The following is a 115,343-nucleotide window of genomic DNA, read 5'->3' as shown; positions in this document are numbered from 1 at the left end:
TCTCTACTTCTTCAAGATCAAATACATCAACGAATGTTGTTGTGATTCCATAAGCCGGAAGTGTATGCTCCAGAAGGTTTGTTGTTCCACCGTAAATATTCTTGGCTGCTACAATGTGGTCACCCTGCTGTGCAAGATTCTCAATTGTATATGTGATTGCTGCTGCACCGGATGCTACTGCAAGTGCCGCAGAACCGCCTTCAAGCGCTGCGATTCTTTTCTCGAATACATCTTCAGTCGGGTTTGTAAGACGTCCGTAAATGTTACCTGCATCTGCAAGTCCGAAACGTGCAGCTGCATGATCGCAGTTTCTGAATACATAAGAAGATGTCTGATAGATTGGTACTGCTCTTGCATCTGTAACCGGATCCGGACTCTCCTGTCCTACGTGAAGCTGTAATGTTTCAAATTTGAAATGTCTGTCTTTTCTTTCGATTTTTTTGCTCATGTGTATATCCTCATCTTTCTTTGATTTATAATAATCTTTTTCTCTGCAAAACTGATTCCGGCTCTTAAGCCCCTTATCTGCAAGTCATTTTTGTTTCCACGCTTTTCATATCTGTTTGATATGATTTAGCATGGTTGTATATTACCATTTAATTCCTAGTACGTCAATAGGAAATTTTCTATAGCGTTTAATAGCTAATAACTATAACGTTTCCAAAAAACAGTGCAGATAAGACAGTCCGACAAAATGCGAAAGACAAGGATGATCTGTCATTTAATACAATTTTCAATCACGCCGCCGCCTACAACGATATCTCCATCATATAACACAACTGCCTGCCCTCTGGTGATAGCTCTCTGTGGTTTATCAAAACGCACGTGCAGCACTCCATCTTCCGTCTGCCATGCTACGGCCTCCTGCTCCGGATGACGGTAACGAATCTTTGCTTTCAGTCTCATTGGCTCCTTCAGAGATTCACAGGAAATCAGATTGACCTTTGTTGCAGTCAGTTCCGAATGGAAAAGATCCTCATTATTTCCCAGAACCACCTGATTGGTCTTTGGAGAAATATCACACACATACAGTCTGGATGCTGCCGGAATACCAAGTCCTCTTCTCTGGCCAAGTGTATAGTGGATGATTCCTTTATGTTTACCAAGAATGTTTCCTTCTGTATCTACAAAATCGCCCGGGATTGATTTACGTCCTGTGTACTGTTCAATAAACTTTGCATAATCACCGTCCGGTACAAAACAGATATCCTGGCTATCATGCTTTCTGGCATTAACAAAGCCATGCTTCTCTGCAATCTCACGCACTTCCGTTTTGCGAAGCCCGCCAAGAGGCAGGGAAATATGCGCAAGCTGCTCCTGTGTCAGCATATAAAGCACATAACTCTGATCCTTCGTATCATCCACAGCTTTCTTTAATAAGTAACGGTTCTTCTCCTCATCATATTCCACACGTGCATAATGTCCGGTTACAATATAATCATACTCCAGTTCACGCATTCTCTGAAACATCTTGTCAAATTTCAGATAACGATTGCAGTCAATGCAGGGATTTGGCGTGGCTCCATGCTCATAGGCATCCACAAAGCGGTCCATAACATCCTCTTTAAACCTCTCGGAAAAGTTAAAAACATAGTACCTGATTCCCATTCTGTAGCAGACATTTCTGGCATCCTCCACATCATCCAGAGAACAGCAGGTTTTCTCTCTCTTTACTCCTATGTCCTCATTGTGAAATAATTTCATGGTAGCACCGATACATTCATCACCGGTTTCCTTTGTAAGCAGAGCTGCCACAGAGCTGTCCACTCCGCCGCTCATTGCGATAATTGCTTTTCTCATTTTTATTCCATCCTGTTCTGTGATCCGATTACACGGAATATTATTGTTTATGATAATTTTATTTATGTTATGATAGCTGTTCTGCAAAATACTGAACAGTTACATAAAAATCATTTGTACAGCATATCTATTCTAACACATTTATGTAAAATAAAAAAAGCCCTAAAAAGGGCTTTTTTATTTTACACAAATAATGGAGTAGAATAGTAACGGTCACCGGAATCCGGAAGAAGAGCTACGATTGTTTTTCCTTTATTCTCCGGTCTCTTAGCCAGCTGGATTGCCGCATAGAGAGCCGCACCGGAAGAAATACCAACAAGAATTCCCTCATGTTTGGCGATCAGCTTGCCAACTGTAAAAGCATCCTCATTCTCAACCGGAAAAACCTCATCATAAACCTCTGTATTTAATGCCTTCGGAACAAATCCCGCACCGATTCCCTGAATCTTATGCGGACCGCTCTTTCCCTGAGAAAGTACAGGGGAAGTTGCAGGCTCTACCGCCACTACTTTCACGTCAGGATTCTGGAATTTCAGATATTCACCAACACCGGTGATCGTTCCGCCTGTACCAACACCTGCCACAAAAACATCTACCTGTCCGTCTGTGTCTCTCCAGATTTCCGGACCTGTGGTCTTTTTGTGGATCGCAGGATTTGCAGGGTTATCAAACTGTCCCGGAATAAAACTGTTCTCATATTCCTTCGCAAGTTCGTTTGCTTTGGCGATTGCGCCATTCATACCTTTTGTTCCATCTGTCAATACGATTTCTGCACCGTATGCTTTCAGAATATTCCTTCTCTCAACACTCATTGTCTCAGGCATCGTAAGTATCACTCTGTATCCTTTGATTGCAGCAAGAGAAGCAAGACCGATTCCGGTGTTACCTGATGTAGGCTCGATGATCACTGCGCCAGGCTTCAGAACGCCTCTCTCTTCAGCGTCTTCGATCATACTCAGGGCGATACGGTCTTTGGCACTTCCTGCCGGGTTAAAATACTCAAGCTTCACAAGTATTCTCGCTTTCAGCCCAAGCTCTTTTTCAAGATTTCCAACCTCAAGGAGAGGAGTATTTCCAACCAGTTCCGCTGCATTTTTATAGATTTTTGCCATGAGTTCGTCCTCCTTATTTCATACTAAGTATATATGAATTATATGTTATATACATAATATTCTATAAATCCACTGTTGTCAAGAGGGAAAATCAAATTACATAATCATTTCCCATCTCTTCATACCAGTCTTTAAGATCCTGCAATGTAACCTTATCCAGTACTCCCTCAATAGCTTCATCAAGCATCTTCCAGAGACGGAGTGTGACGCATTCCCCGGCTCTGCTGCACTGATTCGGTTCGTCCTCCAGACAGGCTACCGGCTTCATGCTGCCTTCTGTCAGTCTCAGAATAGTTCCCACCGTATATGTTTCCGGCTCTCTGGCAAGCATATAACCGCCCTGTGCCCCTCTCAGGCTCTTTACATATCCCGCCTTCTTTAATGATGAAATAATCTGTTCCAGATATTTTTCTGAAATATTTTCCCTTGCAGAAATATCTTTGATCTTGACCAGTTCTCCTGTATTATGAACTGCAAGATCAAGCATAAGTCTCAGAGCATATCTTCCTTTTGTAGAAATCTGCATTTTTCAAAACCTCCTGATTAAATTTCGTCGGATTATCATTGTTTTCTTTTATTATATAGTATTCCCAGTTATATAGTCAAGATATATTCAACTTTCCTATATGAATATACAAAAAATCACAGAACCATCCCCAGTCCTGTGATTCTCTCACTGTCTTATACAGTATTATTTCTCCAGTTCTTCTACTGAAGTAAATACATTAAATCCATTATTCTTAAGAATGCATTCTGTCACTGCACCATCCTCCGTCTGAAGAATTACTACAGGTCTGAGATCTTTTCTGTGGAAAGAAGTATAAATATAGTCAAGACTTACATTACTGTCTGATGCTACTTTCAGGAGTTCATCCAGACCGCCTACCTGATCTTTCATATCAACTACGATCGCCTGTGTAATACGATTCATATATCCACTCCTGTTTAAAACAATTTCCGCTTTATCCGGATCGTTGCAGATCATACGGAAGATTGCAAACTCCGGTGCATCGAAGCATGCAAATCCATAAATATTAATCCCGTTATCTGCAAGTATCCCTGTCACTCTTTTCAGACTTCCTGCTTTATTTTCCACAAATACAACATTCTGTTTGATCATCTCTTTTATCCTCCGGTCAACTCTCTCAGTATCTTTATAATCCCTCATCCACATATTTCTTAATATTGGATGTATTTACATATTTCGTCATATGCTCACCGTCTGTGATCACCAGAGTCGGAGCCTGCATAATTCCAAACTCCTTCACCATCTCCGGATTCTTCTCCGCATCAATAATCTCGAACTCCCTGCCTTCCAGTATCTTCTTCGCCACTCTGCAGTTCGGACAAGTACTGGTTGTAAACAGGTATTTATGTGATGCCACAGGTTCTATCTTCACATCATCCTTAGTCACAGTAACTACACTGGCATGAACCGGCTGTATTTTTCTGATATCTGAATGCATCACATCATAAAGCGTACGGTTCTTATACTCCTGTGCTTTACCGTCATTCCAGTTCTGTACAGGTCTGTAATATCCCGTGATACGACTGTAAACCTCCGCCTTCTTACCACATTTCGGACAAGTGAAATGCTCTCCGCTGATGTAGCCATGTTCCTTACATACAGAATAGGTCGGCGAAATCGTATAATACGGCAGTTTATAATTCTCTGCGATCTTACGTACCAGTGCTGCTGCTGCTTTCCAGTCAGGAAGCTTCTCACCGATAAATGCATGGAATACAGTACCTGATGTATAAAGCGTCTGCAGATCATCCTGAATATCCAGTGCATCAAAAATATCTGTGGTATATTCAACCGGAAGATGAGAACTGTTTGTATAATAAGGAGTATCCCCTTCCTTGCCTGCAGTCTTAATATCCGGCCAGCGTTTTCTGTCATGTTTGGCCAGACGATAGGCAGTAGATTCAGCAGGAGTTGCCTCAAGATTAAACAGTTCTCCTTCGTACTTCTCCTGATAATCGGACAGACGTTCCCGCATATGAAGAAGAACCTCTTTTGTAAACCTCTGCGTACGCTCATCAGACATATCTTTTCCCAGCCAGCGGGCATTCAGACCAACCTCGTTCATTCCCACCAGTCCAATGGTAGAGAAATGATTGGAAAAGCTTCCAAGATATCTCTTTGTATAAGGGTATAATCCCTCATCCAGCAGCTTACCAATTACTTCACGTTTAATATGCAGAGAACGTGCGGAAATATCCATTAAGCGATCCAGACGATTGTAAAACTCTTCCGGTGTCTTGGAAAGATATGCGATACGCGGCATATTTATAGTTACTACCCCCACAGAACCGGTACTCTCTCCTGATCCGAAGAAACCACCGCTCTTCTTGCGGAGTTCTCTCAGATCCAGACGCAGACGGCAGCACATACTGCGGATATCACTTGGTTTCATATCACTGTTAATATAGTTTGAGAAATACGGTGTTCCATATTTGGATGTCATCTCAAAAAGAAGGCGGTTATTCTCTGTATCAGACCAGTCAAACTCATTTGTTATGGAATAGGTCGGAATAGGATACTGGAACCCGCGTCCGTTGGCATCCCCCTCGATCATGGTCTCAATAAATGCCTTATTGATCATATCCATCTCTTTTTTGCAGTCTTTGTACTTGAAATCCATATTCTTTCCGCCTACGATAGCCGGAAGCTCTGCAAGATCATCCGGTACTGTCCAGTCCAGCGTAATGTTGGAGAAAGGTGCCTGTGTTCCCCATCTGCTTGGGGTATTGACTCCATAAATAAAAGACTCAATACATTTCTTCACTTCCGGATAGCTTAAATTATCTGCCTTGACAAAAGGTGCCAGATAAGTATCAAAGGATGAGAAAGCCTGCGCTCCGGCCCATTCATTCTGCATAATCCCAAGAAAGTTTACCATCTGATTGCAGAGAACACTCAGATGCTTTGCAGGTGAAGATGTGATCTTACCTTCAATACCGCCAAGTCCCTCCTGGATCAGCTGTTTCAGTGACCATCCTGCACAATATCCGGTCAGCATGGACAAGTCATGAATATGAATATCCGCATTTCTGTGTGCATCTGCGATTTCATTGTCATAAATCTCAGACAGCCAGTAATTTGCAGTAACTGCACCGGAGTTGCTTAAGATCAGACCTCCAACTGAATAAGTAACTGTGGAGTTCTCCTTTACACGCCAGTCCTCAACCTTCACATAACTGTTTACGATTTCTTTGTAATCCAGGATCGTTGACTTCATGTTGCGAACCTTTTCCCTCTGCTTGCGGTAAAGAATGTAGGCTTTTGCCACATCTGCATATCCGGCCTGGATCAGCACATTCTCCACACTGTCCTGAATTTCTTCTACTGTAATCTTATTATCTGTAATCTTTTTCTGAAAATCAGAAGTAACACGCAGCCCTAAGAGATCAATCATCTCTTCGCTATAATTTTTCTCTTTTGCATCAAAGGCTTTATGGATAGCCGCTGTGATCTTGCCTATTTTAAACTCATCCACTTCGCCATCACGTTTTACTACCTGAAACATATCTAATGCCCCCATTTTCTCTTGTTAATCTGTTTCTCCTGCATATTCTTACCGGAGATATTTCTGTCGTTACTGTCCACTTTGCTCTGAGTAACACTGTAGGTTCATTGTATCAGAGTATCACCAGTTCGTCAACACGCAAAATACCACATAATGTTCCTTATTTTCACAAAAGGCACAATATATGGTATTTTCTTATTTTTCAAAATATTTTTTTATACAACTCTGGCGTAGATTTCTTTCGGCACCCTTGCCTTCACAGCAATCCCTTCCTCTGTGTATTCCTCTGAGATAAGCTGCCCATATTCGCGGATCAGCTGGATTTTTCCTGCTTCCTGATAAGGGAAAAGGCGCTCCACATAAATCTGTTCTTCAGCAAGAAGCTTCTCCAGAAGATCATTCAGATCTGCAAGACCCTCGCCTGTCTTTGCAGAGACCTTCAGCGTATAGTCTGATTTAAAATCTCGCAGTACGCATGCCCCCGGCGCATCCTGCTTATTAAAGAGTGTGATGATCTTCTTTCCCATCACTCCCAGTTCTTTTAATGTCTCATATACCACATGCATCTGCATCTCTGCCTGCTGATTGGAAGAATCTACCACATGGATAATATAATCTGCATATTTGGCCTCTTCCAATGTGCTCTTGAATGCTTCGACCAGATGATGCGGAAGCTTATGGATAAATCCAACCGTATCTGTGAGAAGAATCTGCTGTCCGTCCTTCAAATTTAAAAGTCTGGTAGTTGGATCCAGTGTAGCAAACAGTTTATCCTCTGATAAAACCTCTGAGCCTGTCAGTGTGTTCAGCAGCGTAGATTTTCCCGCATTTGTATATCCTACAATCGCAGCAGTCCTCATATTGCCTCTGGCCCGGCTGGAACGGATCAGTTCCCTGTGTTTCTCCACCTGGGATAATTCCTGCTTCAAAGCAGAGATCCTTGTACGAATAAGACGACGGTCTGTCTCCAGCTTTTTCTCTCCCGGACCTCTGGTTCCGATTCCACCTCCCAGACGGGAAAGAGATTCCCTGAGACCGACCAGACGGGCAGATCTGTAGCGAAGCTGTGCAAGCTCTACCTGTATTTTACCCTCACTGGTTATAGCTCTCGCTGCAAAAATGTCCAGAATCAATAATGTCCTGTCCATCACCTTACAGTCCAGTTCCCGCTCCAGATTATTCAGCTGTGCAGGAGAAAGTTCGTCATCACAGATAATTCCGGTTGCATCCATAGCATATACCAGTGCACGTACTTCCTCTATCTTTCCTTTTCCAATATAAGTTCCGGGATGCACAGACTCACGATTCTGAATGATTCTTCCCACTGTAACAGCTCCCGCAGTTGATGCAAGCTCCTTCAGTTCATCCAGGGATTCTTCCACATTATCATGATCATCCGTCTGCACTCCCACAAGAACCACCCGTTCTTCAAGCTTTCCAAATTCTTCCATAAATTCTCCTCAGTCAGATGGATATTACACACGCGTTTTAAGAAATGCAAGTTCCTTCTTAACAGTTTTATCTTCCGGGTATAATTCCAGATATTCCTGTGCTTTCTGCAAAGCAGTCTGAAAATCCAGTTTCTTCTCATAGACTACGATCTCATTAAACAGCAGACTCTGCATATCCTCCGCTCCTGCCTCATGGATTCCGCTTTCTATATCAGAAAGGGCACTGTCATAATCCCCATCCTCTATATCACACAGTGCAAGTCCGTTAAATCCTTTGGCTCCGTTTTCTGCCTGTGATACATACTGCTGAAACATTGCTTTTGCATTTGCGCTGTCTCCTTTATCCATATATACCATACCAAGCAGAACCAGTGCCTCCGTATTATCGCCGTCTATGGCCTGTTTCAGTTCACTTTCAGCATTTTCATAATCATCCATATAATAATAAACTCTGCCACGGTCACAATGATCCTCTGCATTTTTTGCAGTTCCTGACAAAGCAGCTTCCAGATAACGGGTTCCGTCTGCTTCCATATCCCTGTTCAGATATGCCCCGTAGATCTGGATAGCTCTGTCATAAGTTGCATCTTCACCGTAGGCCTGTTCAAAATTAGCAGAAGCTTCCTCATAGGAATCCATGGCCAATGCTGTTTCTCCCGTAAGGAAGTACAGATCCGCATCCATTTTATAGTTTTCTGCCAGAGTCTGGCAGTCTTCCAGTGCTGCCTCATAATCCTTTACTTTGAGATAAGCCACAGCTCTATACGACAGAATATCTTTTTTTAATGCTTTGCCAACTTTGTCACATTTAAGCGCATCATTGAAATATGTTATGGCTTCTTCATAGTTTCCAAGCTTGAGTTTCGCTACACCTGCACCTCTGTACGACTGTGCAGGCTTCACTCCTTCAGAAATTGCTGTCTCATATTCTTCAAGTGCTGCCTCATAATTTCCCTGTTCCAGATCCTGTGCAGCCTGTTTATAATTCTTCGTATCTCCCACATTACAGCCTGTCAGAAGTCCAAGGCTTAAGCAGACAGCAGTCAGAAATAATCTTTTTTTTCTATTATACATGTAATTCCTTTGCCAGTAAATCAGTCAATGAGCAATCCTTCGGATTCCATTACCTTTACTACATGATCAACATTCTCAAGGCAGAGTTCATCTGTTCCGGCTTCTACCATAACACGAATCAATGGCTCTGTGCCACTCTCGCGTACCAGAATACGCCCATCACTTCCCAGTTTCTTTGCAACTTCCTCTACAGCAGCAACTACCTTCGGATTCTCTCTCGCAGTCTTCTTGTCTGCCACCCGGACATTTCTGAGAAGCTGTGGATAAACCTTCATTTCCCTTGCCAGATCACACAGAGTTGCTTTCTTCTCTACACACGCTTCCATTACCATGAGAGAAGTAAGGATTCCATCACCTGTTGCAGCGTAACGGCTAAAAATAATATGTCCGGACTGCTCACCGCCAAGACTGTATCCATTCTCCATCATATTCTCTGCCACATATTTATCTCCTACTGCAGTCTGCTCATATTTCATACCCTCTCTCTCCAGAGATTTGTACAGACCGAGGTTTGACATAACAGTGGTTACTACTGTATCATCTTTTAATCTGCCCTGCTCCTTGAGATATTTTCCACATACATACATAATCTTATCACCGTCGACCACATTTCCCTTATGGTCAACAGCAATACAGCGATCTGCATCACCATCATAAGCAAAACCGATATCCAATCCATTGTCCACAACATATTTCTGCAGGACTTCAATATGGGTAGAGCCACAGTTTGTATTAATATTTGTACCATCCGGCTGGTTATTGATCACATAAGTCTTTGCCTGAAGTGCCTCAAATACACTCTTTGCAATAGCTGAAGAACTTCCGTTTGCACAGTCAAGCCCTACTTTAATGCCTTTGAAATCCCTGCTTGGAATAGAAATCAGATGTCCGATATAACGATTCCTTCCTGAAGCAAAATCCACAGTGCGTCCAATATCTTCTTTAGTTGCCAGAGGAAGATCCTCGATCAGGCCATCCAGATATGCTTCAATCCTTGCTTCTACTTCCGCTTCAATCTTCTGTCCGTTTCCATTGAGAAGTTTGATACCATTATCATAGAATGGATTATGGCTTGCGGAGATCATAATACCACAGTCAAAATCCTCTGTACGTACTGCATAGGAAACACTTGGGGTCGTCGTTACATGAAGAAGATATACATCTGCACCGGACGCTGTCAGACCTGCAACAAGTGCATATTCAAACATATAACTGCTTCTTCTTGTATCTTTTCCAATAACAATCTTAGCTTTATGGTCTCTTCCATAATACCAGCCTACGTAGCGCCCCACCTTAAATGCATGATCTACTGTCAGTTTAACATTTGCTTCTCCACGAAATCCATCTGTTCCAAAATATTTTCCCATAATTGCTCTCCTTTACTTTTTACAATATCCTCTGTTTCTGCACTGCATACTGTATTTCCCGGATCACACCCAAAACTGCTTTTAATCAGATCAGACATGTCTCCTGCGAAAGCTGCAGATATCTGCTTAACTTATTGATAAAGTCCCTGAGGATATATACCCGCTTCTGTAAGATTTTTAAATGCTCTCATTACTGTTTCTTTATCTTCCTGATAGGTTACACCAAACCATGTAGCCTTTGTCTCCAGGACATCAACTTCAGCACTTTCATTTTTGATCAGATGGTCAACTAACTCCGGAAGCAGATATTCCTTTTTTATATCTTCCGGTGCGAGTCCACTGAGAAATTCTTCAAATCCTTTCTCGAGAACCTCCATAAAGTCCGGCGTCAGTCCCCACATATTCATGGACACCAGATCCTTTACATCCAGTTCCTGCACACTTCCGTCCGCATTTCTTGACTCTGCACCTGTGGCAGTCTTAAATATATCATGCGTCTCTGTCACACCTGTAAGCTGTCCATTCTTAATATGGCAGATTCCTCTGGTAACGCTTCCATTATCGCTCAATGTATTTCCAAGCCTGAAACCAGCCATGCAGATGTGGAGTTTTCCGTCCTTTTGCTGTTCCTGCACAAGATAATCATGCACCTTCACATAAGCTTCTTTCCCATAATAATCATCTGCATTGATAACAATAAATGGCTCATCCAGAACCTTCTTTGCAGCAAGTACAGCCTGTCCGGTTCCCCAGGGTTTCGTGCGGTCAGCCGGTTTCGTAAATCCCTCCGGCAGATCATCAAGCTCCTGGAATACATATTCTACTTCCGTAATTTTCTCAATACGCTCGCCGATCACTCTGCGAAACTCTTCTTCCAGATCTTTACGGATAATAAACACTACTTTGTTAAATCCGGCTTCCAGCGCATCGTGGATGGAATAATCCATAATAATCTCTCCACATGTTCCCACCGGTGCAAGCTGCTTGATTCCTTTTCCAAAACGACTTCCGATTCCTGCCGCCATAATTACAAGTGCTGTTTTCTGCATAAATATTTTCCTCCTGACATTCTTCTCTCATATCAATACTTTTTCAGTCATCTTCTGTCACATACCCTCTCCGCAATATTCTATTCCGCATCCTGAAGATTACTTAATTTTGCTGCCTGATCTGCTGCGATCAGACTGTCAATGATCTCATCCAGATCCCCGTTCAGAACATTCTCCAGTCTGTGCAGTGTCAGTTTGATTCTGTGGTCTGTCACACGGCCCTGTGGAAAATTATAAGTTCTGATCTTCTCTGAACGGTCACCTGTTCCAATCTGGCTTCTTCTTGCCTCAGCCTCAGCATCATGCTGTTTGGCAAGCTCCATCTCATACAGACGGGAGCGAAGAACTTTCAGCGCTTTATCTTTATTCTTAAGCTGTGACTTCTCATCCTGGCAGGAAATTACGATTCCGGTAGGAATATGTGTCAGTCGCACAGCAGAGTCTGTTGTATTGACACACTGTCCGCCGTTTCCGGATGCACGGAACACATCGAATTTACAGTCATTCATATCCAGATGGAAATCGATTTCCTCTGCTTCCGGCATAATAGCAACTGTACAGGTAGAGGTATGGATACGTCCGCCGGATTCTGTTTCCGGAACTCGCTGTACACGATGTACACCACTTTCATATTTCAGTCTGGAATAAGCACCTGCACCTGTGATCATAAATGTTACTTCCTTAAATCCGCCGATTCCGTTCTCATTGAGACTCATCATTTCTGTTTTCCAGCGGCGGGATTCTGCATATTTCACATACATACGGTAAATCTCTGCTGCAAAAAGGGCAGCCTCATCCCCACCTGCACCTGCACGGATCTCCACAATAACGTTCTTGTTATCATTAGGATCTTTCGGAAGAAGAAGGATCTTAAGTTCATGCTCCAGTTCCTCTACATTCTTCTTTGCCTCAGACAGTTCTTCCTTCAGCATTTCCCGCATATCTTCATCTTTCTCTTCCTCAAGCATGGAAAGACTGTCCTGTATCGTTTCTTTGTTTTTCTTATACTCCCGGTAAGCATCTACTATCGGCTGCAGATCGCTCTGCTCTTTCATCAGCTTCTGAAAATGTTCCTGATTATCGGTAACTCCCGGCTCTCCAAGCTCATTAAGCACCTCTTCAAAACGAATGAGCAGATCGTCTAATTTATCAAACATATTTATCCTCCTGTAATTTCTTTCGCCCCAGAACCACCCGGTCCAACCCGGCCAGATCCTGCCTTATCTCAATATCTTCAAATTTATATTTCCGCAAAAGAGCTGACACATCTTCTCCCTGGCTGCATCCGATTTCATATAAAAGCCAACCACCCGGAACAAGATGATCCTGTGCCTGTTTCGTGATAGCCCTGTAAAAATAAAGTCCATCTTCCATACCATCCAGTGCCATACGCGGATCATGCAATTTTACTTCATCCATAAGATCTTCAATTTCCGCCGTAGGAATATATGGCGGATTTGATATAATCATATCATAAGCTCTGCTATAATTTCTATTACTATTTTCGCATTCTGTCATTTTTACAGTATCTTTTACAGCAGTCCTTTTCATATACTCTGTTCCGTACACAATGTTCTGCATTTCAGAAAACAGATTACTCTGTACGAATTCCGCATGCTCTGCCACTTCCAGTGTCCGTGCATTCCGCACAGCCACTTTCAGTGCCTCATCTGACAGATCCACGCCTGTTCCGTGTGCATCAGCTCTCTCCTTCAGAATACTGATAAGAATACAGCCGGATCCTGTACACATATCAAGAATATATGGATTTTTCACAGCTTTCATGCATTCAAGAGCGGACTCCACAAGTGTTTCCGTATCCTGTCTGGGTACCAGTACATTCTTATCCACATAAAATTCATGCCCCATAAAAAAAGCCTGATGCGTCAAATGCTGCAGCGGTATGTGTCCCGCACGTCTGCTGATCAGTTCCAGATATCTTTCAGCAACACTTTCTGTGACACTTTCTTCTCCGTATGCAAAATAATACGCCCGGCTTTTTCCTGTGACATATTCCAGGAGAAGCCAGGCATCCAGCCCGGCTTCCTTAATCCCCGCCTGTGCAAGGATCATCTGTCCTTTTTTTAATAATCCTGTCAGAGTTTCTCCGTTCATTGTTCTGCTTCAACTCCAAATTCTTCCTTCAGATATGCTTTCCAGTCAAAAACCGCCTCTACAGCCCTGATCGCAACCTCTGCCATATCTGCTGTCGGTTCCTTAGTTGTAAGTTTCTGCATTGCCAGACCCGGTTTACTGAAAAAGTCAGCAAGTTTGCTGTCTGATCTTCCAGCCCACTGAATAATCTCAAAAGATATTCCTGCTACAACCGGCACCATAAGAAGTCTTCCAAACAGTCTCACCCAGTAAAATGGAACCAATACAAAAATAAAATGCAGAAAAATGCTGACCAGCATAACCAGAAACAGAAAACTGGTTCCACATCTCTTATGCAGTCTGGAGCTTGCAAGAACATTATCCACCGTAAGCGGCAGTCCATGTTCCACACAGTTAATGCACTTATGCTCTGCTCCATGATACATAAATGTTCTCTGAATATCCTTCATTCTGGAAATCAGAAGCATATATCCCATAAACAATGCAAGCTTTACAAATGCCTCAACTATTGTAACTGCAAATTCCGAAGCGCCAACCCTTCTGCAAAGACTTGCAAGGGCGTATGGCAGCAACATAAAGGCGGCAACTGATACCACGATTGAGACAGCAACTGTCACATATAACAGCCATTTGAACTGCTTATCTTCTTTTGCCTTTTTTGCAGCAAGCTCCTCTTCTGAAAGAGCAGCATTCTTCTGCTTATCCTCTTCGTCCTCCTCATCCCCTGCAATCTCCGCTGAATACATCAGACATTTTGTGCCGACCACCAGAGAATCCACGAAGCTTACCACACCTCGAATCAGTGGATATTTGAGAAATTTTGCATTTCCGAATACACATTTGTAATCTTCTACTTTTAATTCAATCTCATTGTCCGGTCTTCGGACAGCAATGGAATATTTATCCTTATGGCGCATCATAATGCCTTCCATTACAGCCTGACCGCCGATGTTCGATGATTTCATTATATTTCTCCCAAAGAAACAAGAAAGGCTGAGATTTCCCAACCTCAACCTTCTCAATTCTTACTATATTCTGATTATTTGTTCAGGCCGTATTTCTTATTAAACTTATCGATACGTCCACGAGCCTGAGCTGCTTTCTGCTGACCTGTATAGAATGGATGACATTTAGAGCAGATTTCTACGTGGATGTCCTGTTTTGTAGATCCTGTTACGAATGTGTTACCACAGTTGCAGGTTACAGTTGCCTGATAATAATTAGGATGGATTCCTTCTCTCATGATTTTCACCTCTCTGTAAAGATTCTATTTTCTATTCGTATTCATTTGACGAATTTACTATTAAACAGCTTTATGAGTATAACATATCGTCCCATGGAATGCAAGTTATTTTAAAATTTATTTTAAAATTTATTTAATATTTTTGTTACTGAGAACGGAGCGAACAGTAACTGTTTTTTTACAACGTTTCAGATAAACTTCTGTTTTTTTACAGTCTGCACAAATTCAGCATTATTTTTCGTACGGGTAAACATATTCAGGATCTGTTCTACCGCATCTTCTGACTTCATTCCATTGAGGGCTTTTCGCATAATGTAAACCGCTTCCTGTTCTTCTTTACTCAGCAGCAAATCCTCTCTTCTTGTACCGGATTTCTGGATATCAATTGCAGGGAATACCCGCTTTTCCTGCAGTTTTCGGTCAAGCACCAGTTCCATATTACCGGTTCCCTTAAATTCTTCATAAATTACATCATCCATTTTACTTCCCGTATCCACAAGCGCTGTAGCAAGAATAGTAAGGCTTCCGCCCTCTCTCATATTTCTGGCCGCACCAAAGAAACGTTTCGGCATATGAAGAGCCGCCGGATCCAGACCACCGGAAAGAGTTCGTCCGCTGGGCGGTATGATCAGGTTATATGCCCTTGCCAGTCTTGTAATAGAATCAAGAAGAATTGTAACGTCTTTTTTATGTTCCACCAGACGACGTGCACGTTCTATTACCATCTCAGACACACGTTTATGATGTTCCGGAAGCTCATCAAATGTAGAATAAATGACTTCCACATTATCGCCACAGATGGCCTCCCTGATATCTGTAACCTCCTCAGGACGCTCATCGATCAGAAGAATGATCAGATGCATGTCCGGATTGTTTCTCAGAATAGACTTTGCCACATCTTTCAGCAAAGTTGTCTTACCGGCTTTCGGAGGAGATACGATCATTCCTCTCTGTCCTTTACCGATAGGGCTGATCAGATCTACGATCCTCATGGCAACTGTGCCACCCGGTCTTTCCATTATCAGCCTCTCATTTGGGAAAATCGGTGTCATATCTTCAAAATTATATCGTCTCTGCCCTTCACTGGGATGGAATCCGTTGATAGAGGTCACATATAGCAGAGCACTGAATTTCTCTCCCTGTGTCTTGATACGGATATTCCCCTTAATAATATCACCTGTTTTCAGGTTAAATCTGCGTATCTGCGAAGGTGATACATAAATATCATTTTCCCCTGGAAGATAATTCTCACATCGGATAAACCCATATCCATCCGGAAGTACCTCAAGGATTCCGTCTGCTCTCTCTCCACTGTCAAGCTGTACTGTCTCTGCCGGGGCATGATACTGTGTACGTTCCAGTGTTTTGTTATACTGGGGGATTCTCTCTCCGTTACCTTCCACTTCACTCTGCTGCGGTTTCTCCCGGACTGTTTCCTGTTTTTTTGTCTCACCTTCCAGTTCATCTTCGTGAAGCATTCTCTCGATCAATTCCGGTTTTCTCAATGCTGAAACCCCTTTTAATCCTCTGGCTTTTGCCAAATCCTTTAAAGTTGCCAGTGATAATGATTCATACTTTTCTCTCATAAAATAATCCTCTGCTTTTTGTTTTGATTGTTAATATTGATAATTATTTTTATTTTTGTTTTTTTGACTTCCTATGTATCTGAGCAATTTATTCTTTATTAACTTTTCCTGTAACAGTTAGTGGGATAATCTGTCTGAAGTGACACGAATATCAGATCTGCAGCAATGCATATCGCAGGAAAATTATACTCCTGCTCCTGTGTCGACAAGTTAATTCCTGTAGTAATCCTGTCTGCACACCGGTATCTTTATATTTATCTTAGCACATCTTCTTCATAATTGACAATACCATATTATTCCAAATCTTTATTATTGGCAAGCTGTTTTATACGTCATAAAACTGATATTATCGACATAAAAGCAGAAATCCGGAGACATAAAATATGTCCCCGGATTTCCGGTAAATCAGATATTAATAACACTTATTTAAGAAGACAATTAATGTACCAGATTTCCCACTAATCCATAAGAAACAATATACATAATGACAGTTGCCATAATAATGCCACAAAAAATTGCCAGAGAGGACTTCTTAATATCAATTTCCAGAAGAGATGCAATCAGAGATCCTGTCCATGCCCCTGTTCCCGGAAGCGGAATTCCCACAAACAGCATCAGTCCCCAAAACTCATATTTCTTTACCTGATCACTTTTTCTCATTGCCCTGTCTTCCAATTTCATAACAAGTCCCCGAAAGAGTTTCGTCTTTTTTAAAACCTTGAAAATCTGTCTGATAAACAACAGAATAAACGGAATAGGAATAATATTTCCAACAATACACAGTGGAATTGCCTTTGCAGCCGATATCTTAAGTAAGGATGCTGCAAGCAATCCTCCCCTGAGTTCCAAAAGCGGAATCATTGAAATAATAAAAACTGCCCCTTCCGGTGAAATATATTGTGACAGATTCTGCGAGAACCAATGTACCAGTGCTTCCATAAAACCTCCTAACTTTTACTTCAGATAATCCTTCAAAAAATCAATAAATTTCTGCATTTCTTCCTTTGTTCCAACTGTGATACGAAGGAAATTGTCAATTCTGTCCTTCTGGAAGTAACGAACATAAATATGCTGCCCTCTCAATGCCTCAAAAAGTTCTTTCGCAGGACAGGTTTTATGCGTAGCAAAAATAAAGTTAGACATAGAATCCTGAAAAGAGAATCCCAGTGCCTTCAATTCTTTCTTTGTCCATTCTCTTGTCTCTATGATTTTATTACATGTCTCATCAAAATATGCTTTATCTTCAACTGCCGCCACACCTGCAGCAATCGCTGTACGGTCCATAGTATAAGAATTAAAAGAATACTTCACATCATTCAGGAATCTGATCAGTTTCTCATTTCCACACGCAAAACCAATTCTCATCCCAGCCATAGAACGCGACTTGGAAAATGTCTGTACGACCAGAAGGTTGTCATATTTTTCAATCAATGGAAGCGCCGACTGACCACCAAAATCCACATAAGCCTCGTCCACGATCACAATCACATCAGGATTATGGCGGATAATATCCTCCACTTCCTCCAGCGGCATCTCCACACCTGTCGGCGCATTCGGATTCGGGAATACAATTCCTCCGTTTTCTCTGAAATAATCTTCCTTCCTTATATGAAAGTTCTCATCCAGTGCCGGTCTCTCATATGGAATGCGAAACAGGTCTGCCCATACATCATAAAAAGAATATGTGATATCCGGAAAAAGAACCGGCTTCTGTGAATTAAAGAATGTAAGGAAACTCATGGCAAGCACATCATCGGAACCTACTCCCACAAAAACCTGTTCATCCTTCAGCCCGTAATTCTTTGCAATGGCATGTACCAGTTCTCCTGCTGTAGGATCCGGATAAAGTCTCATAGTATCTGTATCCATCTCCCTCAACGCCTTCTCCACTCCAGGTGCCGGCGGATACGGATTCTCGTTGGTATTCAGCTTGATCATATCCGGCTGATTGGGCTGCTCGCCTGGTGTATATGGTATTACTTTACGTATATTTTCTTCCCATCTGCTCATTTATCTGATTCCTTTCATGTTTTTTATTGTTTTTCACTTTCGTCAGTATAACATTAATCTCTATTTTCGTAAATCAACTTTTTGCATTTTACTGATTGACAAACCCACTTTGCAAGTTTATAATAGGCGGCAGAAAAGATAAGAAGGATTAAAACGTTGAAGAGAAGAGTACGCTGAGGAACGTTACAGAGAGAAATGTATACCGGTGCAAGCATTTCATCGCGAACCAGCCGAAGACCACCTCTGAGTGACTTTAATACAGTCCGGTGATTCCGTTACCATCGAATGAAGCGGTTCTGATCAGATGATTTATCCATCAGTAATGTATCAGAACAACCGGGGTGGAACCGCGAGTAATGTTATCTCGTCCCCTACAGTATTTAACCGTACTGTAGGGGATTTTTTTATTCTTTCTTTTACCCCTTCGCAGTACAAAAAACTGTTACTGTTCACTCCGTTCTCAGCAACACGCTCCGCGGGATATCAACAGTGAACAGCAACTATAACAAATCCATACTAACGTAAAGGAGATAATCATCATGATCGTAACATTAAAAGACGGCTCAAAAAAAGAATACGCTGAAGCAAAATCCGTAATCGACATTGCTTACGACATCAGCGAGGGACTTGCACGTGCTGCCTGTGCAGGAGAAGTAAACGGAGAAGTTGTAGACCTGAGAACAGTTATTGACAGTGACTGCGAATTAAACATCCTGACAGCAAAAGATGAAAAAGGACTTGCAGTTCTCCGCCATACAGCATCCCACGTACTTGCCCAGGCAGTACAGACCTTATTCCCGGATGCAAAGGTTGCTATCGGACCTTCTATTGATACAGGATTCTACTATGATTTCGACTGCCCTCCATTCTCCCGTGATGACCTGGATGCAATCGAAAAAGAAATGAAAAAGATCATCAAAAAAGGCGCTAAGATTGAACGCTTCACAAAATCAAGAGAAGATGCCATCGCATACTTCCAGGAGAAAAATGAACCATACAAGGTAGAACTTATCGAAGATCTTCCGGAAGGCTCCGAAATCTCTTTCTATTCCCAGGGAGACTGGACAGACCTCTGCGCAGGTCCTCACCTTATGAGCGTAAAGGGTGTAAAAGCATTCAAGCTTCTCTCCTCCTCCAGCGCCTACTGGAGAGGCAGTGAAAAGAACGCAATGCTCACACGTATCTACGGAACAGCTTATGCTTCCAAGGATGAGTTAAAAGAACATCTGGAACAGATGGAAGAAGCAAAAAAACGCGATCACAATAAACTTGGACGTGAAATGAAAATCTTCACAACTGTAGACGTGATCGGACAGGGACTTCCTCTTATCATGCCAAACGGTGTGATCATGATGCAGGAGCTTCAGCGCTGGATTGAAGACGAAGAGACAAAACGTGGCTATATCAGAACAAAAACTCCGTTAATGGCAAAGAGTGATCTCTACAAAATTTCCGGTCACTGGGATCACTACAAAGACGGTATGTTCGTTCTCGGTGACGAAGAAACAGACAAAGAAGTATTTGCGCTTCGTCCTATGACATGCCCATTCCAGTACTATGTATACAAAGCAGAACAGCACAGCTATCGTGATCTACCTCTTCGTTACGGTGAAACATCCACTCTGTTCCGTAATGAGGATTCCGGGGAAATGCATGGTCTGACACGTGTACGTCAGTTCACGATCTCCGAAGGTCATCTGATCGTAAGACCTGACCAGATGGTAAAAGAATTTAAAGACTGTATCGCACTTGCACAGTACTGCCTGCAGGTTCTTGGTGTAGAAGAGGACGTAACCTATCACCTTTCTAAATGGGATCCGAACAACAGAGAGAAATACATCGGTGATGCAGAAGTGTGGAATCAGACAGAAGCTCATATCCGCCAGATGCTTGAAGAACTGAACATTCCATTTACAGAGGATGTTGGAGAAGCTGCATTCTACGGACCTAAGGTTGATATCAATGCCAAAAATGTATACGGAAAAGAAGATACAATGATCACGATCCAGTGGGATGCTCTTCTTGCTGAACAGTTTGATATGTACTACATCGATGAAAATGGTGAGAAACAGCGTCCATACATCATCCACCGTACATCCATGGGATGCTATGAGAGAACACTGGCATGGCTGATTGAGAAATATGCAGGTATGTTCCCGACTTGGCTCTGCCCAGAACAGGTTCGTGTAATTCCGATCTCTGAGAAATTCCACAACTATGCCGCCAAAGTGGAAGCACAGTTAAAAGAAAACGGAATCCGCTGCTCCGTTGACCAGCGTTCCGAGAAAATGGGCTACAAGATTCGTGAAGCACGTCTTGCAAGAGTTCCATATATGCTCATCGTCGGTGCCAAAGAGGAAGAAGAAGGCAAGGTTTCCGTAAGAAGCCGTTACCTCGGTGATGAAGGAATGAAAGACCTTGGTGAGTTCCTTACATCCATCAAAGAAGAAATCAAAAACAAGACAATTCGTAAAATCGAAGTTCAGGAAGAAAATAAATAAAACAGGTATTTTACTTTAACCTGTTCAAATAAGTCCCCACCCTCTGCTTTAATTGCATCAGGCAATAAGCAATGGGTGGGGACTTTTATTTATCAGTTATCCCATCTGTACAATTACATGGTATTCGTTTCTGCCATTGACCATAGGAATCTGGTTTCCATTTATCCTCTCACCATCTACCTCAATCCATCTGACTCCTTTCTGCACACCTTTCGGTTTATGGATCTCAATATGATAATCCGCCCCTCTAAAATGACGGTTCACTTTAAAATCGCCAAACGTTTCCGGAAGGCAGGGGTCTACGATCAAACCATCATATCCTGGCAGAATACCAAGAAGCGCCTGTGACAGGTTTATAAATGTCCACGCTGCAGTTCCTGTCAGCCAACTGTTTTTTGCCTCTCCAAATCCTGGTGCATCAGCTCCCGCGATCATCTGCGAATATACATATGGTTCTGTCCGGTGAATATCACTGATTTCCTCAATATAAGATGGACATATTTTACGATAAACCTCAAATGCCCTGTTTCCTCTTCCAAGCACAGTCTCCGCAATGGAAATCCACGGATTGTTGTGGCAGAAAATTCCTGCATTTTCTTTATATCCAGGCGGATAAGAAGTAATTTCCCCAAGTTCCAGATGGTATCTTGTATAAGCCGGCTGAAGGATCATTATTCCATACTTTGTTTCCAGCAATTCATTCACAGAGTCCAGAGCTTTTTCTGCTATTCCTTCTTCCTTGCCGATTCCTGCCATAACACAGAATCCCTGTGGTTCAATAAAAATCTTTCCTTCTTCGCATTCTTTTGAACCAACCTTTTCAGACTGTGCATCATAGGCACGCAGGAACCATTCTCCGTCCCATCCATTATCCAGCACTGCCTGATACATCTCATCCACTGCTTTCCCTGCTTCTTTTGCAAGTTCTGTGTGCCCGGTCCGCTCACAGAGCTCCTCAAATTCTTTTCCATATTTCACAAACATACCTGCAATAAATACAGATTCTGCCACAGGGCCTTCCGACGGCCCTGTTGTCTGAAAGGATTCTCCAGGTTCACTGGAAAAACAGTTCAAATTCAGGCAGTCATTCCAGTCTGCCCTTCCGATCAGAGGAAGTTTGTGAGGACCAAGATGGGTTACTGTGTAATAAAAAGATTTCTCCAGATGTTCAAAAAGCGGTACCTCTGTACCCTTCTTACAATCAAAGGGTACCTGCACATCAAGTATCCCATAATCACCAGTCTCTTTGATATATGCTGCTACTGCTGCGATCAGCCATAACGGGTCGTCATTAAATCCGCTTCCAACATCCAGATTCCCCTGTTTTGTCAGCGGCTGGTACTGATGATATGCACTTCCATCCGGAAACTGTGTAGATGCTATATCAATAATCCTTTCCCTTGCCCGCTCCGGGATAAGATGCACAAATCCCAGAAGATCCTGACAAGAATCGCGAAATCCCATCCCCCGTCCTGTTCCTGATTCGTAATAAGATGCTGATCTGGACATATTGAAGGTTACCATACACTGATATTGATTCCAGATATTTGCCATGCGGTCAATATGTTCGTTCTCGCTGACGACTGCAAAGCGTGCCAGCAATGTTTCCCAGTAATTTTTCAGTTCTGCAAAGGCCTGCATCGCTTTTTCCATTGTATTAAATCTTTCAATCAATGCTTTTGCAGAGGTTTTATTGATAATTCCGGGAGCTTCCCATTTATCATCTGCCGGATTTTCACAATATCCCAGCATAAAAACAAATTCTTTTTCCTCTCCCGGCAGCAGAGTCAGATCTATCTGATGTGCAGCAATGGGATACCATCCGCTTGCAATAGAGTTACTGCATTTTTTCTTACATACAGCTTCTGGAAAAGCATTCCCGTTTCCTGCTCCCAGAAAAGCATCTCTGTTGGTATCATAATTGTCCACCTGTGTATTTACTGTAAAGAAACTGTAATGTTTCCTTCTTTCTCTGTATTCTGTCTTATGATAAATCGTACTCCCCTGTACTTCCACTTCTCCGATACTTAAATTTCTCTGGAAGTTCGATGCGTCATCCACTGCATTCCAGAGGCAGAATTCCACGTATGAGAACAGAGAAATATTTTTTTCAGTTTCAGAGTTATTTTTCAGTTTCAGACAATTGATCTCACATGAAGCATCAGAGGGCACAAAAACCAGAAGCTCTGCTTTTAGATTATTTTTCGAAGAACAGAAGCGACTGTATCCAAGACCATGTCTGCATTCATAAGTATCTGTTTCTGTTGCAGACGGCATAGTTCCCGGATTCCAGATTACTCCGTCATCATTAATATAATAATACTTTCCGTTGGAATCTGCAGGAATATTATTATAACGGTACCTGGTAATTCGCAACAATTTTGCATCTTTATAAAAGCTATATCCTCCGCAGGTGTTGGAGATCAGTGAAAAGAAATCATTACTTCCCAGATAATTGATCCAGGGTAATGGTGTATGTGGTGTAGTGATAACATATTCTTTCGCCTTGTCGTCAAAATATCCGAATTTCATTGAAAAGCCTCCTTAAAAAGAATAAATAAACACTTGTGAAGAAAAGGCCGAAAACAGACTTGCGAAAACGAATACGTTCAGAATTTATATGTTTATTATATAGTTTAGATTGGATTTATCACAGTATAATTCAGTTTTTCAAAAAAATCAACTACATTTTTAGCAGTCAAAATATTTCACAACTGTTATTTTAACTTCCGTAAGATCATCGCGAAACTTTTCGTTATATTAAAGCCTGTTTTTTGTGAAATTAATAAATTATTATAAATTCTTTTTTGTGCAACAGGGATAAATTATACAAATATAACAAAAATACTTGAATTTTATCTGAAAATAAAGTACGATTAGCTTGCGAAAACGTTTTAGAAACAAAAACAGAAAAGGCTGGACTATAATATGGTATCCATGAAAGACATCGCAAAACAATGTAACGTATCTGTTGCAAGCGTCAGCAAAGCACTTAATGGTTATTCGGATATCAGCGAAGAAACCCGACAGCTTATTTTGAAGACTGCATCAGAAATGGGATATCTTCCAAATTCCTCAGCCAGAGCACTAAAGACCAGACGCAGTTATAATCTTGGCGTACTTTTTGTAGACGAAGCCATGAGTGGCCTCACCCATGATTATTTCAATCATGTACTGGAAAGCTTTAAACGCACTGCCGAATCCAGAGGATATGACATCACTTTTACCAGCGGAAACCTCTCCGGTCAGCATCTCAGTTATTATGAGCACTGCCGTTACCGTGGAGTCGATGGAGTGGTGATCGCCTGTATCAATTTTTTTACAGAAGAGGTACAGCGCCTGGTACAGTCCGAGATACCGGTAGTCACTATCGATCATGTATTTGATGGAAGAATTGCTGTTGTTTCCAACAACATTCAGGGAATGGAAGAACTTGTCTCTTATATTCTTGAACGGGGACACAGAAAGATTGCCTATATTCACGGAGAAGATTCCTCTGTCACACGAAACAGACTTGGAAGTTTTTACAGAACTCTCCAGAAAAAACGAATCGATATACCTGATGAATATATGCCAGTCATTCCTTATCGAGATGCAGAAGCTGCAGCAATAGCAACTTCAGAGCTTCTGGATCTGAAAGATCCTCCTACCTGTATCCTCTATCCGGATGACTTCTCCGCACTGGGTGGCATCAATGAAATCCACGAACGTGGACTTCGAATACCAGATGATATTTCCATTGCAGGCTATGACGGACTTACTTTTGCACGCATCCTGGAGCCACGGCTGACAACTCTGTGTCAGGACACAGAAACGATTGGACGGCTTGCCGCACAGAAGCTGATTGATCTTATCGAAAATCCTAAAACAACGATCATCGATAAATTCACCGTTGATGGAAGACTTTTCCCCGGTGCATCAGTCAGAAATCTGGCAAAATAAGAAAATCTTCAGTATCTTCACAGTTGGTGGACTGCTGAAAAGTTACAATCAACCCAAAATAATTATCACAAGGAGGTAATAACATGATGAAGAGAAAAGCTATGGCAATTACATTAACAGCAGCTATGCTTGCCGGTCTTACAGCAGTTCCAACATGGGCTGAAGATGCAGCCGCTGACGAAGGTAAAGTTTTAAACATTTATTGCTGGAATGAAGAATTCAAATCCCGTCTGACTGACCACTATCCCGGATATGAAGAAGTTGACGGAACTCATGGCAAGATCGGAGATGTTGATGTTGTATGGAACATTACTCCTTCTGATGACAATGCATATCAGAATAATCTGGATGAGACTCTTCTGAAACAGGCTGATGCAGCAGCAGATGACAAAATCGATCTCTTCCTTGTTGAAGCCGATTATGCACTGAAATATGTAAATACAGATTATACAATGTCTGTGGCAGATCTGGGAATCACAGATGAGGAAGTTGCAGACCAGTATCAGTACACCAAAGATGTTATGACAGATTCGGATGGCAACTTAAAAGGTCTTTCCTGGCAGGGCTGCCCGGGTGCTATGATCTACAGAAGAGATATTGCAAAAGAAGTATTCGGAAGCGATGATCCGGCAGAGGTTCAGAAGAAAGTTGCAGACTGGGATACATTTAAGGCAACAGCTGAAGAGCTGAAGGAAAAAGGCTATCAGATGACTTCCACTGTAAATGATGCCTACCGTGTATTCTCTAATAATGTAACTTCCCCATGGGTTGTTGACGGAAAGATCACTGTTGATGACAATATCAAAAACTGGGTAGATATGTCCAAGGAAATGGTTGATGCCGGAGAAACAGCTACCTATGAATTGTGGAGTGATGACTGGAGCAAGGGCTTCTTCAAAGACAGCAATGTATTCTCATATTTCGGACCTGCATGGTTCATCGACTTCTCCATGAGCGCTGACCAGGATGGTTCAGTTGGTAAAGATGGCGGCTGGGCTGCAACAGAAGGGCCACAGGGCTTCTACTGGGGCGGAACATGGATCACAGCAGCTACAGGCACAGACAATCCCACACTGGTTGCTGATATCATGAGAACGATGACAACTAACGTTGACGTTATGAAAGAAATCGTTACTGCTGATAATGACTTCGTAAACAATAAACCTGCCATGGAAGAAATGGCTAAAGATGAAAGCTACGGCGATGCAGTTCTTGGTGGACAGAATCCTCTGGCTATGTTCTGTGCAGGCGCTGATAAGATTGATCTGAGTAACATGAGTATCTATGATCAGGGCTGCAACGAAGAATTCCAGAATGCCATGAAGAACTACTTCGAAGGCAACGCATCTTATGATGAAGCTCTCGACCTGTTCTATAAGGCAGTTGTAGAAAAATATCCGGAACTTTCCTATTAATCAAACATTGAAACCTGTGTGCCTGCCTGACCATCAGGCAGGCACACTTTGGATTACAGCAGACTATGGAGGAAGATAATGGCAAAGAATAATAACCATAAAGCGGTCAGCTATAACAAATGGGGATATATCTTCCTGATACCATTTGTAGTAGTATATCTCATATTCCAGCTCGTTCCGCTTATCAGTACAATTTATAACAGTTTCTTTGAAAATTACAGATCTGGATTAACGCAGATAGGACCGAATTTTGTGGGACTTGCCAATTATGCAAAGCTCTTTCAGGGTGGCGATATCTGGATTTATTTTAAAAACACAATGATCATGTGGGTAATGGGATTTATCCCACAGATCCTGGTTTCCCTGCTCCTGGCTGCCTGGTTCTCCAATCCAAGCCTCCGGCTTAAGGGACAGCGCTTCTTCAAAACAGTTATTTATCTGCCAAACCTGATCATGGCATCCGCCTTTGCAATGTTATTCTTTACCTTATTTGCAGACGGCGGTCCCATCAATGCAATGCTGATGCAGTCAGGAATACTGAAACAGGCATATTCCTTTTTCAGCCATGCCTGGAGTGCCAGAACCCTTGTTGCAGTCCTGAACTTCCTGATGTGGTTCGGAAATACAACTATTCTTCTTATGGCAGGTATGATGGGAATTGACTCCTCGCTTTACGAGGCAGCTGAAGTAGACGGTGCAACTTCCTCACAGATTTTCAGAAAGATCACTCTTCCACTCCTTCGTCCAATCCTGATCTATGTTATGATCACATCCCTGATCGGCGGCATGCAGATGTTCGATGTACCTCAGATCCTGACAAACGGAACCGGCGACCCCATGCGTTCCACTATGACACTGATCATGTTCCTGAACAAGCATCTGTTCAGCAAGAACTACGGAATGGGTGGCGCATTATCCGTATTCCTGTTCATTATCACAGGAGTGCTCAGCCTGATCGTATTCCGCTTTAACAAGATAAAAGACTGATGGAGGTGAGAAGAATGAATGAAAAAAACTCCAAAAATAAAAAAGGAATGAGCATGAAAGGTCAGCGTACTCTTGCCTATATCGTACTGATCATCATTTCCTTCTTCTGCCTGTTCTGGTTTTATGTACTGTTTATCAATGCCACCAGATCTAATGGCGCACTGAAAAAGGGATTCACAGCCATTCCCGGAGGACATCTCATTGAGAACTGGAAAAATCTTCTCGCAGGAACACTCCCTGTATGGAATGGTATGTTCAACAGTATTTTCATTGCTACCTGCTCCGCTGTTTTATGTACCTATTTTTCAACAATGACTGCTTACGCTATCCATGCATACAATTTTAAAGCAAAAAAATTTATGTTTACATTTATCCTTGCAGTCATGATGATCCCAACTCAGGTAACTGCTCTTGGATTCCTTCAGCTGTTGGGAAAAATAGGTCTGGACGACTCCTTTGTCCCACTGATCGTTCCAAGTATTGCTGCTCCTGTTACTTTCTTCTATATGAAACAGTACATGGAAAGCAACCTTCCTCTGGAGCTTGTGGAAGCAGCACGTATTGACGGTTCCGGTGAATTTAATACCTTTAACAAAATCGTATTCCCGCTTATGAAACCGGCTATCGCTGTGCAGGCAATTTTTACCTTTGTACAGAGCTGGAATAATTACTTCATTCCGGCGCTGGTCCTTCACTCAGATAAAAAGAAAACACTTCCTGTACTGATCGCACAGCTTCGAAGTGCAGACTTCCTGAAGTTTGACATGGGACAGGTGTATGTAATGATCGCCTTTTCCATCTTCCCGGTCATCATTGTCTACATTCTTCTTTCCAGATTCATTGTAGAAGGTGTTTCCGCAGGTGCGGTTAAGGGTTAGATGCTGATACAACAAAAGCTGTCTGTTCCGGATGCAAATACATCCGGAATCCAGACAGCTTTTTTAATTATTTGCAGTACTGTTCTGTAATGATGTTACTATTTACAGCTCAGAGTTTTATTTTCTTAGATCTCAGCCAGTTTCAGCAGATCCGGGATCTTGGATTCCCATCCAAGTGCCATGATATGTACACCCTGACAGTATGGCTTGCACTCTTTGATAATACGTGCAGCGATCTCAACACCTGTGATACCTGCTTTTGTCTTTTCTTTGTCTGCTTTCAGTTCCTCGAGCATTTCGTCCGGAACATGAATGCCGGCAACGTTGTTGTTCATGAATTTAGCCATTCCAGCGGACTTCGGAATGATGATACCAACCTGTACAGGTTTTCCGAACTGTTTTGCTTTTTCCATGAATTTGATGAATTTCTCCGGCTCAAATACTGCCTGTGTCTGGAAGTATTCTGCACCTGCAGCTACTTTTCTTTCCATTTTTGCAAGCTGTGCGTCAACGGAATCGCTGCATGGAGATACAACAGCACCCTTGGAGAATTTTGGCGGCTCACCAACCAGTTCGTTTCCGCCAAGATCCACACCGGATTCCAGAAGCTTCACTGTGTGAAGAAGGGATACGGAGTCAAGGTCGAATACAGGTTTTGCCTGTGGGTGGTCACCCATCTTTGTATGGTCACCTGTAAGGCAGAGGATGTTGTCAATACCCAGCATTGCAGCGCTGAGAAGATCAGACTCCAGAGCGATACGGTTTCTGTCACGGCATGCCAGCTGGAAGATCGGATTCATGCCTGCATCCTTGAGAACTTTACACATTGCAAGAGATCCAAGACGCATAACAGAAGACTGGTTATCAGTTACGTTAACTGCATGAACATCCTTGAGGTATGTTTTTGCTTCTTCTACCAGTTCATCTACGTGGATTCCTTTTGGCGGTCCTACTTCTGCAGAAACTACAAATTCACCACGGTCGAATAATTCTTTCATTTTCATTGTACATTGCTCCAATCATTATAATCTATTTTAATTCATCGTCTGTTGCAAAGTTATGAATCTGTGTCGGACATTTCAGCGCGTCAAGGCGTCCGATCTCTTTCAGACGTCTGTAGATGCGTTCCCATCCACATTCCATTTCGCTGTCCACTTCACATTTACCGTTCTTGGAACCGCCGCACTGGCCATTCACAAGGCTCTTTGAACATGCTGTGATCGGGCAGATTCCGCCTGTCAGGTTCAGGTAGCATTCACCGCACTGGTCACATTTGTACTCTAACGGTGTCACGCCCTGGAAACCTGGTACCGGGTATGTATCGCAGGCTGCACAGACCATCTTGTCTTCCAGATATTCTGAAACGGTCTGTACACCAACACCGCAGGAGAATACCAGAACCAGATCTGCTTCCTGGATCTTGCTCATATGTTTCTTAAGACGTAATTCCATATTTTCCGGATTACAGATGTAATCAGTTGTCATGATTCCTGTCACATTTCCTTCAGCTGCAAGTTCCTTCTGAAGTCGGGCAGCTTCTTTTTCCGGAAAACGAACTTCCTTACATCCATGACAGTTGATAATGAAAACTTTCTTTCCGGCTGTCAGTGATGTAATCGCTTCTTTTGCTTTTAACTGGGTAATCAACATATTACTTCATCCCCCTTACTGCATTTTTTCCGGCTTTGATACTGTTAATGATCGGAATCTTGGAAGAACAGATATACTGACAGCATCTGCACTCAACACAATCCATAACGTTCATGTCTTTCATGCCCTGCCAGTTCTCATCTTTCGCATATTTCACGAAATACAGAGGTGAAAGTTCCATCGGACATACATCTACGCAGCGTCCGCACTTGATACACGGCTGTTCTTTTGTCTCATCCGGTTCAACGGCAATAATACCATTGGAGCCTTTCATCATCGGTACATCCAGTGTGTTCAGAGGGAATCCCATCATTGGTCCGCCCATCTTAACCAGAACATCGTCATCTGTAAATCCGCCGCAGTAATCGATCAGATCTCTTACGCTTGTACCGATCTTGATAACGAAGTTTCCAGGATTCTTGATCTTCTCGCCTGTTACTGTTGCAACACGCTCAACCAGAGGCATTCCTGTCTGGATCGCATCGGAGATTGCTTTTACTGTACTGATATTATCTACAACAACGCCGACATCTGCCGGAAGACCGCCGCTTGGAACAATTCTTCCCATAACGCGCTTGATGAGAGTTTTCTCAGCACCCTGCGGGTATTTGGTTTTTGCAACAAATACTTCCATGTTTCCGATGTCAGCAACTTTTTTCTGCATTAATTCAATGGCATCCGGCTTATTATCCTCGATAACGATGATACCTTTTTCGGCACCTGTTGTCTTGAGGACTGCTTTCAGACCCAAAATAATGTCATCTGCATACTCAAGGAGTACTCTGTGGTCTGCTGTTAACAGAGGCTCACATTCACATCCATTGAGAAGGATGGTATCTACCGGTTTGGCAGGTTTAAGTTTGACACAGGTCGGGAAACCTGCACCGCCCATACCAACGATTCCGGCTTCACGGATGATATCAATAATCTCATCCGGAGTAAGATTGTCAAGCTCACCATGTGGCTGTACGGATTCGTGCAGAGTATTTTTTCCATCCGATTCAATGACAACAGCCATCACTTCGCTTCCGCGTGTGCCATGCATACGCGGTTCAACAGCAACTACGGTTCCGCTTACGCTGGAATGTACCGGAGCACTGATAAATCCGGCAGCTTCACCGATCTTCTGACCAACTTTTACAGTGTCACCAACCTGAACGATCGGATTGGCCGGTGCGCCCAGATGCTGTGACATGGAGATTACAACTGTCTTCGGATCCGGGAATTTCTTCAGAGCGATATGCTCACTGAATTCCTTACGTTCTGACGGATGAACACCGCCGTAATATCCGTCCAGTCTGTCTTCTCTGATGGACTTCACATAGTCGTTGATCACTTTGAAATTAACTTTGGAGAAATCACGAACCTGTACAGGCTGGTTTAAGAATTCTTCCAGACGTCCCTGTTTTGCAAGTCTCTGGTAAATCTTCTCCCATGCACAGTCTTTATTCGGATCTACTTCGCATTTTCCATTCTTTGCTCCACCGCACTGTCCATTGACAAGACTCTTTGAACAGTCAACGATCGGACAGACACCTCCGGTAATGTTCAGATAACACTGCGCACATGCGTCACAGCTCTTCTTGGTAAGTGCCATGCCATGATGACCTCTGTAGTTAAGGGTGTTGCTTGCAGCAACTACCGGCTTACCTGCCAGATCCGCAACGGTCTGAATACCAAGGCCACAGGAAATTACTACTACATTCTCTGTACCTTCCGGAATCAGATCCTGTAATTTTCTTTCTGTGTGCATCTTGTTGCATAAGAAATCAAATTTTGCACTGCCTGTAACATTCTTTCCCTGATCTGCAGCGAATTTCAGAAATTCGTCACAATCCGGTTCGTCAACAGTTTCAAATTCTTTGAAACATTTGTTGCAGGCAATCACAAACAGGTTGTCCTTACCGTCAAGCACTGATGCAAGTTCATCACTGCTTTTCAGTTTGTACTTAGTATAGTTTTCCAATTGCTCACCTTCCTCACGATAAAATTTTATCCTTATGATATCTGTTCTTATCCGTTCCCTCCATCTCTGCACTCAAAAAAGGGCTAATAAAACCAGATAAATAAGTTCAATACATATACCTTATTAAATGTAACATAAAATGCACATTTTATCCAGTTTTATTAGCAAATTTTATAAATTTCTTCTATGATTTCATCCTAAAATTCTATGAAGTGCAGATATTTGTACTGTAAAAGATATGAAATTAGCAAATTGTATACAATATACCATATTCTATAGCAACCATGACGATTTAACGCCTTCACACAGTTACGCTCTCAAACTCAAATCTTTAGAAATCGCCTTCGGCGATGGAATAGTGTTACTGTTCACTCCATTCACAGTAACTTAGCCAAAATTCATTCTCGTTTTTATGAACACTCCTGATAATCCTCTCTCACAGTACTTGTATCATGAGTTAAGACGCTGTCCGCAATATTCACAATTACTCAGACGTCCTTTTATTACTTGATTCTTTGCACCGCAGCTGGTACAGGTAACTGTAATATAAATCTTTTCATTTACACGTCTGTTTGGTGCAGTAATCATAATATAATTTCCTTCTCTGTCTATCTGGATATTCCGGATATATCCCCTGGCAATAAATTTTTCCAGCTTTTTTACTGCGCCTTTTCCCAGTTCCTGCTCAAGTTTCTCAAATGAGACCGTATTCTGGGCATAAGATTCAAACCAGCAGGCAATTTCCCTGGCTTTTTTCTTCCGTAATGCTTTCTGACCTTCCCTGAAAGTCGGATATAAAAATAACAGACAGAGCAGGATCTCTGTTGCTGCCATTCCCCAGCGTCCTTCACCAATATACTTCTCCGATGCACCAATAGCTCCCAGGGATAAAAGTATGCAGAAGCCACAAAGAACCCACTTCAGTTTTCCCAACACCCCTGCTTTTTTATTTTTTTCTGTCAAAAAATCATTCATGTCTGTTTCCTCTTTCTCTGATTAATCAAAATTCTATAATATATTGGTGAAGCTTCTGTCAGCCTGCCCCCAGCAGAAGCCATGCATCACCTGACGGATCATAATAATAAACCACATTGCCTCCTACTGCATAATAATGTTCTTTTGTAAAATGATCCTCATGATCCGTTCCCAGAACAAATACCGGACAATTTCTTCCTTCAATGTACTCCTCAGTACCTGTATACCACAGAGACATCCCAAGACCAAGGTAATAGCTGACTTCATCTGTCTCAGAAAGCTGTTCTCTGGCAATCTTTATATTCAATGCTGAATCATGCTCCGGATTACACTCTGATTCATGCTCCGGATTATATTCCGGATCATACTCATCCCAATTATAATATATGGAGAAATCATAGCAGTGAGTTTCTGCTGCAAGATGTCCATCCTTTAACGACACCATTGGATGATATTGCACACTCATATTCTGCTTCTGTACAGAAACCATCACATTGGAATGAATCTCACTCACATTGCAGCGCAGGATAATGATTTCATTCTCCTGCCCCCTATAGTATGGAGAGTTCAGATCATCCAGATATTCCCCTTCTTCCGTAGGCTGAGCCGGATAAACGCTGACCCTGCAATCATCCCCCGGGACAATGGCATAAATTTCATATCCCCCTGCATCAACCACTGTTCCATCCTGTAAAAAAGGATACGCAGCTGCCACCTCTCCCTGTCTGGTATATTCAAGTATCTCTGCTGCATCTGCACCTTCATAGGTATATCCCAGAAATGCCATTCCGGCCTGACATTCATTTTCCCTGATAATATCCTGCAGAATTGCCAGATTCTCATCTGCCTCAGGTGCTCTGGCAAATACTTCTCTCATACCTCCGCCATGAATACCAACAGAAAACAGTACCGCACAAACACATACAGCAATCGAATATTTTTTCATACTCTCATCTCCCTTCTTATCAAACGGATATTTGCACTCCGCTTCGCTTTCTGCTCATAACAGAATAACTTCGCAGTTTATCAGCTTGCTATTTTAACGTAGTTACGATCAGTTTACTTTCCAGTGCAGCCGCTATCAAATCTTCTTTACAGCTGTATCCTGCCCTGGCTATCATTTCCTGAAAATTCCATCTCACCCCGGAGGTAGAGCATTTCATTTCCCGCGCAATCTCTGAATATGACATTCCACGGATATACAGGCGAAGCATCTCAAGCTGCCTGGGACTGATATCACCGCTTGTGATCCAGTTAAGCTCCACCTTCGGCGTCATATCCGGAAATACATGCTCACCATTTAAGGTTCTGTGGATCACACTCCGTATTTCCTCTTCCCCGTGATCCTTATACCAGAGACTGTCTGCACATCCACACTTTGCCCTCTCCAGTACCTTGGGATCGATCAGGGAAGTAACGATCAATACCTTTGTATAGGGATACTTCTCCCTGATTTCTTTTCCGGCACTGAGTCCATCATGATTATGAAACGTCTGCACATCCATGATCACAAGATCAATTGCCGAATAATCACAGATTTTTACAGCTTCACGTGCATCCGAAACCGTCTGGACATGTCGGAATTCCGGCTCCTGCATAATAATATATTCAAAATACTTCTGCATGATCTTCTGATCTTCTACTATCAGTATCCGTACCATCGAATCCCATCCTTTCTGTCAGTGGCATTTTCAATATCAGACAAAACTCAGGGGAAAAAGAAACCTGCATCCTGCATTTTCCTGATTCAGCTGCCTTTCTTAGTGCAGATAAACCACCGCCTTCTTCCGCATTTTTGTCAGGCACCTCTCCATCATTGGTAATCTGAACAGTATATTCATCTGCATTTTTGTCTATCTTCACCCAAACAGTACTGCCATGGGCATGTCTGGCACAGTTTGTCACACATTCACGGATTGCCCTGTCTGTCAGCAGCCTGTAAGATGGATGCATGGGAAAGTTCCCACTGATCTGAACTGAAATTCCAAGCTCTTCTGCATGTCTGATCGTATCCTTATATACTTCTTCCATACTCTCAACAGCAGAACCGGTAAGAATATAAACCAAATGTTTCAATACAGACAACTGTTTATCCATTTTATCCGGATCTTCTTTCCTTTCCAATATTCTGCGTATTGACAGAAGGCTTCGTCCAAAATTGTCATGAACCTGCATTTTCATGACAAGCGTCTCCTGCTCTCTGATTTTATCTCCGATTTTTTCGTACATTTCCTCCAGCTTATGATTCAGGATTTCCAGTTTTTCATTGTTTGCCCTGATTTTTTCACCATTGTAATAAATTTCTGATACATTAACTGCCACTGTCTGCAGATATCCTGCACAATCCGGCTCCTGCAGACTATATTCCTGAAACATCCAGACGGAACCATCAGGAAAATAAAACACATTACTGTCTTTGCTCAATCTGCAAAGACCTTCCGATTCAGGTTCCCCACTCATTGCTTTCCTTAATACCTCATAATCCTGCAAATAAGAACCTGTCATGATTCTGCTCAGTTCCTGCATCTTGGTATTACACAAAACAATCCTTCCAAGAGGATCCGAAAAACATACCCCACAGGGGACATCATTCACAGCCTCATTTACAGACCAGTAAGACAGAGAATGATGATATCTGCGCCTCTCGCTCCGGATTGCCCAGCAAAGATAAAGCAATAATCCTATAACCACCGTCATTAAAACACTGACCGAATACCCCTGAAGCATTGGCTGATAGGAACTTTCTCCCAGACAATATCTGTGATCATTCATCAGAGCGCCCATGAACATGAAGGGAACTACAAAAACAGCCACTACCGTTACGATTTTCTTTTTCCCGGAAAAGCAGGTGATTCTTACCAGTAGGAGGATTAATTCCAGAATCATGCAGATTTCAAGAAGAATCATCAGAACATTCTGTATTGCCATACTGCATTCCACAAAACTGATCATCTTCCGCCTCTCTTTCTGAAGACGATACAACTAATAAACCATTCGTTTTCATCTTCCTGCTGCACTTTTAATTCCGGCCTTTCCGATATGAATCCACGCAGATCCGCCTCTGATACAATATGAACTGAAACCCGCAAGGCATCATCAATCTGCGACACACGGTAAAAAACAGACTGCATGGTATCAACCAATCGTTCCACAAGCCATTCAAAAATGTCATAGCATTTTAGTATATCATCTGCATTCAGCCGCACATCCACATTTTCCACGTAGTAAGCAGCCCGAATCCTGCATAATTTTAAGCTGTCACAGGATTCTGCCAGGCTTTGTCTGAGATCTTCCATTGTAAGCAGATTTCCATCTGATGCATATTGTGTCAGCACCAGATTCTTTCTCCGCTTCAAATACGTACCAACAACTACAATTTTACCGAGAATCCAATCATATTGTTTCCTTGATTCTGTCCGTTCCAGCTCATCCATAAACTGTGACAGCAATTCCAGCTGACCGGCAGTCTGATTCTGTATCATATTTAACAGACGGTTCTGTTCTTCTGTCTTTCTCCGCTCAGCCTCTTTCTGATAAACTTTCTGTAACAGACGGTTTCTGGCAGTCAGTTCCTCCTGCTGTTCCCGAATATCCTGATACTGATCCAGCAGTACCGAAATATCCTCTGACCAAAACAAATGTCCTCCCCTTATAGGAATATGGTTGATCCGGATTCCCTGTTCCTGTACTGATGATCTGTCTATTATGATTTTACGCAGTTCAGACGACAGCTCTGGGAAATCGCCGGAATGATAATAGCGCTGAAAAGAATGATCCGTAATCTCTGCATCCAGTCCTCCGGAAGTCTGGAATAATTCAAAATATCGATTATTGGTCTGTATCAATCCACATAATATACAACCCTGAAAAATTGCTGCCATTAAAAGGCAGCACACTGCCGTCATATCCCCTGCAATGATTTTGATGAAAGGCAGGCGGAGTATATTTCCGATATTCCATCCCAGAAGTAATATTCCCGGAATCACTGGCAGCCAGAACTGTTTCTTTCCCGGAATTCTGCTTTTTCTGATCAGAATGATTTCCATCCCTGTCAGACAGATCAAGATCCATCCCTGAATCACCATAAAAACAATACCATAGCTGTAATCTTTATCCGAAAATGGGGGCTGTTTGGAAAAACGAAATACCAGCTGATGCAAATCATTTGTAAAAACACTTACGATCAATATCGCTGCAACGGTCAGCAAAATTATAATCTTTCTGACCGTTTTCTCTTCCTCCTTTTCGCCCAAAAACATTGCTGCTGCCAAACCCAGAACCGGAATCAGAATCATGGGAATATAATATAGATACCAGCAAATATGTTCTCCAAGAGGATCATGAAAAACATGAAATTTTACTGTCCGCACAAAGAACCAGAATACCATCAGACAGCCAATTGCAGTCAGGCATCTGCGCGTTTTTTTATGTACTACATGTTTTCTCAGATAAATCACCCAGGCACAGTACATTCCCAGATAAATACAGCTACGACACTGATCTGCCAGATTTCTCATAAAAACATTTTCCGTTCTCACCTGCCTGCAGAAATAAGCCAGCAACACACTTATCAGAATCACTCCATATGACAGAGTCCTCTTTTTACTGTATGTCATGAAAGTTCCTCTCTTACCGGAGCGGGTTTGAAAAATACTTTACGCAAGATGTGCGTCACAATTTGCAGGAATGATTTTTCAAACACACCCAACCTATTTTTGTAATAATTATACTATAAAGTACCATTTTATCATATAGTTTTCAGAAGAATCATCTATTTTCAGAGTTTTTATCACAAACAGAGTGAACAATCCTGTCCACTCTGTTTCCCATTGCTTAAAACGGTCTTGGCTGACCACAGTATTCACAAAACTTTCCGGTATTCTCTGCACCGCACTGGCATTTCCACGAACTGTTATTCTGTTGCATTCCTCCAGTCATGTTCGTTTCTGACATTCCCGTCTGCTGCATTCCTCCGTTCATGTTCATTCCGGGCATTCCGGGCTGCATTCCTCCGTTCATGTTCATTCCCGGCATCCCAGACTGCATCCCTCCGTTCATATTCATTCCGGGCATCCCGGGCTGCATTCCTCCGTTCATGTTCATCCCGGGCATCCCAGACTGCATCCCTCCGTTCATGTTCATCCCGGTCATTCCAGGCTGCATTCCCGCATTCATGTTCATTCCTGACATCCCGGGCTGCATTCCCGCATTCATATTCATCCCGGACATCCCAGACTGCATCCCTCCGTTCATGTTCATTCCCGGCATTCCGGGCTGCATTCCTCCGTTCATGTTCATTCCCGGCATTCCGGGCTGCATCCCTCCATTCATGTTCATTCCTGGCATCCCAGACTGCATTCCTCCATTCATGTTCATTCCTGACATTCCGGACTGCATCCCGGCTGCATTTGGTGTCAGTGCCGCAATAATCTGATAAGCAGTCTGCTCCACTTCCATCAATTCCCTTCTGTTATCACTGCTTATAGAGAAAGTATTCAGGCAAAAATCCATATCATCAAACCACTGGGTTCTCACTTTAATACGCATAGTATAATCAAATTCATATTTATATACCGGTGGCTGATAACTTACAGTTTCTCCATCCTTTGTATATGTTTCCTCTTGTTGCTGTTGATCTACATCAACCCTGCACTGTACAACGGCTGATAAAGGAACTATATCCGGGTTTTCATTGACATCCAGTTTCCGTGCAACAGTAAAATTCCCCTTATTATCATCAATAAAAACATTGTAATTTCTGGTATTGATCTGACGGGTTATACAAAAGTCCATTACCGCTTTTTTGTTTTTTTCACGATATTCCAGCTGGCGTTTGATATCCTCTACCGTACTGTGCCGCCGCTCCTCAAACCATGGTGATAATTTTTTCGCACAATCCTTACACAGATTTCCGTCATCCAGTTTTCGATTTCCCAATAACCCAATTTTCTCTCCGCAGATGTCACAGATTTTCTTATCAAATAATCCCATACCCTATCCTCCTTTTTTATCTGAAAACCCATACTGCCTCACCGGAATGGTGCGGCAGTATTTTACCTTATTCTGTAACAATTATTTTTTCAAAATATGTCTTTACGGAAAAATCAACTTCACCTGTTTCAGAATCGTCTGCTTCTTCGCCGTCATCAGATTCCTCTGCATCGTCTTCTGCTATCAAACACAGTTTTCCATCATCCAGTAAATTGAACTTCATATTATCAAGACTGAAAAACATAGTTCCTGCCTCATCCTCTGTTACAGCCTTTAATACTAGTGCGTTTCCTTCCACGTCGCCCTGAAGTTCTACTTTTGTCTCTTCTCCGCTCTCTATTAAGATAATTTCAGCCTTTCCGTCTTCCACAGACATACTCATTTCAAATCCTGTAAAGTCAGCATTGACCGGCATCTGCATTCCAAATGCTTCCATCAGAGTACAGCTCCATTCTCCTTCAAAATCCTTCATGGTTGGATTTTCTACCGGTTTGCCCGGTACATAAGGCTCATACTCTTCCTTTTCCTGACTCAGGATCATTGTCGTTCCATCTGCTGTTAAGGTTATCTTACCGTCCTTGTACTCACATTCTTCTGTCTGATCATTATGAGTCATCAAAATTTTATCATTTTCTATTTTCCACTCTGATTCATCTACTTCAGGCTCTTCCCCATAAACAGAACTTGTTGTTTCCATTTTACCGTCTTCTTTAATGTCCACGGTCACTTCCATTCCCATTGCCCCCGGATGAAAGGATGCACCTTCGCCCATAGAAAGCTCATTTACATACCAGGTTCCAATAACATCCTTTTCTTCAAGGGCATAAACACTTACACTCATAAAGCCTGCCATTAAGACTCCTACTGTTCCTGCCATCCACAACCTCATTTTTTTACTCATACAAACATCTCCTTTCTTTTTTTAATGTACTCCTCGGACTCTTTTTTACTTAATTTTGTGAGAAGATTTTTTGTTTATCTACATTATACGTGAACGCTCAGATATTTACACTAGCACTTCTGACAGTATGCATGTAATTTTTTGGATAAATTAAAACCTGCTGAAAAGTTTTTAACTCTTCTCAGCAGGTTCATTAAAATACTTTCTGTTTTGGCGCATTCTCTCCAGATTTTCCAGAATTATATCTACACTGATTGGTTTGGCAATATGAGCGTTCATACCCGCTTTGATTGCCTTTTTACGGTCTTCTTCAAAAGCATTGGCAGTCATCGCAATTTTTGAATAGGACCTGCTGATTGCGGGAATACTTTTTATTTCCAGTCAGAAGCAAGGCATACAGGTACCGGATCCTGAATTTCCATTCTGTCAGGTTCTACCAGGCAGTCATAGGCCAGAATATGCACTCCTGCCCTTTCCGCTTCCTGTAATGTTTCTCCAAATTCCCGATGAGTCTCCCAGTTGGGCTCAAACCTGTCAACTCCATTCATCTGGATCACCAGAAGCAGATAGGCTTCGTATCCTTCCTGCATACAATGGATCAGCTCTTTCAGATGCTTCACACCTCTTTCTGTAGGTGCATCAGGAAATCGTGCTATATTGTCAGATTCCAGAGTGACACCTTTCACTTCTATAAAAGCCTTACGTTTCTCTGAACAGACGTAAAGATCAAATCTGGAATTTCCATAGATCTTCTCCGGCGTTACCTGAACCTTTTCCGGAAAAAGATGTCCTGCCTTTACCCACTCCAGTGCTGCTTTATTGGGAATCTGAGAATCCATATTGATCAGACCCCTGCCCTTTTTATTTACGCAGATCAGGTCATAGGCTGTCTTTCTCGCCGGATTGCTGCTCTTTTCCAGAAAAACCTGTGTACCCGGGACCAGAAGCTCCCTGCACCTGCCTGTATTCTTTACATGAACCGTTTCCACCTGCCCATTGATCTCCACATGTGCAATAAACCGATTGGGACGGTCTATGAAACGGCCCTCTGTGATATGTTCGTACCTCATTTTTTCTGCTCCTCTTTACGCATTGTATACATACCATAGCATGTTTTCCTCATACCTACAATATTTTCACTTTAAGAAACTTTTGTCTGATTTTGCCTATGTTTTTGTACCTGTGTTTTGAAAAAAATTCATTCCGTTTTTTCATTTCTGTGCTATAATGTTCCATCATAAAAATATCCGATAAAAATGAGGTGAAACAGGTGAAGAAAAAAATCTTGTGCCTCTTATCGTTTTTTTACTGAGCATGTGCCTTGTTGGTTTCATCGTATACAAAACAGACACTCACGAAAAATGGCAGAGACGCACAACCGCACAATTAAATGTATCAACCTACGGCGAACGTATTAAAAATGAAATTACAAATGGAATTGCGATCACAGATGCTCTGAAACAGGTTCTGATCAGTGGAAATGGAGATATCAAGCAATTTGATACGATTGCAGAAAATCTTATATCTGATTCTATTGAAAGTGTACAGCTTGCTCCGGACGGTGTTGTAACAGATATTTATCCTGCTGAGGGAAATGAGGCAGGTAAAATTGATCTGCTCCATGATAAAGACCGTGGCAGAATTTCCTGTTATGCAAGAGACAACCATACAATCATTACACAGGGACCCTTTGAATTGAAACAGGGCAGCTATGGAATTGCTGTTCGCAATCCGGTCTACCTGAATGATGAGCACGGACAGGCGTATTTCTGGGGATTTACCATTGTTATCCTGCGTGTTCCTGATATTTTTTCCGACTCGATCCATGCACTTTCAGGTTTTGGATATGAGTACAGACTTTCCAAAACAGAAACTCCCTGGAGTGACACTTATAAAACCGTTTACCAGTCAGATGGTCAGATAATGCAGCCGGTTTCTTATGATTTTACCATAGGGAAAGAAAGCTGGAAGTTTGAATTAACTCCTGAAAGCGGATGGCAAGACAATTTATTAATAACAAAAGCCAGTATAATATTTACTGTCATCACCTTACTTTTGTCGGGACTTATCAGGGCATGGCTGGTATCAAACGAAAACAAAAATAAATTTCAGATACTGGCACGCACGGATTCTCTTACAGGTATTTACAACCGCTATGGATTTGACGAATCAGCAGAAAAGATGATGGATAAAAATCCGAAAGCACATTTTGTGGCTGCACTCCTTGATATCGATGATTTTAAGTTTATTAATGATATCTATGGCCACGCCTATGGAGACAAAGCATTAAAGAGTCTGGCAGACAGCATGAAAACATTTTTTCCATCTGATGCATTACTGGGAAGAAACGGCGGGGATGAATTCTGTATTCTTTTACAAAATTATACCTGTGAAGATGCAAAAGAACTGCTGCAGCAATTTACCGGACTTCCAAAGGCATTCTCATACAAGGGAAAAGAACAGTCATTTAACATTTCTCTGGGATATGCGGAATATCCCAGATTTGTAGCCAGCCGTTCACAGCTTATGCGCTGTGCAGATGCAGCCCTTTATGAAATAAAACTTCACGGAAAAAACGGGTGTATGGCCTACAGGGAAGGTCTTCAGTCCGGAATCCGTAAACAACTGGGATTCGCATTTAAAGATATCTCTGAACACCTTCCGGGTGCATTTATCATATACAGAGCGGACAAAGACGATGACGAACTCTTTTATGCAAACCATGAGTTCCTTCATATGACCGGATATAAAGATATGGACGAGCTCTTCAGACTCACCAATAAGCGCTTCCGCAACCTGATCCTGAAAGATGAACAAAAACAGATAGAATCCAGCATCTGGGAACAGATTGATAGTGGTAATGAAAATGACTATATTCACTTTCACCTCCGAAAAGCTGACGGCTCCTATCTTTCTGTCCTCGATCACGGAAGAATCGTAGAAAGCCAGCAATACGGAAGGGTGTTCTATGTATTATTCATGGACTGGGAAGATATGCATATTCATTACAGTGATAAATTTTCCGGATAATAACAGACATACGACTGTTTTTCACGAAAAGGCTTATTTTTCAACTATAATGGAATACTTTCTGCAAGACATAATCGCCCCCATCCCACCTCTTCATTGGGATACTCCTCATACCCCGGTAATGGTCTGGCGCCTTTTCGGAGATAGGCTTTTACTTTTTCCCCATAGAGGTAGGGATCGTTTCCATTTACAATCCCCCATTGCATTAACAATGCTGCGGATCCGCTGACAAAGGGTGTTGCAAAGGAAGTCCCTGTTACTGTTCTGTAACCACCACCGGGTACGGGAGCAACTATGTTTACTCCCGGTGCCACCAGATCAGGTTTCAGATATGGCAGCATTCTGCTGCCCCTTCCGGAAAAATCCGCATAGGAGTCAACTAGCGAATCATATGCCCCAACTGCAATGATCCGCCGGGCGATAGCAGGTATGGTCAATGTCCCATATGCCCTTGGTTCATAAAACCCAGTTCCTCTGTTCAGGGTATTTCCACCCGGCAGCCACAGATAATATTCTCCTCCTCTGACCCTTTTTCCACTTAAAATGATTTTCCAGTCTCCACTGTCCACATAAGTTTCCACAGGAAGAAAATCTATGTAAATTTCCTGTGTCAGATGATATGGTCCAGGTTTGCCATAATAGATTAAAAGATCTGTATTTCCCAGTCTGTACCTCTGAGGACCAAGCTTTTCGTCTAAGGGGCCGATCCGGTTTCCGGATGGATTTTCAATATAAATACTCATTTCATCCTCATAAGATTTCCATAACTGCACATTTAATGTTGGTTCCCTGCTGCTCACAGATAATTCTATCTGTCTGGTCTGTCCCTGTTTCAGGGTTCCTCCCTCATGCAGAGGCTGATTGCCGTTGTTCCCTGTACCTGTACAGATAGCCAGACGTCCTATGGAAGAAACCATATCTATATATGTTTCAAGAAGGGAATCTCCCTTGTGGGAGCCATAATTATTTCCAAAACTGAGATTAATTGCCATTGGCCGTCCCATAGTCAGTGCCTGTCGCACCAGATAATCAATCCCCTGTATCAGCTCCGTAGTCCTGGGAAAGGAGTTTTCTCTGGGAATTCCCATTTTCACAACCAGCAGATCACTTTCATAGGCAACTCCCTGATTCACCCCATCTGACGCCCTCCCATTTCCTGCTGCAATCCCCAGCACAGAAGTTCCATGTCCACTGTAATCTGAAGATGGAACAAGACGCCTGCCCTGGTTTTCTCCAAGTGCAAGCGCCTCATCGATCTGCTCTTTCGTATATTCAGTTCCTGTCACATATCCCTGAGGTGGATTTCCCTGTATGCTCTGATCCCATAAACGTAAAATTCTGCTGCTCCCATCTGCATTTCGGAAATCAGGGTGAAAATAATCCACTCCTGAATCCACAACTCCTGTCAGGATTCCTTTTCCCGTCAGTCCATTCCTGCCGGTCTGCACTGTGCGGATGCAGCTCGCCCCCTTCGCCTGAAACAATTCAAAATACAAGCGTTTGGGTTTCTCCATAAATTCCACCTGCACTCTGTGGGAATACTCATCAATCTCACTTTCCGGCAAAGTTACCACTGCATAACCGTCTAACAATGGCACTACCTGAATTCCATTTCCAGCCAGACCACTTTCCGGTCCGCTGTACTTTATGATCACATCCCATAGCCTGGTTGCAGGATCATATCCTACATTAAGATTTCCTGACTTTCTACGCTCCTGTGGGGTTGCATCCATTGCAAGATTTAAAAGGTTATCTATTTTCTGGTCTGGCATTTTAATCTCATTTCCAGATATTCACTTAGTCTATTATATACAAAAGTTCTGCATACGGACTCTTATTATAACAATTTTAGAATAAACCTTTGTTATATGTAGACATGTTATATTACTCTGTTGTAGTATGATAAATATAAATATTACAGATGGAGGTAGAAAATATGAAAAGAAAAGGATTATTGTTTTGGTTAAGTGTTTTTTTGATGCTGTCAATGATATTTTCGTTAGGAAAGTATGAAATTCAGGCATCTGAAGGAAATCCGGTTGCTCCAGTAAATATTGATATGTCAATTGACAATCTGTTTGTGGGAGTGGGTTCCAAGGGTTTTCATCCCAGTTCCGGAAATCATCTTGCAATAAGGACCAGTGTTTCCTGTAATACGAAGCAGTATTTTGACGGGGAAATCCAACTTCGTCTGCGTATATTGAACAAATCCGGAGATTATGTTTACCAGAAAGTATACAGTAATATAGGCGGAAAGAATATATGGGGTGACAGTATTACTTCATGGGAAAACAAGACTATATATTTAAACTGGAATGGAAAAGCTTCAAAGGCGAATACTGCAGGTGTAAAATATGGTTCTTTTGTTCCAGATGGAACTTACAGGATTGAGGTCTTTTATTATGCAAAAGATAACAGCAATAAAGAATATGTAAAGACAATAGCCAAAAAGAAAAGTTTTAAGGTGTCATCTAAAGCCCCGTCCGGAAAAGACGGAGTAGCAGCTGCTGCAACAATACCGGAATATACAGGTGTTGATGAAATTGATTATATGGCTGAGAAAATGATCACATCTGCTGGCATAAAGACAACCATGGGACAGGATGAGAAGGTTCGGAGAATTTATCATTGGATGACAGTAAATTTCAAGCATAAACATGCTGATGAATTTGTAAAAGCAAAAACATATTATGATGTCACCAGTGCTGGTGCAAAAAAGAAGATACAGGCATATAAAAAGCAGACACTTCAGAATTATAGAAAAGGTAAACTGATCTTCAGAACCTCATTTTGGGATAGTTACCAGATACCATATATGCAGAAACGTGGTGGAGTATGTAGCGATCAGGCAGAAATCTTTGCTATTCTTTGCAGGCATGTAGGGGTAGATGCAGGAGTTTGTAATGGATATTATAAAAATCTGGATGGATCTACACCTGGACATAGCTGGAACTATGCAGTAGTGAATGGACGTAAATACTATTACGATGTAGATATTGAGATTCAGAATTATGGAAAAGGTCAGGGAGATTACTATTGGTATAAAAAGACACTGGCACAAGCGAAGGGAAATCATGTGTTTGCTTAAAAAGTATAGGGAATTTAAGGAGATAAGTATATGAAAACATGTCCAAAATGTAAGGAATTAGTTGGAGATAATGTTGATTCATGTTTTAATTGTAATTATAACTTCATACTTAAAAGGGTGCCAAGTTATGAGGAAATAATTGAATTTCAGGAAAATATTGCAGCCGTAAAAAAGAAACAAGAAGAGGAACGCATAGAATTAACAAAATAAAATCAGCACCTCGTTATGAATATACTACTGCACGAATTATTGACAATGCAGATGGATCTACAAATCAAATGCAATTACAGAGTGTATTAATGGAATATGCAAATGCTGGATGGAAATTACATTCAGTAATTACAAATGAAATAGGAAAAAATGTAAGTTCGGTTAGTATTGGTGGATTTACAGGTGGCACCAATGCAACAATGGATGAAGTTATTTTGATTTTTGAACGTATGATATCAAGAGGAAATTTATAACCTTTAAACAATAATTATTTATTTGATTTACGAAGTCTTAGGCGCAGTTGTATAATAAAAAATATATTATATTATAAAAATTTATGATATAATATCCAAGCTACCACCCCTAAACAGGTACAGGAAGGGGGTGTGCTATCAATGGATACAATTTTATCATTTATGCTTTCTATTCTGGCAGGTGTAATCACCTATTACATTTGCAAATGGCTGGATAGAAAATAGTAGCTGGTAGCCAGCCTGGGGAATAAGCCACCCTTGCCAAAACGGAATAAAAAAGCCTCGGAGATGCGACCTCCGAGGCTTTTTGCTGTGTTACCAATGAATTTAATTTTATCATTTTGCCTATGGCAATTATAGCATATGCAGAAAATGAAATCAATATACTTTTGTGGATGATAATTTCGATTAATTTAGATAGAAAATCATTTCATCGGCGAGAGTATTCTAATCTTCAAACTGCTTTTAAGAAACAATTTTGAATGACTCCCAACGAGTACAGACGCAAGCGGTCATAAAAACCATTCCATCTTCTCCCTCACATCCGCATGCTTCAGATAAATAACATTAAACTCTCTGACTATGGGCTCACACTTTAATGTAAAAATCCCAAGCTCCGGGTCACTTTTGGCAAGTACTTCATATACAAATGAAATTCCATACCCGGACTTGATCAGGTCGATGATCATCTTAAAGCTGGAAATACATATATGCCGGTGAAAACGCTCCAAAGATTCATTATGCTCCAGAAGCTTTTCCTCCAGGATAGCCAGAGTTCCAGAGCCGTTTTCGCGATGGATCAGAGTTTCTTTCAGAATCTCCTCTACAGATACTTCACGGCCTGCAAAGGGATGATCCTTCGGGCAAATCCCCACAAAAGGTTCCCGGCGATACAGCTGGCTTCCGAATCTGTTTTTGTCAAAAAATCCTTCTATGATAGCATAATCCAGAGTATTTTGTTCCAATAGATGCAAAAGATGCTTTGTGTTATCCACGATCAGAGTCAGTGCTGTATCCGGCTGATTTAAAAAATCGTGAATTCTGTCTGTGATTACATAGTCACCAATGGTCTTGGTTGCACCGATGCGCAGTTCCCGGAGACCATTGTTTTTTATCTTTTCCCTGAGAAAATTTTCACGCTGCTGAACGGAACGCAAGTAATCCTCCAGCATCTGTGCAGCAGGGGTCTTGATCAGTTTTCTGTTTTCATAAAGAAAAAGACGGCATCCATATTCCTTCTCCAAAAACTGGATGTGCTGGGTAACTGCCGGCTGGGTAATATGTAACAGCTCTGCCGCCTCCCTGTAATTCATAACACTGCATACAGCCATAAAGGTTTCCGTTCTGTGATCTAACATAATATCCTCCTTGAACTCTTCCACTCTATTGATATCAGAATTCCATAAATGTTACTTATCGTATAATAAAAACTCATAAATTGATTTTATCATTCATGAAGCCTATAATCAACAAAAGAAACGCCGTATATATCAGAGAAAAGCAACAGCTACATAAAGGAGATACTTAAACATGAATGAGGAAAAAATAACAACATCCGCCAACAAAAAACTGAGTCCCGAGGAAATCAAGCGGGTAAAAGGTCTTGGATGCCTTCAGGACAAACGATATGATGACATCTTTAATATTCGGGTCATCACAGGAAATGGACATATTACCACAGATGAACACCGTGCCATTGCAGATGCAGCAGACAAGTTCGGAAATGGTCAGATCACTATGACAACCCGCCTGAGTATGGAAATCCAGGGAGTTCCTTATGATAATATTGAGAAAACAATCGCCTTCCTTGGAGAACACGGCCTGATGACAGGCGGAACCGGAGCTAAAGTGCGTCCTGTTGTCTCATGCAAGGGAACAACCTGCCAGTATGGTCTGATTGATACCTTTGCACTCAGCAAGAAAATCCATGAGCGTTTTTATGTAGGCTATCACGATGTGGTACTCCCACACAAATTCAAGATCGCAGTTGGCGGATGTCCAAATAACTGTGTAAAACCTAATCTGAATGATATGGGAATTATCGGCCAGAGAATCCCAAAACCGGATTCAGAGAAATGCCGGGGATGTAAGAAATGTCAGATTGAAAAAAGCTGTCCTGTACACGTTCCGAAATTAGTTGACGGTAAACTTTACATTGATCCTGAAGAATGTATCCATTGCGGACGCTGCAAAGGAAAATGTCCTTTCGGCGCAGTACCGGAATATCAAAATGGTTATAAAATCTATATCGGAGGCCGCTGGGGTAAGCGAGTCTCACACGGTCAGGCTCTTACCAGAATTTTCACAGAGGAAGAAGAAGTAATGGCAGTCATAGAAAAAGCAATCCTTCTCTTCAAAAATGAAGGAATCGCAGGAGAACGATTTGCAGATACTGTGAAACGTCTCGGATTTGAGTATGTGAATGAGAAATTGATTGGCTGAGTATTAAAAAAGACACTTCGGAAAACTTTCCCAAAGTGTCTTTTTTCAGGTTTTTATTTTGATGTAAAAATATCAACAGTTTTATTTCATAAATTATGCCGTCTGTTTTTCATCATTTTTTTCAAAAAGCTTCTTCACTCCCTGGATTGCTACCAGCACACCAAGGATCAGCAGTAACACTGCGAAGATAAGCTGTAAGGTATTTCCAAGGTCCAGGCCTGTGGTAAATAATGCTTTTGTAAGCTTACTGATAGTCATACCCAGTGCAGTAAAGGTAACTGCCATCATAAATACCATAGGGATCCAGAGCATGCAGCCCTGGCGTTTTGTTTTCTTAAGAAATACTGCGCAGGCTACAAGGGCAAGTACAGATAACAGCTGATTGGCAGAACCAAACAGCGGCCAGATTTCTGCATATCCTACCTTTGTAAGCAGATAGGCAAGTACCAGTGTAATGATCGTCGCAAAATATTTATTGGTTACTACTTTTAAGAACGGGCTCATATTTTCCTCGTCTGTATCAGAATCAAGGAAAAATTCCTGGAATGACAGACGTCCTACTCTGGCTACTGAGTCAAGAGATGTCAGCGCAAAAGCTGATACAGCCAGATTGATCAGTGTAAATACCAGTGAATGTGGCAAACCAATTACAGAAAGGAAGTTTGCAATAGCACCTGCAAATATCTGCGGCTGAGTGGTAAGTCCCTGTGCTGCTGCCTCACCATCTGCAAAGGATGCAACAGCAATCAGTGCAATAATTGCCAGCATACTTTCCATAAGCATTGCACCAAAGGAAACCGGAAGCATGTTCTTTTCATTTTTGATCTGTTTTGACGCAGTACCGGAGGATACCAGTGAATGGAAGCCTGAAACTGCACCACAGGCAATTGTCACAAAAAGAATAGGGAACATGTACTGTCCGTCCACATTAAAGCTTGTAAAAGCCTTAAGATTACAGGATGGATTGGCTGCAAATACACCGATAACCGCACCAACGATCATGAAGATCAGCAGATAACTGTTCAGATAATCACGGGGCTGGAGCAGCGCCCATACAGGGGCAACACTGGCTACCAGAATATATGCAAAGATAATAATATGCCAGGTTCCAAGACTTACATATACCGGGAATTTAAGTCCCAGCGCAATTGCGAGCACTAATAATAAAATAGCCACTGCAGTATTAATCCATTTATTAAACTTGGAATATTTAAGGAAAAATCCCAGTCCCACTGCCTCGATGATAAATAACATGGAAGTTGTTGCAACTGCTCCGTTTGCTGCTACCCTGGTAACGGTTCCTGCATTATCTGCCACAAATCCGTTAAAGGTTCCTGCCACAACATCTGCAAATGCTGCAACAACCAGAATACAGAACAGCCAGCAGAATAAAAGGAATAATTTCTTTCCCAGTTTTCCGATATAAGCTTCAATGATATATCCGATTGTACGGCCTTTGTTCTTTACAGAGGCATACATAGATGCAAAATCCTGAACTGCTCCGAAAAATACACCGCCGATCAGGATCCAGAGCATAACCGGAAGCCAGCCGAAAATTGCTGCCTGGATCGGTCCGTTGATAGGACCTGCACCTGCTATGGATGCAAACTGATGACCAAATACCACATTGGTATCAGCCGGTACATAATCCACTCCATCCTCCATCTCATATGCCGGTGTTTTTGCTTTTGGGTCAATGCCCCATTTGTTCTGAAGATAACGGCCATACAGAAGATATGCTCCACCCAGCACTACAATGGCTATTATCATCATTACTATTCCACTCATAATGTCTTCCCTCTTCTTTCTTTTATATTTATATATAAAAAACGCCCCTGCTATCCAATTTCCAATTGAATAGCAAAGGCGGAATATTCCGTGGTACCACTTTGTATTATTATACCTGTCACCAGATACAATCTCTTAACACTGTCTAAACCAAACAGCTTCTCCTGTAACGTGAAGACCACGTCCCGGCTTACTATAGATTTCAGCGGAATGCTCCCGGGTGATATCACAAAATACCATCTGCCGCATCTCACCTGTCTGCAACTCTCTGTAATCCGGTTCCTTCTGTGACCTGTCCTGTTCTATGCATTTCTCTTTTTTATTTATCTAAAGTTTTACTCTTCTTTTTATAAAATATCAAGAGATAATTTATATATATTTTACAATTATAGATAGGTGTTTTTATGCAATATGTATGATTATCAAGCAGATATTCGCAATCCGCTTCGCACGCATACGGTCATTTTATATCGTTATCTGTTACCTATAGCAATCCTCGTAAATAATGCATTTAAGACAGTTCAGCAGAGTGCGAAAGACAAAGAAGATATCTGCAGGCGTGCTGACACACGGCAAAGATATCTGACGCAGGATTTCACACTCTGATGGGCTGGGTTAAGATGCATTATTTTAGAGGATTGCTATAAAACCATTTTCAAATGCATTCATTTGTATAATATACGTAATTGTTTTTCTGTCTTGTACTTTCTCCGTCCTCTGCATATAACAGAGAAAGAAAATTTTACAGAGATTTTTCATTAGCGAGCATGTGTATTTTACAAACTGTTTCTATAATAGTAATCAAAGAATTGAAAGAGAAAAGAGGAATCATTATGTATCAGACATTATGGAATTCTATTAATAAACAGGTAAAAAACTCACATGCTTCCGCAGCTTTTCTGGCTGTTTCACTTATGGGCTGGACAACGATCGGTCTTCTGGCAGGATTTTTGATCTGCATGATCGGCGGTATGTCCTTCGTTACAAAGATAACCGTTGTTCTTTGCAGTGGCGGATATACAGGACTGATTCTTGGTTTCTTTGGCGGTATTTTATATCTGTACAGATCAGAACCCCACCATTTGGCTGACGCCACCCCTTCACAGGTTTCCACTACTTCTAAAATATCTCTCAACGCCAAGACAGCTGCCCGGTAATAAATCGGACAGCTGTTTTTTTGTGTACGCTGTCAGGCGCACACAGTTACAAAAAATGGTGAACCGGACTGAATTCACCATCTTTTTTCTTTATCTTCTGTTATTAATAACCTCTCTCGCCATATCTGCAAGTTCACCGGCAGATAATTTTCCATCTATTTGCAGCAAATCATACTGGATGCCATCTTTATTCCAGTTAACGCTTTGAACCTGACTGACTTCAATCTGAGAAGCGCTGCCATCGTAACTGAATACAACTTTTCCACTGGCCTGGTCTTTTTTATCCTGTTCTGTCAATTCGTAATCATCCGATACTACTTTATTTATATAATGTACATAATACAGATTTGTTCCATTTATAGTGGCAATAATATCACCTGCCGGTGTAAGCTTTGAATTGAACTTCTGCTGTTCAAACGATACAACATCTCCATTCTTCTGATAATCAAAGGACACAGATTTAAACTTCTCAATTACATTTGCATTGTCGTCCTTAAAACTGTTTTTTACAATATTGCCATCCTTGAAGCAGTACCCGTTCTCAAAGGTATCAATCAATACCGGTCTATACCCAATATCCTTTGTAACCTGTTCTGCCGTTGGAAGAGATGTATAATCAGCACGTGATGCAGATGAACCTGTCCACATTGAAATCTTCCCTGTTGCCGCCACAGCAGTAGCTCCAATTGTAAGTGTTGCAGCTATCAACAAAGGTAATATTTTCTTTTTTGATCTCATAGTCGTTTGCTTCCTTTCTGTATCTGCGAAGTCAAGTTTTGCATAAACTCTCTGTCTGATATTCTCTGTATCAATATCAAGAGCATTGCAGGAAGTATCTGCCTGTTTTTGTATTCCCAATTCTTTAAGCAAATTTTTTCTTCTCATAATCTTTCCTCCGCATTCGATAACATTTTTCTGAGTTTTCTTTTTCCTCTTGAAAGTCTGGTCTTAACTGTAGAAATATTAAGTCCCATTGCTTTTGAAATGTCCTTGATTTTTTCATCAAATTTATACCGTCTTACAAAAATCTCGCTGTCAGGTTCGCCAAGGCTCATAACTGTTTCCCATACATAATTGTTATGAAAATTCTCTTCAATGAAATTTTTGCCATCTGACAGTTCAATATCCTCAAGAAATGTATGATCCGTTTTTCTGTTTATCCGTTTCAGAGCAAAATTCCGGGCAACGGCAGCAAGATATGACCGTAATGTACCTTTCTGTAAATCTATCCTCCCGGCATTCTTCCAGAGTACAATAAACACATCTGCCACAATTTCTTCAATATCCTCTTTCGGCAGTGAATTGCCGGCCATATGATACAAAACAGTACTCAAATACGGTGTATAAATTTGGATTGCTTCATCTATTGAATTTTTTTCTCTATTCCTGAGACGCTGCAAAAGCTCTGCTTCATCTGTCATATCAACCCAACTTTCTTTTTAATACTTTCAAAAATTAAAAGCTTTTAACCTTTACATTCTTATATATCCTGCCAGGGAACAAAAAGTTTCATTTCTTATAAAAAAAAGTATACAGAACTTGTGTTAAATTCTGTACACTCTCAATGAACTGTTCCTTTTGCATTTTATCTTCTACCCATCCATTTACCTCTGATACCTGATAAAAATAAAACCTCCAAACTGAGTAATCTTATCTTACATCAGTTTGAAGGTTTGCACAAAACTTCCTTGCTCAATCAAAACAAATCGTTTTCTAAGGTTTAGTTAAAATCCCAGAATCCAGTCCCTGTTTCAGGATCGTATTTGCGGTGGATAGTTCCGCCTGTTACCGGACGAAGTTCAATTTCTGCAGTATACAGTACAGTAATTGATTTCATATGACCTGCTGCCATGCAATGTCGTTCACCATCTTTATAAGAAAATACTGCATGGGTATGATGGTAACAGGTATTATTTTCACCTGTGACCACGTTTCCATTTAAAGATACCAACTCAAGCATTCCAGAAATGCGCTGTTCTTCGAAGCTGCCTGTCTCTGGGATAAAGGTCTGGATTTCTGCATCCTTGCATCCTCCGATTCCGGAAAAAGTGGCTGATCTGATATTTTCTTTTTTACATATTTCGAGGATTGTACTGATAATTTCGTCATCACGATCCATTCTTATGTAATAGCATTCACCGAATTTTCTGTAGTCCATTTTTTACCTCCATTCTGTTACAGCAATTTCTCGCCACAGGCAGAATCAATGATCAGCGTATTAATAAAACCACCTCGCAAAGCACCTGCAACAGCTGCTGCTTTTGCTTCTCCATAAGCAACACAGACTACATTTTTACACCTCTTCAAATCATCATACCCAATTCCTATCATTCTGTCATTTAAAGAAGTGTTGATTTCTTTCCCATTGATATCATAGAAATGACCGCCAATATGTCCAACCGCTCCTTTATTTCCCAGAAGATGAAAAGTGCTTTCCCCAAGGTAATTCTCCCAGGTTTTATATTCCACAGAACCGACACTTGTCAGAATTACATCTGCATTCTGTGCAAGCTGCAGAGCTGTTTTAATAGTATCATCCTGAATAAGAATTTCTTTTAATTCTCTATTTTTCACAAAAAGAGGGGCATAAATATACTGATATGTTCCACCGTATGCAGACGCCAGGTCTTTTGCCAGATCCATGGCATCCCGTTCCGGACGTTTCACATTTGAGGCACCCATAATCGGAACCACTGTAATAGGAATATTTTTCTTATTATTTGCATCAATATATTTCACTATATGATAAAGGGTATTTCCCCATGAGATTCCTACTACCATCTTTTCTTTAACAACAGAATCCAGATAATATGCGGAAACTTCTGACAGACGGCTGGTAATCTGTTCCTTGCCGGTATCTCTTGAGGAAACAACTCTTACTGTTTTGACACCGTAAGTCTGTTGGATTTCTTTTTCCAGATTCAAGTCACGTTCCCAGGGTTCTTTAATGGAAATTTCTACAATACCGAGTTCTCTTGCTTCTTTCAGCATTCTGGAAATTTTGGATCTGGATGTATACATCCTGTCTGCAATTTCATTTTGTGTCATTTCTGAATTGTAATATAAATTCGCTACCATGGCCAGAATGCTCCATTTCTCCTGAACGGTCATATTTTCATATTTTTTTATGTCTTCCATTGCTGTTCCATATCCCTTTCCATTATATCAGTATCAAAAGATGTTTTAACTCTGACCTCATTATATTCGAAAAAAGGATAATTTGTAAAGTCTCTGCAGACTTTCACAAACTATCCTCTGTTTCTGCCATTTACATTTTTATGGTCTGGCTTTTCTGATCACACGTACTATATTACATTTCACACGTTCTGTCCGTAGTATGCATTTGCACCGTGTTTTCTATAATAATGTTTATCCTGTAATTCCTGCGGTGCAGGTTTTACCTGTGAATTGATAAGTTCGGCACGCATTGCCATTTTGGCGCATTCTTCAAGGACTACTGCATTGTGAACTGCTTCCATACCGTCTTTCCCCCAGGTGAATGGACCATGATTTTTGCATAAGACTGCCGGAACTGCAAGAATATCTTTTTTCATTTTCCTGAATTCATTGACAATCAGAATACCTGTATTTTGCTCATATGCCTGGTCAATTTCTTCTTTTGTAAGACATCTGAGACATGGGACTTCTCCATAAATATAGTCTGCATGAGTGGTACCGTAGCATGGGATGTCTCTTCCTGCCTGTGCCCAGCTTGTTGCATAGGACGAGTGAGTATGCACAATACCGCCGATTTCCGGAAATGCTTTGTAAAGTTCAATATGAGTCGGAGTATCGGAGGATGGATTATATTTGCCCTCAATTTTATTTCCGTTCAGATCCATGATAACCATGTCTTCCGGTTTTAATTTTTCATATGGTACACCACTTGGTTTAATGGCGAAATAGCCTGTTTCTCTGTCAATTTCGCTGACATTTCCCCAGGTAAATGTAACCAGACCATGTACAGGGAGCTGCATATTCGCTTCATATACCCGTTGTTTCAGTTCTTCTAACATTATCTGTTTTCCTTTCCATAATCAACTATAGCTAATTCCATAAAATAATGCAATCAAGACAGTTCAGCAGAGTGCGAAAGACAAGGAAGATACCTGCAGGCGTGCTGACACACGGCAAAGATATCTGACGCAGGACTTCACGCTATGATGGGCTGGATTAAGATGCATTATTTTAAAGGATTGCTATAGCCAAATTCATACATAGTAATCTCATTAATTTCACGGTTTGTAGAAATCACATAGTCTTTCCCATCCTTATGGAATCCATAAGCATTTGCCGGACCGCAGTCGTGGTCTATCAGTTCTGCGTGATACTGTCCGTTTTCCCAGCAGAATTTCAGAAGATCTCTGTTTCCTTTTCTGTGACCGATCATGACTACCGGTTTTCCCTGGATTTCCCCACTCCAGATTGCATGAAGAAATTCGATTTTCTCCGGATATTCATAGTCAAGCTCATATTTACCATCTTTTTCTCTGTAAATCAGAACAGTGTCACCGTGGAATGGAGATAATACCAGCAATTCATCTTTTCCATCTCCGTCAAAGTCGATGAGAGTGGCATCGCTTGCAGGAGTTTCCAACAGGGTTTCTATTGTCCATTCCGGGTTTGCAGATGTGGGCGGATAGAAACGGAAGACTCCACCATCACAGCAGACGATGGATGACATTTTTCCATCTCTTACTACTCTGTAGTATCCGTGGTTTTTCAGCATATTATCTTTAATTACTTCCAGCTTCAGCTGATGTTTATCATCAAAGCCGCTGAGATCATCCGGAAGAAGTGCTGCATATACTTTTCCAGGGCTTGACCAGTCATCCTTGTATTCGTGTCCGGATTTGAGGCAGCATGCGATCAGATAATGTTTTCCCTCGCTTTCAATGATGTCAAATCTGTGTACAAACGGCAGATCTGTCAGAGTGCGTATCTCCCATTCTCCGTCCTTTGGTGTAGCGATGATGATCTTTGCTTCTTTGGAATCATTAGGAGAATAGAATTTATGGGTTGCCAGAAACTGTCCGTCTGTTCCCGGGACCTGTACCATTGTCATAACTCCGCCAGGGCCTTCCCACACGGTTTCTTCTTCCTTTCCATTGATATCAAACAGAATACATCTGTCAGTTTTTTCTGCTGCTACCAGAATGTGGTCTGTATTTTTATAATGTAATGGAGCTATGGAATAACATTTTTCCAGATTTGCCAGTACTTTTTTATTCATTGTGATTACTTCCTTTCTGAATCAGATACTCTTGCCTGATTCATCTAAAAATAATTTTCTTTATCCGATTTTGCATACTGGATCTGCGGAACCAGAAGCATCAGTATGATAGCGATGATCGCACCTGGAAGTCCAAGCCATTTCAACAGTGCAGAAATTCCAAGCCATACAGTCGAGAAGTCAGTTGTTCCATGCCATCCGCCGTACGGCACCAGTTCTACAAGCCATACAGTAACTGCGCCCAGCAGTACCTGGATCAGGCCACAGATAAACGGGATGATCATGGCTGCTTTTACACCGCCCCGTTTGTTTGCAAAAATAGCGATAATAGCGTTGTCAAAGAATACTGTAGTAAATCCCATGATAATGATAACCGGGGAATGGAACACGATGAGTCCCAGAATTGCAATCACCTGTCCTACCATTCCACAGAGGAATCCGATGGTTACTGCATTTCCCGGTGCATAGTTGAATGCAACTGCGCAGTCTACTGCTGGAACTGCACCCGGGAGAAGTTTATCTGAAATTCCCTTGAATGACGCTGTCAGTTCACCTACAAAGAGCTTCACACCCATATTTAAAATCTGAAGATATACGGTAAAATATAATGACTGAATCAGAATATATACCGGAAAAGCCGTTGTTTCTGCAAATCCGCTGTCAATCTGGCGCATGAAATCTTCACCGAGGATTGCCATGATGGTTCCGAAAAACACAAGCATTAAAGTAGATGTTGCAGTAATGTTGTCCTCAAACATCTTGAGGAATCCCGGAAATTTAAGGTTTTCAATGGAGTTTTCTTTTTTTCCGAATATGTGTGCTACTTTATCCGTGATCCATACTGCAACCATCTGCTGATGCCCAATTGCAAATCTGTCTTTTCCGTCTGTAAGGTTGAGACAGGCATCTACTGTAAGATTGGAGCTGACTGCCTGATAAGTACCTACCAGCATTCCTACCAGGATCGCACCTGTAATATTTCTCAAATATGGAATAAACAGAAATACGATCCAGGTAACTGTAGTAGCCTGCTGCACCATAATATGTCCGGTGAGAAGAAGTGTTCTCAGCTTCGTCCACTTTTTGAAAATCAGTAAAATAATGTTCCAGATAAATGCAATAAGAAGTGATGTCATTGCCCATGCAGCAGAGCAGCCGATACTCTCTAATGCTTCATTTGCAGCATTCAGTCCAAAATACGGATCAATTACAACTGCATTTAACTGAAATCTTTCATTTAATCCAACAAGGATCGGACGGAATGTGGTGATCAGTCCATTTGCACCTGCCATCAGGATCAGGTATCCGATCACACCCTTGAAAAATCCGCCTACACATTCGTACCATTTTTTTCGCTGAAGAATATATCCAAGCAAGATGATCAGACCTACAAAAAGCTCTGCTCTTGTCAGGATATTGCTTGTTAAAAAATTAAATATGGAATTCAAACCTGCCATCTTTTTGCTTCTCCCCCCACACTCTCTTATAAATACGGTTCATCTGTGCTCTGTATCTTTCGTATTCCAGAATCTTTTTATCATCAGGAAGATAAATTTTCACTTCATCCTGACGGCTGATACACTCAAATGCTTTTTCTACATTCTCAAAAATTCCCATTGCTGTGACTGCGATCATAAGTGCCCCTCTGGCTGTGGCATCTGCTTTTCCTCTGCGGATGATCTTCATACCATAGACATTGGTCTGTATGTCATTGAATGGAACGCTGTTGGAAAGACCTCCATTGATGTAGATGTCAGAAACTTTTACATATTTGTTCATAATATCGATTCCATTGCGGATTTCATAGCAGATTCCCTCCAGAAGGCTTCTCAGCATATCCTGCTTTGTTGTTCCGAGAGTTACATTTGCAAACTCTGCTTTTGCCATATTGTTCCAGTCCGGTGTGGATCTTCCCATAAAGTATGGAACACAGAGACATCCGTGTGAACCGATCGGTGTCTGTTCTACTTCACGGTTAATCTCATCAAAAGAACTGTCCGGATAAAACTGTCTTCTGAACCAGTCAAATGCAGAACAGCAGGTTAATACACTGGATTCCAGAATATACTGGCCTTTTACAGATGAGAAGTTGCAGATTGCATCCTGTTCCAGATTTTCCGGCACCTGATCTGTTGCTGTGATAAGATAGCCACCTGTTCCGGTTGTTACAGACATGACACCTTTTTTGACTACTCCCTGTCCGATGGCTCCACACTGCTGGTCACCTCCAGCTGTGATCACAGGAATTCCTTCCTGACATCCCGTGATCTCTGCAAAGGCTTTTGTAATATGTCCGCAGACACTTCCCGGCTCTACCAGTTCGCACAATTTTTCTTTTTCTACATGAAAAATTTCCAGAAGTTCATCATCCCATTCATGAGTACGGATGTTCATCAGAAGTGAACGACTTCCATATGTATAATCTGTGCAGATACGTCCGGTCATCAGATAAATGAGATAATCCGGGATGACCATGAATTTATATGTTTTTGCATAGATTTCCGGACGTTCTTCACGAATCCACATCATCTTGGAGCCGGAAAACACCGGATTGACTCTGGAACCGCATAGAGAAAATACCTTGTCATTCAGGTTTTCCATAGATTCGCAGATATAATTTGTTCTTTTATCCTGCCACATGATCGCATTACTCAGCGGACGGATATTCTCATCTACCGGAATTACAGAAGAACGCTGTGAAGTAATGGAAATTGCATCAATCTTCTCTCCCATATTCTCAGCTTCTGCTACGGACTGTTTCAAAATGCTGTACAATGCATTTTCCCAGTCTGCAGGATTCTGTTCTACCCAGCTGTTTTCCAGATAGGTGGCCTGATAGAATTCCTGCTTCTCTGTCAGACATTTTCCCTGATGTTCAAAAAGTATTCCTCGCATACTTGATGTTCCTACATCAATAACCAGTACATTCATCCCAAATTTCTCCTTATATACTTTTTCTCCACATAATAAACCCTTCGTTGACCGTTTTCAGACAATTCTGTTTTTATAAGCAAGAACGGAACGGAATATTCTGTGGTGCTTCGAAGCAGTCTTCAAATCCTCTTCTGTGGTGATAGTAAATCTTGTCCTTGTCTGCCGGGTATGTGTATTTGCCGCCTACCTGCCAGAAGAATGGATGGAATTTATATTCATTTCTGTCTTTCTTGAAATCATACAGAACCTTTATCTCATCGCAATCTGCCTGGAAGTTTGTCCATACATCCCAGTGGATTGGAACTACTACTTTACATTTCAGATTTTCTGCCATACGAAGGATATCGATAGATGTCATTTTATCCTGCATACCGATGGGATTTTCTCCAAATGAACCGAATGCTACATCGATATCATAGTCTTTTCCATGTTTTGCAAAGTAGATGGAGAAGTGTGAATCTCCGGAATGATAAATATTTCCGCCTGGTGTCTTTACCAGATAGTTGACTGCTTTGTCGTCCATGTCTGTCGGGCACACACCTGTAAGTTCTTCTCTGTCCGGACCTGTGGAATCTGTTGTTACGATACAGGTTCTGTCAAAGGAATCCAGAGCCACGATCTCGATGTCTTTGATCTTAATGGCGTCACCAGGTTTTACTGTGATGCAGCGGTCTGCCGGAACACCCCATTTCTGCCAGAGTTCTACAGATTTCTTTGGTCCGATAAATGGCACCGGGATTTCTTTTCCGTTTTCATCTGTAGTTGTCATTCCACTGTTGATCACATGTGCCGCCCACTCCGGTGACATATGATCCTGATGATAATGTGTGGCAAGAACTGCATCTACTTTCTTAAATGCAAATGGATCAATTACAAATGGAACGTTTCTCAGGTTTGGCTGCATGGCTCTTCCTCCACACATGTTTGCCATCTGATGTCCGACTTTCATTTTTCCATCACCGTGTGTACGTTTTCCGTTTCCGCACCAGAGGTCAATAGTGATGTTTGTGTCTGCCGGTGTCTTGAACCATACACCTGTACATCCTAACCACCACATTGCTACATTTCCCGGCGCTACTACTTCGTTCTCAATATCTTCTACTAACCACGTACCCCATTCCGGGAAAGTGCTTTCAATCCAGCTCTGTCTTGTCATTTCACTAATCTTACTCATGAATCTCTCTCCTTTTGATTATAACGTTTTTCTCTTGTTGAGAGTATATTATCACCTGCATTTTTATATTTCAACATATTTTCACCATCTGCACAAATGTGCAATTTACATTTTTTCAGTGTTTGAACATTTGTAATTTACAGTGAACAAAAAAGAGAAAGAAAAGAACATCTATCATTCTTCGCTTTCTCTTTTATTATTTGTTTATGTTTCCAACTGCTTAATTTATGCTTCTCTGTCCAGAAGTGTACGCATACTCTGATTTGCAAAACAGATATCTTCTTTCCAGTTCTCTTTTCCTACGTCCCATAATTCAGTTACGTAGCGGCGGACACCCAGGCTCCATGCTGTGTTAATGATTTTTTCAAACTGTACATGGCCTGTGAGAAAAGGAACTTCGCGGAAGATTCCCGGTTTTGTTTCTTTCAGATGGAGCGCGATCAGTTTTCCCTTACCCAAGGAGAGATCTTCGCATACATCGTGTTGATTCTCTACTGCTGCGTTTGTGATATTTCCTGCATCCGGGTAGATTTTCAGATATGCGGAATCTACCATGTTTACATACTGGACTGCTTTTCCGGTAGTGTTCATGAAGTTATTCTCCATGGTTTCAAATCCTACCAGAATTCCCTCGCGTTCTGCGATTTCTGCAATCTTTTTTACATTTTCCAGAAAGTATTTCTTTGTTTCTATTGTGGATTCTCCAAAGTAGATATCATATCCCGGAATCATAACTGTACGCACGCCCAGATCAACAGCAAGCTCTATGGATTTCTCTGCAATCTGCATTGCTTTCTTTCGGATTTCTTCGTCCGGATCGCCCAGCGCATATTTTGTCAGAGCACTTACACTCATGGAACCAATCGGAAGTCCCGCCTGAAATACAGCTTCCATAATTTCTTTTTTTTCTGCTGTATTCATGAAGATACGATTGATTTTTTCATCTGTGGCATCTATGCACATTTCCATGTAATCATATCCACATTCTTTGGCACATTTTAATTTTTCACTCCATGATAATGTATTTCTCATGGCTTTCTCATATAATCCAATCTCATACTTTTTCATCATGCAATCTCCCTTGTATTACTCTAGAGCGCGTTTGAAAAATGCTTTTCGCAAGATGTGCGTCACAATTTGTGGGAGATTTTGTCCGGATGAGGGCGTCGTAGCGGGCTACGGCAACCGAATTCGGGCAAAATATACCGCAAAGTGGGGCGTGCAGATTGTGAGAATGATTTTTCAAACACACTCTAACACTCATTTACTTGTGATTTCGATTGCATGATAGCATTTCAGATTCTGGTTTTCAACATATTTTCATTCAATGCACATATGTGCAATTTTAACATCTTCCACAGTTTCTGCATGGATTGCATTTGGCTTTTTTTATATGCGGATACCATTCATGGATTTCCGGTAATGGATCGCCTTTTTTCCATTCTTTTACACTATAGTGATCCATAAAAAACACTTTTTCCCCAAAGTATTCTATTTCCAGTGGATAGATTGTAATTTTTTCAGGATTCATACAGCTTTGACAGATTCTGGGGGACAATATCTGATCTCCAAATGATACTGCCTGATCCATAGTAATGATCTGCATATGATTTTCGCTGATATATTCTATTTTTTGTTCTGCTGCACATGTGTATGCTGAGGGAATTTTCACTTTGTTGATCGTAAATATCCCTGCAGGAGTTTCTGCTGTTTTCATTAATCTGCCACCTCTAATTTCTGTCTATAGCGATTCTCAGAAATAAAGCATTATTTTGATGATCACTATAATCCTATACAGCTTACTATAGTACTCTCTACATATTCTGTCCATAGTGCATTATTATCTGTTTATCCAAGTGCTACATCTAGTATCATCATCAGAGAGAATCCTATGGCAAAGAAAAGGGTTCCTATGTTGGAATGTTCTCCGGCAGACATTTCGGGGATGAGTTCTTCCACTACTACATAGAGCATAGCTCCGGCAGCGAAACTTAAAAGATATGGAAGTGCCGGGACAATGAGGCCGGCGGCAAGAATCGTAAGGACTGCACCGACAGGTTCTACAATCCCGGACAGGACTCCTCCTGCAAAGGCTTTGGTTTTTCCCATTCCCTCAGAACGCAGGGGCATAGAAATAATGGCTCCCTCGGGAAAGTTTTGAATGGCAATCCCGATAGAAAGAGCCATGGCTCCCATTATAGTGATCTGGGCGTGACCTGTTAAATAGCCTGCATATACGACTCCTACTGCCATTCCCTCCGGAATGTTATGCAAAGTTACTGCAAGAACCAGCATGGTAGTTCTCTGAAGTTTGCTCTTCGGACCTTCTGCCTTGTCACTGTTCTGGTGAAGATGCGGGATCATGTGATCCAGCAAGAGCAAAAAAAGCACCCCTATCCAAAATCCCACTGCTGCCGGTACAAATGAAAGCTTCCCCAGTCCGGAAGACTGTTCAATTGCCGGGATCAGCAGACTCCATATGGAAGCTGCAACCATAACTCCTGCAGCAAAGCCGGTAAGTGCCCTTTGAATCTGTTCATTCAGATTCTTCTTCATGAAAAATACGCAGGCAGCTCCTGCAGAAGTTCCAAGAAAAGGAATCAAACTTCCATAAAATACATTTATATCCATCAATTTATTCCTCCTGTTTTTATTTGTATGCAAATAAAAGAAATAGGTTCTTGTTATTTGTTTGATTTAGTTAGTCTGCTCTAACTCTAATCAGTATATCAGATTTTTTTACAAATAAAAAGAGAATACAAAATTTTTTGTTATTTTGTATTCTCTACATTAGAGTGTGTTTGAAAAAGCTTTCTGCAAAATATACTGCAAAGTGGGGCGTGCAGATTGCGGAAATGTTTTTCAAAACACGTTACATAGTGCAACAGAAATAAATATTCTCATGTAAACTGCATTTTGGATTAAATCCTGCGTGGCAGTAAGGGCAGCTGCCTTTTTTGTATTCCTGAAGTGTAAGTTTCCTGCCACAGTTTCCGCATAAAACAGGATAAACTTCTTCCGGTGTTGTTGCAACAAATGAATGGTCTTCCAGTTCATCGTGGCAAGAATAGCATGCGTAATATTTCCTGCATTTCGCACAAAGCAATGCAGCTATGTCAAGCTGTGTGTGATAGTGTGTACACCGTCCTGCTTTATCAAGTCCGATTCCGTGAATCTTTATGTTTTCCTGCTTTACCAGATTGTCTTCCGGCAGGCTATTCTTTAACCTGTTACTTTTATCAGCGGTTTCCTGCATTGTTGATTCCTTTTCTGATGGGAATTGCGATCAGTACTGCAAGAACTGTGATCACAATATCCTTTGGAATAAATGCTGTTAAGGAGTATACTGCGATTGCCGGGATGCTCATGGAGCCTCCTACAAAGTGCCACTGCAGACCACCGATTGTCTCAACGATCAGAAGTCCGATCAGTGCGAATACGATTGAGATTGCAAGATTCTTTGTCTTGTTCTCTGTTTTCGGACGGATTCCGCAGAGCCAGGTCATGATTGGCCATGCCCAGATGTATCCTCCGGTAACTCCCACAATGCTGCTGATTCCGCCTGAGAAGTTAGCAAAGATCGGAAGACCGATGGCTCCTAACAGAACGTAAACCAGTGTTGCTGTAGTTCCAAGCCTGGAACCAAGTACTGCGCCTACAAGTGCTACACCAAATACCTGAATGGTGATCGGTACACCGGTAGGCATTGGCAGTGAAATCTGTGATATTACTGCAAGAACTGCTGCAAACATACCAACCAGTACCATTTCTCTGGTTGTAAATTTTCTCTCTGCAGCAGGGCTTTTTGCATATGACTGACTCATAATAAGACTCTCCTCTTTCCCTGTTGATGATTGGTTTTGACTTTCTTTTTATATCATAGGCGCGGAGAATTGTCAACTTATTTATCTGAATTCAGTTTACATTTGTTTCCGATAAGTATCCGGCGATACATCTGTATAGCGTTTAAACACTCTGGAGAAATAAGTGCTATTTTCGAATCCAAGAAGTTCTGAGACTTCATAGACCATTTTTCCATCCTGAAGCATTTGTCTGGCCAGTTCTATTTTTCGGAGGTTTACATATTCTATGAAATTATAACCGATTTCTTTTTTGAACATGGTGCTGAGATAAGCTGAGGAAACTCCTGTTTCAGCAGCTGCATCTGACAGATGGATTGGTTCCGTGATATGCGCTTCTATATATTTTACTACTTTCTGCAGGATTTCAGATCTACTGCATTTGTAGGCAATCCAGAATTTTTCCATAAAAATATCATTAAATTTCAGAAACCATTTTTCTATTTCCCTGAGGCTTTCCATCATCATGATTTTCTGATAATGACAATTATCACCATCCAACTCTATTTCTTCCAGTGCGCCGTCCAATGACTGTGCAACCAGGGAATAAATTCCCAAAATATCCATAAAATTTCTTCTCAGCACATTGATACTGACATAAGGCTCCTGTCGGATCAGTCCGAAGATTCCATACAGCTCCTGTTCAACTTTTTCTCTGTCAAAACTTCGAATCTTCTCTTTTAGGGAATCCAGATATCCATGCATTCCTCGTGGACTATGACCTTCTGTTTCAATCTTCTTCTGAAAAAACACCAGTTTCTCTTCTTTATCATAATAACTGAAAAGCTGTATCTGCTCGGCCATCGCAGCAGCCCGAACAAGATCCGCAGTTTTTTCCATGCAACCTTCAAAGATTCCCATGTACAGTTCTCTGCCTGTTTTCCGCTCTGCCCTTTTCTTTAATTCCATATAAACAGATCTTTCCGGTTTTTCTTTCAGCAGGAAATATCCATACTGATTTCCCTTCTGAATCTGCAGACCTTCCCTGAGTTCGGTTTCTGCCCATTTATGGATCATTTCCATAACCCCGGACAACTCTTCTGTATCTTTCGCCAGTATACAGATTAATGTCTGATAATTACAGGTACCTGCAAAAATATCTCTGCTGTCTCTCATAATCTCTTCATAACGGATCTCACGTATTCCCTGCATATGCACCTTATTTCTTTCTTCTGTTTCTCCCAGACACTTTTCCAGAATACTTTCCAGTTCATCAGAACTCAGATTCAGTTTTCGCAGATAATCATACGCCCCCAACTTCATTGCCTTCTTTACAACATCGAATTCTTCCTGGCAGCTTACCACGATTACTCTGGTTTGCATTTCTTCTTTCTTCAAAAATTCCAGAATTTCTAGCCCGCTGACTCTGGGGATATTCAGATCAAGAAGAATGATATCCGGACGGCTGTTCCGGATCATTTCCAATGCTTCTTCTCCATCTGTTGCATCCGGCAGCAGTTCCAGATCCAGTTTCTTCCAGTCTACAAGCTGACGCAGTCCAAGTCTTGCCAGAATTTCATCCTCTACGATCAATACCTTTTTCATAGAATGTTCTTCCCTTCATCCGGATAATAATTGCTATCTTTTTATCCTATTTTATCACCTTTCTTCTGATTCTGTAATTTTTTTTGGAAGACGAACCCATATTTCGAAACCATTTCTGACCTTTTCATTATAGATCAGTCCATAAGATTCGCCGTACAACAGCTTCAGTCTGGAATTTACATTGTAAAGCCCGATCCCCGTCACAGCTCTCTGGTTCTTCTCTCCCTTCAGAAGATCTTCAATCTTCTTTTTATCCGCAGAATTTCCATTATTGAATACAGATATGACAAAATCATTCTCATACTCTATTGCAGAGACTATAATCTGCCCTGCTGGCACACCTTTTACTCCGTGCAGAATCGCATTTTCTACAATCGGCTGCATGGTAAATGCAGGGATTTCATAATAGAATAGTTCTGTTGGAATTACATTATAATACTGAAACGAACTTCCAAACCGCATCTGCATGATATCTACATATGCTTTCAGAAGTGCCGTTTCCTGTCCCACAGTAGTCATGCCGTTTTTGTTACTGTAAACTGCATGCAAAATATCTCCCAGTGCTTCCAGTGCTTTCTCCGTGTTTTCATTCCCCCCTGCACGGTCCTGTCCTTCTTTTATGGCCATGATCCTTATGGAATTAACCGTGTTAAAGATAAAATGAGGGGAAATCTGCGACATGAGCATCTCATAATGGGCTTTTTCTTTTAATCTGCTCTCTCTTTCTACTTTTTCCAGAAGCTCTTCGATCTTTTTCCCAGCCTGGTTATAGCAGGATACAAATTTGCTCATCTCCTTGAAAGAACCTCTGGGTTCCTCCAGAACTGCCATTCCATTGGGAGCTTTTTCCAGAGTCTGTGCCACTTCAACCAGAGGTCTGGCGAGCCTTCTGGAAAAATATAACATAGTACAGACCGTGAATCCGATTACCAGCAATACCATTTCCAGAATATGCTGGAGAATCTTTCTGTTTTCCTTCAGGAAAATTTCCCGTGGCACAAGATAGACCAGTTTATTGGACGCATTTTCCAATTCACCTGCTATATAGTAGAAATCATCTTCCAGGTTACCGGTAATGATCTCCTTCTCAGAAATCTCTTTTACAGACTCCTGTTCTCCCAGCTCTTTCAGCTGTTTCTGATATTTCTCATTATATCCCATCAGTATATTATTGTTTCTGTCCAGGATATAAATGGCACCGCCTTCCTCTGTCACCTTGCTTGCTGCCAGTTTTCCCCAGATGTTCGTCTCAGACAGGCGGATCAGCATAACTCCCAGATTTTTGCCGGAATAATCCAGGATCTCACGTCCCATATAGAGATATTTCTGTACGTTGTCATATATGGTCATTTCCTGAAAAATTTCCCCGATGCCGGTACTGTAGGTCGTCTTTCTTCCATTCTTCAGAACCTCCTGATACCACTGTTCTTTCTCATAATCTGTCTCTGTCCTGCTTAATGCGTAGGAACCAATCACATATCCTGTTTTCGTAAGAATGGCTACTTTTCCGTTAACGGCATTTAAGACGGAGCTCTCTACATTCGAAATATCATTGGAAAGTTCTCTTTTCGCCTGATAAATCTCGTAGGAATCCCCGTCTTGTTCTAAAGTCCGCAGGTTCTTCAGCGTATTTTTGTTTGTCATCAGCATACTGGTGGCATAATTTGTCACCTCGATCATCTGATCCGCATTGTCTCTGATCTGGGACAGCAGATTTGTTTCATTGTTAATCTTATTTTCCGTGGTAACCTTCTGAAGATAGAAATTCAGAAGCATCAAAGCCAGGCACAGCGGCAGCACCACAAAAAATCCCATATAAAATGTGAGCTGCCTCCTTATGCTCTGGTTACCCGGATTTTTACGTTTGAAACCCATACGCAAATTTCCTCTTTCTACATCTGATCTGTGTTTTATCCTTTCACTGCACCGGCAGAAAGTCCTTGTACCAGATTCTTCTGTACCAGTGCAAAGAAGATCAGGATCGGTATCAGGCTGATCACCACCGCTGACATCAGCAGTCCCCAGTCTACAGAATACTGTCCTATGAAATCCTGCATACCGACCTGAATGGTTTTCTTTGAAGTTGTATTAATAAAAATAGACGCATACATATATTCATCCCAAGATGTCATGAAACAGAACAGGGCCGTGACAAAAAGTCCCGGTTTGGCCACATGGATGATCACATGAAAGAATGATGTCAACCTACTGCATCCGTCGATCCTGGCAGCTTCCTCCAGCTCCCATGGGATGGAAATAAAAAATGCACAGGTATTCCATATGGCAAAAGGCAGGGTAAAGGAGCAGTACATCAGAATCAGTCCTGTATAACTGTCAATCAGGTTCAACTGTTTCATAATAATATAGTAAGGAATACACAACAGGATTCCCGGAAACATTCTTGTCATAAGAACCGCCATCTTGATCTTCCCGGCACCTGCGATTTTATATCTGGTAAGTCCATATGCTGCCATTACTGATAATATCATACAGATCAGTGTTGTGACCAGTGTAATAAAAATACTGTTCATAAAATATCTTACGAAATTCGACTGAAACAGTACATGTCTGAAATTGTCAAATGTGATATGCGTCGGTATGATCTGGGATGGGTCATAAATCTGTTCTTTTGTTTTCAGGGCAGTCAGCACCACGTAGATAAACGGAGTCACTGCAAGGAAAACCATGACTATTGTAAACACATAGGCGATCACATGCCTTATGGCTTCATTTCGTTGTTTTGCAAGCATATATTTTCCTCCTCCCTATTCATTCTTTCTCACTTACCATCTTCAGATAAACTCCGGAAAAAACAGCCATGAATACAAACAATACCACGGATGCAGCTGCTGCAGTTCCGAAATTATGGTCAATAAATGCTCTTCTGTATGCATAGGTGTAAATGATCTCTGTGCTGTACAGCGGTCCACCTTTGGTCATCAGCCAGATGGTGTTAAAACAGGACACAATACCGATCAGGTTCAAAATGGTTGAAATAGCCAGAGGCTCTTTAATGATCGGAAGTGTGATTTTCCAAAAACACTGCCAACGACTGGCACCATCTATTTCCGCACTCTCATACACATCCCCGGAAATTCCCTGCAGTGCAGCCAGAATAAAGATCATCTGAAAAGGAATTCCCTTCCAGATTGCTACCAGAACCACACACCAGAACGCTGATCCCACATTTCCAAGCCAGGACACAGATTCTGTAATCATTCCCAGTTTCACTGCCAGGATATTAATGATACCTACATTTGCATTGTATAAAAAAGTAAAGGTCATGGCTGCTATGGCGTGAGGAACTGCCCATGGAACCAGGATCAAGGTTCTGTATACGGATCTTCCTTTCAGCTTTTGGTTCAGTGCAAGCGCAAGAAGCATGGCTGCCACAAGCTGCACTACAAGGTTTATCACTGTCCACTTTACTGTATTTCCAATAGACTGTATGAACACTTTATCTTTAAAAATATCAATATAATTCTGCAAACCTGCAAAAGTATTAAATGCAGGATCATTGGGGCGTACAAGGTTATAATTTAAGAAACTCAGATAAATACCTCTGAAAAGAGGATACACGGAAAGCGCCAGAATCGCAATCACTGCAGGTGCCATCAGAAGATATCCCGGAAGATTTTTTCTCAGCTCCAGACCTTCTTTTCTACATATTTTGGACATGATCTTCCTCCCTTCTCAACGAAGAAGCGCTGCCGACATTTCACGCCAGCGCCTCTGTTATTATTTCATGTTTGTTTCCCGGATATTTTTACTGATAATTAGATGCAATGTTTTCATTGAGCTTCTGGGTAAGAGAAGTCAGCGCATCTTCAGCTGATGACTGTCCGTAGTCTACTTCCAGGATGGCATTGGTGATCAGTTCATCGATGGATTTCTCATTGATAACAGCAGGTCTTGCTTCTGTATACGGAAATTCCTCTGTAAAGACTTTCAGTTTGTCATTTCCTTCCAGTGCTTTGTCATAGTCGAAGTCTTTACGTGCTGAAATCTTTCCTTCTACGCCAAGAAGAGAATCTCCTTTTTCTGAATTCAGATACTGAATCAGGTCATAAGCAAGTTCCGGATTTTTGCAGTTGGTATTAATATTCCAGGTCCATCCTCCCAGTACAGTTGCTTCTGTTTTTCCTTTTACCATCGGAGCAATGCCGTAATCCAAATCCGGATTAATATTTTCTACTCCGCTGGAGCACCAGTCTCCGCCCAACAGGAAGGTTGCTTCTCCATTTGCAAAACTTTCATATACTTTGTCCCATGTAGTTGCTTCTTTAAAAGACTCTACCAAACCGCCTTTGGAGATCAGATCACAAATATAATTCCATGCCTCTTTTCCCTCCTTATTGTCGATCACTACCTGCGGGATATCTCCACTTGTATCAATGACTGGGCATTCATTCTGATAGAAAAATGAATAAAAAGCATATGCACTCTGATAAGTAATAATACCGCCATATCCGGCTTCTTTTGCTTTATCTACTGCATCAGAAAGTTCTTCCCATGTTGTAGGAACATCGATTCCCAGTTCCTCCAGACGTTCTTTATTATAATAGAGACCCGTACAGTCCATATACCATGGCACGGAATAATATTTACCCTCAAATTTGCCGGAATTGAGTGGTCCTTCCTGATACTGCGCAGTAAGCTCATCGGCTGTGGTAATATCTTCCAGTGGATACAGAAGTCCCATTGCTGCAAGGTCAATGGCATGTCCGGAATTGTCCATCATTACAATGTCTGCTCCGCCTCCTGCCAGAGCTGCTGTCTGGAAAGATTCCTTAATATCCTGCTGGGAAGCTCCCTGCAATGTGATCTCCACCCCTGGATTCTCTTCTTCATATTGTTTGATCACTTTCGTAAGCTCTTCCCCTTTTGCTCCTGTCTCATCGATCCAGTCATTTACCATCAGAAGTGTCAATTCTCCTTCTTTCTGATCTGAAGTATCGGATGCAGCCCACACACCTGTCTGTGCGCCCAAAACCATAGCCCCTGCCAACATAACAGCTAATGCTCTTTTCTTCATTATATAGTTCCTCCTTCTCATCTTCTCATCTTCTCTCTTATATCTCTGTATTTCTGATCTGCTTTCCAATCGATTGTTCTGCTATGCACTTATTAAAACATGAAATCCCTGATTTTTGAATAACGATATTATTCTTTCTTTTTCCATCTTTTCTAAAAAAAGTAGAGCTTTCCGGAACTGGTATTATTTTTATCTTTTTGGGGTCAAACATCTAAATTATCTTTATTCTCATTTCTCTTCTCATCACGTATAATCACAAGCATAAAAGACAGATGCAGGATTCCTGACATCCTGTGGATTTTATTCCTAACTAACTTTTTACTATTTTTTCTACTATTTTTAAGGAGGGTTTTCCATCATGAAAAAACTGAATGTTGCTTTAGTAGGCTTAAGCTTCGGGCTTGAATTCGTTGCTATCTACTGTAAACATCCTGATATTGATAAGGTGTATATCGTAGATAAAAATGAGAAACTTCTGAATATTGCAAAAGAACGATACAGCATTCCTGATGAACGCTGTTTCACAGATCTGCAGGATGTACTGGATATTCCTGAAATTGATGCAGTTCATCTTGTAACACCGCCAGCAACACATGCTCCGTTTTCTGTACGCGTCTTAAATGCAGGTAAACATTGTGGCTGTACAATTCCTATGGGAATGAGCATCCAGGAATTAAATGACATCATTGCAGCCCGCAAGGCCTCCGGCAAAAATTATATGTTTATGGAAACAACGATTTTCCAGAGAGAGTTCCTCTATATCCAGGAGCTTTATAAGAAGGGCGAACTTGGACGCCTCCAGTACATGACCTGTGCACATTACCAGGATATGGAAGGATGGCCGGAATACTGGGAAGGCTTCCCGCCACTGATGCATCCGACACATGCAGTTGCTCCTTGTCTGATGCTCGCAGGCCATCTTCCAGACAAGGTTTACGCAAGAGGTTCCGGAAAAATCCGCAAAGAACTGGCTGACAAATACGGCTGCCCGTTTGCATTCGAATCCGCATTTATTTCTCTTCAGGATAGCGATGTAACTATTGAAATGGAACGTTTCCTCTACGGTGTAGCCAGAAGCTATTCCGAATGCTTCCGAGTATACGGTGAAAACGAGAGCTTCGAATGGCAGCAGCTTGCTAATGAAGATCCTGTTCTCTTTACCCGTACAGGAGAACTGGAGAAAGTGGACATTCTGGATGAAGACAGCGAAAAATCCAGTCGTGGATCAGAGATTGTGGAAAAAAGAATCCAGATCCCGGATTATGCACACCTTCTTCCGAAGGAAATCGCATCCTTCACCACCAACACAGTATATAACAATGAGAACACCCATCTCTCCTTTACCCAGGGTGGGGGTCACGGTGGTTCCCATCCACACCTTGTACATGAATTCATTCGTTCCATTCTGGAAGAACGTAAACCTGCTATTGACGACATCATGGGTGCTTACTGGACAGGTACAGGAATCTGTGCACATGAATCTGCTATGAAAGACGGAGAAGTTATTACAATTCCTCGTTTCGAATAACCTATATCATTTAACTTTATATCATAAATACATCAGAGAGTGTGTAGAAATTTTCCAATCTACACACTCTCTGATATTTTTCATCTATTTACAGCAAATCATATATAATGTTATTATTTCACTATCTTCTCAATGATGCACTGATGCTCTTTATCCTTTTTGGAATAGTTAATCCCTGCCAAAAGAATATTTCCTGCATATTTCTCCAGACTTTTACAATATTGCTTCTGTTTAATCTGAGAAATAGCTCCTTTGGCACTTTTATCCCATTTTAATTCCACTACCAGAGCAGGTTTATCAGGAAATTTTTTTCTCGGAATAAAGACCATATCCGCAAATCCCTTTCCTGTTGGCAGTTCACGATATACGCTATAATAGTTTCTAGCCGCATACAGAGCCAGTGAAATAGTATAACTTAATGCATTTTCATCATTATACTGAAGATGCGAGGTCTCAAAGTGTGCTCTTTGCATTCCCTGTGCAACCATCTGCTCATTCTGATTCCAGATTGCATTCAGGACATCTGCCGAATTTTTTAAAGCTTTTGACACTTCACCCCAGTCTGATACAGAAACAGCATTTGCATACTCATTCCGGATTTCATTATTAGGAATATACACACAATGTTCTGTAGAATCATATGTCAGATATCCCAGATGGATCAATAAGGTCAAAACATCATTCTCATCCCGGAATGTCGTCATATCATTTGTAAAATTTCCGGTATTAACGGGAATATGCTCTCCTGCCAGCATACAGAGAATATCATCCTTTAACCCCTCAAAATTCATATCTATATAAGTCTGCAGTGCTTCAAAAGATTCTGTCATATTCCAGTAGTTTCTGATAGAACCAAAGAGCATGCCGTTTACCACAGACCTTGGATTATAAACCGGCTCACAGTTTTCAAACCTGTACCCGTCATACCATTCTCTGATTTCCCTCATATCCATATGATATTTCTCACATAATTCTCTGACTTCTGTCTCTGTAAAACCCACAAACTTCGCCAGAGGTCCTGCATAAATCATAGAAAATTCATCAAACATATTCAGGGCAGAATGTGTTCCATATTTCTTTACCGGCAGGATTCCTGTCATATAAGCAAGATGAATATAAGATTTATCCTTAAGAAAATCCCGCAGAAAATCAAGATACTGCTCCTGTGCTTCTTTATCTGACTTGTATTCTCTGAAAATACAATCCCACTCATCTATAATAATCACAAACGGACATCCTGTCTGCTGATATACATCCTGCATACTTTCAGCAAGATCTTCTTCATCAAAATAGTCCACATCAGGATATTCCTGTTTCAGGTCACGCATCAGAATCCGGTTTAATCGCAGGACCATTTTCTCTACTGTCTTACTGCGGCTTAGGAATTCCTGCATATTTATAAAGAAAACATTGTATTTGTTCAGATATTTTGAAAAAGATGAATCTTCTTTTATCTTAAGTCCGTCAAATAATTTTTCAGACTGACATCCTCTGCTGTAATATGCAGCCAGCATATTTGCAGTCATAGACTTTCCGAAACGTCTTGGTCTGCTTACACAGACATTTTGCTGCATGGTGTTAAAAACACGATTGGTATATTGTATCAGTTCTGTTTTGTCCACATAAATCTCAGAATTGATTGCTTTATAAAATTTATCATTGCCGGGATTTAAATACACACCCATTTCACACACCTGCTTTCCTGACAGATATTTTAATTTACCGTAACTATAAAAGTTCTGTCCAACTACCGTACTGTCTTTCAACTGATATTCCTGTAAATTTGTACTTTCCTTTTCCATATCCCGAAACCGGCTCCAGTATTTTCCTTTTAACCAATTCTTTTATAAGCATAGAAGCGCGTGTAGGCTTCAGACCAGTAGCATGTTGTACATCTTCTCTTCCAAATGCCACTTTATCACTTAACGCATCATACATTTTCTGAATATGGTTTATTGTTTTTTCCAGGAAACCATGAATTTCATCTGAATACCTGTCATGCACATCAATATTCACTTTTTCTGTTACAATGTTCGATTTTTCCCTCTTAATATTCACTTTTTTCATTTCAATGTTCGCTTCTTCTGTTTTCAGACTCTCATTTAGAAGATTTATAAATTCTTTATTGATGTGCATCATGCGATTATGAAGAGGATTTTTTTCATTCAGCAATAAATTTCGCAAAAATACTTCCAGATATTCAGTTGTCTCATGGATTCCATTCTTTAAGTCATTATAGTTTGCACGAACCAGGGCATTTCGAAAATACCAGGCATTTTCTGCAAATATATCATTTGTGGCATCAAATCCCAGTGTTCTGAGATATTTAATAAAAAAAACTGCCGTAGTTCTGGTATTTCCTTCGCCAAACACATGTATCTGCCACAGATTTGCCACAAAAACTGCCAGATGATGTATCATTTCTTCTATAGATAAACCCTTATAGCTGTACTTTTTTTCCTGCGTAAAATCATATTCTAATGTCTCTCTAAGTTCTGATGCACTTCCATAAAGAACGGAAGCTCCATCTAATACCCATTCTTTTTTTGTAATGTTATAATCCCTGATTTTTCCGGCATGTGAATAAATTCCTGTAAATAGTTTCTTATGAATTGCCAGATATTCTGTAGGTGTAAAACTAAATGCATTTTCTGATAATAGTGCTGCAATTCTGGCTGAAACTTTATCCGCTTCTTCAGTTCTGTCTCCTGACTTTGGCTTTTCTCGTCTTTCCTCATAATAAGAATCTACCAGATATTGAGCTTCTTCTATCGTAATTTTTCCCTCAATATTCTGAACAGCTGTATCAACCAGATACTGCGACGGCTTTAATCCATCAACAGCCTGTAAACCAATGGCAGTATTCCATGCATATCCCTTTTCACGCCTGCCTGGCTCTGCCTGTATAAGATATTCTCTGAAAGGATCTGTTTTCATTGATTATCACGCCTTTTTTTCTATTTTATCATTCTTAATAGTTTCACTCTCTGTGTCCCAGCTCCCAGAATGCCACTGCACTTGCCGCAGCTACATTCAACGAATCTACTCCGTGGGACATTGGTATCTTTACTGTATAATCGCAATCTGCGATGGTCTGTGATGCAAGGCCGTCACCTTCTGTTCCGAGAATGACTGCCAGTTTTTCTTCTGACCGGAGTGCTTTGTCATCAATTCCTACAGAATCGTCACGCAGAGCCATTGCAGCTGTTTTAAATCCCAGATTTTGCAGAGTCTGCATTCCATCCTGTGGCCATACAGTTTTTTTATCAAAATATGTCCAGGGAATCTGGAATACGGTTCCCATACTTACTCTGGCTGCACGACGGTAAAGCGGATCACTGCAGCCGCCAGTCAAAAGTACTGCATCCATATGGAGAGCTGCTGCTGAGCGAAAAATAGCTCCGATATTTGTAGGATTTACAACATTTTCAAGAACTGCTATGCGGCTGGTATTTCTGCAGATTTCCTCTACGGATGGCAGTGGATTTCTGCGCATTGCGCAGAGCATTCCGCGAGTAAGAGCAAATCCGGTCAGCTTGACCAACAGTTCATATTCCGCAGTATAGACCGGCACATCCGGATATTGTTTCAGGATTTCCTGTGCCTCTCCTTCCAGATCTTTATGCTCCACCAGAAAAGAGATTGGCTGATATCCTGCTTTCAGGGCTCGTTCAATTACTTTCGGGCTCTCTGCAATGAAAATTCCCGGTTCTGGTTCATAGTATCTTAAAAGCTGCACCTCAGATGTTCTGGCATATACATCCAGTTCCGGCGCAGCGAAATCTTTTATTTCGTTAAACATAAAAATAAAACCTCCAAACTGAGTAACCTTATCTTACATCAGTTTGGAGGTTTATACAAGAATTCCTTTCTCACTCGAAGCAGATGACTTCCCTGATTTATGGCAATGCCAAGATAGACAAACTGAGATTATATTGCTTTTCATATAAGAAAATTTTATAATGAATTGTAATTATAGCAATTCCATAAAAGGCTAAGTACTTTTTACTGTCATTTATTTTTCTGTTGAGGGTGAAATATTATGATTTACAGAACTTATTATCTGTCTCCACTTGGAAGAATACTGCTGGCTGCTGATGATATAGGGCTTATAGGAGTCTGGTTTGAGGGACAGAAGTATTTTGGAGAATTTCCAGGACATATGAATTATATTTTTGAAGAAAAGGAAAACCATATTTTAAAAGATGCTCTGCGCTGGCTGGATATTTATTTCAGCGGGCAAAAGCCAGATTTCCTGCCGAAGCTTCATCTGATCGGAACAGATTTTCAGAGAGAAGTGTGGGATATTTTACTGGAGATCCCTTATGGTCAGACAGTTACTTACGGCGAGATTGCCCGCAAAATAGCTGATAAACGTGGACTGAAAACCATGTCTGCCCAGGCAGTTGGCGGTGCAATTGGACATAACCGGGTTTCTGTGATCGTCCCCTGCCACAGAGTTATTGGTTCAGATGGAAGTCTTACCGGTTATGCCGGAGGGATTGAGCGGAAAATCAGACTACTTGATATTGAACAGCCTGATTTTATCCGGACAATTCCTAAATTTTAACCAAATCAAGCAAATCCCGCTCTCTGCTTTACTTGTTATAAGTTCAGACAACTGCCATCCTTTTTCTTCTGTCTTTATATGCCAGAAACAGAATCGTCAGAAACGTAACTGTCTCCGCTGCAAGCAAAGAGATCCAGATTCCATTTAATCCAAATAATTTCGCAAGTATAACTGCGCAGATAACAATAGCAACAATTCCTCTCAGGAATGATCCGACAATCGCGATTTTCGGTTCATCTACTGCTGAGAAATATGCCACCAGTACAATATTGATTCCTGCCACTATAAATCCAAGGAAATACAGACGCAGTCCTGTATGTGCATAATTCAACAACTGAACATTGTTTTCACTGTTGAAAATGCTGATCAGCGTGTCGGTTGAAGTCCAGATGATCAATTGGGTCAGTGCTTCTACAGCAAGACATACGAGCAGGCTCCATTTCAGAAGTTTTCTTACCTGAGTGGGCTGGCCTTTTCCGTAGCTTTCACTGATCAGGGGCTGTGCTCCCTGAGCCAGACCGTTGAAAATTGCAAATGCCACGATAGAAAGGTTTGCCACAACTCCATAGGCTGCTACACCCATATTTCCCGCGATTCCCAGGATCAGAAAGTTAAATACAATGGCGATCACACCGGAAGACAGTTCACCGACGAATGCGGAAACTCCTAGCTGACAGCAGGAAATCAGGTGTCTGAATGACGGTTTTTTCCAATGGAATCCTACATGATTTCTGCTGCTTCTGTAGTGTATGGTACAGACGCTCATTGTTACGATCGGACAGATTGCAGTAGCCAGTCCTGCTCCGGAAAATCCCAGACCGACCGGGAACATGAATATATAATCAAATATAATGTTAAAGATACTTCCACTGATGGAACCGATCATTGCAATAGAAGGCGCTCCATCGTTTCTGGCAAATGCAGTAAATGTATAATTTGACATGAAGAATGGTGTTGCGATCAGAATAATTCTCACATAATTTCGTCCAAGTCCGATCAGTCCGGCATCTGCACCCAACAAAGCCAATGCTTTGTCCGGAATAAAGATTCCGATCAGCATAAATGGAACTGCAGCCAGTATGCTCCAGGTTACTGACTGTACGAAATAATGTTCTGTATTTTTTCCTTTTGCCCTGCTTATGGCATACCTGGTAGCGGAACCAATCCCGATCATAGCCCCAATCGCATAGATCAGTCCATAAACCGGCAGGATCAAATTGAGAACTGCCAGTCCGTCAGCACCGGAATATACAGATATAAAGAAAGTATCTGCCAGAACATAAACAGAAATCCCGATCATTCCGGCAACACTCTGGGTTACATATCTGGTGAATCTTTTCAGCATAATACTCCGCTCCTTCGTTATATTGTCAGCATTGTCTTCCTTTCATCTGCAGACTTATCTCACCATTATACCCATATAAAACAAAAATGCAACCACAAAAACACCAGACATAAAAATCTCCTTAAGCAGATTTTTTAATGCTGCTCAAGGAGACTCTGTTAATATTCGCAATTCACTTCACGACACTCTTTATTTTACCCGGTTTTTTTTCAGGTCTTCTACAATTTCATTGTAACGTTTTTTATTCAGGCGATAGAAAAACAGTACAATTGCTGTCACTATCCATAAAACTCCCGGAATTGTAGTAAAGGAATGTCTCATAATACTGAGGACAGCCGGATTCTGTACCTGATTTGCCACATATCCATATTTTCCAAGAAGTGCTGCAAGAAGCGCAGTTCCTATTGCCATGCCAATTTTATTTCCCAGTGACACAAATGCATATTGAAAACCATCATTCCTTAAGCCCGTTTTCCACTCTCCGTATTCTACGCAGTCGGGAATGATCGCATAGATTGCAGTGTTAAATCCAGAGAAAAAGAACTGTGTAATTCCTGCAAGTGTATAGAACGCTGCCGGTGTTTCTTTTACATTAAAGAAGAACATACAGAGCATGGAAATTCCAGTGAGGAGAGCAAAAATGGATGCAGTTCTTCCTTTATTGTTCAGTTTGCGGAATACAGGCTGAAAACATGCAGCACCGATAATGGATGGAATGATAATGCACATGGAATATGTAGTATAGTAGGATGCATTTCCCTCTACATAAGTGAAATAGTATAAAACATCTGCATTTCTTCCATAAAGTGTAAATCCGAATAACACCTGTCCGATTAATGCCAGAATATATGGGCGGTTCTGCATCACCGCTCTTAACTGCACTTTTATGGATATTTTTTCTTTTTCCGGCATGATCACCTGCTCTTTTGTTTTTGCAAAACAGAAGAAATGACAGGCTGCAAAAATACATCCGTATATGATTGCTACCAGCAGGTATCCGGTTTTAGCACTTTGACTGCCAAGTTTTCCAATCAGTGGAACTGTAATGATATTGATAATTCCAATTGCAACCATTGCAGATACTGAACGTGATGTATTAATCTTTGCACGTTCATCGATATCCTGTGTCATTGCTCCACAAAGGGTTCCATACGGGATATTTACACAGGTATATCCAAGTACCAGCAGACAGTATGTAATTACCATATAAATAACCTTTGATCTGTCCGACCAGTCCGGATGTGCCCAGAATGTCATAATCAGAAGCACGGCCGTGATCGGAGCTGCAATGAGAAGCCATGGACGATAACGTCCCCATTTTGTTTTGGTTTTATCTGTCAGTCCACCCACGATCGGATCATTGATCGCATCCCAAAATCTCGAAAACAGCATCAGAGCAGAGACTGCTGCCATACTGATTCCGAATACGTCTGTGTAAAAAATCATGAGAAAATTACTGACGAACATCCAGCTGAAATTACATCCTACGTCGCCAAATCCATATGCGATTTTACTGATCAACGGAACTTTTACATTTTCGTTTTTACTCTCCATAATTCCTCCTGTCTGCTGTCATCCTCCGTCTTTCTGTTTACTCATGTCTTCTCTACAGCAATCTTTTTTATTATATCTTTGTCTTATATAATGTTTATGATCAGCAGGGTATTTTATTTTTCCTGCACATTGATAATCACTTTCATTGTAGTCTCACGGTTATCGTCAATGTACTGGTATGCTTTCAGATAATCTTTAAATGCAAATGTCTTAGAAATCAGCGGTCTTAAATGCACTTTTCCTTCATTCACCAGTCTGATTCCGTCTACATAATCATCATGTCTGTACATCATTGTGCTCTTGATATCAAGTTCATGATCATTTGCAACTGCCAGATCGATCTCAGCCATTCCTGCAAAAACTGCAACCAGCACAATCACGCTTCCTTTTCTTGCATATTTGATCGCCTGTCCCATTGTAATATTATTTCCTGCACAATCATAGATAACATCTGCCTTATCCGGTCCAAAGGCTTCTACCATTGCTTCCCCGAAATTTTTATTCCTTGTGTTGACACATACGTCAATTCCACACTCTTTTGCTTTTTCCAGACGAAGATCACTGACATCTGTGATCATAACTTTAGCTGCTCCCATCCCTTTTGCAGACTGCGCCACCAGATTTCCGATCGGACCGGCTCCTATCACCACAATATTCATTCCTGTTACATCGCCCATCTGTTTAACACCATGAACAGCTACTGCCAGAGGCTCGATCATTGCGCCCTCTTCATAAGACATATCTTCCGGTATCGGTGTTACTTTTGATGCATCAACTGCAAAATACTCGGATGCAGTTCCTGTTGTCTGGAATCCCATTACTTTCAGCTCTTCGCAGAGATTATATTTTCCGTGGCGGCATGGATAACAATGTCCACAATATACCTGTGGCTCAATTGTTACTTTCTGTCCCACATGAAATTCTGTTACTGCATCACCTGTTTTTACCACTTCTCCTGATACTTCATGTCCCTGGGTTACCGGATATTTTGTAAAAGGATGTTTTCCGTGATATACATGGATATCAGAACCACAGATACCGATATTCATAATCTTAACCAAAACCTGGTTGTCTTTAATCTCTGGTATGGAAACCTCTCTAAAAATGATTTCTCCTGGATTTGTCATAACCTGCTGTAACATAATATTTTCCTCCTTGTTTGTTGAATGTACTTTGAACTTCTTGTTATTTACTATCTTTTATTAAATGTTTTATTAAAGTAATTACATTATTATTCAAATATATAACTTTGTCAATAAATATTTAAGAATATTTCTCATTTCTACCAGTTGCACAAAGTAAAGATTTTGTTTTTATGCAGATTTTACTATAGCAATCCTTCTGATTGTCTTCGGAATTCCCTCAACAAAAACACCCTGATCACAACGTTTCATTGTTGTAATCAGGGTACTTTTTGTATTCAGATATTTTTTTACTATGATATATCGGCAGATTATAGGCAAATCTATATCTTTCCGATAAAATCCTGCAGGAAATGCTTTGCTGCACCTACAGCTGAGGCTTCTTTCTTATAAGAACAGTTTTTCAGATATCTCAAATCATGATCAAATCCATTATACTTCATTACTTTTTCCCCAAGAGGTATCATATAATCTGAGAGATATCCACCCATTTCACCTCCAAGAATGATATCCATATCATATGCCATGCGCAGATTTGAAATCAGAATTGCAAGATAATCAAGATACTCTTCCCATTTTTTCTCTGCCTTTTCATCATTGTTTTGAAGCAGCTGCATAAACTGTTCCACAGAATCCTTTGACTCACCAACAAGTGCGCCTGCAGCGCAATAAGCATCTGCACAACCTGATTTTCCACAATAACACTTGCGGCCCTGAGGTACAAGTATCATATGTCCAAATTCTCCGGCCTTCTGATTTTCTCCGGAAAACAAATTTCCCCCTATGCAAAATGCACCGCCAAGAGTCTGATTCAACGAAAGGTAAATTGCATTCTGATAGATGTTCATATCTTCTGCCATCATTGCCGCATTGGCATCATTTGAAAAATAAACCGGGACAGAAAATGCCTGTTCCAGAAAACTGAGACTATAGTTTTCAAGTTTCAGTGCGTGGGATTTTATCACCAGTTTCTGCTCCTGATTAATGATTCCCGGAATAGAGATTCCAACACCCAGAAGCTTTTCTTTCTGTTCTGCATCATTCATATGATCCAGAAATTTCGCCGCAAAATCTGCCACCTGACTGCAATATGACATATCAGATACAAATTTCAGACGGATCCGCTCTGATTTCACAATCTCATACTTCAGATTTACCAGCACCATTCCCAGATGATTTGCAGTGATCACAATTCCCATTGCATAACGATAGGATGGATTGATTCCAATACTTTTAGCCTTTCTTCCTCCTGTGGATTCATATTCTCCAGTTTCTATTATGATACCTTTTTCCAATAAATCTTTTACATTAGACAGAACTGTTGGCATACTCAGATTCAGTTCTTTGGATATTTCCACTTTTGATGTGGATTCTCTATTTATAATATAATTTACGATTTTTGATTTCGTAGCAAATTTCTTTTCCAGTCCGCTCATTCTGTTTCTACCTTCTTTTATTAATGTATTTATAAAAGAATGATACCTGTTATTGTCATATTTGTAAATAGCCATTGTCTCTGCAGAGTATGTTGCTTTTTGCAATTGAGGCAGGAGACTTAACTTATTCAGCTGATTCAGTTAATATATCTACAATAACAGAGTTACTGTTCACTCCGTTCTCAGTAACACGCTTCGCGATGCACAGAATTTATGCTAATCGCATAAATTTGCGCTGTATGTCTCGGGATTTTGGCATGTTCATGCCAAAACACCTCGCGGGATAGCGGCGTGTGAACAGTAACATAACAGATAAATTTATATCATTCTGATGAAATATTATATTTCATTTTTCACGTTAATGATGTAAAATTATCGTAACTGTTCAGTACCTTCACAGTTACGAGCCAAAATGCATTAAAAATCACCTGCGGTGATGGCATTTTGGCTTGTATGTCTCGGGATTTTGGTACTTACGTGCCAAAACACCTCGCGGGATAGCAGACTACTGAATAGTTACAAATTATTAATGTAAATATCAGGGCATATTCGAATAATCATTTCTAAACTTTTTCAAATATGCTCCGGAAAGGAACTTTTATACTAATGAAAACCAAGATTCAGGATATGACCTCCGGTTCACCGGGACGGTTGATCATTCTTTTTGCAATTCCCCTGATGCTGGGAAATATCTGTCAGCAGCTTTATACAATGGTGGATACCATGGTTGTTGGCCAAGTTGCAGGTGTGGAGGCTCTTGCCGCACTGGGTGCTGTTGACTTTCTGATGTGGGTTGTCACAGGAATATCCACAGGACTCACTCAGGGATTTTCTATTCAACTCTCCCAGTATTATGGGGCAAAGGATTTCGAAAATCTGCGTAAATCTCTGGCTCACAGTTACCGGCTGACCGCATTCATCGCAGCCGGAGTATTGATTCTCAGCCAGTCATTTGCTTCGCTGGTATTAACAGGGCTGCATACACCTTCCAATATTATCGGAATGTCTCTGTTATATCTGCGCATCATTTTCTGTGGAATCCCCGCCACAGCAGCCTATAATATGTTTGCCTCTGCCCTAAGGGCTATGGGAAACAGTAAAACACCGCTGACCGCAATGATCATCGCATCTGTGCTGAATGTCTCACTGGACATCCTTTTTGTGGCAGGCTTCGGATGGGGTGTGGCAGGAGCAGCAATCGCAACTGTGATCGCACAGAGCTTCTCCGCTGTTTACTGTTTCCTGATTTTACGCAGAATTGATATCGTTCATCTGACCAGAGCAGATTTTATGCCTGCCTCCGGCATGAATGTCCGCCTGATGAAACTTGGTATTCCTGTTGTATTCCAGAATATCATCATCGGTGTGGGCGGTCTGGTAGTCCAGTATGTGATCAATGGCTACGGTTTCCTTTTTGTGGCAGGATTTACAGCTACAAACAAGCTTTATGGTCTGCTGGAAATGGCTGCTATTTCCTATGGATATGCCATCGTTACCTATGTGGGTCAGAATCTGGGAGCCGGAAAGATTGACAGGATCAGAAAAGGCGTCCGCAGCAGTATGCTGCTTTCCCTGCTTACCTCACTGATCATTTCTGCTGCCATGTTTTTATTTGGAAAAAATATTCTCTCACTTTTCATCTCAGGTGAACCGCAGCAGACACAGCAGGTACTTGCAATTGCTTTTAAATACCTCTCTATTATGGCTGCCATGCTCTGGGTTTTGTACTTCCTGTACGTGTACAGATCTGCACTTCAAGGGCTGGGAGATACCTTAATGCCTATGGTAAGTGGTATGGCTGAATTTGTCATGCGTATCAGTGCTGCACTGGTCCTTCCCCATTTTATCGGACAGGACGGTATTTTCTTTGCAGAGATCGCAGCATGGAGCGGAGCCACTGTGATCTTATGCATCAGCTATTATGTACGGATGCATAAATATCATTAAAACAAAACAGTCACATAGTCCCGGATATCCGATATATGTGCCTGTGAAGCGTGTAAAATTATGTAAGATTCTTAATCCATTTATATTTCTTATAATGTTTATAGACCACCGGCAGTTTAATGATCTCGTCCAGATTGAGTACAAAGTAGACAACCATAACCGGCAGTTTCAGGATAAATGCGCAGATGCATCCCAGAGGAACAATGATACACCACAGAGTTACAGAATCACACAGCATTCCAAATTTGGAGTCTCCGCCTGCTGCGAAGATTCCTCCTATTGTCATACAGTTTACTGATTTTCCTGCGATGTAATAGGAAGAGATCAGCAGCATTTTTTGCAGATATCCGCGGGCTGTCGGGGTGAGATCTACCATTTTTGTGATAAATGGGGATAAGGCAATCAGGACAAGGCCTGATACAATTCCTGCAATAATCGCAGTTTTGGTAAGTGTCTCGCCTACCTCTTTTGCTTCCTGCAGACGGTCTGCACCAAGACGGTTTCCCACTATGATACTGCCTGCATTTCCAAGTCCGAGGCAGAAGCATACAACAAGATTTTTGGAAATATTCGCTATTCCATTGGCGGCAACAGCATCCGTTCCCAGATGTCCCATGATCACAGAATACATGGAAAAACCTATTCCCCATGCAAGATTATTGATCAGTAACGGAACTGTTTTCTGCCAGAAACGGCCAAATAACTTTTTCTCACAGCTTCTGAGACTGAATTTCACAGCTCTGATCCTGCACAATACATAACCAACACTCCACAGGAACTGCACAACTGTTGCAAGTACGGTTGCCAGTGCAGCACCTTTAATCCCCATCTTCGGGAAGCCGGACAGGCCAAAAATGAAAACAGCATTCAATGCGATATTGAGAATTACCATAACCCCATTGATCAGGGTACTCATATTTACTGCACCACAGTTCTTCATGATTGCCAGGAAAATCTGTGCAATTCCCGAAAACACATAGGAAATGCCGATGACTCTTAAATACTCACTTCCCAGAACGATCAGAGTTTCCTCATTTGTCAGGATTCTCATGAGCTGTTCCGGAAAGAAAAGGGTTCCTGCCAGAAATACTACTGCAATACATCCACAAATCTTTGTCACAAGGCTGAACACCTGGGAAATACCTGTGTAATCCCCTTTTCCATAATATTGTGCCACAAACATATTCTCGCCTGCCATAAATGCAAACATAAACAGATTAAATACAAAAGTAACCTGTGTGGCCAGTGATACAGCTGACATGGCATCCTGGCTTAACTTTCCCAGCATGATCGCATCACATGCTCCGACCAGGGCTGTCATGAACTGCTGAAGTGCAATCGGAAGTGCCAGCCTGACTATTTCTTTTCGTAAACTTCGTTTACGCTCATCCATTATCTTTTTTGCTCCTGTATAAAATATTAATGATACTCATCAGTCAATTTTCAGAATCATATTCAGGATTCTTCTTGCGCTGAGACGGATCTCTGCTTCAGTAATAAATCCTTTTTCGTATGCTTCTTTTATGCGTTCCGGATATCCTGCTGCCATCTTGATATCGTTTCCTGCCTTTGTCTCACGGTAGTGTTCTCCAAATGTCCACCAGTCTGTTGTAACCAGTCCGTCGAATCCCCATTCATCCCGGAGAATACCTGTCAGGAGTTCTTTGTTCTCTGAAGCGTGGATGCCGTTGATCAGGTTATAGGAGGACATAATTGTATATGGATGAGCCTCTTTTACAATGATCTCAAACTGTTTCAGATAAATCTCACGGAGTGCTCTCTCTGATACTCTGGAATCAGAATCCTTACGGTTTGTCTCCTTATTATTGGCTGCAAAATGCTTCACACTTGCTCCGATATGCTGAGACTGGATGCCTCTTACCATAGCTGCACCTGTCTTTCCTGCAAGGTACGGATCTTCAGAATAATACTCAAAGTTACGGCCACAGAGCGGGCTTCTGTGAATGTTGCAGGCAGGAGTAAGCCAGATACTGATATTATTTTCTTTTACTTCTTCCGCTCCTGCTTTACCAACTTTCTCTACCAGTTCTTCATCCCAGGTGCTGGCAAGAAGTGTGGCACATGGCCAGGCAGTTGTGTTCACTCCGCATTTCGGAAGAATACGAAGTCCGGCTGGTCCGTCTGCAGTCATCACATTCGGGACTCCGTATTCCGGAAGATTTCCCATTCCAAATGTATTGGCACATCCTGTGTTTGGCTGTCCGCCAAGGAGATTGATACAGTCATCCAATGTCAGGACATCCATAAACTCATCCAATGTCATTTTACCATCTGCTACATCAGAGAAGCGAACTCCCTTGGAATCAAGAAAATCAAGAAAGTCTATTCCTTTTTGTCCTCTTGTATCAGGGCATGGAAGACCGATGGCATATTTATCCTGTCTCGGAAGTCCTTCTTCTTCCACATATTCACGCTGTGGAAGTTCCTCATAAGAACCGTCCGCAAGCATACGTTTCTGAAGATGATATGGTGCTGCCTTCCGGCTTAACTGCTCAGTTACTGTATCTTCTTTTACTACATATGTAAAGTCAATCTTCGCTGCATCTCTTACGTTTGTACCAATATAGATTGCATATTCTCCTGCTTCCAGAACATATGCAGACTTGCATACTTTGCCCAGATCATCGTAAGACGCCATCTGATTTACAGGAAGTTTCAGGGTAAGAATCTGTCGTTCACCCGGCTGAAGAATGCTGGTCTTTTTGAATGCTCCCAGCACTTTCGCAGGCTTTCCGAGTTTACCCTGTGGTGCTCCGTAATAAAGCTGGACAACTTCTTTTCCTGCTGTTTTTCCTGTATTGGTTACTTCAGTAAGAACCGTGATCACACCGTTTTCTTCGGAAGCACCAGTCATCTTCCAGTCGAAATCTGTGTAGGAAAGTCCAAATCCAAACGGATAATTTACTCTCTCCGCTGCACCCGGAATTGTCTCAAAGTAACGGTATCCTACATAAATATCTTCTGTATAATCTACATAGAATGCAGACTCATGGAAGTTTACTGTGGATGGATAATCTTCCAGATCTTTTGCATAAGTATCGGATAATTTACCGGATGGATTAACATCACCACAAAGTATATCTGCTGTTGCAAGACCACCTTCCATACCGCCCTGCCATGCCATCAGTACTGACTGGATCTCATCACAGTCTCTGAACCATTTCGTGTCCACGATACCGCCAACATTCATCACTACGATTACATGTGGGAATGCTTTCTTTACTTTCTCTACCATGGCATTCTCTGCATTCGTCAGGCAGAAATCACCGTTTTCAAAAATCTTCGCTGACAACTCGGAGTTTCTTTTTTCCTCTCCGTCAAGAACGTATCCATCCTGTGCTGCTTCACATTTTCTGTCCCATCCTTCGCCTGAAAAACGGCAAATGGTAATTACTGCAGTATCTGTATATTCTCGCGCTTCATTCAGAAGTTCATCCGGAAGCTCCGGCTCAACTGTCATACCTGGTACTGCACCATCTGCGTATTGTTTCTGAATATCTTTTTCATAATATTTCGCAAGTTTATCGAAAACTTCTACTTTTCCCTCATCCTCTTTAATCTTCATGCCCTCATAAAGATTACGGATATATTCTACAGTTACATCGCCACTTCCTCCGCCGCCTTTTACGTAGTCTACAGTACCCTTACCAAAGAGTGCGACTTTCGTCCCTCTCCGAATCGGAAGTGCATTTTTCTCATTTTTCAGAAGGACCATTCCCTCTCCTGCTGCCATTCTGGAAAGTGCAATGTGTTCTTTACTTCCTGTAACTCTCCGTCCATCTTCTCCCAGCGGAAGCACAGGCTGGAAGAAGCTTCTCTGCCATTTTGCCATTATCTTAATTCTCCTTTAATTCTCCTTAGTCAAGCAGATAAAATCATCCGCTTCGCTACTTGCTTGATTTGGTTAAAGTTCTTCCTTCAAAAATGCAAAAGGTTCTTCATCCTGAAGGAAATGCATAAGCTGATATGCACACATGATTGCTACATTTTCTTCACGCAGAATCCTCTTTACTTCTTCTCTGTCAGCAAGTACAACTTCAATTTCCTCTGTGTCTTCCTGTGCATCTTTACTGATTTCACCTTCCGCATATCCATAAACAGTTGCGCAGGATTCATCTGTCATGCCAACCGTTGTGAAATAAGGTTTCTCAAATGCAGGATCTACTTTCAGCGGTGTGAATTTCAGTCCTGTTTCCTCGTACATTTCTCTTACTGCACCCTCATGGAATTCTTCGTTCGATTCTACCAGACCTGCCGGGAATTCGTAGATATATTCGCCAATTGCGTATCTGTACTGACGTACTAATACAACTCTGTCTCTCTTTTCCCCATAAAGACTGTAAATGATCACGCCATCCGGAGCGTTTTTACCTGTTTTTATCTTTAATTCGTTAATACTCTTCGCACGTGATGCCACGAAATATGACACAGGAGTGTTGTGAACACTTGTTGCATTTAAATGATACAAATTTAAAAATTTACAATCTGTCAGTTTTTCAATATTGTGTATCTGTCCCATAATGGATACTTCCTTTCGCTTTCTATACCTTCGCTGATTATTACAGCCAATTTTCTTCTATCTCTGTTTTTAGTTCGCAAAACATCTGATAAAACTCTTCTTTTGCATCAGCTATAATTCCTAACGCAATTTTCTGATTGTAAGAATGTGTAACATTATTTCTTGCCTGCAATGCACGAAGCCACTGCTCCTCATCTCTTATCATTCCTGCTTTATAGGCAGTCTTCAGAATGATTTTCGGTGAACCTGTTGCTCCCTCTGCATATCCATGAATCTCCAGTATTTCTTTCATCATTTTCCATGACTGCTCAAAACAAATTTCATACAATCCTACGAGTCCGGTAATCACTACATTATCATATGGTTCTTCATAATTATAAATATCTTTCATGTTAGACAGTGCATTGCAGAAATTCTCATATTTTCTCATACAAAATCCTCCCTTCCTTCTCTATAGATTCTCTTAATTCATCCTGCATGTCACGATCAAGATTTACAATATCATACTCCAGAAGAGTACTTGTCTCTTCATCCACATCTAACGCAAACCTTGCAAAATCTCCTCCTGTGACTGCAATATCTATATCACTTGTTCTTCTGAAATCCCCTCTTGCTCTCGAACCAAAAAGAATTACTTTTTCAATATCATATTTTTGCGCAAGGTTTCGGATTTCTTCTATAACTTCCGGTCTGATTCCTGTATCATTCATTTTATAAACCTCACATTCCGATGTTTATATCGTCTGTTTTATCTTACCATATTATCGTGTCTTTTTTAAGTCTGTCTGAAAATTTCCGTAATTATTTTTGCACATAAAAAGAAGAACAGCCGCAGATTTTTCATCATACGGCTGTTCTTCTTTTTTATTTATTGTACTGCCAATTTATTTATTCTTTATCAGATATAAAATCAATCTCCCTTGAGCACCACGCGGATTCTCTTATAAATCAGGAATACGATCAGGGATGTCAGAGCATATTTGAATATGTTGAATGGGAAAATGATCATTGCTGCAAATGTAAGAAGATTATTTACAGAACTGTGTACTGCACTTCCCATTTCAATAAATGCTTCTACCGGCATTCCAAAAGCCTTTCCGTATGCCGGAAGTAACACGAATGCATTGATGAAGCATGCAACTACTGCTGTAAGTACGGTTCCAACTGCCATTCCGATCACTGCATGTTTTCTGCTCTTAACAGATTTGTAACGGTAGATCAGACCTGCCGGAACTGCAAATGTACATCCAAAGATGAAGTTTGCCACATCGCCTACACCTGCTGTCATAGAGCCCTTTGTTACCAGATGCACAAGAATCTTCACCAGCTCGATCAGTACACCTGCAATCGGTCCCATTGCGAATGAACCAACCAGTACCGGGATTTCTGAAAAATCCAGCTGATAAAAAGTCGGTGCCAGGAAAGGAAGCGGAAACTCCAGATTCATTAAAATTCCTGCGATAGCGCCAAGCATGGCTATCTGTGTAATGGTTCTCGTCTTACTCCTTGCCATCGCATTTCCATTTCTTAATACCTGTTCACTCATACTGTTTCTCTCCTTTGAAATTATTCTTTATGGATATGTCTCATATCCTGTTAAAAGAAAATTCCACAAGCTTTCTATATAATGAAGATTTTCTTCAACATATAAAAAACCCCGGATCATATCCGGGGTAATGAGCACGTATGGTAAATATCGCGTGTTCTTCTCTCATCCAGACTATACTGTCGGTTCTGGAATTTCACCAGATCAGCCGCCGAAGCGGGTCGCGGACTATAACCGCCGGTAGGGAATCTCAGCTGATGCTGATCACCACAACCCCGAAGAATTTTCTTTTATCTGCGTCTGATTATACTACATACAGATATCTATTGTCAATACAACTATTCCATTACGCTCCTCTATTGACTTTGCTTTTCCAGGCTATTATAATAAATCCAGAAAACGAAAGGAGGTTTTCAATATGAAAACATGGACAAAGAAGTTCCAGAAAATGTTAACACTGATACTTGCCATCTGCCTCGTTACCGGCTGCATGGGATTCTCAAATGTGCAGGCAGCTACCGGAAAGTCAGGTACAACCTACTATGATACCTGCATAAATGGAAAAAAAGGCGGAACAATAACAACCAATGGCACAAAATACTATATGTCAGGCACAAGAAAGGCTATATGTAAGGGGAACACTCTGACAATGTATGCGTCATTTAATACTTCCAAAAACGGAATATTAAACAGCCAAAACAAAAAAGCATATATAAAATACGGAAAACATACATTTAAACTTACTTCCAAGACCAAATACTATTTTTCCGGAGGTGAAGCTCCCAACGATTATTGCTCAAAATCCGCTTTCATGTCTACCATGAGAAGCATGAATGGATTAGGTCTGCGCATTAAGGTAACCAATGGAAAAGTTGTTGAGATGTCTTTCAATTCATGATACCACAAAAGCCGCAAAGCTGGAAATTCCCACTTTACGGCTTTTGTTTAACTTGTCATTATTTTTTCCGAAACCATTCTTTTTTCTCTGTTCTCACAACCCATCCCTGAGAAGATTTTCATCTCATCAGGCACTTTTCATAAGTCAGACGAATATTTGTAATATTAAAGCAGGATACTCACTTCATTGATAAAATTTTACTCTGCCTGATCAATATTATCAACCCTACAGCCCGCTAATACAACCATTCCAGGATTAGAAAAACAGGAAATCACTGCCAGACAAATGAAAAATATATAATATCCCGGTATTTTGTAGTTCATAAGTATTGCTGCCATAGTTTTCACCTCGCTTATGTACAATCTTCTTTGATAATTGACGAACTACTGAGAATATGCTTTAATGGATTTAGCATAAATACTTCAGGAGAACAAACATAGTTCTCAACTATGCTTCTACACCAACGATACATGTATCATATCTCACAGAAGGAAATGGGGGAACACAAATGGGACTTATAGCTATCAGCAGCATGGTATTCTTAGGTGGTATGTATCTGATGATTGCATTCGCATGGTGGCTTCTGCAGATTATTGCCAACTGGAGAATCTTTACCAAAGCAGGGGAGGCCGGATGGAAAAGTATTATTCCAATATATGGCGATTATATTTCTTATAAAATCGCATGGCAGCCTGCATATTTCTGGCTGACATTGGTTCTTGGAATCGTATCTTCCTGCTTACAGGGAACTCTTGAAACAAACGACAGTTTAATGATCTCCATGATCATCGTACTGATCAAAATCATACTTGCCATAATCAGCATTATGTACAGTGTTAAGCTTGCAAGAGCCTTCGGCAGAGGCACAGGATTCGCCATTGGCCTTATCTTCTTACCGCCAATCTTCATGCTGATCCTTGGCTTCGGCGATGACAGATATTATGGAGCAGATAAATAAGTATATATTAAATGGAAAATCCCCGGAACTTACGTTCCGAGGATTTTTACATATATACAGATTACAGTTTATTATAGAATTCTGTTGTCAAAATATTCTTTTACCGTTTCACAGCAAAAATCAGAATTGTCAGTCCACTGGAGCAGACAGATAACTTGCCAGACAATATCCAGATGAACCTTGATAATACACAGAAATAAATCCGTTTCCGGCATCTCCGAATGTAGCAACGGCTGTTCCCAACGGAATCTGACAAATTTCAGCAGCATTTACATCTGGATTTGTACGAAGAGTAATACTCTCATTACAGTTAATTACATATCTGGTATGTGGAATAGGTGCTCCTTCCGTCGGTTCCTGATATCTGGTGACCTGCGTCAGTGCAATCCATCCGTATGTACCATTATAATTTGTATAGCCCCATGAATTTCCATTGGAAGCCACTGCTTCCTGAGTTACAGTCAGAACTGTTCCGTTTGGAATCATGTCTGGAAGAACTTTGTCATACTCCACTCCTGCGCCACAGCGCATGTTTACACCGCCATCCGGGGCTGTTACTTCTACATCATAAGAATTTCCATGGGTTGGAATATCTCCCGGTGCAAGTAGTGCTATCTTATCAGCAAATTCTGTATAGTTTTCATTTGCATTAAGTTCCCTTGATTCTATCAATGTTTGCACAATATCTTTTCCGCTCTTTGTAATTCGTGTTATCTCCTGATATCCTTGATATCCATACAAAAAATACATTCCATTTCCATCTGGGGCTGTATAAAATAATCCCTGTCTGCCTACATTTCCAATATAGCTCACATCTTTTCCATCTTCCAATGTATAAATATCATTTACCCAATCAGCAAGACAGGTGCCATGTGATATAAGTAACTCTCTTATTCCGTCCTGATCAATATCATATAAAGCCAAGGAAATGCCAAAATCTCCGGAAGTGGCTCCTGCATCTGCTATTACATTTTCGTATGCAGCATACTCCGTCATATCTTTGTAATTCGTTGGATTTGATGCCATTACCTCAACATTTTGTCCTAATATTGAACTGGTTGTAATCAGCAAACTGGCAACTATTGATACTCTAACTAAATTTTTATTCTTTTTCATATCTATACCCCACTTTCTCACTCATATACAATTCTGTTATTTACATCAAATTCATTACATTTTCAAGATGATCTGTAGTTCCATCACTTCCCCTTCTATTTGTTATCTTTTCTACACCCAAAACAGCATTAATATATCCATGTTTGCAGTTTCTACTCTTTATTATACTTTTTCTTCTTCAAATACTCAATCATTAATCACCATTGAAAAACTAATTGTTTTTTTCTTCATGAAATCATACTTAAAAATCTTTTTATTTGCATATATGTATATACTTCATACACCCATTTACTTTTATAGCAGTCCGCATAAATAATACATTTAAGACAGTTCAGCAGAGTGTGAAAACTTTGACGCTATATAGCATATCCCTTATTTATCAATAATAATTACAAATGATTTTGATGTGAGAAATTGTTTGATGTATTAGAAAAAATAACCTCTTTACGGGAAGACAGGAATAGACAAACTTGAAATTATATGCCAGACCTTTGGTATTACTCTGGCAGAATTCTTTAATGATACAGATGTTCTGGTTTCCATGACTGAAGAAGAAAAAAATATGTTGTCACAGTGGAATCTGCTGACTCCTGCTCAGAGAACGGCTGTGATAAATATTATCGGTCTGCTACTGTCCTGTGATTGAACCTTCCCTGGACAATAGCAATTTGAACTTCAATATTTTTCTTTTTCCAAATATTTCTGAAGTGTTCCTTCATTGTTCATTATACCCCTTGCTCCTGCTTATTTCATTCACTGGCAGTATATGTTTGTATTTTAAAAATCACTAAGTTCTGTTATCTTCATGAAAACAAACGAGCTTTTCACAACTCTCTAAGAGTATCTGCATAAAAAGGCAGGATTCCCACCTCCAGGAATCCTGCCCGTTTCTTGCTTATTCACATATTCATAAAACTTAATACAGCCCCATAATTGCCAACAAAGCAGTAATCACTACAAGGCTGCACAGAATGCTCACGCTGTTTGCACAGCTTGCCATTCCTTCATCACCGCCGCACATTCCGGTGTAGGCAGGTGCCACTGCACTCATAGGAGCGAAGCACAGTAAAACGAGTGTCTGTCTGATAACCAGATCAAACGGTAAAACAAAATAGAAGATTACAGCACAGACTGCAGCAAAGATATGACGGATTCCGATCAGTTTGAAAATCTCACCCATGTATTCTTTCTTGAATTCGATATGGAACAGAAGACCTAACATCAGCATGGCAACAAATGTGTTGGCCTTTGCCATTGGCTCGATCAGTGTAAGAATAACCGGTGGCGTGTCAATATTTGCAACAGCTAAAATAAACATAACTACATAGGCTACCAGCGGAGGACTGGTAATCAGACGTTTTGCAAAGGATTTAAGATCAATTCCTTTTTTGGAACCGGAAGCTGCTGTATACTCTGCAACGAATGCATAAGTACCTCCGGTACACATAATACTGTTTCCTACATCGAACATACAGGCAGTAACACTTCCCATAGCCGGAAGGAAGCTCTGCACAAACGGCAGACAGAACGCCCCGATGTTAAATGCCGGAAGACAGAGCATATTTAACGCCTGTTCTCCTTTGGATTTTCTGCGTGTGATCAGTGCACCTACTGCAATCATAATTACATTCAGAAGAATTCCAAGTGCTGCTATTATCAGCATATTAAATCCCATATCCTCTATTGCAGAGAAATTGGTGATAATAGATGCAGGAAGTGTTACATAGATCAGAAATTTCTTAACTGATGCACCTGCATCTTTCGGCACAAAGCCTGTAGATTTCATTACAATTCCGATGATGATGATCAGGGTAAATGAAAAAGCCCTCATTAGTACTGAAAACATAAAAACCTCCCTTTCTACACCCGAAGCCGGTTTTTCACATATGAAAGGGAACGGTTCACGATCAGTTCCTCCGGAAAATCTACTTCCTTAAGAATTTTTTCTGTCCTGGTAAAATCACCTACATCCTCTTCTCTGTGTGCATCGCTTCCAAGCATAATCTCTACCCCATATTTTACACACAATTTCAAGATTTGTATATCATTTTCATATGCCTGAATACGAAATCCCCGTAGATTAAAAGAAAGTGATATTTTGGGCGTCACCTGGGGCAGTACTGTTTACCATATGATCAATTATCTCAATCCTTCCCAGAAGGTAAATGCAAAGTTCGTTACTCTTCATGGCAGTATTGCCTGCTGTGAAAATGAACTGGATGTACGTACTCTGGTATCCCGTATGGCAAAGGCATTCTTCGGAGAGAACTATTATCTTCTCACAGACGCTCTTATGAGCAGCAAAGAAGCCTCCCGGATCATGAAGGAAGAGAAGAAGAATCCGTTCTTGCATCTCCGGATTTTATGTTCACAGAGGATCTGGAGATGCTGAAACAGGAAAATGTTTCCGGAGATATTGCCCTTCGCTTCTTTGATCATGACGGACAGGAATGTAATACTACACTTAAAGAACGCATGATATCGATCAGCATGGAGCAGTTCAAAAAAATTGACCGCAAGATTTCCCTTGTATCAGGTGTGTCCAAAGCAAATGCTGTGTTAAGCGCTTTAAAGGGCGGGCTGGTGGATGTGCTGATCCTGGACTCCAATCTTGCTGAAGCACTGCTGAAACTTACACAGGAGTAATATTTTATGCCTGCATCTCTATAAAATAAACAAGAACCCTTCTACCGACAATTTGTCCACAGAAGGGTTCTCTTATTCTTCATCCGCATGATAAATCCCAACATATCCCTGCGGTTCTACTCTGACGATCTGCTCGACTTCCTCTGTTTTCTCCGGGAAGTCCGCTTCTGTATGAAATCTCACACAGGTTCCGCAGGAGGAGCTTAAATCTCTTGGGACAGGCATGACTTCTGCACTCAGATTCATTGCCTGGCAGTTTCTTCGAAACTGAATAGCTCCATAATGGGAATAGAAGGTTGCTATATATGTGATCATTTTGTAAGTTTCAGCAGGATATCATCTCCCTGCTCTGTTGCCTGTACCTGATATCCCTGATGTGTTGCAAATCTGGATACATTCTCTTTTGCAACTACGTTATCAACCAGGATCTCATATTCTTTGTCTCCGGATTCCATTGCATTTTTTGCGCGGATCACAGGTTCCGGACAGGATAAACCTCTTGCATCTACTTTCTTCATTCGTCTCTCTCCTTTTAGAGTGTGTGTGAATTACTCGGTAACTGAGTTACCAGAGCATCTGAATTAAGGCGGGATACCGCCTTTTTTCAGGGTGCATCCATGGCACCACTACTATTTGCTCTTTAGAGCTATACAGCTACTTTTATTATTTCCGGTGTTTTCAGTCCGGTTACGGACAGTTCTTTTTTTACTCCGGATACGGAGTGATATTTTCTCAGGATATTATATGCGCCTACCGCATCTGCATTATAGACTCTGTTTCCATCCCTATATGATCCTCTCTCTTTCCGGTTGGACGGCTCTGCATATCTTTTCCCTACTTCCGGTGACAGCGGACTGCACTGGCTGGTATAACTTTCTTCTTGTTTTACAAAGCGGATCCCATATCTTTTCAGCTTATATTCCAGCATGATGTAGATCCTGTTATACGGCAGGCTGTGAAGCTTCTGGTTTGTCCTGTGTCCCAGGTCTTTTTCTCTCCGAATGTTCCGGATATCCCCTGTAACGACACAGGTGATCCCCTGTTCCCGGCAGTATTCTGCAAGATATCTTGTGATCTTGTGCAGATAGTCCGTTACTGAGTCTTGTTTTCTCTTATATAACTTCCTGATATGTTTTGATGTGACCGGATGCTTTACTCCCTTTCCGGACTGCTGCCCATACCACTGGGCCTGCACCCTTGCGATCTCTTTATGGAAATATCTTTCCAATTCAAGGTACTTCCTGCCCAGAATAAACGTCTTCCCATTTTCAGAATCATAACACGTCATAAGGTTGTGAAGCCCCAGATCAATAGACAGTTCATGTCCGTTCTGTGGAAGTTCTTCCTGGTCAGGGACCTCATAAACAACAATAATTTTACAGTTTCCCTTCTCCGGCGGGTAGATCCGCAGCTGTTTGATCTGATCCATGCCCCTGAAAATCTTATTTTCAAGATAAAGAAAGTTTTCATGGATCTGATACGTTTCTTCCATATATTTTTTTAATGCCTTTGGAAGGGACAGGCGGACTCTGTCCGTATCCCGCTCATGCACGATCCCCATCTGCATATAGGTAATGGGGATACTTTCCTGCTTAAACCGCGGCGGTCTGGGAGTCTCGATCCCTCCGGATCTTTTCAGGGCGTAAAAAGACTTCCATGCCTTGTCCAGCAGCTTACAGACTTCCTGGGCGGTCTGGGACGGGAGCTGTTTATACCACAGATCCTCTTTATGGGCTTTTTTCTGATAATACCAGTCCGGATACTGCTCCATCCCAGTTTCTTTGTAATGCTGACGTTCATAATTACAGACATTCCAGAGCTTGGATGCTGCATAACACATATGCCCGATGAGGTTCGCATATTCCCGGCTGACCTTTATGGATGTTCTCTTTGACAGCAGCATTTCCTCTCCTCCATAGTATCAGTAAGCTTTGCTCTGATGTTCGATATACCTGCGGATATTTTCTTCCGATACAGTTCCGACCGTTTCCACATAATAGGAATGGTTCCACAGCTCCCCTTTCCAAAGCTGGTTTCTTATTTCCGGAAAATATTCGAAAAGTTTCCTGCCGGAGATCCCCTTCAGGTATTTCACTGACCATACCATATGATAATTAACATTACACACACAAGTACGGTAATGTGTAAGATTTTCTTTCATACATATATAATACCATGATATCAAAAATTCCGCAATAAAATATCGAACATATTTTCTTTTTATAATGCTGGATACAGCTTTTTATAGGGAGAAATTGAATGAAAACCGTTTTGTTATTTTTATTTATTATGAGTGCAGATATGCACAGTTTGCGCTTTCATCTCGGTAATTGAATTGCCGAGGATTCCCGCTTATTATCCTAAAAAAATACTTTCCGCAAAGTGAGCGTATTGATTGCGGAAATGATGTCTGCATTCCGACAATCAGGCTTCTTCTTTTCTCATGGAGTTCACTGCTGCGATTACTGCAACTACCACAATCCCAATAATAACTGCAATCTTTCCGTTTGCTGTAGGACCTTCACCGGAAGATGCCAGTCCGAAGTTATGGGCAAAAGCAGCGCCTGCCATCAGACCGAGAACAGTCACAGCTGAATCTGTGTTTCCCTCTCCTGCCAGGATAAGCTGACGCAGCGGACAGCCGCCAAGAAGGATACATCCAAAGCCTGCCAGATACATTCCCAGTGCGTTCCACAGTCCATCTGTGTGTGCGATCGGCTGTCCCGCAAATCCCGGATTGAAATAGGATGTTCCTGTAACTGCACCGAGGATCAGATTCATTACCAGTGCTGTCACAAGAATTGCAGCAAAGCCGAACAGTAATTTATATTCTTTAAAAAGTACCGCATCACGGATACCGCCGACCATACACAGACGTGTTCTCTGTGCCAGAATTCCAACGATAATTCCTGCTGCCAGTGCGATAACAATTGCAGCATGTTTTGCTCCAGGTCCGCCTTCCGGCTCTGTGAAATGGATAAATGCAGGTGCAGCTACCAACAACAGAAGCATCACGATCTGGAATGCAGGATAAATACTGCCTTCCAGCTTCGGCATCTTATAAGAACGTTTCAGTGTGTAACCTTTCTTCAGGAAAATAGTTCCTGTAAGAATACCGGCTACAAATCCAACAAGTCCAAACAGAGCATTTCCGTCTCCGCCTGCCAGACGCAGAATCATACGGAAAGGACATCCAAGAAACATCAGACATCCGATCATAACAAATGCGCCAAGTGTAAATCTGGTCACAGGTGCAGAGCCGCCTCTTGGACGAAACTCTTTCTTAGCAAGTGAAATGATACATGCTCCAAGCACCAGACCAATGATCTCCGGGCGGATATACTGAACTGCTGCCGCTGAATGAAGTCCCAGCGCACCTGTGGTATCTCTCAGGAAACAGGCAATACAGAAGCCCATATTTGCCGGATTTCCAAAAAACACCAGAATTGCAGCGATCAGACCGATTACGCCTCCTGCCAGAACTATGGTTCCCTTTTCGTTTTTCATTTATTTCTTTCCTCCTTTTGCACTGACTTTTTTTGTTGTCAGCACAATTTCTTTGTATCTATTTTATCATTTTTATGCTGAAATCACTAATTCATTATAGCCGTATTTTATAGTTATTTATAGAAATTATTTATAAGTTGTGCTATACTATAATGATGTTAGGGGCAAAAAGTATTTTGCCCCTAACCTGATATCTACGAATTGTTCCGCAGCAAACTAGCTCCTGCAATTCTCATATCATATAATCTTTAATTATATAAAAATCGGGGGATTTGTTACTGTCAACTACCCATCACCTAAAGGTAATGGGCTTGTAACTGCCCAGTCGTAGTAACGGCTTACGCCTCCGACCTTTTATCCCCAATAGGCATTGCTGCCTAAAGTGGCGTTACATCATTGGGTGGTTGACAGCACCCTTTGTAGCAGAGTTTACTCTGTTACAACTGTATTGGGTACTTGGCTATCAGCAAGATAGTTTATTCCCATACGATACAGATTCATAGCTCCAATACGGTCATCATTAGACGTATAACCGCAGTTTTTGCAAGTAAACAAATGTATTTTCTTATTACGATTAGACTTTTCAGTATGTCCACAAGCAGGACAGCATTGACTGGTATAACGAGGATCCACCTTTATTACAGAAGATTGATTCTGCTTCGCTTTGTAAATCAGCTTCTGCTCAAGGTCATAAAAAGACCATGATACAGAAACATAGCGGTTTTTTGTTTTGACACGTTCTGTAACATTGCGAATACCAGTCAAATCTTCTAATACAAAGAGAGTATGCTTTGGATTACCGGTGGCAAGTGCCTTCGATACCTGATGGTTAATATCCTGCATCCAACGGTTTTCTCGCTGACCGATAGCTTTTAGTCTTCGCCTTGAGGATGGCGTATGTCGCATTTGAAGTTCTTTACGAAGCCTGGAATAATTAGCCCGTTTCTGTTTAATAGCTTTACCACTAACAAATCCAGACTTATGTTTACTGTCATAAGTTGCAACAACAAAGTTAATACCTCTGTCAATACCTACAACATTACAAATATCAGAAATATTACTTTCTTCAACCTCATAGGTAACTGGTATATGCAGATAGTATTTACCATGTTTATTTACAAGTTTGGCAGTACCAAACTTGTAAATAGAATGGTTAAAATACTTAGACATACCCTCAGCAAAATAAGGAAGTTTCACACGACCATTAAGCGTATTGACGGAAAAGCAGTTTTGAGTTAAAGAATAATCTCTGTTCCAAACCAGGTCGTACTGAGGTTTTTTAAAAGATGGTTTTATCCATTCATTCTGATTTTCAAGAATGGTCTTATATCTTGCGATAACCGTTTTAAAAACAGACTGCGCCATTTGTGATTTGAGACTGAACTTTTCTCTTAGAGTAGAGTACAAAATTTTATTGAGTGAGAACTGCTTTAGGTCATGTGTGCGGAATACATAATCTGAAACATAATTACAGGCATCACAATAAACAGACATTGTTTTATTAAGCAAAACTTTATCTGTATCAGTTGCAACTATCTGAACTTTTGCAGTTATAGTTATCTGTTCCATAAAATTTATTCCTCTCATTGATACTTCACTAGCAATAGTGTATACTAATATTTAGTGAACGTCAATAACTGTCAGAGGTGATTTATGGATTATAGATATAATCGTCATAACAGACGAAAATACAGTCTGAAAGTACATATAGTTCTTGTAACCAAATACCGCAAACAAATACTAAAAGGCTCTATTGCTGATGATGTGAAACAAAAGATTCTCGATATAGCTAATACTCGTGGCTACGAAATAATTGCTATGGAAACAGACAAAGACCATATACATTTTTTGTTAAGTTATGATGCAACGGATAGAGTATGCGACATTGTTAAAATTGTAAAGCAGGAAACAACATACTACTTATGGCAAAAGTATAATTCGGTCTTATCAAAACAGTATTGGAAGAAAAAAATATTTTGGTCAGATGGTTATTTTGCTTGCAGCATTGGAGAAGTGTCATCAGCAACTATACAAAAATATATTGAGAGTCAAGGATAATAGATAACAATTTACAAGGCTCCTCCCACCGCCTAAAGAAGGCCACTGAAAAAGTCCTTTTTGCGTATAAATTAACACAAAATAAAGTACATCAATCAACTTTGAGACACTGTATATAGTATGAAAAAACAGTTTTTCAGTGGCGTCCCTAAAGGCAGTAGGTTTCCGCCCATGACAAACGAAAGGATTTATTTATGAATAAAATCTATCTGGATCAGGCCAGTACGTCTTTTCCAAAGGCACCATCTGTTGCACAGGCAGTTTATGATTACCTGGCAGGCTCTGCTGTGAATGTGAACCGGGGAGGATACCGGGCAGCTTATTCTGTGGAAGAACAGATTTTTGAGACAAGAGAACAGCTTCTGAAGCTCTTTCACTTTACTTCCGGAAAGGGTAAGAATGTTATTTTTACAGAAAATATCACTGCCAGTCTGAATGTTCTTCTGAAAGGACTTCTGAAACCCGGCGATCATGTACTTGTAACTGCCATGGAGCATAATGCAGTGATGCGTCCCCTTGTACAGCTGGAGAAACATGGAATTTCTTTTGACAGGATCCCATGCGCTTCTGACGGCAGTCTTCTGCTTGATAAAGCGACCGCACTCCTTCGTCCTGAGACTAAGCTTGTGGTCTGTCTTCATGCTTCTAATGTATGCGGAACTGTCATGCCAGCACAGGAAATCGGAGATTTCTGCAAAGAACATGGGCTTCTTTTTATTCTGGACACTGCACAGACGGCAGGAACCATTAACATTGATATGGAGAAATGTCACATAGACGCACTGGCATTTACAGGTCACAAGGGACTCAGAGGGCCACAGGGAACAGGTGGCTTTCTGATCCGCAATAAACTGGCAGCGCAGATTGAGCCTCTTATCAGCGGTGGAACAGGAAGCGCCTCTCATTCTGAAGAAGTACCGGCATTTCTTCCTGATCGTTTCGAGCCCGGAACTCCCAATATACCTGGGATTCTGGGACTTCATGCCGCACTCTGTGATCTGGAGAAACAGTCCATGGAAGAAATCCGCCAACATGAATTAATGCTGACACAATACTTTATAGATGGTATCCTGAATCTGGATCCTGAAGAAAAATTTCTGCGTATTATCGGTAAAAAAAATATTGAAAACCGTTGTGCAGTTGTATCCGTCCAGACCTTACATATGGACATGGCTCAGGCCGCCTTTGAGCTGGACAGTACTTATGGAATTATGACAAGAGTCGGCCTTCACTGTGCACCAAACGCACATAAAACTCTTGGAACATACCCGGAGGGTACTCTCCGTTTTTCTTTCGGATCTGAGAATACAAAGCAGGAACTGGATATTGCTTTAGATGCATTATCCGCATTACTATAACAATCCTAGTGTACCAACAAGTTGATTTCTTGAACAATCTTACGTCTAAATTTCTTATTTCCGCGTTGTCGTCAGTCGCCGTAGCCACCGCTAGCCTCTCTCCTCCGCCTTGAAATAAGAAAATTTATCCTGCAAGATTGTTTCAAGAATCAACTTGTCGGTACACTCGTACATCGTTTTCGTACATAAAAGGAGATTTTCACAATGGAATTTAAACAGTTAGAAGCATTCGTCGCTGTCGTGGACTACGGCAGCTTCTCAGAGGCGGCCCGCCGCCTCTATCTGACACAGCCTACGATCAGTGCGCATATACGTTCCCTGGAAGATGAACTGCATATGAAACTGATCATCCGTACTACAAAGAAAACAACGATCACAGCCAAAGGCTACCAGCTTTATGACAGTGCAGTCCGTATGTTGGAAATCAGAAATAACCTGCTTGAAAATTTTACAGGTGCCCACAAACATATGATAGATCTGGCTGCATCTACCATTCCTTCTTCTTATCTTTTGCCGGAACTGCTTGCTGCTTTCGGCAAAACGCACCCGGATGTTTATTTTCACTCCATACAGTCAGACAGTTCAGAATCCATCAGCCGGGTACTGGACGGAACTGTAGATCTGGCTCTGGTAGGCCAGAATACACGTGATGAGAGCTGCGTGTTTATTCCTTTCTGCCATGATGAGCTGGTTATTGCAACTCCTGTAACAGATCACTATCTTGCACTCAAGGACAGAGAAACACCCGCTGTTTTTCATGATTTCCTGAAAGATCCTATTATCCTCAGGGAAAAGGGCTCCGGCACAAAAAAAGAAATGGACCTTTTTCTGGAGCGCACAGGCATCACAACAGGCAATCTGAATGTGATTGCCCGCATGAATGACCTGGAAAGCATCAAAAAGTCCATTGTTAATGGTCTGGGAATCTCTATTCTTTCATCACGCTCTGTCAATGACCTGCAGAGGACAAAGCAGATTCTTGTCTTTCCGCTGGAGGAAGCTGCCCATAAGCGCAGTTTCTATATAGTCTACAGCAAAAACAGGATTCTGAACCCCCATGTAAAGCAGTTTGTACAGTTTATGCGAGACTATTATATGTAACTGTTATCTGCCGGCATCCAGCAGTTTCACAAACTCTTCCTCCGGCATCGGTTTGTAAAAATAATAACCCTGAATATAATCACAGCCGTTGTCTCTTAAGAACTCGACCTGCTCTTTAGTTTCAGCACCTTCCGCTATAATCTTTATATCCATAGTATGTGCCATTTCAATGATGAAGCGGATAATACTGCGTGTTTTGGTATTGGTTTCTATCTGCCGCACAAAACTCATATCAATTTTCATAATATCAAAGTTGTAATTCTGGAGCATTCCAAAGGAAGAATATCCGCTTCCAAAATCATCCAGGAGCAGCAGAATCCCTGCTTCTCTTAATGCCTCCAGAGTTGCATTTCTGTCTGCCTCAATGGCAGCATAGGAGGTTTCTGTAATCTCCATTCTGCACAGACCGGACGGCATGGAAGCATCTGCACATTTCTTCTCCAGCCAGTTCATGATCGTCTCATCATAGAAATCCATCCATGACAGATTAGTTGATACCGGAACTGTGATCTTATCGGACTGATAACGTTTCTTCTGAAATTCATTAACCGAATCCAGCACATACAGATCCAGTTCGGAAATATGTCCGCTTTCCTCCAGTGCAGGAATAAATACACCCGGCGAAATAAATCCCTTTTTCGGGTGGAACCACCGGATCAGAGATTCTGCTGATGCAATCTTTCCGGTCATTGCATCCACAACAGGCTGAAAATATACTTTGAACTGTCCCTGCTCAATCCCTTCCTCCAGTTCACCTGCTAATGTTGCTTTATCTATATATGTATTCTTCATGGAAGAATCATAAATCTTATATGACTGGACAAACTCATCTGTAATATATCTCTGGGCAATCTTTGCCCTGTCAATCATTCCATTCACAGACATTTTTTTCTTTTCAAGCATAAAAATCCCACATTTGACAGACAAATGAAGTGTTTTTCCTCCCCGGGTAAGTTTCTTCTGACACATTCCGGTAAGCATATCCAGATTGAGATTCTTACGTTCTACCAGACAGATAAAATGATCTGCGTCCTCACGTGCCGATACCAGAGGCTTCAGCTCTGATTTCCGGACATCTTCGTACACTTTGCGCAGCATCATATCTCCGATTTCTGTTCCAAAAAGCTCATTGACTGCCTTGAAATTCTTAATATCGAAAAATACAACCGCATATCCGGTTCTGTCTTCACTTTCTTTCAGGATCCGTTCCACATGACGGATAAAACCCTGTCTGTTATATCCGCCCGTCAGAATATCCTGTTCAAATTTCTCCGTAATATCCTCAACTGTAGCTACAATAATGTCAAAAAATTTATTGAGGTAAAAAAATGTATAGTTCTTTAAACATTTCTCCCCTTTTTTATTAAACTGATGAACAGAGAAAGAATATCTATCTTTCTCCTGCAGTTCTTTCCGAATGGTATCAAGACGCACACATTTTTCATATACGGATTTCTCATCATCCGGAACAAATTTCTTCATAACTTCAGTAACATAACCGGAATAACTGATCTCTTCTGCCAAAACCATCTCCATGGCACAGATACCCGGATGATCCAGTCTCACACAGTCTCTCTGCCCGTCAATAATCTCTATTCTGTCAAAATTCTTTCTGTACAGCATATGCGGAATCTGCTCTGAAAAATAGTTCTCTGTAATATCAGAAAAATAGATCAGTGCTTCCAGCCTGTCATAAGAAACGTTCCGGACCATCTCAACTGTGGTTCTGATCATCCTCAGACTGATTCCTTTTGCGGCATACACAGGACATTCCCATTGGATCATATCTTTTCCCTGTGTCAGACACTCCCTCAGATTATCTACACAAAATACCTTTCTGTACTGAGTTCTCACTTCTCTCTGCGGAATAGACTGACTGATCCGTTCAATATAAGAATCCAGTGGTTCATTTACATCTTTCAGCTCCAGTGAAGCAATCCTGCTGTTTGCCATAATACAGCTTCCATCCGAAATATTTACTGTAACTGAGGCAAACGCATCTTTTGCATGACGTATGATCTTATCCAGCTGTTTCAGATATTCATCATTGATATCCCGGATATACATCATGGCAATCTGGTCATCCGGTTTATATTCTGCACTTCTGATGACTTCCATACATACCCAGCGGTACTCCTGTTTTATCAGAGTTCTGTAGTTCAGGTAAATGCGTTCTCTGCCTTTCGCAAGTTCTCTTCTCAGATTATCTATACTGCAGAATTTCAAATATTCTTCCTGATCCTCTTCATAAATATACTTATAATCAGCCATCATTTTAAGGCTTTCAGAAAGACTTGGAAGCATGGAAACAGTACTGTCTTTTCCTCTTATAACTGTATAAGTATCTGTCGAGAGATTAATCTTGAGTATCCGGTGAAAAATAGATGATAACATTTTCATCGCATCCTGCAGGTCTCCCGTCATCTTATCATGCAGCGCAATCGTACTCTCAACACGATGAAAGACCGTCATTGCATCAAAGGGACGTGTGAAGTAATCACTTGCTCCAAGCCCATAAACCCGACGGATGCTATCTTCGGAAGTCTCTGATGAAATACAGATAACAGGCAGCATATCCAGCCATTGCTTTTCCTTCATAACAGCAAGTACCTGATAACCATCCATTACCGGCATGATCAGGTCAAGGAGCACCAGCTTAAAATCCTTATGGCATCTTTCAAGGATTTCAACTGCCTGCTTTCCATTTTCAGCTTCACAGATATCATATTTATCTTCCAGCATACAGGAAAGGATTTCTCTGTTTAATTGTGAATCATCAACGATTAATATCTTTAGCTTACTCATATAATGTATGCCCTTTCTTCTGTTATTATGGCTGTGTGAAAATTTAACTGGACAGATGCCAGAATCAACTGTTCGTGTGCTAACAAGTTTATTATACATAATTTAAGTATATCATCCAAAGGATAAAAGTCAATAATTGGATATACTGCCAATATATGGTTCCCTGTTTTCGTTACTGTTCACTCCGTTCACAGTAACGTAGCCAAAATTCATTCCAGATTGCCTGCGGCAATGGAATTTGGGCTTGTATGTCTCGGGATTTTGGCATATTCATACCAAAACACCTCGCGGGATAGTGGTGTGTGAACAGTAACATATATGGTTCCCTGTTTTCTCTTTACAAAAATTCACATTGATATATAATACTTAAACAGATCAAGGAGGAGCACAGGCTCCTCCTTGTCAGTCAGTTACAGATTTTTCTTCTTATAAATAAACCATGATGCTGCTACAGTAAACACCAGCAGATAAAGAAGCAGAATCCCAATACCAGTGTAATTCACCGCCTCACCTGATGAAATGCTTCTCATCAGATGGCTGGTCTGGGATAATGGCAAGGCTGATACAAACTTGCCTACAAATCCCGGAAGTTTCTCTGTTGAGAAAAAGGTGTTACACAAATATGCCATAGGCATAATGATATAATTGGAAAACCTCGGCACGTCTGCGTGATTCTTTGCCAGAAAGGAGACCACCACGCCGATGGCTGAGAATACTGCTCCGTTCAGGAACATCACCAGAAAGGACCATCCGTTGAAGATCAGTCCTGTCTCAATAGGTGCTGTAAGAAGCAGTATGATTCCTCCTGCATACAGACCACGCAGACTTCCCCCGATGATCTGTCCGGCAATAAACTGCCATAATGGTGTGGGGGAGATCATCACCTGATCAAAAGCCTTCTCATACAGTCTCTGTACGTTTAGGTTCTGCGCAATGGCGTTGAAGCTTCCGTTCATAGTTGTCAGTGATACCACACCCGGAATCAGAAAGTTCAGGTATGGCTGTCCATGAGAAGTGGTCTGGATTCCCATTCCGAATACGATCAGATACATTAGCGGTGCAATCATTGCCGCCAGTGTGATTTTATAGAAATCCCGGCGGAATTCTACCCACTTCTCCCATAATATTGTTATAATTCCCATACATTTTTCTCCAGATTATTCTAACTTTTTTCGCAACCTCCGCAGGGGACTTCCCTGATTCAGTTAATATCTGCTATTTTGAAATCAAATGCTTCCCGGCTCTTTCTACAAAGACATCTTCCAGTGTTGTCTCGCGAAGAGACGCCTGCCCTGTAAGCTCTTCCAGATACCGGATTGCTTCCTGTCGTGTATGGAAATAGTGATTCTGTGTTCCATCTGCTGTCATCTCGTCCACTGCATAAGCACCAAGACTCTCAATCAGTGCTGACGGAGTACTTACCTCCTCCAGCTTACCATGATCCATCAGTGCCACACGATTACAGAGACTCTGTGCTTCTTCCATATAATGAGTAGTCAGCAGGATCGTCAGATTTTTCTCATTAAGCTTACGCAGAAGATTCCACATCTGTCTTCTGGAAAGAGCATCCATACCTGCTGTGGGTTCATCCAAAAGCAATATCTCCGGATCTGTCAGTAATGCCCGACAGACCATCAGCTTACGCTTCATTCCACCGGAAAGCTTACGGACTGTACGTTTGCGAAACTTCAGCAGGTCACAGAACTCCAGAAGTTCTTCTGTTCTTTCTTTTATCTGCTTTCGCGGCATAAAATAGAGCCGTCCCTGGTATTCCATAATCTCATCCATATTCATATCCTGACGCATAGAATATTCCTGGGTGATCACACTGATTTTTCTTTTCAGATCAGGACGTTGTCTCGTAAGCTGCTGACCGTCTATGAGGATTTCTCCCTTTGTCGGAAGAAGAAGGGTTGAGAGCAGGCTGATGGTCGTTGTCTTGCCTGCTCCGTTCGGTCCAAGAAGGCCAAAAAATTCCCCTTTTTCAATTTTCAGGTTCAGGGAATCCACAGCTGTAAAATTGTCAAAGGTTTTTGTCAGATCTCTGGTTTCGATCATAATCCTCCATCCTGTTCCTTTGCAATGATCAGAGAATAATAGCCTGCATCATCCGGAATTTCTTCTACACTGTTGTAAATATGCTCATCCGGCATTCCACAGTTCTCCACCATACGGATATTGCGTCCGCTTTTTGCCAGAATTTCCTTTACCTGATTCATCTTTTTGCCGGATTTCATCAGCACATAGGTACCCGGCTGATCCAGTTCACTGTCAAGGCGGTGAACTGCAGGCTGTACATGAAGAGGCTGGTTCCACTCTGTAAGCGGGATATTCAGGCGTGCTGCTGTTGCGCAGAAGGAAGTGATGCCGCTTACCAGTCTTGTCTCATATCCATCTGCTTCTACTCTCTTCTGCACATATGAAAATGTTGAATAGATAGTCGGATCTCCAAGTGTCAGAAATACTACATTCTTACCTGTATCAAGTGCTGCTTCCAGCGCCTTGGCTCCTTTTTCATGGTTCAGTTCCAGTTCTGCCTTATCGTGTGTCATTGGCATATAGATTGGCAGGAGTTCTTTGTCTGCAAGCTCAGGTACTGCCTGTACTGCGATCTTATATGCAACTGTTTCACGCACCTCTGCGCCCGGTACTGCAATAATATCATTCTCTTTGATCAGGCGCACTGCCTTTAATGTCATAAGTTCCGGATCTCCGGGGCCAACTCCTACTCCGTATAAAATTCCTCTCATTACCATATCCTCCTGTGATTTGCATATACATTTTTATGATATCAGAATTGCAGGAGCTGCTTCGCAGCAAAGCAATTCACAGATATTCATTTATTGTGCTCACTGTTCACTACGTTCTCAATGATGTTGCGTGCGGACAGCACCTTTTATTATACTAAAACAGGATAACTTTTTCAACAAAGTATTGACAATTAATTTCAATTGTGGGATGATGAAAATTATCGAATTTAAGTGAGGAAAGAAATATGAGAAAGATTTTTTCAGTTCTGGCAACTTTGATCTGCTGTCTGTCAGTATGGACTTCTGTTCCTGCTGCACAGGCTTTCACTCTTGATAAAGAAGATGGGGAGTATTCCATCCAGGTAGAGCTGGAGGGCGGGAGCGGCAAAGCCAGTGTCACTTCACCGACTTTGATCACCGTAAAAAACGGCGAAGTAACTGCCGATATCCAGTGGAGCAGTTCTAATTATGATTACATGATCGTTGACGGTGAAAAATATCTCCCTGTCAATGAGGAAGGAACGAATTCTGAATTCCTGATCCCGGTTACCATTATGGATGAGAGCATGCCGGTAATCGCAGACACTACTGCCATGGGTACCCCTCATGAGATCAATTATACCTTGACTTTCTATTCCGATTCCATCGGTTCCAAAAGCCAGATGCCGCAGGAAGCAGCGAAACGTGTTGTTGCTGTTGCACTTGTTATTATCGTAGGCGGTGGGATTCTGAATTATTTCGTAAACAAGAGAAACCGATGCTGAACCAGGCAGACACCTGCATCTCAGTTCGGTTAAGAAATACAAAAAAGCTGCCATACGGCAGCTTTTTGTATTCTATATCTTTATTCAGCCATCTCCACTTCCAGCACATAGTCTACAGGATCCGGCAGTACAGGATCCGGACCAAGGTCAACAAATGCGATATCCGGATAATCGCTGTGTACCCATAAAGTAGAGATCGGCACTTCATGTCCGTCATCCAGGGCACGTACTTTCACAATCTTATTCTTATCAAATCCGATCAGCGGCAGTGGTCCTAATGTATTCTCATAAATATGGACATAATACTTGTTTCCATTTCTGGTGATACGTCCGTAATCCGGTTTCGGGATATCTGCTGCCGGAGCGCATCCATAGATACTGTCATGGTTCTTATCCATCCAGCGTCCGATTTCCGACAGAATCGCAGAGGACTCTTTCGGGAATTTACCTTTCGCATCAGGTCCTACGTTCAAAATCATATTTCCACCTTTGGAAACGCACTCTACCAGCTTCTTGATCAGCATGGAAGCAGGTTTGTAATAGTGGTCATTTGCGCAGTAGCCCCAGTTATTGTTCATGGTGAAGCATGCTTCCCATACCATCGGATTCCCTTCTTTGTCGCAGATTCCTTCCGGCGGGATGATCTGTTCCGGGCTTATAAAATCGCCATGATACGGTGTCGGATCGCATTCATACAGAGATCCTCTTCCCTCACCACTGACTTCCAGACGGTTATCAATGATGATTCCCGGCTGTAATCTGCGGACCATATCTATCAGTCTGGTTGCTCCCCATTTCTCGCCTCGCATATCGTCATAGGAAAAGTCAAACCACATAATATCGATTTTTCCATAATTTGTGCAGACCTCTTCCACCTGATTGTACATATACTCTATATAACGAGAAAAATCTCTGTTTTCATTACTGCATTCCGGATGGTTTCTCATAGGATGGATGCGGTCTCCGTAATGAGGATAGTCCGGATGATGCCAGTCAAGTAAGGTGAAATACAGACCGACTTTCAGACCTTCTTCGCGAAGAGCTTCCACATATTCTTTGATCAGATCTCTTCCTGCAGGTGTATTGGTAACTTTATAATCTGTGTATTTACTGTCAAATAAACAGAAACCATCATGGTGTTTTGCAGTCAGAACCACATATTTCATACCTGCTGCCTTTGCCTCTTTTGCCCACTGTTTCGGATTATAGTCTCTGGCATCAAATTCTTTCATAAACGGAAGGTATTCTTCCTCAGGCATCTCCTCTGTACTGCGTACCCATTCTCCTCTTGCAGGAATAGAATATAATCCCCAGTGGATAAACATTCCGAAACGGGCATCCTGATACCATTTCATACGTTCTTCATATTCTTTTCTGTTAAACTGATACATGATTTTTATCTCCTTTATGTAAATGCAAATTCAATATCCAATCCTTTACATCTATACAATAATGTAATCCGGCAATACCAGAAGATGCTCACAGGTGTCATCTCCGGGCATCTTATTTATCGCTCTGTTACATTAATCTAAGCAGCATATCCCCGGTTCCTACATTGTAACCGCTGGTCGCATAAATCCCATTCAGGGTTCCATTCGTCACAATAATCAGCGGAAGTTTGTCCGGATCTACGTACATACGCCTTCCCAGAGTATTGATAATCTCTGAGAAATCATCATAATAAATCTGAATATTTTTTAACTTTGCAAGTGCTTTGGACAGTGTCGGTGTCTCCAGTGCTTCTTTGCTTCTCACTACAAAAATAATCTGCTCTGCATATCCTGCGAAAGCCTCTTCCTGCTCCATCATTTCATTTAAGATATGCTCAGTAGGCTCTTTTTCTTCTTCCAGAAACATAAGGATATGTTTTCCGTCTGCTGTAAGATCAGATGCTTTCACTTCTGTACCATCCTCAGTTTTCAGCATGAATTCCGGCATGGAAATATTCTCCAGCATATCCTCCAGATCTGCTTCCCTGAGTACCAACTCGATCTCCTTTGTCTCTCCGGGCTGAATTTCAAAATGATATTCATTTGCAAACATATTTCCATTTGGAAGTCTGTTTGAAGTAAGAATCCTGTAGTTTCCGGATTCCAACGGCAGATTCAGGATCTGATCTTCGAAATTCTCTGCTCCCAGTTTCAGTGATGTATATCTTCCATTCTCCAGTTTTGCAATACTCCAGTTCTGGAAATATTTCCACTGTACAGTCTCTCCTGCTTTCAGGATCAGAGTACAGTTCTTCTCTGTTCTTGCAAGCACAGGAACGAATCTTCCGTTTTCCATATATTCCATAGAACGATCATGTGGATTCAGTCTTGCCGCTACTCCAAGGGTTCTCGCTATTGCAACAAACAGGATTTTCTTTGACAGGAAGCTTCCTGTACAGGTCCTTATGCATCCTGCCGGTGTTGTGATCACACTGGAACGCTCTTTCTCCGGTCTGGAAACAATTGCCTTCTCGATCAGATTCCAGATTCTGGAAGGATCATCTCTCAGCTCCTGTTTCTCAGTTCTGGAAAAATGCTTCTTAATCTCTCTTCTGTATTTCTGAAGAACTTCATCATCTACTCTTGGATTTAACACATAAGATACAAAGGTATCCTTTTTCATCATACCATGATATGGGATTGCCAGCTCCAGGTGTTCCTCCAGAACGTCACTGATACAGTCAGTTCTGTCTTTCTCTGTGAGAACCCTCAGGAGATCTTCTCTGTATGAGGCAGCAATGGCTTCTTCTATCCTGTTTACCTTTTTTTCCAGGAAACGTTCACATTCCGGATTTGACCAGTTTCTTACTTTCTGCTCTCTGTGTGCATTGGCTGCTGTCAGACGCTTATTTCCCTTCGCCTTCTGTTCTAAAGTCGGCATGTCTGTGTTTACAGGTGCATCATGAGGAGCAAATATATCTGCTGCTGTCCACTTTTCTGATTCACCGTCATTTCTTTTATCCTGCGATACCAGACAAAGTTCACAGTTATCTTCTTTCTCAGTGTTCATAACTGTTTCCGCATAGAACCACTCGCCGTCAGAACACATTCTTGCGGAAATATGCAGACTCCCAAGTCCTGTTGTCAGTCTGGCGGTTCCCTTACTGTCTGTTTTCTTCTCTGCGATCGGTGCATACTCTGAATAGTTCAGCACCTCAAAGGAAACCTCAGCTCCCTCTGTGGGTAACCCCTGCGCATCCTTTACTGTTACTGTAATTTCTTTGGTTACTGCATACCTCTTCAATTCATTCAGCATGGTCACCATACCATCTGTGCCGATCACCTCACCTTCCGGGATTTTGGTGTCAAACACACGTGAATGGATCATCATTGCTCTGGAAGAAGCGTTTGTAAACCATCCTTTATTCAGGATTTCTTCGGGCTCACAGGCTCCGAGGAAGTACCATTTACCGTCACACCAGATCTCTACCCAGGCGTGATTGTCATCGCAGTGAGACCACTTCGGCGCATATACCTGACGGGCAGGTACGCCTACGCTTCGCAGTGCATTTACAGTGAATACAGACTCTTCACCACATCTGCCATTTCCTCTGCGGTATACAGAAATCGCAGATAAAGTACGGTCATCTGTACAATGATAAGTAGCTTCTTCGGCACACCAGTAATTCACTTCCAACGCTGCTTCTCTGAAGTTCATTCCCTGTATTCTGCTTCCGATCTCTGCGCGGAAATAAGTTCTGCACTGTGCGATCTCCTCCTCATTTACTCTGTGAAACAGCACATAATTCAGGAAGATTTCTTCAGGAAGGTCTGCAACCTGCGGATTCTCTTTCCAGAGCCTCACACCATTCTCCGCATAGTCCAGAAATACTTCAAACGGATAATTGCCAATGTCACTGTACGGCATAAACGCATATAAATATTTACATGCAAGTGCCACTTCCTCTGTACATTTCTGTAATCTCTCGTCTACAGGCGCAAAAACCCGGGGCAGGTTTTTTGCCTGCTCCAGGTAGTTCTCTTCAATTCGACCCCTGTTCTCTTTTAAAAAAACTCTTGGTTCTGCCATTATAATTCCTCCAGAACTTTCTTTGCGGCACGGATATTATCTACATCCGTACGCCATATCTCATATTCGCTCAGCATCGGAAGTCCCATGTTGACTCCATCCTTGCGAAACTGCATCTCACTGTCAATGACTCTCTTTCCGGTCATATGATAAGCCCTGACTCCTGTAAGCGGATAAAGCTGGCGGATCACTTCTGCTCCCACGCCGCTTCCTGCCTGGATCGTGATACGTCCCTGACTCTTCTCTACCAGTTCCTTCAGCAGATCTGCCCCCTGCAGACATACATTACGCTGACCTGAAGTAAGGATCGTATTGATTCCCAGTGAGATTGCCTGTTCCATTGTTTCTATTGGATCCACACATACATCAAAAGCTCTGTGAAGAGTCACCGACATATCCCCTGCCGCCTCCATCAGCTCTTTCATCTGTTCCATGTTTAATGTGCCATCCGGCTTCAG

The 115,343-nt window shown here is 41.4% G+C and carries 105 protein-coding genes, 1 riboswitch and 2 other annotated features (2 of these 108 cut by a window edge); of the genes, 24 read left to right on the top strand and 81 right to left on the bottom strand.

Features of this window, described 5'->3' with window-relative positions:
• The 17 genes from ACESZG_RS07870 to hisC all read right to left on the bottom strand — a co-directional run.
• Window positions 1-448, bottom strand: the 5' end (the start) of a protein-coding gene (locus ACESZG_RS07870; protein WP_022380497.1) for an O-acetylhomoserine aminocarboxypropyltransferase/cysteine synthase family protein. 866 nt of this gene lie to the left of the window's left edge; 448 of the gene's 1,314 nt are visible here — the first part of the coding sequence; the start codon lies at window positions 446-448; its stop codon lies off the left edge, out of view.
• Between the two features lie 269 nt (window positions 449-717).
• Window positions 718-1,800 (bottom strand): tRNA 2-thiouridine(34) synthase MnmA, encoded by a 1,083-nt coding sequence (gene mnmA / locus ACESZG_RS07865; protein WP_022380498.1) that lies wholly within the window; start codon window positions 1,798-1,800, stop codon window positions 718-720.
• A 182-nt stretch (window positions 1,801-1,982) separates the two neighbouring features.
• On the bottom strand, window positions 1,983-2,912 hold the full coding sequence (gene cysK / locus ACESZG_RS07860; protein ID WP_373217918.1) for a cysteine synthase A: 930 nt from the start codon (window positions 2,910-2,912) through the stop codon (window positions 1,983-1,985).
• Between the two features lie 91 nt (window positions 2,913-3,003).
• Window positions 3,004-3,438 carry an Rrf2 family transcriptional regulator gene (locus ACESZG_RS07855; RefSeq protein ID WP_008706458.1) on the bottom strand — a complete coding sequence of 145 codons (435 nt, stop codon included), beginning with the start codon at window positions 3,436-3,438 and terminating at the stop codon, window positions 3,004-3,006.
• 165 nt (window positions 3,439-3,603) lie between these two features.
• Window positions 3,604-4,032 (bottom strand): ACT domain-containing protein, encoded by a 429-nt coding sequence (locus ACESZG_RS07850; protein WP_022380500.1) that lies wholly within the window; start codon window positions 4,030-4,032, stop codon window positions 3,604-3,606.
• Between the two features lie 34 nt (window positions 4,033-4,066).
• Window positions 4,067-6,445, bottom strand: coding sequence for a ribonucleoside triphosphate reductase (locus ACESZG_RS07845; RefSeq protein WP_008706456.1), 2,379 nt, complete (start codon window positions 6,443-6,445; stop codon window positions 4,067-4,069).
• Between the two features lie 215 nt (window positions 6,446-6,660).
• Window positions 6,661-7,896, bottom strand: a complete 1,236-nt coding sequence (gene hflX, locus ACESZG_RS07840) for a GTPase HflX (protein WP_118339291.1) — start codon at window positions 7,894-7,896, stop codon at window positions 6,661-6,663.
• A 24-nt stretch (window positions 7,897-7,920) separates the two neighbouring features.
• The gene (locus ACESZG_RS07835; RefSeq protein WP_008706454.1) at window positions 7,921-8,970 is read right to left on the bottom strand and encodes a tetratricopeptide repeat protein; all 1,050 of its coding nucleotides are present in this window, start codon (window positions 8,968-8,970) and stop codon (window positions 7,921-7,923) included.
• 20 nt (window positions 8,971-8,990) lie between these two features.
• Window positions 8,991-10,337 (bottom strand): phosphoglucosamine mutase, encoded by a 1,347-nt coding sequence (glmM, locus tag ACESZG_RS07830; RefSeq protein ID WP_008706453.1) that lies wholly within the window; start codon window positions 10,335-10,337, stop codon window positions 8,991-8,993.
• 131 nt (window positions 10,338-10,468) lie between these two features.
• On the bottom strand, window positions 10,469-11,386 hold the full coding sequence (locus ACESZG_RS07825; RefSeq protein WP_022380503.1) for a sugar phosphate nucleotidyltransferase: 918 nt from the start codon (window positions 11,384-11,386) through the stop codon (window positions 10,469-10,471).
• A gap of 80 nt (window positions 11,387-11,466) precedes the next feature.
• A complete protein-coding gene (gene prfA / locus ACESZG_RS07820) occupies window positions 11,467-12,543 on the bottom strand; it encodes a peptide chain release factor 1 (protein ID WP_008706449.1) in 1,077 nt (358 codons plus the stop codon).
• Entirely contained in the window at window positions 12,536-13,501 is a 966-nt protein-coding gene (gene prmC, locus ACESZG_RS07815; RefSeq protein WP_022380505.1) for a peptide chain release factor N(5)-glutamine methyltransferase, read from the bottom strand. The genes prfA and prmC overlap by 8 nt, the downstream gene beginning before the upstream one ends.
• On the bottom strand, window positions 13,498-14,466 hold the full coding sequence (locus tag ACESZG_RS07810; RefSeq protein ID WP_022380506.1) for a DUF1385 domain-containing protein: 969 nt from the start codon (window positions 14,464-14,466) through the stop codon (window positions 13,498-13,500). Before ACESZG_RS07810 ends, prmC begins: the two co-directional genes overlap by 4 nt.
• Window positions 14,467-14,540: 74 nt before the next feature.
• Window positions 14,541-14,744, bottom strand: a complete 204-nt coding sequence (gene rpmE / locus ACESZG_RS07805) for a 50S ribosomal protein L31 (RefSeq protein WP_020993628.1) — start codon at window positions 14,742-14,744, stop codon at window positions 14,541-14,543.
• Between the two features lie 188 nt (window positions 14,745-14,932).
• Window positions 14,933-16,330, bottom strand: a complete 1,398-nt coding sequence (rho, locus tag ACESZG_RS07800; RefSeq protein ID WP_373217912.1) for a transcription termination factor Rho — start codon at window positions 16,328-16,330, stop codon at window positions 14,933-14,935.
• Window positions 16,331-16,768: 438 nt separating this feature from the next.
• On the bottom strand, window positions 16,769-17,269 hold the full coding sequence (locus ACESZG_RS07795; protein ID WP_008706441.1) for a small multi-drug export protein: 501 nt from the start codon (window positions 17,267-17,269) through the stop codon (window positions 16,769-16,771).
• A gap of 15 nt (window positions 17,270-17,284) precedes the next feature.
• Complete coding sequence (gene hisC, locus ACESZG_RS07790; protein ID WP_025579247.1) at window positions 17,285-18,340, bottom strand: histidinol-phosphate transaminase; 1,056 nt, start codon at window positions 18,338-18,340, stop codon at window positions 17,285-17,287.
• A gap of 147 nt (window positions 18,341-18,487) precedes the next feature.
• Window positions 18,488-18,715 (top strand) — a binding site (T-box leader).
• 164 nt (window positions 18,716-18,879) lie between these two features.
• Between hisC and thrS the strand changes: the two genes are divergently transcribed.
• Window positions 18,880-20,841: a threonine--tRNA ligase gene (gene thrS, locus ACESZG_RS07785; protein ID WP_373217910.1), complete on the top strand. Its 1,962-nt coding sequence runs from the start codon at window positions 18,880-18,882 to the stop codon at window positions 20,839-20,841.
• Between the two features lie 96 nt (window positions 20,842-20,937).
• Here the strand turns inward: thrS and ACESZG_RS07780 are convergent, their stop codons facing one another.
• Complete coding sequence (locus ACESZG_RS07780; RefSeq protein ID WP_025579251.1) at window positions 20,938-23,373, bottom strand: GH36-type glycosyl hydrolase domain-containing protein; 2,436 nt, start codon at window positions 23,371-23,373, stop codon at window positions 20,938-20,940.
• A gap of 396 nt (window positions 23,374-23,769) precedes the next feature.
• On the opposite strand from ACESZG_RS07780, the gene ACESZG_RS07775 reads away from it, so the two are divergent.
• The 4 genes from ACESZG_RS07775 (at window position 23,770) to ACESZG_RS07760 (ending at window position 28,063) form a co-directional block, all read left to right on the top strand.
• A complete protein-coding gene (locus ACESZG_RS07775; protein ID WP_055059313.1) occupies window positions 23,770-24,783 on the top strand; it encodes a LacI family DNA-binding transcriptional regulator in 1,014 nt (337 codons plus the stop codon).
• Between the two features lie 86 nt (window positions 24,784-24,869).
• Complete coding sequence (locus ACESZG_RS07770; protein ID WP_025579254.1) at window positions 24,870-26,198, top strand: ABC transporter substrate-binding protein; 1,329 nt, start codon at window positions 24,870-24,872, stop codon at window positions 26,196-26,198.
• Between the two features lie 78 nt (window positions 26,199-26,276).
• Window positions 26,277-27,185 carry a carbohydrate ABC transporter permease gene (locus tag ACESZG_RS07765; RefSeq protein WP_025579256.1) on the top strand — a complete coding sequence of 303 codons (909 nt, stop codon included), beginning with the start codon at window positions 26,277-26,279 and terminating at the stop codon, window positions 27,183-27,185.
• Window positions 27,186-27,199: 14 nt separating this feature from the next.
• Window positions 27,200-28,063: a carbohydrate ABC transporter permease gene (locus ACESZG_RS07760; protein WP_022380254.1), complete on the top strand. Its 864-nt coding sequence runs from the start codon at window positions 27,200-27,202 to the stop codon at window positions 28,061-28,063.
• A 125-nt stretch (window positions 28,064-28,188) separates the two neighbouring features.
• Here the strand turns inward: ACESZG_RS07760 and ACESZG_RS07755 are convergent, their stop codons facing one another.
• The 11 genes from ACESZG_RS07755 to sfsA form a co-directional block, all read right to left on the bottom strand.
• Window positions 28,189-29,067: a methylenetetrahydrofolate reductase gene (locus tag ACESZG_RS07755; RefSeq protein ID WP_008706435.1), complete on the bottom strand. Its 879-nt coding sequence runs from the start codon at window positions 29,065-29,067 to the stop codon at window positions 28,189-28,191.
• 25 nt (window positions 29,068-29,092) lie between these two features.
• Window positions 29,093-29,713 (bottom strand): methylenetetrahydrofolate reductase C-terminal domain-containing protein, encoded by a 621-nt coding sequence (locus tag ACESZG_RS07750; RefSeq protein ID WP_008706433.1) that lies wholly within the window; start codon window positions 29,711-29,713, stop codon window positions 29,093-29,095.
• A 1-nt stretch (window position 29,714) separates the two neighbouring features.
• Complete coding sequence (gene rsxC / locus ACESZG_RS07745) at window positions 29,715-31,679, bottom strand: electron transport complex subunit RsxC (protein WP_373217907.1); 1,965 nt, start codon at window positions 31,677-31,679, stop codon at window positions 29,715-29,717.
• Between the two features lie 450 nt (window positions 31,680-32,129).
• On the bottom strand, window positions 32,130-32,654 hold the full coding sequence (locus tag ACESZG_RS07740) for a hypothetical protein (RefSeq protein WP_062808078.1): 525 nt from the start codon (window positions 32,652-32,654) through the stop codon (window positions 32,130-32,132).
• Between the two features lie 58 nt (window positions 32,655-32,712).
• The gene (locus tag ACESZG_RS07735; RefSeq protein ID WP_347457177.1) at window positions 32,713-33,600 is read right to left on the bottom strand and encodes a hypothetical protein; all 888 of its coding nucleotides are present in this window, start codon (window positions 33,598-33,600) and stop codon (window positions 32,713-32,715) included.
• A gap of 88 nt (window positions 33,601-33,688) precedes the next feature.
• Window positions 33,689-34,315, bottom strand: coding sequence for a response regulator transcription factor (locus tag ACESZG_RS07730; protein ID WP_055058163.1), 627 nt, complete (start codon window positions 34,313-34,315; stop codon window positions 33,689-33,691).
• Complete coding sequence (locus ACESZG_RS07725; RefSeq protein ID WP_373217905.1) at window positions 34,263-35,606, bottom strand: sensor histidine kinase; 1,344 nt, start codon at window positions 35,604-35,606, stop codon at window positions 34,263-34,265. The genes ACESZG_RS07730 and ACESZG_RS07725 overlap by 53 nt, the downstream gene beginning before the upstream one ends.
• Window positions 35,603-37,270, bottom strand: a complete 1,668-nt coding sequence (locus ACESZG_RS07720) for a histidine kinase N-terminal 7TM domain-containing protein (RefSeq protein ID WP_373217902.1) — start codon at window positions 37,268-37,270, stop codon at window positions 35,603-35,605. The genes ACESZG_RS07725 and ACESZG_RS07720 overlap by 4 nt, the downstream gene beginning before the upstream one ends.
• A 217-nt stretch (window positions 37,271-37,487) precedes the next feature.
• Complete coding sequence (locus ACESZG_RS07715; RefSeq protein WP_368211092.1) at window positions 37,488-38,645, bottom strand: DUF4428 domain-containing protein; 1,158 nt, start codon at window positions 38,643-38,645, stop codon at window positions 37,488-37,490.
• A gap of 67 nt (window positions 38,646-38,712) precedes the next feature.
• On the bottom strand, window positions 38,713-39,546 hold the full coding sequence (locus tag ACESZG_RS07710) for a hypothetical protein (RefSeq protein ID WP_118610352.1): 834 nt from the start codon (window positions 39,544-39,546) through the stop codon (window positions 38,713-38,715).
• 371 nt (window positions 39,547-39,917) lie between these two features.
• Window positions 39,918-40,616: a DNA/RNA nuclease SfsA gene (gene sfsA / locus ACESZG_RS07705; RefSeq protein ID WP_368211093.1), complete on the bottom strand. Its 699-nt coding sequence runs from the start codon at window positions 40,614-40,616 to the stop codon at window positions 39,918-39,920.
• Window positions 40,617-40,833: 217 nt separating this feature from the next.
• On the opposite strand from sfsA, the gene ACESZG_RS07700 reads away from it, so the two are divergent.
• Window positions 40,834-42,576, top strand: a complete 1,743-nt coding sequence (locus ACESZG_RS07700) for a diguanylate cyclase domain-containing protein (protein WP_368211094.1) — start codon at window positions 40,834-40,836, stop codon at window positions 42,574-42,576.
• Between the two features lie 44 nt (window positions 42,577-42,620).
• On the opposite strand, the gene ACESZG_RS07695 is transcribed toward ACESZG_RS07700, so the two are convergent.
• Complete coding sequence (locus tag ACESZG_RS07695) at window positions 42,621-44,348, bottom strand: S8 family peptidase (RefSeq protein ID WP_373217899.1); 1,728 nt, start codon at window positions 44,346-44,348, stop codon at window positions 42,621-42,623.
• A gap of 164 nt (window positions 44,349-44,512) precedes the next feature.
• Here ACESZG_RS07695 and ACESZG_RS07690 point away from each other — a divergent pair, with 164 nt between their 5' ends.
• The 3 genes from ACESZG_RS07690 (at window position 44,513) to ACESZG_RS07680 (ending at window position 46,128) form a co-directional block, all read left to right on the top strand.
• Window positions 44,513-45,664, top strand: coding sequence for a transglutaminase domain-containing protein (locus ACESZG_RS07690; RefSeq protein WP_173703213.1), 1,152 nt, complete (start codon window positions 44,513-44,515; stop codon window positions 45,662-45,664).
• Window positions 45,665-45,694: 30 nt separating this feature from the next.
• Window positions 45,695-45,874: a hypothetical protein gene (locus ACESZG_RS07685; RefSeq protein WP_173703214.1), complete on the top strand. Its 180-nt coding sequence runs from the start codon at window positions 45,695-45,697 to the stop codon at window positions 45,872-45,874.
• Window positions 45,875-45,963: 89 nt separating this feature from the next.
• Window positions 45,964-46,128, top strand: a complete 165-nt coding sequence (locus ACESZG_RS07680; protein WP_173703215.1) for a hypothetical protein — start codon at window positions 45,964-45,966, stop codon at window positions 46,126-46,128.
• Window positions 46,129-46,640: 512 nt separating this feature from the next.
• Here the strand turns inward: ACESZG_RS07680 and ACESZG_RS07675 are convergent.
• A complete protein-coding gene (locus ACESZG_RS07675) occupies window positions 46,641-47,486 on the bottom strand; it encodes a LysR family transcriptional regulator (RefSeq protein ID WP_215679968.1) in 846 nt (281 codons plus the stop codon).
• Window positions 47,487-47,658: 172 nt separating this feature from the next.
• On the opposite strand from ACESZG_RS07675, the gene ACESZG_RS07670 reads away from it, so the two are divergent.
• Window positions 47,659-48,570: a 4Fe-4S dicluster domain-containing protein gene (locus tag ACESZG_RS07670; protein ID WP_055199805.1), complete on the top strand. Its 912-nt coding sequence runs from the start codon at window positions 47,659-47,661 to the stop codon at window positions 48,568-48,570.
• Between the two features lie 93 nt (window positions 48,571-48,663).
• On the opposite strand, the gene ACESZG_RS07665 is transcribed toward ACESZG_RS07670, so the two are convergent.
• A complete protein-coding gene (locus tag ACESZG_RS07665) occupies window positions 48,664-50,358 on the bottom strand; it encodes a carbon starvation protein A (protein ID WP_008706394.1) in 1,695 nt (564 codons plus the stop codon).
• A gap of 71 nt (window positions 50,359-50,429) precedes the next feature.
• Window positions 50,430-50,672, bottom strand: a binding site (T-box leader).
• 519 nt (window positions 50,673-51,191) lie between these two features.
• Between ACESZG_RS07665 and ACESZG_RS07660 the strand changes: the two genes are divergently transcribed.
• On the top strand, window positions 51,192-51,515 hold the full coding sequence (locus tag ACESZG_RS07660; protein WP_022381083.1) for a hypothetical protein: 324 nt from the start codon (window positions 51,192-51,194) through the stop codon (window positions 51,513-51,515).
• Window positions 51,516-51,605: 90 nt separating this feature from the next.
• Here ACESZG_RS07660 and ACESZG_RS07655 read toward each other — a convergent pair whose 3' ends face one another.
• From ACESZG_RS07655 to ACESZG_RS07605, 11 genes are all read right to left on the bottom strand, one after another.
• Window positions 51,606-52,400, bottom strand: coding sequence for a hypothetical protein (locus ACESZG_RS07655; RefSeq protein WP_022381082.1), 795 nt, complete (start codon window positions 52,398-52,400; stop codon window positions 51,606-51,608).
• Window positions 52,397-52,936 (bottom strand): RNA polymerase sigma factor, encoded by a 540-nt coding sequence (locus ACESZG_RS07650; RefSeq protein ID WP_055199806.1) that lies wholly within the window; start codon window positions 52,934-52,936, stop codon window positions 52,397-52,399. The genes ACESZG_RS07655 and ACESZG_RS07650 overlap by 4 nt, the downstream gene beginning before the upstream one ends.
• A 299-nt stretch (window positions 52,937-53,235) precedes the next feature.
• Window positions 53,236-53,673 (bottom strand): PCC domain-containing protein, encoded by a 438-nt coding sequence (locus tag ACESZG_RS07645; RefSeq protein ID WP_349826205.1) that lies wholly within the window; start codon window positions 53,671-53,673, stop codon window positions 53,236-53,238.
• Between the two features lie 17 nt (window positions 53,674-53,690).
• A complete protein-coding gene (locus ACESZG_RS07640) occupies window positions 53,691-54,653 on the bottom strand; it encodes a sugar-binding transcriptional regulator (protein ID WP_025579340.1) in 963 nt (320 codons plus the stop codon).
• A gap of 179 nt (window positions 54,654-54,832) precedes the next feature.
• Window positions 54,833-55,531 (bottom strand): L-ribulose-5-phosphate 4-epimerase, encoded by a 699-nt coding sequence (locus ACESZG_RS07635; RefSeq protein WP_025579339.1) that lies wholly within the window; start codon window positions 55,529-55,531, stop codon window positions 54,833-54,835.
• Between the two features lie 167 nt (window positions 55,532-55,698).
• Window positions 55,699-56,754 carry a hypothetical protein gene (locus ACESZG_RS07630; RefSeq protein WP_025579337.1) on the bottom strand — a complete coding sequence of 352 codons (1,056 nt, stop codon included), beginning with the start codon at window positions 56,752-56,754 and terminating at the stop codon, window positions 55,699-55,701.
• A gap of 38 nt (window positions 56,755-56,792) precedes the next feature.
• Window positions 56,793-58,205 carry a PTS ascorbate transporter subunit IIC gene (locus ACESZG_RS07625; protein WP_029677039.1) on the bottom strand — a complete coding sequence of 471 codons (1,413 nt, stop codon included), beginning with the start codon at window positions 58,203-58,205 and terminating at the stop codon, window positions 56,793-56,795.
• Entirely contained in the window at window positions 58,180-59,679 is a 1,500-nt protein-coding gene (locus ACESZG_RS07620) for an FGGY-family carbohydrate kinase (protein ID WP_025579335.1), read from the bottom strand. The genes ACESZG_RS07625 and ACESZG_RS07620 overlap by 26 nt, the downstream gene beginning before the upstream one ends.
• A gap of 73 nt (window positions 59,680-59,752) precedes the next feature.
• Window positions 59,753-60,856, bottom strand: coding sequence for an L-ascorbate 6-phosphate lactonase (gene ulaG / locus ACESZG_RS07615; protein ID WP_025579333.1), 1,104 nt, complete (start codon window positions 60,854-60,856; stop codon window positions 59,753-59,755).
• Between the two features lie 225 nt (window positions 60,857-61,081).
• Window positions 61,082-61,927, bottom strand: a complete 846-nt coding sequence (locus tag ACESZG_RS07610) for an L-ribulose-5-phosphate 3-epimerase (RefSeq protein ID WP_044996529.1) — start codon at window positions 61,925-61,927, stop codon at window positions 61,082-61,084.
• The gene (locus ACESZG_RS07605; protein ID WP_319017567.1) at window positions 61,911-62,060 is read right to left on the bottom strand and encodes a DUF6783 domain-containing protein; all 150 of its coding nucleotides are present in this window, start codon (window positions 62,058-62,060) and stop codon (window positions 61,911-61,913) included. The genes ACESZG_RS07610 and ACESZG_RS07605 overlap by 17 nt, the downstream gene beginning before the upstream one ends.
• Here ACESZG_RS07605 and ACESZG_RS07600 point away from each other — a divergent pair.
• Complete coding sequence (locus ACESZG_RS07600; protein WP_319017568.1) at window positions 61,992-62,144, top strand: DUF6783 domain-containing protein; 153 nt, start codon at window positions 61,992-61,994, stop codon at window positions 62,142-62,144. The genes ACESZG_RS07605 and ACESZG_RS07600 overlap by 69 nt on opposite strands.
• Window positions 62,145-62,201: 57 nt before the next feature.
• On the opposite strand, the gene ACESZG_RS07595 is transcribed toward ACESZG_RS07600, so the two are convergent.
• Together ACESZG_RS07595 and ACESZG_RS07590 are read right to left on the bottom strand one after the other, a co-directional pair.
• Window positions 62,202-62,573 (bottom strand): hypothetical protein, encoded by a 372-nt coding sequence (locus tag ACESZG_RS07595; protein WP_025579331.1) that lies wholly within the window; start codon window positions 62,571-62,573, stop codon window positions 62,202-62,204.
• Window positions 62,574-62,704: 131 nt separating this feature from the next.
• Entirely contained in the window at window positions 62,705-63,487 is a 783-nt protein-coding gene (locus ACESZG_RS07590) for a ZIP family metal transporter (protein WP_373217890.1), read from the bottom strand.
• 164 nt (window positions 63,488-63,651) lie between these two features.
• Here ACESZG_RS07590 and ACESZG_RS07585 point away from each other — a divergent pair, with 164 nt between their 5' ends.
• On the top strand, window positions 63,652-63,750 hold the full coding sequence (locus tag ACESZG_RS07585) for a DUF6783 domain-containing protein (RefSeq protein WP_368208493.1): 99 nt from the start codon (window positions 63,652-63,654) through the stop codon (window positions 63,748-63,750).
• Here the strand turns inward: ACESZG_RS07585 and ACESZG_RS07580 are convergent.
• The 7 genes from ACESZG_RS07580 to ACESZG_RS07550 all read right to left on the bottom strand — a co-directional run bounded on the left by ACESZG_RS07580 (window position 63,729) and on the right by ACESZG_RS07550 (window position 71,296).
• Window positions 63,729-64,112, bottom strand: coding sequence for a CHY zinc finger protein (locus ACESZG_RS07580; protein ID WP_081018833.1), 384 nt, complete (start codon window positions 64,110-64,112; stop codon window positions 63,729-63,731). The genes ACESZG_RS07585 and ACESZG_RS07580 overlap by 22 nt on opposite strands.
• A complete protein-coding gene (locus ACESZG_RS07575) occupies window positions 64,096-64,680 on the bottom strand; it encodes a biotin transporter BioY (RefSeq protein ID WP_055058206.1) in 585 nt (194 codons plus the stop codon). Before ACESZG_RS07575 ends, ACESZG_RS07580 begins: the two co-directional genes overlap by 17 nt.
• A 96-nt stretch (window positions 64,681-64,776) precedes the next feature.
• The gene (locus ACESZG_RS07570) at window positions 64,777-66,261 is read right to left on the bottom strand and encodes a response regulator (RefSeq protein ID WP_008706375.1); all 1,485 of its coding nucleotides are present in this window, start codon (window positions 66,259-66,261) and stop codon (window positions 64,777-64,779) included.
• Window positions 66,262-66,315: 54 nt separating this feature from the next.
• Complete coding sequence (locus ACESZG_RS07565; RefSeq protein ID WP_008706374.1) at window positions 66,316-68,136, bottom strand: sensor histidine kinase; 1,821 nt, start codon at window positions 68,134-68,136, stop codon at window positions 66,316-66,318.
• Between the two features lie 35 nt (window positions 68,137-68,171).
• Window positions 68,172-69,011 carry a carbohydrate ABC transporter permease gene (locus ACESZG_RS07560; RefSeq protein WP_008706373.1) on the bottom strand — a complete coding sequence of 280 codons (840 nt, stop codon included), beginning with the start codon at window positions 69,009-69,011 and terminating at the stop codon, window positions 68,172-68,174.
• Window positions 69,012-69,030: 19 nt separating this feature from the next.
• Complete coding sequence (locus ACESZG_RS07555) at window positions 69,031-69,939, bottom strand: carbohydrate ABC transporter permease (RefSeq protein ID WP_008706372.1); 909 nt, start codon at window positions 69,937-69,939, stop codon at window positions 69,031-69,033.
• 88 nt (window positions 69,940-70,027) lie between these two features.
• Window positions 70,028-71,296 (bottom strand): ABC transporter substrate-binding protein, encoded by a 1,269-nt coding sequence (locus ACESZG_RS07550; protein ID WP_020993637.1) that lies wholly within the window; start codon window positions 71,294-71,296, stop codon window positions 70,028-70,030.
• Between the two features lie 358 nt (window positions 71,297-71,654).
• Between ACESZG_RS07550 and ACESZG_RS07545 the strand changes: the two genes are divergently transcribed.
• Window positions 71,655-72,824, top strand: coding sequence for a Gfo/Idh/MocA family protein (locus tag ACESZG_RS07545; RefSeq protein WP_373217887.1), 1,170 nt, complete (start codon window positions 71,655-71,657; stop codon window positions 72,822-72,824).
• A 113-nt stretch (window positions 72,825-72,937) separates the two neighbouring features.
• Here ACESZG_RS07545 and ACESZG_RS07540 read toward each other — a convergent pair whose 3' ends face one another.
• Genes ACESZG_RS07540 through ACESZG_RS07530 form a run of 3 tightly spaced genes read right to left on the bottom strand, consistent with a single transcriptional unit; the run spans window position 72,938 to window position 76,626 of the window.
• Window positions 72,938-74,509, bottom strand: coding sequence for an AAA family ATPase (locus ACESZG_RS07540; protein WP_195999075.1), 1,572 nt, complete (start codon window positions 74,507-74,509; stop codon window positions 72,938-72,940).
• Between the two features lie 43 nt (window positions 74,510-74,552).
• Entirely contained in the window at window positions 74,553-75,761 is a 1,209-nt protein-coding gene (locus tag ACESZG_RS07535; protein WP_373217885.1) for a Fic family protein, read from the bottom strand.
• Window positions 75,762-75,804: 43 nt separating this feature from the next.
• Window positions 75,805-76,626, bottom strand: coding sequence for a TrmH family RNA methyltransferase (locus ACESZG_RS07530; RefSeq protein ID WP_373217882.1), 822 nt, complete (start codon window positions 76,624-76,626; stop codon window positions 75,805-75,807).
• 240 nt (window positions 76,627-76,866) lie between these two features.
• Here ACESZG_RS07530 and ACESZG_RS07525 point away from each other — a divergent pair, with 240 nt between their 5' ends.
• Window positions 76,867-77,394, top strand: a complete 528-nt coding sequence (locus ACESZG_RS07525) for a methylated-DNA--[protein]-cysteine S-methyltransferase (protein ID WP_373217880.1) — start codon at window positions 76,867-76,869, stop codon at window positions 77,392-77,394.
• Window positions 77,395-77,437: 43 nt separating this feature from the next.
• Here the strand turns inward: ACESZG_RS07525 and ACESZG_RS07520 are convergent, their stop codons facing one another.
• The 4 genes from ACESZG_RS07520 to ACESZG_RS07505 form a co-directional block, all read right to left on the bottom strand.
• On the bottom strand, window positions 77,438-78,739 hold the full coding sequence (locus tag ACESZG_RS07520) for an MATE family efflux transporter (protein WP_120062054.1): 1,302 nt from the start codon (window positions 78,737-78,739) through the stop codon (window positions 77,438-77,440).
• Window positions 78,740-78,928: 189 nt separating this feature from the next.
• Window positions 78,929-80,293 (bottom strand): MFS transporter, encoded by a 1,365-nt coding sequence (locus ACESZG_RS07515; protein WP_008706355.1) that lies wholly within the window; start codon window positions 80,291-80,293, stop codon window positions 78,929-78,931.
• A gap of 113 nt (window positions 80,294-80,406) precedes the next feature.
• The gene (locus ACESZG_RS07510; RefSeq protein WP_368255434.1) at window positions 80,407-81,435 is read right to left on the bottom strand and encodes a zinc-binding dehydrogenase; all 1,029 of its coding nucleotides are present in this window, start codon (window positions 81,433-81,435) and stop codon (window positions 80,407-80,409) included.
• Between the two features lie 323 nt (window positions 81,436-81,758).
• Window positions 81,759-82,871: an ROK family transcriptional regulator gene (locus tag ACESZG_RS07505; RefSeq protein WP_055152647.1), complete on the bottom strand. Its 1,113-nt coding sequence runs from the start codon at window positions 82,869-82,871 to the stop codon at window positions 81,759-81,761.
• Between the two features lie 606 nt (window positions 82,872-83,477).
• Between ACESZG_RS07505 and ACESZG_RS07500 the strand changes: the two genes are divergently transcribed.
• Complete coding sequence (locus ACESZG_RS07500) at window positions 83,478-84,818, top strand: MATE family efflux transporter (RefSeq protein ID WP_195277500.1); 1,341 nt, start codon at window positions 83,478-83,480, stop codon at window positions 84,816-84,818.
• Window positions 84,819-84,876: 58 nt separating this feature from the next.
• On the opposite strand, the gene ACESZG_RS07495 is transcribed toward ACESZG_RS07500, so the two are convergent.
• The 6 genes from ACESZG_RS07495 to ACESZG_RS07470 all read right to left on the bottom strand — a co-directional run bounded on the left by ACESZG_RS07495 (window position 84,877) and on the right by ACESZG_RS07470 (window position 90,904).
• Window positions 84,877-86,211, bottom strand: coding sequence for an MATE family efflux transporter (locus tag ACESZG_RS07495; RefSeq protein ID WP_055152651.1), 1,335 nt, complete (start codon window positions 86,209-86,211; stop codon window positions 84,877-84,879).
• A 39-nt stretch (window positions 86,212-86,250) separates the two neighbouring features.
• Entirely contained in the window at window positions 86,251-88,671 is a 2,421-nt protein-coding gene (locus ACESZG_RS07490; RefSeq protein ID WP_055152653.1) for a glycoside hydrolase family 3 C-terminal domain-containing protein, read from the bottom strand.
• Window positions 88,672-88,743: 72 nt separating this feature from the next.
• Window positions 88,744-89,358: an NUDIX hydrolase gene (locus ACESZG_RS07485; protein ID WP_373217875.1), complete on the bottom strand. Its 615-nt coding sequence runs from the start codon at window positions 89,356-89,358 to the stop codon at window positions 88,744-88,746.
• Between the two features lie 40 nt (window positions 89,359-89,398).
• Window positions 89,399-89,788 (bottom strand): HI0074 family nucleotidyltransferase substrate-binding subunit, encoded by a 390-nt coding sequence (locus ACESZG_RS07480; protein WP_008706340.1) that lies wholly within the window; start codon window positions 89,786-89,788, stop codon window positions 89,399-89,401.
• Window positions 89,775-90,068, bottom strand: a complete 294-nt coding sequence (locus ACESZG_RS07475) for a nucleotidyltransferase family protein (protein ID WP_008706339.1) — start codon at window positions 90,066-90,068, stop codon at window positions 89,775-89,777. Before ACESZG_RS07475 ends, ACESZG_RS07480 begins: the two co-directional genes overlap by 14 nt.
• Before the next feature lie 200 nt (window positions 90,069-90,268).
• Window positions 90,269-90,904, bottom strand: a complete 636-nt coding sequence (locus tag ACESZG_RS07470) for an ECF transporter S component (RefSeq protein ID WP_026649844.1) — start codon at window positions 90,902-90,904, stop codon at window positions 90,269-90,271.
• Window positions 90,905-91,057: 153 nt separating this feature from the next.
• A riboswitch (FMN riboswitch) is annotated at window positions 91,058-91,191 on the bottom strand.
• A gap of 131 nt (window positions 91,192-91,322) precedes the next feature.
• On the opposite strand from ACESZG_RS07470, the gene ACESZG_RS07465 reads away from it, so the two are divergent.
• The gene (locus ACESZG_RS07465; protein ID WP_055059016.1) at window positions 91,323-91,802 is read left to right on the top strand and encodes a hypothetical protein; all 480 of its coding nucleotides are present in this window, start codon (window positions 91,323-91,325) and stop codon (window positions 91,800-91,802) included.
• Between the two features lie 508 nt (window positions 91,803-92,310).
• The gene (locus ACESZG_RS07460) at window positions 92,311-92,760 is read left to right on the top strand and encodes a DUF5684 domain-containing protein (protein ID WP_055059015.1); all 450 of its coding nucleotides are present in this window, start codon (window positions 92,311-92,313) and stop codon (window positions 92,758-92,760) included.
• 129 nt (window positions 92,761-92,889) lie between these two features.
• Here the strand turns inward: ACESZG_RS07460 and ACESZG_RS07455 are convergent, their stop codons facing one another.
• From ACESZG_RS07455 to ACESZG_RS07445, 3 genes are all read right to left on the bottom strand, one after another.
• The gene (locus ACESZG_RS07455; RefSeq protein WP_373217871.1) at window positions 92,890-93,786 is read right to left on the bottom strand and encodes an SH3 domain-containing protein; all 897 of its coding nucleotides are present in this window, start codon (window positions 93,784-93,786) and stop codon (window positions 92,890-92,892) included.
• A gap of 1,006 nt (window positions 93,787-94,792) precedes the next feature.
• Window positions 94,793-95,722, bottom strand: a complete 930-nt coding sequence (locus ACESZG_RS07450; protein ID WP_118409161.1) for an AEC family transporter — start codon at window positions 95,720-95,722, stop codon at window positions 94,793-94,795.
• A gap of 14 nt (window positions 95,723-95,736) precedes the next feature.
• Window positions 95,737-95,910: a hypothetical protein gene (locus tag ACESZG_RS07445; protein WP_155512401.1), complete on the bottom strand. Its 174-nt coding sequence runs from the start codon at window positions 95,908-95,910 to the stop codon at window positions 95,737-95,739.
• Window positions 95,911-95,938: 28 nt separating this feature from the next.
• On the opposite strand from ACESZG_RS07445, the gene ACESZG_RS07440 reads away from it, so the two are divergent.
• Complete coding sequence (locus ACESZG_RS07440) at window positions 95,939-96,268, top strand: sugar-binding domain-containing protein (RefSeq protein WP_081026580.1); 330 nt, start codon at window positions 95,939-95,941, stop codon at window positions 96,266-96,268.
• Complete coding sequence (locus ACESZG_RS07435) at window positions 96,262-96,522, top strand: sugar-binding domain-containing protein (protein ID WP_055199818.1); 261 nt, start codon at window positions 96,262-96,264, stop codon at window positions 96,520-96,522. Before ACESZG_RS07440 ends, ACESZG_RS07435 begins: the two co-directional genes overlap by 7 nt.
• 72 nt (window positions 96,523-96,594) lie before the next feature.
• On the opposite strand, the gene ACESZG_RS07430 is transcribed toward ACESZG_RS07435, so the two are convergent.
• The 6 genes from ACESZG_RS07430 to ACESZG_RS07405 form a co-directional block, all read right to left on the bottom strand.
• On the bottom strand, window positions 96,595-96,837 hold the full coding sequence (locus tag ACESZG_RS07430; protein ID WP_008706323.1) for a DUF3343 domain-containing protein: 243 nt from the start codon (window positions 96,835-96,837) through the stop codon (window positions 96,595-96,597).
• Window positions 96,834-97,040: a sulfurtransferase TusA family protein gene (locus tag ACESZG_RS07425; RefSeq protein WP_022380030.1), complete on the bottom strand. Its 207-nt coding sequence runs from the start codon at window positions 97,038-97,040 to the stop codon at window positions 96,834-96,836. Before ACESZG_RS07425 ends, ACESZG_RS07430 begins: the two co-directional genes overlap by 4 nt.
• Window positions 97,041-97,168: 128 nt before the next feature.
• Window positions 97,169-98,425: a transposase gene (locus ACESZG_RS07420; RefSeq protein WP_243135414.1), complete on the bottom strand. Its 1,257-nt coding sequence runs from the start codon at window positions 98,423-98,425 to the stop codon at window positions 97,169-97,171.
• 18 nt (window positions 98,426-98,443) lie between these two features.
• The gene (tnpA, locus tag ACESZG_RS07415; protein ID WP_271742474.1) at window positions 98,444-98,719 is read right to left on the bottom strand and encodes an IS200/IS605 family transposase; all 276 of its coding nucleotides are present in this window, start codon (window positions 98,717-98,719) and stop codon (window positions 98,444-98,446) included.
• Between the two features lie 227 nt (window positions 98,720-98,946).
• Window positions 98,947-100,029, bottom strand: coding sequence for a YedE family putative selenium transporter (gene yedE / locus ACESZG_RS07410; protein ID WP_055060098.1), 1,083 nt, complete (start codon window positions 100,027-100,029; stop codon window positions 98,947-98,949).
• A 429-nt stretch (window positions 100,030-100,458) separates the two neighbouring features.
• Window positions 100,459-101,598: an RNA-guided endonuclease TnpB family protein gene (locus ACESZG_RS07405; RefSeq protein WP_008706320.1), complete on the bottom strand. Its 1,140-nt coding sequence runs from the start codon at window positions 101,596-101,598 to the stop codon at window positions 100,459-100,461.
• An 84-nt stretch (window positions 101,599-101,682) separates the two neighbouring features.
• Between ACESZG_RS07405 and tnpA (ACESZG_RS07400) the strand changes: the two genes are divergently transcribed.
• The 3 genes from tnpA (ACESZG_RS07400) to ACESZG_RS07390 all read left to right on the top strand — a co-directional run bounded on the left by tnpA (ACESZG_RS07400) (window position 101,683) and on the right by ACESZG_RS07390 (window position 104,546).
• Complete coding sequence (gene tnpA / locus ACESZG_RS07400) at window positions 101,683-102,087, top strand: IS200/IS605 family transposase (protein ID WP_368222922.1); 405 nt, start codon at window positions 101,683-101,685, stop codon at window positions 102,085-102,087.
• A gap of 194 nt (window positions 102,088-102,281) precedes the next feature.
• Entirely contained in the window at window positions 102,282-103,445 is a 1,164-nt protein-coding gene (locus ACESZG_RS07395) for an aminotransferase class V-fold PLP-dependent enzyme (RefSeq protein ID WP_373217866.1), read from the top strand.
• Window positions 103,446-103,649: 204 nt separating this feature from the next.
• Window positions 103,650-104,546: a selenium metabolism-associated LysR family transcriptional regulator gene (locus tag ACESZG_RS07390; RefSeq protein ID WP_055060097.1), complete on the top strand. Its 897-nt coding sequence runs from the start codon at window positions 103,650-103,652 to the stop codon at window positions 104,544-104,546.
• Window positions 104,547-104,549: 3 nt separating this feature from the next.
• Here ACESZG_RS07390 and ACESZG_RS07385 read toward each other — a convergent pair whose 3' ends face one another.
• From ACESZG_RS07385 to cobI, 4 genes are all read right to left on the bottom strand, one after another.
• Window positions 104,550-107,351 carry an EAL domain-containing protein gene (locus tag ACESZG_RS07385; RefSeq protein ID WP_172679317.1) on the bottom strand — a complete coding sequence of 934 codons (2,802 nt, stop codon included), beginning with the start codon at window positions 107,349-107,351 and terminating at the stop codon, window positions 104,550-104,552.
• Window positions 107,352-107,761: 410 nt separating this feature from the next.
• Window positions 107,762-108,493, bottom strand: a complete 732-nt coding sequence (locus ACESZG_RS07380; protein ID WP_008706312.1) for an ABC transporter permease — start codon at window positions 108,491-108,493, stop codon at window positions 107,762-107,764.
• A 73-nt stretch (window positions 108,494-108,566) separates the two neighbouring features.
• Entirely contained in the window at window positions 108,567-109,409 is an 843-nt protein-coding gene (locus ACESZG_RS07375; RefSeq protein ID WP_008706310.1) for an ABC transporter ATP-binding protein, read from the bottom strand.
• Window positions 109,406-110,101 carry a precorrin-2 C(20)-methyltransferase gene (cobI, locus tag ACESZG_RS07370; protein ID WP_008706308.1) on the bottom strand — a complete coding sequence of 232 codons (696 nt, stop codon included), beginning with the start codon at window positions 110,099-110,101 and terminating at the stop codon, window positions 109,406-109,408. The genes ACESZG_RS07375 and cobI overlap by 4 nt, the downstream gene beginning before the upstream one ends.
• A gap of 245 nt (window positions 110,102-110,346) precedes the next feature.
• Here cobI and ACESZG_RS07365 point away from each other — a divergent pair, with 245 nt between their 5' ends.
• Entirely contained in the window at window positions 110,347-110,865 is a 519-nt protein-coding gene (locus ACESZG_RS07365; RefSeq protein ID WP_008706306.1) for a hypothetical protein, read from the top strand.
• Between the two features lie 80 nt (window positions 110,866-110,945).
• On the opposite strand, the gene ACESZG_RS07360 is transcribed toward ACESZG_RS07365, so the two are convergent.
• The 3 genes from ACESZG_RS07360 to ACESZG_RS07350 form a co-directional block, all read right to left on the bottom strand.
• Window positions 110,946-112,256 carry an alpha-L-fucosidase gene (locus ACESZG_RS07360; protein ID WP_008706305.1) on the bottom strand — a complete coding sequence of 437 codons (1,311 nt, stop codon included), beginning with the start codon at window positions 112,254-112,256 and terminating at the stop codon, window positions 110,946-110,948.
• 127 nt (window positions 112,257-112,383) lie between these two features.
• Window positions 112,384-114,885, bottom strand: a complete 2,502-nt coding sequence (locus ACESZG_RS07355; RefSeq protein WP_373217863.1) for a transglutaminase domain-containing protein — start codon at window positions 114,883-114,885, stop codon at window positions 112,384-112,386.
• On the bottom strand, window positions 114,885-115,343 hold the 3' portion of the coding sequence (locus ACESZG_RS07350; protein ID WP_008706301.1) for a copper homeostasis protein CutC. It continues 288 nt past the right edge of the window; only the last 459 of its 747 coding nucleotides appear in the window; the start codon falls outside the window, past its right edge; it ends in the stop codon at window positions 114,885-114,887. The genes ACESZG_RS07355 and ACESZG_RS07350 overlap by 1 nt, the downstream gene beginning before the upstream one ends.

The organism is Blautia sp. Marseille-P2398 (assembly GCF_964240315.1).
In the GTDB taxonomy this organism is placed as follows: domain Bacteria; phylum Bacillota; class Clostridia; order Lachnospirales; family Lachnospiraceae; genus Blautia_A; species Blautia_A wexlerae.
The sequence above is the reverse complement of the archived record's forward strand: the minus strand, read 5'-3'. Positions and strand labels throughout refer to the sequence as shown.

Excerpts from the sequence above, each read along its gene's own strand:
- mnmA (WP_022380498.1), bottom strand. The coding sequence starts at position 1,800 with ATGAGAAAAGCAATTATCGCAATGAGCGGCGGAGTGGACAGCTCTGTG.
- cysK (WP_373217918.1), bottom strand. The coding sequence starts at position 2,912 with ATGGCAAAAATCTATAAAAATGCAGCGGAACTGGTTGGAAATACTCCT.
- ACESZG_RS07855 (WP_008706458.1), bottom strand. The coding sequence starts at position 3,438 with ATGCAGATTTCTACAAAAGGAAGATATGCTCTGAGACTTATGCTTGAT.
- ACESZG_RS07850 (WP_022380500.1), bottom strand. The coding sequence starts at position 4,032 with ATGATCAAACAGAATGTTGTATTTGTGGAAAATAAAGCAGGAAGTCTG.
- ACESZG_RS07845 (WP_008706456.1), bottom strand. The coding sequence starts at position 6,445 with ATGTTTCAGGTAGTAAAACGTGATGGCGAAGTGGATGAGTTTAAAATA.
- hflX (WP_118339291.1), bottom strand. The coding sequence starts at position 7,896 with ATGGAAGAATTTGGAAAGCTTGAAGAACGGGTGGTTCTTGTGGGAGTG.
- ACESZG_RS07835 (WP_008706454.1), bottom strand. The coding sequence starts at position 8,970 with ATGTATAATAGAAAAAAAAGATTATTTCTGACTGCTGTCTGCTTAAGC.
- glmM (WP_008706453.1), bottom strand. The coding sequence starts at position 10,337 with ATGGGAAAATATTTTGGAACAGATGGATTTCGTGGAGAAGCAAATGTT.
- ACESZG_RS07825 (WP_022380503.1), bottom strand. The coding sequence starts at position 11,386 with ATGCAGAAAACAGCACTTGTAATTATGGCGGCAGGAATCGGAAGTCGT.
- prfA (WP_008706449.1), bottom strand. The coding sequence starts at position 12,543 with ATGTTTGATAAATTAGACGATCTGCTCATTCGTTTTGAAGAGGTGCTT.
- prmC (WP_022380505.1), bottom strand. The coding sequence starts at position 13,501 with ATGAACGGAGAAACTCTGACAGGATTATTAAAAAAAGGACAGATGATC.
- ACESZG_RS07810 (WP_022380506.1), bottom strand. The coding sequence starts at position 14,466 with ATGAAATCATCGAACATCGGCGGTCAGGCTGTAATGGAAGGCATTATG.
- rpmE (WP_020993628.1), bottom strand. The coding sequence starts at position 14,744 with ATGAGAGAAGGAATCCATCCTAATTATTATCAGGCAACTGTAACCTGC.
- rho (WP_373217912.1), bottom strand. The coding sequence starts at position 16,330 with ATGAGAGAAAAGTATGAATCATTATCACTGGCAACTTTAAAGGATTTG.
- ACESZG_RS07795 (WP_008706441.1), bottom strand. The coding sequence starts at position 17,269 with ATGGAAGCACTGGTACATTGGTTCTCGCAGAATCTGTCACAATATATT.
- hisC (WP_025579247.1), bottom strand. The coding sequence starts at position 18,340 with ATGAGCAGATGGGAAGAAAATATACGTAAAGTAATACCATATACACCA.
- thrS (WP_373217910.1), top strand. The coding sequence starts at position 18,880 with ATGATCGTAACATTAAAAGACGGCTCAAAAAAAGAATACGCTGAAGCA.
- ACESZG_RS07780 (WP_025579251.1), bottom strand. The coding sequence starts at position 23,373 with ATGAAATTCGGATATTTTGACGACAAGGCGAAAGAATATGTTATCACT.
- ACESZG_RS07775 (WP_055059313.1), top strand. The coding sequence starts at position 23,770 with ATGGTATCCATGAAAGACATCGCAAAACAATGTAACGTATCTGTTGCA.
- ACESZG_RS07770 (WP_025579254.1), top strand. The coding sequence starts at position 24,870 with ATGAAGAGAAAAGCTATGGCAATTACATTAACAGCAGCTATGCTTGCC.
- ACESZG_RS07765 (WP_025579256.1), top strand. The coding sequence starts at position 26,277 with ATGGCAAAGAATAATAACCATAAAGCGGTCAGCTATAACAAATGGGGA.
- ACESZG_RS07760 (WP_022380254.1), top strand. The coding sequence starts at position 27,200 with ATGAATGAAAAAAACTCCAAAAATAAAAAAGGAATGAGCATGAAAGGT.
- ACESZG_RS07755 (WP_008706435.1), bottom strand. The coding sequence starts at position 29,067 with ATGAAAATGAAAGAATTATTCGACCGTGGTGAATTTGTAGTTTCTGCA.
- ACESZG_RS07750 (WP_008706433.1), bottom strand. The coding sequence starts at position 29,713 with ATGTTGATTACCCAGTTAAAAGCAAAAGAAGCGATTACATCACTGACA.
- ACESZG_RS07740 (WP_062808078.1), bottom strand. The coding sequence starts at position 32,654 with ATGAATGATTTTTTGACAGAAAAAAATAAAAAAGCAGGGGTGTTGGGA.
- ACESZG_RS07735 (WP_347457177.1), bottom strand. The coding sequence starts at position 33,600 with ATGAAAAAATATTCGATTGCTGTATGTGTTTGTGCGGTACTGTTTTCT.
- ACESZG_RS07730 (WP_055058163.1), bottom strand. The coding sequence starts at position 34,315 with ATGGTACGGATACTGATAGTAGAAGATCAGAAGATCATGCAGAAGTAT.
- ACESZG_RS07725 (WP_373217905.1), bottom strand. The coding sequence starts at position 35,606 with ATGATCAGTTTTGTGGAATGCAGTATGGCAATACAGAATGTTCTGATG.
- ACESZG_RS07720 (WP_373217902.1), bottom strand. The coding sequence starts at position 37,270 with ATGACATACAGTAAAAAGAGGACTCTGTCATATGGAGTGATTCTGATA.
- ACESZG_RS07715 (WP_368211092.1), bottom strand. The coding sequence starts at position 38,645 with ATGGGATTATTTGATAAGAAAATCTGTGACATCTGCGGAGAGAAAATT.
- ACESZG_RS07710 (WP_118610352.1), bottom strand. The coding sequence starts at position 39,546 with ATGAGTAAAAAAATGAGGTTGTGGATGGCAGGAACAGTAGGAGTCTTA.
- sfsA (WP_368211093.1), bottom strand. The coding sequence starts at position 40,616 with ATGAGGTACGAACATATCACAGAGGGCCGTTTCATAGACCGTCCCAAT.
- ACESZG_RS07695 (WP_373217899.1), bottom strand. The coding sequence starts at position 44,348 with ATGCCAGACCAGAAAATAGATAACCTTTTAAATCTTGCAATGGATGCA.
- ACESZG_RS07690 (WP_173703213.1), top strand. The coding sequence starts at position 44,513 with ATGAAAAGAAAAGGATTATTGTTTTGGTTAAGTGTTTTTTTGATGCTG.
- ACESZG_RS07685 (WP_173703214.1), top strand. The coding sequence starts at position 45,695 with ATGAAAACATGTCCAAAATGTAAGGAATTAGTTGGAGATAATGTTGAT.
- ACESZG_RS07680 (WP_173703215.1), top strand. The coding sequence starts at position 45,964 with ATGGAATATGCAAATGCTGGATGGAAATTACATTCAGTAATTACAAAT.
- ACESZG_RS07675 (WP_215679968.1), bottom strand. The coding sequence starts at position 47,486 with ATGTTAGATCACAGAACGGAAACCTTTATGGCTGTATGCAGTGTTATG.
- ACESZG_RS07670 (WP_055199805.1), top strand. The coding sequence starts at position 47,659 with ATGAATGAGGAAAAAATAACAACATCCGCCAACAAAAAACTGAGTCCC.
- ACESZG_RS07665 (WP_008706394.1), bottom strand. The coding sequence starts at position 50,358 with ATGAGTGGAATAGTAATGATGATAATAGCCATTGTAGTGCTGGGTGGA.
- ACESZG_RS07660 (WP_022381083.1), top strand. The coding sequence starts at position 51,192 with ATGTATCAGACATTATGGAATTCTATTAATAAACAGGTAAAAAACTCA.
- ACESZG_RS07655 (WP_022381082.1), bottom strand. The coding sequence starts at position 52,400 with ATGAGAAGAAAAAATTTGCTTAAAGAATTGGGAATACAAAAACAGGCA.
- ACESZG_RS07650 (WP_055199806.1), bottom strand. The coding sequence starts at position 52,936 with ATGACAGATGAAGCAGAGCTTTTGCAGCGTCTCAGGAATAGAGAAAAA.
- ACESZG_RS07645 (WP_349826205.1), bottom strand. The coding sequence starts at position 53,673 with ATGGACTACAGAAAATTCGGTGAATGCTATTACATAAGAATGGATCGT.
- ACESZG_RS07640 (WP_025579340.1), bottom strand. The coding sequence starts at position 54,653 with ATGGAAGACATAAAAAAATATGAAAATATGACCGTTCAGGAGAAATGG.
- ACESZG_RS07635 (WP_025579339.1), bottom strand. The coding sequence starts at position 55,531 with ATGTTAGAAGAACTGAAACAACGGGTATATGAAGCGAATATGCAGCTC.
- ACESZG_RS07625 (WP_029677039.1), bottom strand. The coding sequence starts at position 58,205 with ATGGCAGGTTTGAATTCCATATTTAATTTTTTAACAAGCAATATCCTG.
- ACESZG_RS07620 (WP_025579335.1), bottom strand. The coding sequence starts at position 59,679 with ATGAATGTACTGGTTATTGATGTAGGAACATCAAGTATGCGAGGAATA.
- ulaG (WP_025579333.1), bottom strand. The coding sequence starts at position 60,856 with ATGAGTAAGATTAGTGAAATGACAAGACAGAGCTGGATTGAAAGCACT.
- ACESZG_RS07610 (WP_044996529.1), bottom strand. The coding sequence starts at position 61,927 with ATGATGAAAAAGTATGAGATTGGATTATATGAGAAAGCCATGAGAAAT.
- ACESZG_RS07595 (WP_025579331.1), bottom strand. The coding sequence starts at position 62,573 with ATGAAAACAGCAGAAACTCCTGCAGGGATATTTACGATCAACAAAGTG.
- ACESZG_RS07590 (WP_373217890.1), bottom strand. The coding sequence starts at position 63,487 with ATGGATATAAATGTATTTTATGGAAGTTTGATTCCTTTTCTTGGAACT.
- ACESZG_RS07580 (WP_081018833.1), bottom strand. The coding sequence starts at position 64,112 with ATGCAGGAAACCGCTGATAAAAGTAACAGGTTAAAGAATAGCCTGCCG.
- ACESZG_RS07575 (WP_055058206.1), bottom strand. The coding sequence starts at position 64,680 with ATGAGTCAGTCATATGCAAAAAGCCCTGCTGCAGAGAGAAAATTTACA.
- ACESZG_RS07570 (WP_008706375.1), bottom strand. The coding sequence starts at position 66,261 with ATGAAAAAGGTATTGATCGTAGAGGATGAAATTCTGGCAAGACTTGGA.
- ACESZG_RS07565 (WP_008706374.1), bottom strand. The coding sequence starts at position 68,136 with ATGGGTTTCAAACGTAAAAATCCGGGTAACCAGAGCATAAGGAGGCAG.
- ACESZG_RS07560 (WP_008706373.1), bottom strand. The coding sequence starts at position 69,011 with ATGCTTGCAAAACAACGAAATGAAGCCATAAGGCATGTGATCGCCTAT.
- ACESZG_RS07555 (WP_008706372.1), bottom strand. The coding sequence starts at position 69,939 with ATGTCCAAAATATGTAGAAAAGAAGGTCTGGAGCTGAGAAAAAATCTT.
- ACESZG_RS07550 (WP_020993637.1), bottom strand. The coding sequence starts at position 71,296 with ATGAAGAAAAGAGCATTAGCTGTTATGTTGGCAGGGGCTATGGTTTTG.
- ACESZG_RS07545 (WP_373217887.1), top strand. The coding sequence starts at position 71,655 with ATGAAAAAACTGAATGTTGCTTTAGTAGGCTTAAGCTTCGGGCTTGAA.
- ACESZG_RS07540 (WP_195999075.1), bottom strand. The coding sequence starts at position 74,509 with ATGGGTGTGTATTTAAATCCCGGCAATGATAAATTTTATAAAGCAATC.
- ACESZG_RS07535 (WP_373217885.1), bottom strand. The coding sequence starts at position 75,761 with ATGAAAACAGATCCTTTCAGAGAATATCTTATACAGGCAGAGCCAGGC.
- ACESZG_RS07530 (WP_373217882.1), bottom strand. The coding sequence starts at position 76,626 with ATGTTTAACGAAATAAAAGATTTCGCTGCGCCGGAACTGGATGTATAT.
- ACESZG_RS07525 (WP_373217880.1), top strand. The coding sequence starts at position 76,867 with ATGATTTACAGAACTTATTATCTGTCTCCACTTGGAAGAATACTGCTG.
- ACESZG_RS07520 (WP_120062054.1), bottom strand. The coding sequence starts at position 78,739 with ATGCTGAAAAGATTCACCAGATATGTAACCCAGAGTGTTGCCGGAATG.
- ACESZG_RS07515 (WP_008706355.1), bottom strand. The coding sequence starts at position 80,293 with ATGGAGAGTAAAAACGAAAATGTAAAAGTTCCGTTGATCAGTAAAATC.
- ACESZG_RS07510 (WP_368255434.1), bottom strand. The coding sequence starts at position 81,435 with ATGTTACAGCAGGTTATGACAAATCCAGGAGAAATCATTTTTAGAGAG.
- ACESZG_RS07505 (WP_055152647.1), bottom strand. The coding sequence starts at position 82,871 with ATGAGCGGACTGGAAAAGAAATTTGCTACGAAATCAAAAATCGTAAAT.
- ACESZG_RS07500 (WP_195277500.1), top strand. The coding sequence starts at position 83,478 with ATGAAAACCAAGATTCAGGATATGACCTCCGGTTCACCGGGACGGTTG.
- ACESZG_RS07495 (WP_055152651.1), bottom strand. The coding sequence starts at position 86,211 with ATGGATGAGCGTAAACGAAGTTTACGAAAAGAAATAGTCAGGCTGGCA.
- ACESZG_RS07490 (WP_055152653.1), bottom strand. The coding sequence starts at position 88,671 with ATGGCAAAATGGCAGAGAAGCTTCTTCCAGCCTGTGCTTCCGCTGGGA.
- ACESZG_RS07485 (WP_373217875.1), bottom strand. The coding sequence starts at position 89,358 with ATGGGACAGATACACAATATTGAAAAACTGACAGATTGTAAATTTTTA.
- ACESZG_RS07480 (WP_008706340.1), bottom strand. The coding sequence starts at position 89,788 with ATGAGAAAATATGAGAATTTCTGCAATGCACTGTCTAACATGAAAGAT.
- ACESZG_RS07475 (WP_008706339.1), bottom strand. The coding sequence starts at position 90,068 with ATGAATGATACAGGAATCAGACCGGAAGTTATAGAAGAAATCCGAAAC.
- ACESZG_RS07470 (WP_026649844.1), bottom strand. The coding sequence starts at position 90,904 with ATGAGTGAACAGGTATTAAGAAATGGAAATGCGATGGCAAGGAGTAAG.
- ACESZG_RS07465 (WP_055059016.1), top strand. The coding sequence starts at position 91,323 with ATGAAAACATGGACAAAGAAGTTCCAGAAAATGTTAACACTGATACTT.
- ACESZG_RS07460 (WP_055059015.1), top strand. The coding sequence starts at position 92,311 with ATGGGACTTATAGCTATCAGCAGCATGGTATTCTTAGGTGGTATGTAT.
- ACESZG_RS07455 (WP_373217871.1), bottom strand. The coding sequence starts at position 93,786 with ATGGCATCAAATCCAACGAATTACAAAGATATGACGGAGTATGCTGCA.
- ACESZG_RS07450 (WP_118409161.1), bottom strand. The coding sequence starts at position 95,722 with ATGTTTTCAGTACTAATGAGGGCTTTTTCATTTACCCTGATCATCATC.
- ACESZG_RS07435 (WP_055199818.1), top strand. The coding sequence starts at position 96,262 with ATGCTGAAACAGGAAAATGTTTCCGGAGATATTGCCCTTCGCTTCTTT.
- ACESZG_RS07430 (WP_008706323.1), bottom strand. The coding sequence starts at position 96,837 with ATGATCACATATATAGCAACCTTCTATTCCCATTATGGAGCTATTCAG.
- ACESZG_RS07425 (WP_022380030.1), bottom strand. The coding sequence starts at position 97,040 with ATGAAGAAAGTAGATGCAAGAGGTTTATCCTGTCCGGAACCTGTGATC.
- ACESZG_RS07420 (WP_243135414.1), bottom strand. The coding sequence starts at position 98,425 with ATGCTGCTGTCAAAGAGAACATCCATAAAGGTCAGCCGGGAATATGCG.
- yedE (WP_055060098.1), bottom strand. The coding sequence starts at position 100,029 with ATGAAAAACGAAAAGGGAACCATAGTTCTGGCAGGAGGCGTAATCGGT.
- ACESZG_RS07405 (WP_008706320.1), bottom strand. The coding sequence starts at position 101,598 with ATGGAACAGATAACTATAACTGCAAAAGTTCAGATAGTTGCAACTGAT.
- tnpA (WP_368222922.1), top strand. The coding sequence starts at position 101,683 with ATGGATTATAGATATAATCGTCATAACAGACGAAAATACAGTCTGAAA.
- ACESZG_RS07395 (WP_373217866.1), top strand. The coding sequence starts at position 102,282 with ATGAATAAAATCTATCTGGATCAGGCCAGTACGTCTTTTCCAAAGGCA.
- ACESZG_RS07390 (WP_055060097.1), top strand. The coding sequence starts at position 103,650 with ATGGAATTTAAACAGTTAGAAGCATTCGTCGCTGTCGTGGACTACGGC.
- ACESZG_RS07385 (WP_172679317.1), bottom strand. The coding sequence starts at position 107,351 with ATGAGTAAGCTAAAGATATTAATCGTTGATGATTCACAATTAAACAGA.
- ACESZG_RS07380 (WP_008706312.1), bottom strand. The coding sequence starts at position 108,493 with ATGGGAATTATAACAATATTATGGGAGAAGTGGGTAGAATTCCGCCGG.
- ACESZG_RS07375 (WP_008706310.1), bottom strand. The coding sequence starts at position 109,409 with ATGATCGAAACCAGAGATCTGACAAAAACCTTTGACAATTTTACAGCT.
- cobI (WP_008706308.1), bottom strand. The coding sequence starts at position 110,101 with ATGAGAGGAATTTTATACGGAGTAGGAGTTGGCCCCGGAGATCCGGAA.
- ACESZG_RS07365 (WP_008706306.1), top strand. The coding sequence starts at position 110,347 with ATGAGAAAGATTTTTTCAGTTCTGGCAACTTTGATCTGCTGTCTGTCA.
- ACESZG_RS07360 (WP_008706305.1), bottom strand. The coding sequence starts at position 112,256 with ATGTATCAGTTTAACAGAAAAGAATATGAAGAACGTATGAAATGGTAT.
- ACESZG_RS07355 (WP_373217863.1), bottom strand. The coding sequence starts at position 114,885 with ATGGCAGAACCAAGAGTTTTTTTAAAAGAGAACAGGGGTCGAATTGAA.